General features: G+C 65.5%; 98 protein-coding genes, 1 pseudogene and 1 riboswitch (2 of these 100 cut by a window edge). Of the genes and pseudogenes, 50 read left to right on the top strand and 49 right to left on the bottom strand.

Going from position 1 to position 115343, the window contains the following annotated elements:
- From KK141_RS18100 to KK141_RS18065, 8 genes are all read left to right on the top strand, one after another.
- Positions 1-165, top strand: partial view of a hypothetical protein gene (locus tag KK141_RS18100; protein ID WP_214570998.1) — the 3' portion only. Its footprint begins 204 nt before the window's first position; the window shows 165 of its 369 coding nt (coding positions 205-369); its start codon lies beyond the left edge, outside the window; the stop codon is at positions 163-165.
- 99 nt (positions 166-264) lie between these two features.
- Positions 265-693: a hypothetical protein gene (locus KK141_RS18095; RefSeq protein WP_214570999.1), complete on the top strand. Its 429-nt coding sequence runs from the start codon at positions 265-267 to the stop codon at positions 691-693.
- Positions 694-827: 134 nt separating this feature from the next.
- A complete protein-coding gene (locus KK141_RS18090) occupies positions 828-1757 on the top strand; it encodes a hypothetical protein (protein ID WP_214571000.1) in 930 nt (309 codons plus the stop codon).
- A gap of 131 nt (positions 1758-1888) precedes the next feature.
- Entirely contained in the window at positions 1889-2287 is a 399-nt protein-coding gene (locus tag KK141_RS18085) for a hypothetical protein (RefSeq protein ID WP_214571001.1), read from the top strand.
- Between the two features lie 65 nt (positions 2288-2352).
- On the top strand, positions 2353-2757 hold the full coding sequence (locus tag KK141_RS18080; RefSeq protein ID WP_214571002.1) for a hypothetical protein: 405 nt from the start codon (positions 2353-2355) through the stop codon (positions 2755-2757).
- Positions 2758-2819: 62 nt separating this feature from the next.
- Complete coding sequence (locus KK141_RS18075) at positions 2820-3275, top strand: hypothetical protein (protein WP_214571003.1); 456 nt, start codon at positions 2820-2822, stop codon at positions 3273-3275.
- A 268-nt stretch (positions 3276-3543) separates the two neighbouring features.
- Positions 3544-5577, top strand: a complete 2034-nt coding sequence (locus KK141_RS18070) for an amidohydrolase family protein (RefSeq protein WP_214571004.1) — start codon at positions 3544-3546, stop codon at positions 5575-5577.
- Positions 5578-5864: 287 nt separating this feature from the next.
- Positions 5865-6248, top strand: coding sequence for a GFA family protein (locus tag KK141_RS18065; protein WP_214571005.1), 384 nt, complete (start codon positions 5865-5867; stop codon positions 6246-6248).
- 342 nt (positions 6249-6590) lie between these two features.
- Here the strand turns inward: KK141_RS18065 and KK141_RS18060 are convergent, their stop codons facing one another.
- Positions 6591-8234 (bottom strand): alpha/beta fold hydrolase, encoded by a 1644-nt coding sequence (locus KK141_RS18060; RefSeq protein ID WP_214571006.1) that lies wholly within the window; start codon positions 8232-8234, stop codon positions 6591-6593.
- A gap of 323 nt (positions 8235-8557) precedes the next feature.
- On the opposite strand from KK141_RS18060, the gene KK141_RS18055 reads away from it, so the two are divergent.
- The 3 genes from KK141_RS18055 to KK141_RS18045 all read left to right on the top strand — a co-directional run bounded on the left by KK141_RS18055 (position 8558) and on the right by KK141_RS18045 (position 12378).
- Positions 8558-10036, top strand: coding sequence for a PLP-dependent aminotransferase family protein (locus KK141_RS18055; RefSeq protein ID WP_214571007.1), 1479 nt, complete (start codon positions 8558-8560; stop codon positions 10034-10036).
- Positions 10023-10406, top strand: coding sequence for a hypothetical protein (locus KK141_RS18050; RefSeq protein ID WP_214571008.1), 384 nt, complete (start codon positions 10023-10025; stop codon positions 10404-10406). The genes KK141_RS18055 and KK141_RS18050 overlap by 14 nt, the downstream gene beginning before the upstream one ends.
- Before the next feature lie 610 nt (positions 10407-11016).
- Positions 11017-12378 (top strand): hypothetical protein, encoded by a 1362-nt coding sequence (locus KK141_RS18045; protein ID WP_214571009.1) that lies wholly within the window; start codon positions 11017-11019, stop codon positions 12376-12378.
- A 102-nt stretch (positions 12379-12480) separates the two neighbouring features.
- Here the strand turns inward: KK141_RS18045 and KK141_RS18040 are convergent, their stop codons facing one another.
- Entirely contained in the window at positions 12481-13116 is a 636-nt protein-coding gene (locus KK141_RS18040) for a BRCT domain-containing protein (protein WP_214571010.1), read from the bottom strand.
- Between the two features lie 234 nt (positions 13117-13350).
- On the opposite strand from KK141_RS18040, the gene KK141_RS18035 reads away from it, so the two are divergent.
- The gene (locus KK141_RS18035; protein ID WP_214571011.1) at positions 13351-14094 is read left to right on the top strand and encodes an HNH endonuclease; all 744 of its coding nucleotides are present in this window, start codon (positions 13351-13353) and stop codon (positions 14092-14094) included.
- Positions 14095-14135: 41 nt separating this feature from the next.
- Here the strand turns inward: KK141_RS18035 and KK141_RS18030 are convergent, their stop codons facing one another.
- Positions 14136-14633 (bottom strand): hypothetical protein, encoded by a 498-nt coding sequence (locus KK141_RS18030; protein WP_214571012.1) that lies wholly within the window; start codon positions 14631-14633, stop codon positions 14136-14138.
- Positions 14634-15327: 694 nt separating this feature from the next.
- Positions 15328-15597 (bottom strand): annotated as a pseudogene (locus tag KK141_RS22995) (RebB family R body protein); the annotation flags it as partial.
- A gap of 171 nt (positions 15598-15768) precedes the next feature.
- On the opposite strand from KK141_RS22995, the gene KK141_RS18020 reads away from it, so the two are divergent.
- Positions 15769-16698 (top strand): TIGR00266 family protein, encoded by a 930-nt coding sequence (locus KK141_RS18020; protein ID WP_250901845.1) that lies wholly within the window; start codon positions 15769-15771, stop codon positions 16696-16698.
- A gap of 83 nt (positions 16699-16781) precedes the next feature.
- Positions 16782-17039 carry a hypothetical protein gene (locus tag KK141_RS18015; protein ID WP_214571014.1) on the top strand — a complete coding sequence of 86 codons (258 nt, stop codon included), beginning with the start codon at positions 16782-16784 and terminating at the stop codon, positions 17037-17039.
- 133 nt (positions 17040-17172) lie between these two features.
- Here KK141_RS18015 and KK141_RS18010 read toward each other — a convergent pair whose 3' ends face one another.
- The gene (locus KK141_RS18010; protein WP_250901844.1) at positions 17173-17619 is read right to left on the bottom strand and encodes an HIT family protein; all 447 of its coding nucleotides are present in this window, start codon (positions 17617-17619) and stop codon (positions 17173-17175) included.
- A 288-nt stretch (positions 17620-17907) separates the two neighbouring features.
- Between KK141_RS18010 and KK141_RS18005 the strand changes: the two genes are divergently transcribed.
- From KK141_RS18005 to KK141_RS17985, 5 genes are all read left to right on the top strand, one after another.
- Positions 17908-19137 carry a hypothetical protein gene (locus KK141_RS18005; RefSeq protein WP_214571015.1) on the top strand — a complete coding sequence of 410 codons (1230 nt, stop codon included), beginning with the start codon at positions 17908-17910 and terminating at the stop codon, positions 19135-19137.
- A gap of 4 nt (positions 19138-19141) precedes the next feature.
- Positions 19142-19909: a hypothetical protein gene (locus KK141_RS18000; RefSeq protein ID WP_214571016.1), complete on the top strand. Its 768-nt coding sequence runs from the start codon at positions 19142-19144 to the stop codon at positions 19907-19909.
- A 99-nt stretch (positions 19910-20008) separates the two neighbouring features.
- Positions 20009-20377 carry a nuclear transport factor 2 family protein gene (locus KK141_RS17995; RefSeq protein ID WP_214571017.1) on the top strand — a complete coding sequence of 123 codons (369 nt, stop codon included), beginning with the start codon at positions 20009-20011 and terminating at the stop codon, positions 20375-20377.
- A 16-nt stretch (positions 20378-20393) separates the two neighbouring features.
- Positions 20394-21326 (top strand): NAD(P)-dependent alcohol dehydrogenase, encoded by a 933-nt coding sequence (locus KK141_RS17990; protein WP_214571018.1) that lies wholly within the window; start codon positions 20394-20396, stop codon positions 21324-21326.
- Positions 21327-21328: 2 nt separating this feature from the next.
- On the top strand, positions 21329-22018 hold the full coding sequence (locus KK141_RS17985) for a YafY family protein (protein ID WP_214571019.1): 690 nt from the start codon (positions 21329-21331) through the stop codon (positions 22016-22018).
- Positions 22019-22049: 31 nt separating this feature from the next.
- Here KK141_RS17985 and KK141_RS17980 read toward each other — a convergent pair whose 3' ends face one another.
- Positions 22050-22526: a MarR family winged helix-turn-helix transcriptional regulator gene (locus tag KK141_RS17980; protein ID WP_214571020.1), complete on the bottom strand. Its 477-nt coding sequence runs from the start codon at positions 22524-22526 to the stop codon at positions 22050-22052.
- Positions 22527-22570: 44 nt separating this feature from the next.
- Here KK141_RS17980 and KK141_RS17975 point away from each other — a divergent pair, with 44 nt between their 5' ends.
- Positions 22571-24076, top strand: a complete 1506-nt coding sequence (locus KK141_RS17975) for an FAD-dependent oxidoreductase (protein WP_214571021.1) — start codon at positions 22571-22573, stop codon at positions 24074-24076.
- Positions 24077-24281: 205 nt separating this feature from the next.
- Here KK141_RS17975 and KK141_RS17970 read toward each other — a convergent pair whose 3' ends face one another.
- The 5 genes from KK141_RS17970 to KK141_RS17950 all read right to left on the bottom strand — a co-directional run bounded on the left by KK141_RS17970 (position 24282) and on the right by KK141_RS17950 (position 28960).
- Positions 24282-25163: a hypothetical protein gene (locus KK141_RS17970; protein WP_250901843.1), complete on the bottom strand. Its 882-nt coding sequence runs from the start codon at positions 25161-25163 to the stop codon at positions 24282-24284.
- A gap of 14 nt (positions 25164-25177) precedes the next feature.
- A riboswitch (S-adenosyl-L-homocysteine riboswitch) is annotated at positions 25178-25252 on the bottom strand.
- Positions 25253-25512: 260 nt separating this feature from the next.
- A complete protein-coding gene (locus tag KK141_RS17965) occupies positions 25513-26508 on the bottom strand; it encodes a CHAT domain-containing protein (RefSeq protein WP_345777575.1) in 996 nt (331 codons plus the stop codon).
- Between the two features lie 105 nt (positions 26509-26613).
- Complete coding sequence (locus tag KK141_RS17960; RefSeq protein WP_214571023.1) at positions 26614-26988, bottom strand: hypothetical protein; 375 nt, start codon at positions 26986-26988, stop codon at positions 26614-26616.
- A 5-nt stretch (positions 26989-26993) separates the two neighbouring features.
- Positions 26994-28610, bottom strand: a complete 1617-nt coding sequence (locus tag KK141_RS17955; RefSeq protein WP_214571024.1) for a cyclic nucleotide-binding domain-containing thioredoxin-disulfide reductase — start codon at positions 28608-28610, stop codon at positions 26994-26996.
- A 128-nt stretch (positions 28611-28738) separates the two neighbouring features.
- Positions 28739-28960 carry a hypothetical protein gene (locus KK141_RS17950; RefSeq protein WP_214571025.1) on the bottom strand — a complete coding sequence of 74 codons (222 nt, stop codon included), beginning with the start codon at positions 28958-28960 and terminating at the stop codon, positions 28739-28741.
- A gap of 185 nt (positions 28961-29145) precedes the next feature.
- Between KK141_RS17950 and KK141_RS17945 the strand changes: the two genes are divergently transcribed.
- The 6 genes from KK141_RS17945 (at position 29146) to KK141_RS17920 (ending at position 35637) form a co-directional block, all read left to right on the top strand.
- Positions 29146-30546, top strand: a complete 1401-nt coding sequence (locus KK141_RS17945; RefSeq protein ID WP_214571026.1) for an ATP-binding protein — start codon at positions 29146-29148, stop codon at positions 30544-30546.
- Positions 30543-31208: a response regulator gene (locus KK141_RS17940; RefSeq protein WP_214571027.1), complete on the top strand. Its 666-nt coding sequence runs from the start codon at positions 30543-30545 to the stop codon at positions 31206-31208. The genes KK141_RS17945 and KK141_RS17940 overlap by 4 nt, the downstream gene beginning before the upstream one ends.
- An 84-nt stretch (positions 31209-31292) precedes the next feature.
- Complete coding sequence (locus KK141_RS17935; protein WP_214571028.1) at positions 31293-32393, top strand: S41 family peptidase; 1101 nt, start codon at positions 31293-31295, stop codon at positions 32391-32393.
- Between the two features lie 109 nt (positions 32394-32502).
- Positions 32503-33177, top strand: a complete 675-nt coding sequence (locus KK141_RS17930; protein ID WP_214571029.1) for a response regulator transcription factor — start codon at positions 32503-32505, stop codon at positions 33175-33177.
- A complete protein-coding gene (locus tag KK141_RS17925; protein ID WP_214571030.1) occupies positions 33174-34415 on the top strand; it encodes a HAMP domain-containing sensor histidine kinase in 1242 nt (413 codons plus the stop codon). Before KK141_RS17930 ends, KK141_RS17925 begins: the two co-directional genes overlap by 4 nt.
- A 91-nt stretch (positions 34416-34506) precedes the next feature.
- The gene (locus KK141_RS17920; RefSeq protein WP_214571031.1) at positions 34507-35637 is read left to right on the top strand and encodes an agmatine deiminase family protein; all 1131 of its coding nucleotides are present in this window, start codon (positions 34507-34509) and stop codon (positions 35635-35637) included.
- A gap of 19 nt (positions 35638-35656) precedes the next feature.
- Here KK141_RS17920 and KK141_RS17915 read toward each other — a convergent pair whose 3' ends face one another.
- From KK141_RS17915 to KK141_RS17885, 7 genes are all read right to left on the bottom strand, one after another.
- Positions 35657-36133 carry a PhzA/PhzB family protein gene (locus KK141_RS17915; RefSeq protein WP_284733898.1) on the bottom strand — a complete coding sequence of 159 codons (477 nt, stop codon included), beginning with the start codon at positions 36131-36133 and terminating at the stop codon, positions 35657-35659.
- Positions 36134-36254: 121 nt separating this feature from the next.
- A complete protein-coding gene (locus KK141_RS17910; RefSeq protein WP_214571247.1) occupies positions 36255-37100 on the bottom strand; it encodes a PhzF family phenazine biosynthesis protein in 846 nt (281 codons plus the stop codon).
- Between the two features lie 5 nt (positions 37101-37105).
- Positions 37106-37735, bottom strand: a complete 630-nt coding sequence (locus tag KK141_RS17905) for a pyridoxal 5'-phosphate synthase (RefSeq protein ID WP_214571033.1) — start codon at positions 37733-37735, stop codon at positions 37106-37108.
- Positions 37736-37737: 2 nt separating this feature from the next.
- Entirely contained in the window at positions 37738-38112 is a 375-nt protein-coding gene (locus tag KK141_RS17900; protein WP_214571034.1) for a hypothetical protein, read from the bottom strand.
- Positions 38109-39965, bottom strand: coding sequence for an anthranilate synthase family protein (locus KK141_RS17895; protein WP_214571035.1), 1857 nt, complete (start codon positions 39963-39965; stop codon positions 38109-38111). The genes KK141_RS17900 and KK141_RS17895 overlap by 4 nt, the downstream gene beginning before the upstream one ends.
- Positions 39962-40588, bottom strand: coding sequence for an isochorismatase family protein (locus KK141_RS17890; RefSeq protein WP_214571036.1), 627 nt, complete (start codon positions 40586-40588; stop codon positions 39962-39964). Before KK141_RS17890 ends, KK141_RS17895 begins: the two co-directional genes overlap by 4 nt.
- 53 nt (positions 40589-40641) lie before the next feature.
- The gene (locus KK141_RS17885; RefSeq protein WP_214571037.1) at positions 40642-42060 is read right to left on the bottom strand and encodes a 3-deoxy-7-phosphoheptulonate synthase class II; all 1419 of its coding nucleotides are present in this window, start codon (positions 42058-42060) and stop codon (positions 40642-40644) included.
- Positions 42061-42282: 222 nt separating this feature from the next.
- Here KK141_RS17885 and KK141_RS17880 point away from each other — a divergent pair, with 222 nt between their 5' ends.
- From KK141_RS17880 to KK141_RS17860, 5 genes are all read left to right on the top strand, one after another.
- A complete protein-coding gene (locus KK141_RS17880) occupies positions 42283-43329 on the top strand; it encodes a methyltransferase (protein WP_214571038.1) in 1047 nt (348 codons plus the stop codon).
- A gap of 202 nt (positions 43330-43531) precedes the next feature.
- Complete coding sequence (locus KK141_RS17875) at positions 43532-43861, top strand: antibiotic biosynthesis monooxygenase (RefSeq protein ID WP_167253053.1); 330 nt, start codon at positions 43532-43534, stop codon at positions 43859-43861.
- Between the two features lie 66 nt (positions 43862-43927).
- Positions 43928-45154 carry an FAD-dependent monooxygenase gene (locus tag KK141_RS17870; RefSeq protein WP_214571039.1) on the top strand — a complete coding sequence of 409 codons (1227 nt, stop codon included), beginning with the start codon at positions 43928-43930 and terminating at the stop codon, positions 45152-45154.
- Positions 45155-45210: 56 nt separating this feature from the next.
- Positions 45211-46875, top strand: a complete 1665-nt coding sequence (locus KK141_RS17865; RefSeq protein WP_214571040.1) for an NAD(P)/FAD-dependent oxidoreductase — start codon at positions 45211-45213, stop codon at positions 46873-46875.
- A 623-nt stretch (positions 46876-47498) separates the two neighbouring features.
- A complete protein-coding gene (locus KK141_RS17860; RefSeq protein ID WP_214571041.1) occupies positions 47499-48296 on the top strand; it encodes a PAS domain-containing protein in 798 nt (265 codons plus the stop codon).
- A gap of 7 nt (positions 48297-48303) precedes the next feature.
- Here KK141_RS17860 and KK141_RS17855 read toward each other — a convergent pair whose 3' ends face one another.
- From KK141_RS17855 to KK141_RS17845, 3 genes are all read right to left on the bottom strand, one after another.
- Positions 48304-48996 (bottom strand): Sir2 family NAD-dependent protein deacetylase, encoded by a 693-nt coding sequence (locus tag KK141_RS17855; protein ID WP_214571042.1) that lies wholly within the window; start codon positions 48994-48996, stop codon positions 48304-48306.
- A gap of 34 nt (positions 48997-49030) precedes the next feature.
- Positions 49031-50554, bottom strand: a complete 1524-nt coding sequence (locus KK141_RS17850) for a glycoside hydrolase family 30 beta sandwich domain-containing protein (protein ID WP_250901842.1) — start codon at positions 50552-50554, stop codon at positions 49031-49033.
- 124 nt (positions 50555-50678) lie between these two features.
- Complete coding sequence (locus KK141_RS17845; RefSeq protein ID WP_214571044.1) at positions 50679-53003, bottom strand: winged helix-turn-helix domain-containing protein; 2325 nt, start codon at positions 53001-53003, stop codon at positions 50679-50681.
- Between the two features lie 160 nt (positions 53004-53163).
- Here KK141_RS17845 and KK141_RS17840 point away from each other — a divergent pair, with 160 nt between their 5' ends.
- From KK141_RS17840 to KK141_RS17795, 10 genes are all read left to right on the top strand, one after another.
- A complete protein-coding gene (locus KK141_RS17840; RefSeq protein ID WP_214571045.1) occupies positions 53164-54744 on the top strand; it encodes an AAA family ATPase in 1581 nt (526 codons plus the stop codon).
- A complete protein-coding gene (locus KK141_RS17835; RefSeq protein WP_214571046.1) occupies positions 54744-55736 on the top strand; it encodes a hypothetical protein in 993 nt (330 codons plus the stop codon). The genes KK141_RS17840 and KK141_RS17835 overlap by 1 nt, the downstream gene beginning before the upstream one ends.
- Positions 55733-57523, top strand: a complete 1791-nt coding sequence (locus KK141_RS17830) for a hypothetical protein (RefSeq protein ID WP_214571047.1) — start codon at positions 55733-55735, stop codon at positions 57521-57523. Before KK141_RS17835 ends, KK141_RS17830 begins: the two co-directional genes overlap by 4 nt.
- Complete coding sequence (locus tag KK141_RS17825; RefSeq protein WP_214571048.1) at positions 57520-58479, top strand: radical SAM protein; 960 nt, start codon at positions 57520-57522, stop codon at positions 58477-58479. Before KK141_RS17830 ends, KK141_RS17825 begins: the two co-directional genes overlap by 4 nt.
- Positions 58480-58481: 2 nt before the next feature.
- Positions 58482-59063: a hypothetical protein gene (locus tag KK141_RS17820; protein WP_214571049.1), complete on the top strand. Its 582-nt coding sequence runs from the start codon at positions 58482-58484 to the stop codon at positions 59061-59063.
- Entirely contained in the window at positions 59060-60409 is a 1350-nt protein-coding gene (locus tag KK141_RS17815) for an AMP-binding protein (protein ID WP_214571050.1), read from the top strand. The genes KK141_RS17820 and KK141_RS17815 overlap by 4 nt, the downstream gene beginning before the upstream one ends.
- A complete protein-coding gene (pnuC, locus tag KK141_RS17810) occupies positions 60406-60975 on the top strand; it encodes a nicotinamide riboside transporter PnuC (RefSeq protein WP_214571051.1) in 570 nt (189 codons plus the stop codon). Before KK141_RS17815 ends, pnuC begins: the two co-directional genes overlap by 4 nt.
- Positions 60972-62000: an AAA family ATPase gene (locus KK141_RS23125; protein ID WP_214571052.1), complete on the top strand. Its 1029-nt coding sequence runs from the start codon at positions 60972-60974 to the stop codon at positions 61998-62000. The genes pnuC and KK141_RS23125 overlap by 4 nt, the downstream gene beginning before the upstream one ends.
- 106 nt (positions 62001-62106) lie before the next feature.
- On the top strand, positions 62107-62895 hold the full coding sequence (locus KK141_RS17800; protein WP_214571053.1) for a methyltransferase: 789 nt from the start codon (positions 62107-62109) through the stop codon (positions 62893-62895).
- A gap of 118 nt (positions 62896-63013) precedes the next feature.
- Positions 63014-64192 carry a hypothetical protein gene (locus KK141_RS17795; RefSeq protein ID WP_214571054.1) on the top strand — a complete coding sequence of 393 codons (1179 nt, stop codon included), beginning with the start codon at positions 63014-63016 and terminating at the stop codon, positions 64190-64192.
- A 66-nt stretch (positions 64193-64258) separates the two neighbouring features.
- Here the strand turns inward: KK141_RS17795 and KK141_RS17790 are convergent, their stop codons facing one another.
- Positions 64259-65113 (bottom strand): LysR substrate-binding domain-containing protein, encoded by an 855-nt coding sequence (locus KK141_RS17790; protein WP_214571055.1) that lies wholly within the window; start codon positions 65111-65113, stop codon positions 64259-64261.
- 158 nt (positions 65114-65271) lie between these two features.
- On the opposite strand from KK141_RS17790, the gene KK141_RS17785 reads away from it, so the two are divergent.
- Positions 65272-67230, top strand: coding sequence for a CocE/NonD family hydrolase (locus KK141_RS17785; protein WP_214571056.1), 1959 nt, complete (start codon positions 65272-65274; stop codon positions 67228-67230).
- A gap of 6 nt (positions 67231-67236) precedes the next feature.
- Here KK141_RS17785 and KK141_RS17780 read toward each other — a convergent pair whose 3' ends face one another.
- The 4 genes from KK141_RS17780 to KK141_RS17765 form a co-directional block, all read right to left on the bottom strand.
- Complete coding sequence (locus KK141_RS17780; RefSeq protein ID WP_214571057.1) at positions 67237-68127, bottom strand: EamA family transporter; 891 nt, start codon at positions 68125-68127, stop codon at positions 67237-67239.
- 297 nt (positions 68128-68424) lie between these two features.
- Positions 68425-70857 (bottom strand): TonB-dependent receptor, encoded by a 2433-nt coding sequence (locus tag KK141_RS17775; RefSeq protein ID WP_214571058.1) that lies wholly within the window; start codon positions 70855-70857, stop codon positions 68425-68427.
- A 270-nt stretch (positions 70858-71127) separates the two neighbouring features.
- The gene (locus KK141_RS17770; RefSeq protein WP_214571059.1) at positions 71128-73623 is read right to left on the bottom strand and encodes a glycoside hydrolase family 3 protein; all 2496 of its coding nucleotides are present in this window, start codon (positions 73621-73623) and stop codon (positions 71128-71130) included.
- Positions 73624-73857: 234 nt separating this feature from the next.
- On the bottom strand, positions 73858-74868 hold the full coding sequence (locus KK141_RS17765; RefSeq protein WP_214571060.1) for a LacI family DNA-binding transcriptional regulator: 1011 nt from the start codon (positions 74866-74868) through the stop codon (positions 73858-73860).
- A gap of 131 nt (positions 74869-74999) precedes the next feature.
- Here KK141_RS17765 and KK141_RS17760 point away from each other — a divergent pair, with 131 nt between their 5' ends.
- A complete protein-coding gene (locus tag KK141_RS17760; RefSeq protein ID WP_214571061.1) occupies positions 75000-75863 on the top strand; it encodes a LysR family transcriptional regulator in 864 nt (287 codons plus the stop codon).
- 74 nt (positions 75864-75937) lie between these two features.
- Here KK141_RS17760 and KK141_RS17755 read toward each other — a convergent pair whose 3' ends face one another.
- On the bottom strand, positions 75938-76480 hold the full coding sequence (locus KK141_RS17755; RefSeq protein WP_214571062.1) for a lipocalin-like domain-containing protein: 543 nt from the start codon (positions 76478-76480) through the stop codon (positions 75938-75940).
- 308 nt (positions 76481-76788) lie between these two features.
- Between KK141_RS17755 and KK141_RS17750 the strand changes: the two genes are divergently transcribed.
- Complete coding sequence (locus KK141_RS17750) at positions 76789-77691, top strand: LysM domain-containing protein (protein ID WP_345777576.1); 903 nt, start codon at positions 76789-76791, stop codon at positions 77689-77691.
- Positions 77692-77698: 7 nt separating this feature from the next.
- Here KK141_RS17750 and KK141_RS17745 read toward each other — a convergent pair whose 3' ends face one another.
- From KK141_RS17745 to KK141_RS17720, 6 genes are all read right to left on the bottom strand, one after another.
- Positions 77699-79387: a protein kinase gene (locus KK141_RS17745; RefSeq protein WP_214571063.1), complete on the bottom strand. Its 1689-nt coding sequence runs from the start codon at positions 79385-79387 to the stop codon at positions 77699-77701.
- Entirely contained in the window at positions 79384-79911 is a 528-nt protein-coding gene (locus KK141_RS17740; protein WP_214571064.1) for an FHA domain-containing protein, read from the bottom strand. Before KK141_RS17740 ends, KK141_RS17745 begins: the two co-directional genes overlap by 4 nt.
- A gap of 175 nt (positions 79912-80086) precedes the next feature.
- Positions 80087-80404 carry a hypothetical protein gene (locus KK141_RS17735; protein ID WP_214571065.1) on the bottom strand — a complete coding sequence of 106 codons (318 nt, stop codon included), beginning with the start codon at positions 80402-80404 and terminating at the stop codon, positions 80087-80089.
- Complete coding sequence (locus KK141_RS17730; RefSeq protein ID WP_214571066.1) at positions 80401-81783, bottom strand: XVIPCD domain-containing protein; 1383 nt, start codon at positions 81781-81783, stop codon at positions 80401-80403. Before KK141_RS17730 ends, KK141_RS17735 begins: the two co-directional genes overlap by 4 nt.
- 36 nt (positions 81784-81819) lie before the next feature.
- Entirely contained in the window at positions 81820-82563 is a 744-nt protein-coding gene (locus KK141_RS17725) for a hypothetical protein (protein ID WP_214571067.1), read from the bottom strand.
- Positions 82564-82712: 149 nt separating this feature from the next.
- Entirely contained in the window at positions 82713-83561 is an 849-nt protein-coding gene (locus tag KK141_RS17720; protein WP_214571068.1) for an AraC family transcriptional regulator, read from the bottom strand.
- Between the two features lie 137 nt (positions 83562-83698).
- Here KK141_RS17720 and KK141_RS17715 point away from each other — a divergent pair, with 137 nt between their 5' ends.
- Complete coding sequence (locus KK141_RS17715) at positions 83699-84667, top strand: alpha/beta fold hydrolase (RefSeq protein ID WP_214571069.1); 969 nt, start codon at positions 83699-83701, stop codon at positions 84665-84667.
- 43 nt (positions 84668-84710) lie between these two features.
- Here KK141_RS17715 and KK141_RS17710 read toward each other — a convergent pair whose 3' ends face one another.
- On the bottom strand, positions 84711-85652 hold the full coding sequence (locus KK141_RS17710; protein WP_214571070.1) for a hypothetical protein: 942 nt from the start codon (positions 85650-85652) through the stop codon (positions 84711-84713).
- Positions 85645-86118, bottom strand: coding sequence for a hypothetical protein (locus KK141_RS17705; RefSeq protein WP_214571071.1), 474 nt, complete (start codon positions 86116-86118; stop codon positions 85645-85647). The genes KK141_RS17710 and KK141_RS17705 overlap by 8 nt, the downstream gene beginning before the upstream one ends.
- A gap of 274 nt (positions 86119-86392) precedes the next feature.
- Here KK141_RS17705 and KK141_RS17700 point away from each other — a divergent pair, with 274 nt between their 5' ends.
- From KK141_RS17700 to KK141_RS17690, 3 genes are all read left to right on the top strand, one after another.
- On the top strand, positions 86393-86752 hold the full coding sequence (locus KK141_RS17700; RefSeq protein WP_167253018.1) for a YciI family protein: 360 nt from the start codon (positions 86393-86395) through the stop codon (positions 86750-86752).
- 87 nt (positions 86753-86839) lie between these two features.
- On the top strand, positions 86840-87445 hold the full coding sequence (locus KK141_RS17695; protein ID WP_214571072.1) for a hypothetical protein: 606 nt from the start codon (positions 86840-86842) through the stop codon (positions 87443-87445).
- 84 nt (positions 87446-87529) lie between these two features.
- Complete coding sequence (locus tag KK141_RS17690; RefSeq protein WP_214571073.1) at positions 87530-87763, top strand: hypothetical protein; 234 nt, start codon at positions 87530-87532, stop codon at positions 87761-87763.
- Between the two features lie 78 nt (positions 87764-87841).
- On the opposite strand, the gene KK141_RS17685 is transcribed toward KK141_RS17690, so the two are convergent.
- On the bottom strand, positions 87842-89032 hold the full coding sequence (locus tag KK141_RS17685) for an MFS transporter (protein WP_214571074.1): 1191 nt from the start codon (positions 89030-89032) through the stop codon (positions 87842-87844).
- Between the two features lie 131 nt (positions 89033-89163).
- Here KK141_RS17685 and KK141_RS17680 point away from each other — a divergent pair, with 131 nt between their 5' ends.
- Complete coding sequence (locus tag KK141_RS17680; RefSeq protein WP_214571075.1) at positions 89164-90039, top strand: LysR family transcriptional regulator; 876 nt, start codon at positions 89164-89166, stop codon at positions 90037-90039.
- A gap of 94 nt (positions 90040-90133) precedes the next feature.
- On the opposite strand, the gene KK141_RS17675 is transcribed toward KK141_RS17680, so the two are convergent.
- From KK141_RS17675 to xylA, 6 genes are all read right to left on the bottom strand, one after another.
- On the bottom strand, positions 90134-93097 hold the full coding sequence (locus KK141_RS17675) for an EAL domain-containing protein (RefSeq protein ID WP_214571076.1): 2964 nt from the start codon (positions 93095-93097) through the stop codon (positions 90134-90136).
- Positions 93098-93173: 76 nt separating this feature from the next.
- Entirely contained in the window at positions 93174-94316 is a 1143-nt protein-coding gene (locus KK141_RS17670) for a sugar ABC transporter permease (RefSeq protein ID WP_214571077.1), read from the bottom strand.
- Positions 94317-94336: 20 nt separating this feature from the next.
- Positions 94337-95884, bottom strand: coding sequence for a xylose ABC transporter ATP-binding protein (locus tag KK141_RS17665; protein ID WP_250901841.1), 1548 nt, complete (start codon positions 95882-95884; stop codon positions 94337-94339).
- Between the two features lie 12 nt (positions 95885-95896).
- Positions 95897-96919, bottom strand: a complete 1023-nt coding sequence (xylF, locus tag KK141_RS17660) for a D-xylose ABC transporter substrate-binding protein (RefSeq protein ID WP_214571078.1) — start codon at positions 96917-96919, stop codon at positions 95897-95899.
- A 32-nt stretch (positions 96920-96951) separates the two neighbouring features.
- Positions 96952-98424: a xylulokinase gene (gene xylB / locus KK141_RS17655; RefSeq protein WP_214571079.1), complete on the bottom strand. Its 1473-nt coding sequence runs from the start codon at positions 98422-98424 to the stop codon at positions 96952-96954.
- Positions 98425-98429: 5 nt separating this feature from the next.
- Entirely contained in the window at positions 98430-99746 is a 1317-nt protein-coding gene (gene xylA / locus KK141_RS17650) for a xylose isomerase (protein ID WP_214571080.1), read from the bottom strand.
- Between the two features lie 209 nt (positions 99747-99955).
- Between xylA and KK141_RS17645 the strand changes: the two genes are divergently transcribed.
- Entirely contained in the window at positions 99956-101122 is a 1167-nt protein-coding gene (locus KK141_RS17645; RefSeq protein ID WP_214571081.1) for a DNA-binding transcriptional regulator, read from the top strand.
- 177 nt (positions 101123-101299) lie between these two features.
- Here KK141_RS17645 and KK141_RS17640 read toward each other — a convergent pair whose 3' ends face one another.
- The 7 genes from KK141_RS17640 to KK141_RS17610 form a co-directional block, all read right to left on the bottom strand.
- The gene (locus KK141_RS17640) at positions 101300-104158 is read right to left on the bottom strand and encodes a TIM-barrel domain-containing protein (RefSeq protein ID WP_250901840.1); all 2859 of its coding nucleotides are present in this window, start codon (positions 104156-104158) and stop codon (positions 101300-101302) included.
- Between the two features lie 15 nt (positions 104159-104173).
- Positions 104174-105772, bottom strand: a complete 1599-nt coding sequence (locus KK141_RS17635; protein ID WP_214571082.1) for a DUF5597 domain-containing protein — start codon at positions 105770-105772, stop codon at positions 104174-104176.
- Complete coding sequence (locus KK141_RS17630; protein WP_250901839.1) at positions 105769-108150, bottom strand: sialidase family protein; 2382 nt, start codon at positions 108148-108150, stop codon at positions 105769-105771. Before KK141_RS17630 ends, KK141_RS17635 begins: the two co-directional genes overlap by 4 nt.
- Positions 108150-111110, bottom strand: a complete 2961-nt coding sequence (locus KK141_RS17625) for a TonB-dependent receptor (protein WP_250901838.1) — start codon at positions 111108-111110, stop codon at positions 108150-108152. The genes KK141_RS17630 and KK141_RS17625 overlap by 1 nt, the downstream gene beginning before the upstream one ends.
- A 623-nt stretch (positions 111111-111733) precedes the next feature.
- Positions 111734-112258: an SRPBCC family protein gene (locus tag KK141_RS17620; protein ID WP_214571083.1), complete on the bottom strand. Its 525-nt coding sequence runs from the start codon at positions 112256-112258 to the stop codon at positions 111734-111736.
- Between the two features lie 73 nt (positions 112259-112331).
- A complete protein-coding gene (locus KK141_RS17615) occupies positions 112332-113486 on the bottom strand; it encodes a CoA transferase (RefSeq protein WP_214571084.1) in 1155 nt (384 codons plus the stop codon).
- A 108-nt stretch (positions 113487-113594) separates the two neighbouring features.
- A protein-coding gene (locus KK141_RS17610) for a beta-L-arabinofuranosidase domain-containing protein (protein ID WP_250901850.1) crosses the window boundary here: on the bottom strand, positions 113595-115343 show its 3' portion. The gene runs 75 nt beyond the window's last position; the window shows 1749 of its 1824 coding nt (coding positions 76-1824); its start codon lies off the right edge, out of view — the gene reads right to left on this strand; it ends in the stop codon at positions 113595-113597.

Genomic DNA, 115343 nt, shown 5'->3' with positions numbered 1-115343 from the left:
CTCAGCGAGTCCGTGAGGCTTGATGGTGAGCTAGTCAAGATAAACCAGAAGATGCCCAAGTTCGGCCTGGTAGACATCACGTTGGCTGGGTTGACTAGCCCGAAGGAGCTCATGGGTCTTCTGAATACAGCGCGGGAACTGGAAGACGCTCATGAACGTCCCTGACTGCCGATGACGATCTGATCCAGCTCTTGGGCGGGGACGCGGAACACCGCAAGGTCCGCTTCCGACCCAATGCGGACACTTGGATGGCGGCATGGCACCATGCGCACATTGCTTCAGGATTCGGGGGATTCCGTGCGCGATAATTCGTCCAAACGAACTCAGTTCAACCTGCGAGCTTTGCTCGGGTTTGTCGCGATCTGCATCACGCTCGGATTCTTTGTTTCTTTCCGGTCACAAAACCTAGGTCGGGCCAGCGCGTATCTATATCTCGGTCTATACGGGCTCCTGGTTTTGAATGCCGCCGTCACCTGGGTGGTCACCGTTGATCAAGGGTTCCTTATTCGCCAGAAAGTCGGACAAGCATTGGTCGTCTGGCTCATTCCCGTCTTGGGCGGCTTGGTCATCGGCATTTTCATTTGGACTCAGCGCGCTTCAGCGCCGCCGACTGGGTACCCTGACGATCCCAACCGTGGGCCGAGGGATGTCTATCTGGGGTCTCATCCACCTGGGCCGCCGGGCGGATACTGAGTCAACCAGTCGCAAAGCTTTCCGCAAAAGTGCTTGCTCGCTTTCGACCAACCGGGACATCTCTGGACCGATAGGCTGATTTACTACTGAAGAAAGGCAACTGCGCCGCTTCAGGTTACGGGGAGAAGGAAATCATGCACCCGCTTGCGCAAAGCCGTCGTCTTTTTCTGCTGGGACTATCTTTGGCGTTGCTGGGCGATGCGTCTCTTGGTTACGCATTACCACCCCAACCAGCCTCACCTCAGGCGGATAACGCTCAAGACCTTGCAACGCGAAGAGCTTTCACGCATGCCGTTGAAGCGCAGCGCGCCGCTATCGACAGAGAAAATTCGACGACTTCGGGAGTTGCGTGGGCCGGCGACTATTACTTCGGCGATGGTACGGGCCAGAACGTATCCGTATCGTTCGCTCCCCTTTCCGGCGTTGCCGCCACATGGCAGGGATGCTTTGGTACCTACACAGCTAACAAGGGAATGGTGATTCCTCAAGCCGATGGCAGTCTGCTGCTGAAGTATGAGAAGCCCAACGATGAGAGGGCTTTCGGCTTCGCTGACCACGTAGTACCTGTCGCCTGGGGCGATCGCATGTACATGATCTCCGAGAACGAGCTTCCCGCGTTCGCCAGCGCAGTGAACTTGGGCGATGAGCCACGGAAAAGTGCCCAGGGCTTGTTTCTCATGCGCACGGGCGATGAACAGCGCAAGGCATACGGCATACCTATCCTGCCAGCCGCTCAGCAGTCGCTGATTCGCGAAGTGCCGTTGGAAGTCGGCGTGGTCTCAGTGAGTCGGCTTCACGATGACGATGCCGACAAGCTCGAATGCAGGTATCGGCTGGAACTGGATCACGGCGCTAACGACGGGCTGGTAGTAGGGATGAACCTTCTGGCAATCGGAACCTTCGCGGGAAATCGCATCACCCTGGAACAATCGACACCAACTCGTGCCGTTGGCACTATCAGGTTGTTCGGCGATGAATGCATCAAGCGGGATCGGCGGCCATCAACCAGGACGCGCTTTACATCAGGAGCTTACCCGGCGGTGTCGTCAAACGATAAACCCTGAGTGGATATCGGCCTCGCGTTCGACCTGATTTAGTACGGGCTGAAGTCGCAACCCAAAGCGGACCTCAGGGGCGCGGCGCGGGAGCGCAACCTATGGAAGTCTTGGAGCCACCATCAAGGGGAGTGATGGTCATGCAAAGTAAATTTGAGACTTACTACGTGCCGGCGCTCTACTCGACCGTTGGGATACTTCTGGCCTTAAACCTCTTAGGCCTGATGAGTGGCGTATGGATAACGCTTTTGCCAATCGCCATCCAGATATCAATCATCTTTTCGGTCTATACGCGCAAGACGTGGGCGTATCTTGTCGTCAGGGTCTGGGCGGCGATCTGCATTTTATCGGGTGCGGCGCTCTGGCTGGCCGTGCTTCTGCGGGGTGGTGAATTTTCACACTCCACCGGATATATGGTCTTACAGACGCTGGTTTTATTGCTGGGTGTCCTTTTCTTCAGGAGCGCCAAGGCGGTGCTTTCAGAGCGAGTCCACATGGATGCCGCGCCCAGCAGAGATATGCATCAGGAGGAGAGCTGATGTCCGCTTCCAACCCATAGCGGACACTTCCAATGGTTCATTTCTGTTCGGAGGCGATGCCTTTCATGGCCAAACAACTCGTTGCTTGTGACGCTAAATGCCGAGCGTGTCACGAGGCGTTTAGGCAGCCGGCAGTTATCGATTCCAGCTACGGGGAAATAGTCCTGGGCAATCCAGATGGGAGCTCATACGTTGTCGCCAGTGCGTTCGGCCCGTTTCCCGAACGGGTGAGAGATCTTCTTCCTTCTAACAAGCAGATCCACCTGTGGAAAGTCCTGGCAGCGCTGGCCGATCACGGCCCAAGCGGGCGCTACACGACGACCATGCATTGCTCTTACTGCCAAAGTGCGGATCTCGAATTTTGGAATGGAAGAGATGCAGGCGTGGCTTTGATGCCGGAGGCAACCTATTCGGAATTTGAGGCGCTGGACGACGAAGAGCTAGCGCGTCAGGTAGCGTTTTTTACTTGAACGAAGGGCTGCAATTCTTAGGTCCGCTTCCGAACCGAAGCGGATAAGAAAGGAGTAAGGAGATGGGCGAGAAAGGACCGGGAATTCAACTGGCTGTCAGAGCACTAAAGAACCTGGGAATCCACTTTGCGCTGGTTCTTGCATACCTCATTGTTTCTATGCTTGTGCCCTTCAGCAGTCTTATGGCTATCCTCTTATGGAATAGTGCGGCAGCGATGGTTTTTGCGTTCGCAACGACCCGCCTCGTTGGCCGATCGCCACTCTTCATCCCAAGCGTCGTACTCTTGGTTACGGTGGCCTTCCCGTTCGTCATCCTCTGCTTAATCGCCATGCCAATGCATCACTCTTGGCAGGCGTCTGCCAAGGCTGTGGCTATCAGCATGCTTACGCTCAATCCCTTTCATAGCCTGTATATGCTCATTCCAGCGGGCGTGGCTGTGGGGCTCGGTTATTTCTATAGGGATCGCCAGGACATCTCTTCTGGAGTCGTGGCGGAAAGTCGAGACCCGGTTCGGTGAGCCATCTTGCCTGGCCAGTTCAGATGTTCTGTAAAGTCCGCTTCCGACCCGAAGCGGACCTTACGGATTGACGACCTTCGCTGTCGTAAGGCGTCGCGGCGTTAGACCGGCGTGCGCCTCGGTTTTAGCGTGATCGAGATCGCATCCTTCGCTCGGCAGCCAGTCACTTCCGCATCACGTATGACCTCTAGCCCTGGATTGCTCTCGGGAACGAGGCTAGCTTCAATTTAGATGTGTCGCCTGATAAAGATCCATTGGAGCTGACGGTATGCGCAAAGTGATTGCCCTGGTTTCCCTCTGTTTGATGATTCCGCTGCTCGCCTGCGCACAGACGCCTACCGGTGAGCTTGCCCTGCCACCGCCGACGGCGCAGCGCTTTGCCATTGTGTCTTCCACAGCGAGGCATGGCACTTCCATGCGGTGGACCGCCGCCGATGGCACAAAGATGGGACGGGAAAGCGTACTTTTACGCGGCCTTACCACTGAAACGGATAGTGCGTCGCATGTGGGCAGTGACGGCATGTTCGATCGCGTTGTCGTTCATGGCCAGACGTCTTTTGGCGACGCTGCCGAAACATTCGCGATAAAAAGCGGCGTGGCCACGTGGAAGAGCGCGGTGGATAGCGGCTCGGCTGCTTACCATTCGCCCGCGGAATACCTCAGCTATGGCGGGCCGTTCGATGTGCAGGCCGACTTCATCGAGACTCTTCTCGCCAAACCTGACAAATCGCTGTCCATGTTGCCTAGCGGGCAAGCGCATGCTGAAACACTCACTAGTGTCTTCGTCGGCCAGGGTGCTTCGAAAAAGAAAGTGACCGCCTACGTCATCACTGGGGTCAACAATACGCCCTTCGCCATATGGGTCGACGAATCGAGCAAGGTGTTTGCCGAAATCGACTCACTGTCCTACATACCTGAGGGCTATGAGAGCGCGGTGCCCATGCTGCAAAAGGCGCAAGGCGATGCCTTGGCTTCACGTTCGCGCGACATAGCACGGAAGTTCCTTAAGAAGCCTGCAGGACCGGTCGCGTTTGTAAATGTACGCGCATTCGTCGATGGAAGCCGGTTCGTCGACGGTCAAACCGTTGTGGTGGAACATGGGCTCATCACGCAAGTCGGCCTGACTGGCAGCGTCAAGGTTCCCAAGCATGCGGATGTCATCGATGGGGCCGGTAAAACCTTGGTGCCAGGCCTGTGGGACGCTCATCAACACATCGGTGGCGATGCCGTCGGCCCGGAGCTGCTATCCCTGGGCATTACATCCATACGCGATCCTGGCAACGTCAATACCCTTACGCTATCGCGCATGGCCCGGCGAGCGAAGGGTGAGCTGCTGATCCCACATGTCTATCCGTCATCGTTGATCGATGGCAAGGGCCCTTTCACGGCGCAGCTGGGTAGTGTCGCCACCTCCCAGGAGCAGGCCATTGCTCTGGTGCGGCAAGCGAAAGCGGACGGCTTTGACGCGATCAAGATCTACGGTTCGTTCAATCCCGCATGGGTAAGCGCTACGACTGCCGAGGCGCACCGCCTGGGCCTGCATGTGCATGGGCACCTTCCCTTCGGGATGCGCCCCGCGCAAGCCATTGCTGACGGTTACGATGAGATTACCCACATCTTCTACGTGATCATGGAGGCCATGCCGGATTCGGTCGTATCGGCTACGGGTCTAACCCGCGTGCAAGGGACGGCACGTTATTCCAAGGATGTCGATCTTCATGCGGAGCCGATGAAATCGCTGGTCGCGACGATGGCGCAACGCAAGATCACCGTCGATCCCACGCTTTCCGTCGTCGAAGCTTTCTACGCCCGGGACAATGGCGACCTCTCGCCCGCGTACGCACCGTTTGCCGGCACCTTGCCCGCGAGCTTCGAGCGTGGTTTGCGCCAGGGCGGCCTGGCCGTTCCCGCCGGCCTTACACGTGCCGACTATCGCGCGAGTTTCGCCAAGCTGCAGAGCCTTGTGAGCGTCCTGCACGAAGCGGGAGTGCCCATCGTCGCGGGAACGGATGGTTATGGCATGGAACTGGTGCGTGAGCTCGAGCTCTACGTGGACGCCGGACTTTCGACCACCGAAGCGCTTGCGAGCGCGACCATTGTCCCGGCGCACCTGGTGGGCGCCGACAAACGTACAGGCTCCATCGACGTCGGCAAGACCGCCGATCTGCTGTTGGTCAACGGCAACCCGCAAGCCAACATCAGCGCACTGCGTCAGACCAAGCTGGTGATGATGGATGGCGTGTTGATGGATGCCGACGCCTTACGTGCGATTGGCGGCTTTTCCGGTGCGCCTGCAAACTAGAGGCGACGAGCGGGCCTCTATGGCCAGGTGATAGACCTATAGTGGAGTGTCCGCTTTCGACTCGAAGCGGACATTGCGCCACACCCAGATTTCTCCCACAGGGAGGACATGGAATGAGCCAGATTGGTCAATCTGACGTCGAAGCCTGGCTTCAAGGACATGAAGTTCGAACGCAGATCCACGGATGCGGCTTCTATTCGGTATTCGATACCGGCGGTGGCTGCTGACGTCCTGACCTTCATGCTGCCCAAGCAGGTCACACTCGAGGTCGCGCCGCGACAACTCCCATGAGCCACAAACAACCCACACCATCCCTCCACGGCTCCTGCCACTGCGGCGCAGTACGCCTCACGCTTCCAGCAGCGCCCGAAACAGCCACGAGTTGCAACTGCTCGCTCTGCCGCCGCACGGGAGGCATATGGGCTTACTACGAGCTCGGCTCAGTCTCCATCCAAGGCCACCCCGAGAACACGGAAACCTATGTCTGGGGCGATCGATCTTTGCGGAATGTGCGATGCAAGATCTGCGGCATCGCCACCCATTGGGAGCCGATGGAGCTCAAGCCAGGCGCTCGCCACGGCGTGAATCTGCGGAATTTTGAACCCGCGTTGCTGGCGTCGGTGGTTGTCAGGCATTTCGATGGGGCGGACACCTGGGAATTTCTGGATTGAGCATTGCTGCTTTTTTTGCACGACGCAGCAGAAATCCCTGGATCGCGCTTTTCTAGCAATGTGGCCAGGGGGAGCCGGATGAGGGTTCGGGCGGAGCGATGCGCATCACTCTTGCGCTCCGACCGTACCCTCACCCCAACCCCTCTCCCAGGGGGAGAGGGGCTCAGCCGCGGTGTACACCACCGCAGCAGCATTCCTCAACCTTCAAACTAGAACCCTTCTCCCTCCGGGAGAAGGTGGCGGCAGCCGGATGAGGGTTCGGCCGGAGCGATGCACATCACTCTTGCGCTCCGCCCGTACCCTCACCCCAACCCCTCTCCCAGTGGGAGAGGGGCTCAAGCATTAAGGCACCAACACCCAACTCACCTGCCCCACATCCGGCGGCAACGGCAGCCACGGCCCCCTCGCCGGATACCCGTACTCATACGCCGCACCATCCCGCATCCCAAACGAATGCATCGGCCCCGCCTGGCAAATCACATCGCGCTTCGGCAACACGCCAGTATTGAGATACCCAAACTCCGCCGCCGCCACGCACGCGTTGTCATCGAAAATCGCCCCATGCGTGGCCGCGTTGTCGATAAACACCATCGGCGCCGCATTCCCATTCCACAGTCGATCCACCAACGCCTCCCCATACGGCGTCGACGGATCGAACTCCCCCTGCACCATCAACCCGTGCACCTTCGTCCGCAGCTCCAGCAGCGGATCGATCGCCGGCGCCCACGGCCATCCTTGGCACTGGTCCTCCATGGTCGAAGCGCCCACCCCCAAAAATTTATGCGTGTCAGCAATCTTGCGCGCGGCGCTGCGGTGGTCGGTGGAACCGGAGTCGTTGCACTGCAGGGCGGCGCCCATCGGGTTGAAGCTGGGTAGCGCGCGCAGGTCGGCGTAAGTCATGGAGGCGATCTGTTCGGCGGTGGCGATATGGGCCGGGTCGCCGTCCAGTGCATCGGACATCGCGCTGAGCGAAGGCGCCACCATCAGGTCCCAGAAGATCCACATCGCCGTGCCATCCAGCGCGCCCAGCGCCTGGTCCGGCGTGACGCTGCCCATGCGGTGCTGCGAAGTGGCCTGGTAGATGCGCTGGAAAGTCGTCATCACCTGCTGCGGCGTGGTGCCCATGTGGAACTGGTCGTTGTGCCGCGCCATAAAAGGGATAAAGGCCTGCTGCAGATTGAGCTGGTCCATCGACATGCGCTGCAGCGCCTGCTGCTGCCAGTCCAGGTGCGACCAGTTCATATTGCTGTCGAGCACCACGCGCTCGAACTTGTCGGGAAACATGCGGCTGGCGTAAGCCATCAAGCCGGTGCCGCTGGACACGGCGAACAGGTCCGCGTGCTGGAAACCCAGAATGGCGCGCACCAGGTTCAAGTCGCGCACGTGGTTGGGCGTGGTGATGCCCTTGAGGAAAGCCCCGTGCTGCTGCAGGCACGCTCGCATCGAGCGGTTCCACCAATCCTGCTGCGCCTGCAGGCTGGCCGGCGTGGGGTTGCGGCTGTCGCCGTCCATGAAGTTCTCGGCGCCGCTGCGCGGGGCGTAGTCGCAACTCACCTGGGTGCCCAGGCCATCGGTCACGCCGCGCAGGTCCACGCCAACCACCAGGTGGTCAACCTGAAGTTGCGGTTGCCATTGCTCGAACATCTCCGCCATCGACGCACTGGAGTTATCCGGCCCGCCGCCGTTCACCAGCAGCAGGCGGGTATACGCCGGCGGGTTGAGCGGCCTGGAAATGCCGATGGTGATGTCGCCCTGGCTCGGGTCGGCCCAGTCCTGCGGCACGGTGACCAGCGCGCACTGGATGGTGCTGCCGTCGGTAAACAGCGAAGGCGGGCAAGCGCCCCAGCTCACCGGCTGCTGGTAGTACCGGGCGTAGGCCGGGTCGCTGCTGTGGTCGTCGATACCGTGCGCGCTGGCCAGCCCCGGGCACAGCACGCAACCGATCAGCACCGCCAGCTTGCGCACAGACAAGGTAAAACGCTTCATACCGATGCTTCCTCGATTAAGTCATGACATACCGGACACGTGCGCACCGCCGTGGCATCCGCTGCAGCCGCCGGCCTCTCTAAGACCAGGCGCAGGCAAATCGCGAGCGCACCGCGCCGCCGGGCCGTGGACCGGTGTCGTAAGTAGCGGTAAGTTGCGATTCCCCAGTTGGGCTGCCCGATGCGGGCGGTGGCGGCGGCGCGCCCGCGAGGGGCGTCCTGCCGGCCGTGGCATGATCATTCTTCACGGCGGGCGGGGTCGTAAATGACCGGTCGCGCGCTTTTTCGATATGACCACTTGCAGCCGCCGCGGAGCGCTTAAAGATGGCCAACAGGCGGCAGCACGACGAACCGATGTATGCCCAGTTCGCCGATGCCATCCGGCGGGACATCGACTCGGGCCGCTTCCAGCCGGGCGCCCGCCTGCCCGGCAGCCGCTCGATGGCCGTGGCCCTAGGGGTTTCCCGCACCGTGGTGCTGATGGCCTACGACCAGCTGGAAAGCGAGGGTTACCTGGAGTCGCGCTCGGGCAGCGGCACCTATGTGTGCGTGCGCGCCGCCGGCGTGTCCGCGGGCGGCGCGCCGGTGGAGGCACAGGTGGAAGCGCCGGCAGCGCCGCGGCTGTCGCGCCTGGCCCGGCGCGCCGCACTGCCTGCCGTGCCCGAGGCGGAAACGCCTGCCTTCGATGGCGACGTGATCGACCTTGCGCAGCCGCGCGTAAAGTCCGACCCGCGCAGCCTCAAGGCCTGGATGCAGAACCTGACGGCGCTGCTGCGCAGCCGCGATGCGCCGGACTTCCCCGAGCTGCAAGGCGCCATCGCCCTGCGCAAGGCCGTGGCCGGGTACTTGAGCGTGGAACGCGGCATCGAGGTCGCCCCTGACGACATCCTGATCGTCAGCGGCGCGCAGCAGGCCCGCGACCTGATCGCCCGCGTGCTGCTCGACGAAGGCGACGCCGTAGGCGTGGAGGAACCCTGCCACTGGAGCGTGCGCCACACCTACGAGGCGATGGGCGCGCGCATCGTGCCGTGCCAGGTGGGGCCGCAGGGCATGGATATCGAGTGGCATGCGGCGGCGCTGGATGGCGTGCGGCTGGTGAACGTGGCGCCGTCGTTCCAGTTTCCGACCGGCGTGGTGATGTCGGAGGAGCGGCGCAGGGCCCTGCTGCAATGGGCGTATGCGCACGATGCCTGCCTGGTGGAGGATGATTTCGATTGCGAGCATCGGTTTGGGGTGCGCACCTGCCCCACGCTGTGGTCGCTGGATCGCCATGGGCGGGTGATTCATGTGAGCAGCTTTGCGCGCTCGATGTTTCCGGCCTTGCAGCTGGGCTACATGCTGGTGCCGCGGGGGTTGCGGGAGCGGTTTCTGGCGGTGAAGTGGCTGGCGGACCGGGGGAGTATTTCGCTACAGCAGCATGTGCTGGCGATGTGTATCGGGAGTGGGCAGTACTTGAGGGATTTGCGGAGGATTGCGCATCGGTTGGCGCCGAGGCATCGAGCGTTAGCCGGGGTGTTGGAAGGGAAGCTTGGGGAGGATATGGAAGTGGTGGGCTCGGTGGCGGGGGGATCGTTGTTTTTGCGATTGCCGCGATTGGCCCGTGGTGCGACCGAGGCATTGGTGACAGAGGCATTTGCGCGTGGAGTGCGTATTCGTTCTGCGGAGCGCTTCCATCAAACTCGGCCTGAGCATGTGACATTAGTGCTTAGCTATGCCGGGGTATCGGAGGCTAACCTCAAGCGGGCCGGAGGTCGGCTCGCCGAGGCTTATATGAAGGTCAGGGGGATGCATGAAGTGCGATAAGTGCGATGCCCAGAGTTGGCACGTCACGGAGAAGCTCGGATCCATCGAAGCCTGGGAGTGCGATCAATGCGGCAATCAGATTTCCGTCCATGTGAACGATCCGAGCATCGGGGATTCCGTCTCCAAAGACTTCCTTCATACGCCCGAACTGAAAGGCGCCTGGTTGACGAAGCCATCCAAAGAAATGGTGCAGCGAGCAGAAGCTCTATTGCCAATGATCGAGCGGCTTTCTCCCACGCAACATCTCCGGCGCTATGTCGATAAGGCCAGCTTCTCGCTCGGCCAGATCAACGCCGCCGAACAGTATGAGTTGGCGCTTGAGCTTGGCGATATAGGAATAGGTATCTTGGATTCCAAGACCCATCCATAGCCGCAAAGAAACAACACAACTTCCGAAGAGTGCGGAGTCAAGGAGCAAGCCGCTATGCGAGTAAGAAATCCCTTCCTGTTGCTTCTAATCTTTACTCTCGGCGTCACAGCCAGGGCCACACCCGCAGAACATTGGGTGATCCTTCCCCCTGACCAGGCCAAGGCCACGCTCCTTCCCGCAGCTAACACCGGAATCTCAGCAAAAAATAGTTAACATCATCCTCGATAATGAGAATGGCCCTGACGCCGGTAGCGATCAAGGAAAAAAGGCTCAGCACCAGCGACGTAATTGGCTCGACGCCATCAAGGGTCTCGGCAACTTTCAGGCGGACGAAGCATATAGGCAGCTCACAGAGGTTATGGGGCCAATTCGTGAATACCCAGATTTCTTGTCGTATCACTCGACCTTGTATGGCCCCGGCCCGAGCCCCTACTCGGAAGATGAGCTTGTCTCTTTCGCCGAGAACAAAACGCTTATTCAACGTGTCGAGTTGTTCGCCCCACCCAAAGATGAGCGCCGCGGATCCCGAAAGAGCCTAATCGACGCTATCAGCAACGCCATCCAGGCTCACCCGACCAAGTTCCTATGGACTTTAGACTCAGGCGTTGCCATGAATCGCCGCACTCAGTACGGAGTGCTTAACGGCTACGCTAAGTTTCTCGATTCCACAAAGGATAGCGGCAAGCTCTCCTGTCTTCGAGAAATCTTAGACTTCTACCTACCTTATGCCGCATCAGTTGTCAGCTCCGAGGCCTTTTGGCAGGAGCATGTTGAGGAGTCGGATGATTTCGAGCCAAACAAAAACTGGATTCCTCGCGTGGTTGTTGACGCGGCAAAGATGCTTGTTGCCAACGACAAAATTGAGCTAGGTGATGAGGATTTCAAGCATGTTTACGATGCGATCCTTGCCATTAAAGGCCACGCAACGGGCATAGAACCCTCCGATGACCCTATGACTTCCGCAATTAACAATTCGCGCGGGATTGCGGTGGAGGCGTTCCTGCAATTCGTTCTGCGGCGATGTCGAGATGCGGACAAGTCAGCAATCGGCCACACAGAAGAATGGGGTGAGCTGCAAGAATTAGTTGAAGCTGAGCTTGCCGGATGTGTAAATGGGAAGGCTCTAGAGTCATCTACCCTTTATGCGTGCTATCTCGCTCAGCTTCAGTATGCCGACGCGCGATGGGTGGAAATCAACATCGCCAAAATATTTCCGTTCGATCATCTTGCGAACGTATTGGCGGCCCTGGCTGGACTATCATTTGCGAACACGACGCCTCATGTCTACGCTGCACTTAGCAACGCAAACATACCTTTCCAAGCGTTGGCTTTGGATGATTTAGTGGGAAGCGCACGAGAGCGGCTTATTAAACGCGTGGCGCTAGCCTACATATGGGGTAACGAGACATTGGACTCGCCAGTTGTCGACGCGATGTTTTCGGATGCCAGGATTGATGACTTGCTGGAACTCGCCAAAACTATCGGGCGATGGTCTGATGAGAAGCTGAGTAAGGAACAAATCGTAAGAGCGAAAACTCTTGCCAGTGCTCTCGTAGGATTTGGTATTCAAGAGCCTTCGAGACGAAGGGTGCTACTCTCAACCGCTTCCCGCTTCATTGGATTTGCAATAGGACCTACGGATGCGGATATGTCTTGGCTATTGTCCGTTGCGCCATATGCGCAAGATTCCCATGAAAGTGATCACTTTCTTGAAGCACTAAACAGGATCGTGCCTGAAGACGCGGAAAAATCCTTTCAGCTCCTTTGCGCGTTCATGAGCAACTACGTCCCTGGTTACGACTATCGTGACCGCCTGCAGGCGCTCATTCGTAAGCTTGATTCCGCAGGCTTTCATACTCAGATCATTCCTATCGTCAATAAGTTGGTTATGTCAGGCGGCGGTCCAAAGTGGGTCGAGCTTTACAAGGAATTGGGTGGGAAAGCTCTACCATCTGACCCCCTGGAGGAGTAACCCTCCTCCAAAACGCTAAATCGCACGTGAGCCACGGTAAAAGAGCTCCCCATCCAACCTCGCCTCTCCTGTAATGACTAGCTCCTTGCTCCTCCATTTTCTTCAAAGCGGCGTAAGACAATCTAGGACGCACTCCTCGGACACAATGCTAATTGAGTCCGGTCGCTTTCCCCGCATCGCGACCGCCTCCTCGATCTTTCGCCCGTGGGAGGAATGCATCCAATCGCGTGACCCAAATGTTCCAATAACAAGGTAGCGGGTGCTCTGCGTGACCGACTTCTTCACGTAGCCGCCCTCCATCGAAATGAACGACTCCATCTTAAATTTCGGGCCAATCGCGAACTCCCCCGTTAGAACGAAATCGCTCCGAGGAAATTGGATCACCGGCGATGGATTATCGAAGGGCGACCAGGTAGCCATGCTTGCGCTGGCGCCCCAGTGCTCTCCCCCTACGACCGAATGTAGCTTCTCTAAGAGATCTTTTTGCTCTTCCTGGTCGAACAAACCATCTGAAAGAGCCGCCTCGACACGTCCATAGAGGACATTAAATGGAAAGCTGTCACTGAACTCTCGATGCCGGTGCAGCCAATCTAATAGGAACTCGGCTTCGGATTGGTTGACCTCGCCATCCGCGAGAATTCCTCTGCAAATACCTATTAACTCATCAACGCCCCGATCGAGCCGACGCCGAAACGTAATTGCCGGTGACGGTGCATTATTGCCGCCCGTGGTCCCCATATTGCCCTCCCCCTTTTGGCAGTGGCCGCAATGTGGCTAAAAGAAGGGACGGATGCAAGTGAACGGCTGTAAGGCATGGGTAGCTTTCGGCTGTCCATGGGAGGCGACGTACTCCTCCGTCTAGTTCGAGCTCCCCTCGGACCTAGCAATTGCCCCAAATGCGGCGACAAATGCACCCTGATCTCTAAGAATCTTCTGTATTAGTCTTAAGAAAAATTCTTAGGGAAATATGGAATGGCAAGGACGAGCGGCCACGGCAACCCCAGCTGGACCAGGGACGAAACCATCCTAGCCCTCGATCTCTACTTCGACTGCGACGGAAAAATCCCCTCAGGCGGCGACCAACGCGTAGCCGCCCTCTCCGAACTCCTACGCCAACTCCCCTACCACTCCGAAGCGTCGAAGCGGGATTCCTTCCGCAACGGCGACGGCGTTGCCTTCAAACTCCAAAACCTCCGCCAAGTCGCCACCGGCTACGGCCTAGGCAACGTCTCCCAAATGGACCGGAAGATATGGAGCGAACTCGGCTCCCGCCCGGAGGCGGTGAAGCAAATGGCCGAAGTCATCCGAGCCAACATCGCCGCGGCCCAAACCATGCCTTCGCAAGAGGCAGAAGAAGACGAGGAGTTTTTCGAAGGGCGCGTTGCGACCATCGTGCACAGGCGGCGCGAACGAAGCCGGGGACTACGCCCGCAGCTTATCGAGGCGCGACGCACTGCCGGCGGCCTTGCCTGTGAGGTGTGCGGATCAACAGGCCCAGCTGGCTCTGATGCACTCGCCGAAGCCATATTCGAAGCTCACCACATCATCCCCCTATCCGCCGCATCCGAGCGCAAGACTCGCCTAGCCGACATGGCCCTACTCTGCGCCAACTGCCACAAACTCATACACCGCCTAATCGCTTCCGAAAAACGCTGGATAAAACCCGACGAAGCCAAAGCACTTTTAGGTTTCGCGCTAAAAGAGGACGGGGGTTAATTCGCTCCCGCCCTCTTGAAGTTACTAAGGGGACCACCCCGCTACGACGCCACCACCGGAAGCTCCTCGTCCTCCCGCACCTGCTCCCACTGCATCCTCAAATGCGCCAACGCCGCACACCGCATCCCCATATCAATAAACACCCCAATCCCCTCCAACATCACCGGCACCCGCTGCGCATCCACAATCCCCCTCTCATGCACCAACTCCGCCAGCACCTGGATGGAGCAATACGCGTACTGCAACCACTCCGTCGCATCGTTCAACAACGCATCCGGCCCCGCCTCCGGATCCGTGTAATAAGCAGCGTGCCGCACGATCCACGCTTCACCGAGAACACTGTTCATAAGCAACTCCTTGCTAAGCACCGCACCCCGCTCCGAGAACGGCACGCCGCCGGACAGCACGGCGTGCCGCGACCATACGGACTCGGGTTTCACCGGCAACTCAAAACGTGAGCCCCGGGCGGCTTGATTGAGGAAGTAGATGACGGGTTCAACAGCTTCCGCCGTTGCGCAAGGCAACGCGCCGGGTTTCACGGCTAGGAATCCTTCCTGCGAAAACTCTTAAGTCCCGTCTCGTCAACCGTGTCCGCGTGTTGCTCGGACAACCCGGATGGGCGGTGAAGCTGCCGCCGTGGGAATCGGCGGGCGAAGAAGTACCGTATGATCTGGCTTAGCCATGATCAACTCCTAAGACAGTTGGTGATGGTTAGCGGGTCAGGGGTGTTCGAGCACCCTTGGCCCGCGCTCTCACAGCATTGCTGCCATGGTTGCCCGCGACGCGCTTCGAGTCACTCCGCGGGCAACACAACCAAACTATCAAAACGACTTCGGTGTGTCTGTAGGAACACCGCGCGATGCAAGCATGCGCGGCGCTTTTCGGACACATCCGATGGCAAATGCGTAAACACTGCGCAACGCAGCGTCAAAGCTCCTCGATCACCTTCAGAATCTTCTGATACTGCTCCAGCTGATCGGGCGACTTGATCATGTGGATCAGCACCGCCGCCGTCGCCGCCTGCCGGATCGCCGCCGTGCCGCTCTCCTCCGTCACCTTCTGGAACGCGTGCAAGGTGCTGGCCACCGTGCCCATCAACTCCAGCGCCGCGTGGCACCACGGCTCGGCGTTATCGATGCCATGTGCATTCGGCGACACGCTCAACTGCGTGACCGGCGCGGAGACATCGTGCACGGCAGCCGCGGTCGCGACAGGCGACGGCTCCAGCGGATGCTGCGTCGCCTCGCCGGCGCTCGCCGTATCGATCGAATAGATCTGCATCACGCCCTGCGTCGTCGCCGCCTGCGCCAGCATGTTCTGTTGCTGCTGGCTGTTGACGGCGTTATACGCGGCCAGGCTCAGCGCAGATGCCGTGGCCTGATAAAGATTGCCAAGCGCCACGGCCGCCGCATTGCCGAGAACAACGGCATTAGCGGCAGGGCGGGGATTGGTCTGCGCAATGGAATCGGTGATTTGAGAATTGATCTCGGTCGTCGTCGACATATAAGCCCCCTGCTGAGTGATGTGCCTGATGGCGCTTTATCGCGTTAGCGCACCAGGTCCGTCTTCCTGTGTCGTGCCGGTTTCCATGTTTCCGGCCCGCATAGCATCGCCGCAGTTACGCGCTGCATACAGTGCCTTGGAGGGGGGCGCTCGCCGTGGCATGACAGGTAAATGCCAAAAGCGCTTTTCAGCCAATGCCATAGCTCCACCTCCGGACGCATTTTCTTGCGCTCCAAAAGACACATTCCACCCGACACAAAAAGCGCGGACCATCGCCGCTACGGTTTTTTTCGCCAATCGCCAGCCATCCATCGCCAGGGAGAACACCACATGCAGACACGCATCCAGGGCACCGTCATGCCCGTACTGGAAGTACAGCTCGCGCCGGAAGAAAGCATCTTTGCCGAGAGCGGCGAGCTTTCCTGGATGACCTCATCGATCCAGATGAGCACCCACACCCAGATGGGCGGCGGCGGCGGCCTGTTCGGCGCGCTCAAGCGCGTGGTCGGCGGCGGCAGCCTGTTCATGACCGAATACCGCGCGGTGCGCACCACCGGCGAAGTCGCGTTCGCCACCAAGGTGCCGGGCCATATCGTGCCGGTGACGGTGGGCCCGGGTAATGAATACATGGTGCACCGGCATGGCTTTATCTGCGCCACGCCGCAGGTGACTATCGGCGTGGGTTTTCAGCAGTCGCTGGGCGCGGGCATTTTCGGCGGCAGCGGTTTTGTGCTGCAGAAAGTCGCCGGTAATGGCACGGCGTGGCTGGAGCTCTCCGGCGAATTGATCCGCAAAGACCTTGCGCCCGGCGAAACCCTGCGCGTGCACCCGGGGCATGTCGGCGCGTTCCAGTCTTCGGTGAGCTTTCAGATCACCACGGTGCCGGGTATCAAGAATGCGTTGTTCGGCGGCGACGGATTGTTTCTCGCGGTGCTGACCGGGCCGGGTTCCGTGTGGCTGCAGACGTTGCCCATTTCGCGACTGGCGCATCAGATGGCGGAGTATCTGCCGCGCGGGGAAGGCGGTGGTGGGCGGGCCACGCTCGGTGGCGGCTTGGTGGGTGGCATCGTGGGGTCGCTGTTGAGTGGCGACGACCGGTGATCTGAAGCCCCAGGCAGGGCGGGATATCTCTCGCCCTTGTTTGTCGATGGCGCTTCGGCGCCGCGAAACGCTGCGAGGGACGCATGGCGGATATCGGACAGACGGTGTGGAACTACGGCATGGTGGTCGTTGCCGTGGCCTTCATGGGCAAAGTCATTAATGCGTTGCGGACGGGGACGATCCGGATGCCAGGCTGGAATCGGGGGCCTGAGCATGACTACCGGCGTGCGGTGGAGACGAAGGCGTTCTATCGCACGGTGATTGGGTTTGGGCTTGTGGCGATATTTGCGGGGTGTATGGCGTGGGTGGGGTTTCACTATCTGGGGACGGTGGGCAGGTAACACCTCATTAGATCGGCATAACTGCACCCATCCCCTTTAGCTCCCTGACAAAGCCCGTCACCTCTCATTCCCGTCACCCCAGCTTTCGCTGGGATGACGGAGGTTCTGTCGGGTGCTGTAGGTGCTGTGGGTGCTACTGCAAAGCAGCTCGGAGACTTGCCGCCAACTGCATCCGCTCCTCGATGGCATAGGGCACCTTCCGCCCCCCATACAACCCATCATTCGAGTAGCGCGGAAACACATGCAGGTGGTAATGCCACACATCCTGATTGCCAGCCGGGCCATTGTGCTGGCGTGTGGAGATGCCTTCGCATCCGAAAGCGTTCCGCATGGCAAGCGCCAGGCGACGTGTGGCACGAAAGAAGTCGCTGCCCAGCTCGTCCGGCATATCCAGCACGTTCTCGTAGTGGCCCCGCGGCACCACCAGGCAGTTGCCTTTAATGCCGGCGTAGTGATGTGTGGGAACCAGGGCGAACACGTTGGCATCCACCAGCACAACGGCCGATTCCGGCGCAGGCGATGGAAGCGTGTCGGCAATACCGCAGAACGGACAGGCGTATCCGGGTGGCGCATGCTTCATAAGGCCTGACCGCTCATAGACACCCGTGGCAGGGCGAGCTCGGGATTCTGTGTTGCGCTCCAGCTACACGTCAATCGAAAAACATTACCCCCGCGTGAAGTGTCATTGATGCCCACCGATCACCACCGTGATTCGGTTCGCGCGCCTACCCGCCAGCCTGGCACCCCTCCTAGCATCGGCGCGAATCAGGGCGTTACCCGGCCCCGCCTTGCCAAGCACGCAAGCCAATACGGGCCATGACTCCAGCTTCCTGGGGCTTCGTTTCACTGTCGTATCAAGGGGTAATTTATGCGCCTTTCCACTATCGCCATGGCTTGCCTGCTGGGCTTGTCCGTCAATGCTGCGGCCGCGGACGTCAAATCCATTTCGCGGCTCGCCGCCGGGCCGGACGGCGTGCTTTTCGTTGCCGACTGGAAAGCGGCGGAAGTGCATGCGATCAAGCTTGCACCGGCCACCCGCCAACCCGCGGGTGCGGTGTTCAACGTGCTCGATCTGGAGAAGCTGCTGTCCGACCAGGTGGGTGGCGCCAGGGTCATGGTCGAAGATATGGTCGCGCGGCCCGGCACCGGGGAAGTCTATGTCGCGGTGAGCTACGGCGCCGACAAGACGCCCGCCCTGTTCGCCGTGACCAGCGACAAGAAGGCGCGCCGTGTCGACCTTAAAGCTTCGCAAGGCACCTCGGTGGCGCTGCGCGACGCGCCCACCGGCAACGAGAAGTTCTGGAAGGAGATGCCCGAGCGCAGCTTCACCGTCACCGACATGAAGTGGCATGACGGCGAGCTTTTCGTGGCGGGGCTTTCCAACCAGGATTTCGCTTCGACGCTGCGGCGCATTCATTATCCCTTCGACGCCAAGCAGTCGATCACTTCCGTCGAGATTTTCCACGGCGGACACAACATGATCGAAACGCGCGCGCCGATCCGCGCCATGAGTTTCGCCAAGCTCGGCGGCAAGCCGTATCTCGTGGCGGCCTATACGTGCACGCCGCTGGTGATCATCCCTCTCGACGATCTGAAGGACGGCGCGCATATCCGCGGCAAGACCGTCGGCGAGCTCGGCTACGGCAATACGCCGGCCGATATGGTCGCCTACTCGCAGACCGAGCAGGGCAAGACCCGCGAGTACCTGATGCTGGTGAACTACAACCGCGTGTCGAACGTCATCCCGGTGTCGGAGCTGGATGCGGCGCGCATGGGGCCGGGCATCGAGAAGCAGGTGCCGTTCGGCCAGATCGCGGGGCTTAATGTGGCGCAGGCGCCGCTGGCCGGTGTGATGCGGCTGGATAACCTGGACGACAAGTCGTTCATCATGGTTCGCCGCGATCTGCAGCACGACGAATTGCAGCTGGTGTCGATGGGCAAGGACCTGAGCTTCCGCCTGTCGGACCATATCTCCGAGTACGCCTTTCCGAACTTCAGCTTCAAGGGGAATGCATTCCAGGAGAAGTACATCAAGCCGAGGCAGGACATGCTGCTGAAGGACGAGGGCTTTCCCGACCTGATCAAGGCGTCGGATTAAAGCCATGCGCTGGCGATTGCTGATCGGCGGCATGGTGTTTGCCGCCGCCCTGCCCGCCGCGCAAGCGGCGCAGCCGGCGCCGGAGGTTGTCGCCGTGCAGCCTTCCGGCGCCGCGGTGCCCGCCAATCTGTTGCGGTTGTCGGTGGTGTTTGCCGCTCCGATCGAAGGCGAGGTGTTGCCGCGGATCGCGCTTTCGCGTGCTGACGGGCGTTTACTGCAGGAGCCGTTTCTGCAGCAGGAACTGTGGTCGCCCGATGGAAAGGTGCTGACCTTGCTGTTCCATCCCGGCCGCGTAAAAACCGGCCTGATCGCGCGGGAGCAGCAGGGGCCGATCCTGAGCGAGGGAGAGGATGTCGTGCTTAGCTTCGATGGGCGCCCCATCAAGCGGTGGCATATCGGTCCCGTGGATGGAAACGGCCCGGTCGCTTCGGCGTGGAAGCTCTCGTCGGTGCGGCCCGGTACGCGGGAGCCGTTTGTCGTCAGCCTCGATGGCCCCATCGATGGCCGGGACGCCGGTTATCTGGCTGTCGTCGATGCCGGCGATCACTTGGTCGAGGGCGAGCGGCAACTGCGAGATGGCGAAACGACGTGGACGTTTACGCCGGACTCGGCGTGGAAGGCGGGGGATTATCGACTGATGGTGCACGGCATGCTGGAGGATCCCTCCGGCAATCGGCTCGATGGGCATTTTGAAACGTCCATCGATGCGCCGCAGCCGCCGGCGGCCGATATCGCCATTGCTTTCAAAGTAAGCCAGCGCGGCAGCTTGTAGCGCGCTGGAACAACGGGATAGTCGCCGCCTTCAGCATGGTGACAAAAACTGTCCCACCCCCACTCTAGATTGGGCCTCATCCACCACCGAGGCCCCATCATGAGCAACACCGCCAACGACATCGCCCGCCGCTACGTCGACGCCATGGCCAGCAAGGACGTCGACACCATTCTCTCGATCTCCTCCGACCATATCGTCTGCACCTCCCCGCTCGGCCAGATCACCGGCATCGACAAGTTCCGCGGCTTCCAGGAAGGCTTTGCGCGGATGATCGTCAACCTGACCGCGCTCGCCGTCTTCGGTGACGAGGGTCAGGCCGTGGTGGTCTATGACGTGGAAACCCATCCGGTCGCCCGCGCCCTGGTCGCCGAGTACCTCATCATCGAAGACGGCAAGATCGCCGCGACCGACGTCATCTACGACGCCACGCCCTTTGCCGCCTACGCCGCCGGCGCCAAGCAGCACTGACGGCGGCAGCGCTTTCATGAAACGCATTCAGTACAGCCAGTACGGCGGCCCGGACGTCATGACGCTGGCGCGTGTCGACCTGCCGGAGCCTGGGCATGGCGAGGTCGCCGTGAAAGTCAGGTTCGCCGCCATCAATCCCGTCGATTGGAAAGTGCGCCACGGCCAGCTCCGGATGCTTACCGGCAAAGCCTTTCCCCGTGCCATGGGCAGCGACTTCGCGGGCACCGTGTTTGCGGTAGGGCCTGGCGTGAGCCGGTTCAAACCGGGCGATGCCGTTTTCGGACTGACGCGGCTCAAGGAAAGCGGCGCATTCGGCGAAGCGGTGATCGCTCAAGAAGCCTTGCTGGCGAAAAAGCCCGACCACCTCGCCTTCGAAGATGCCGCTTGCCTGGCGACACCCGGCATTACGGCGTGGAATGGCCTGGTCGATAAAACCACGCTGCGTCGCGACAGCCGCATTTTCATCAATGGCTGCACGGGCGCCGTGGGTGCCGCCGCGGTCCAGCTGGCCCGCAGCTTTGGCGCGCAGGTTCACGGCAGCACCAGCGCGCAGGCCATGGCGAGGGCGCGATCGTTGGGCGTCGAGGTGGTCTACGACTACCGCACTACCGACCTCTCGACACTCAGCGACCGGTACGACGTGGTCTACGACACCGCGGCCACGATGGATTCCGGCACCGGGCTCGGCATGCTGGAAGGCAACGGCGTGTTCCTCGACATCGACCCCACGCCGGGCAAGTTCATGCGAGCGCTGTTCAACCGGCGCTTCAAACCCATCGTCTGCACGCCGCGCGCCGATATTCTCGACAGCCTCGCCGCCGCTGCCGCCCAGGGCTGGCTGCGCCTGCCGGTGGCTCGCATCGTGCCGCTGGACAAGGCCATCGGTTTGATCGCCGCCCTGGAGACCGGTACTAGACTGGACGGCAAGGGCCTCGTCGCAATGGACTGACCATGTCGCGCAGCCATCGACTGTTCGAATTGATGCAGGTGCTGCGCCGGCACCGCGGCACGGTGTCCGGCGAAACGCTGGCGCGCGAAGCGGGCGTTTCGCTGCGCACCATCCGGCGCGACATTGCCACGCTGCAGGCCATGGGCGCGGATATCGATGGCGCACCGGGCGTGGGTTATGTGCTGCGGCCTGGCTTCATTCTTCCTCCGCTGTCGTTTACGCAGGAGGAGCTGCAGGCGCTGGTTGCCGGCATGCAATGGGTCAGCCGGCAGACGGACGATGCGCTTGCACTGGCCGCTCAAAATGCTCTGGGCAAGATCAACGGCGTGCTTCCGCCGGAGCTGCGGCGCGCGCTCGACGACGATGCGCTCTACATAGGAAAGAAGAAAGAGGACGTCTCGCCCGTGGACCTTGCCCAGGTCCGGCGCGCCATGCGCGAACAGCGCAAGATGCGCATCGGCTACAAGGGCGAAGGCGGCGGCGACACGCAGAGGATTATCTGGCCCATCCTGCTGGGCTTCGTGGAGACCAAACGGTTTATCGCCGCATGGTGCGAGCTGCGGGGGGATTTTCGGCTGTTCCGGACGGACCGCATGACGAGTGCGGCGGTGCTGGACGATCGCTACCTTGGGAATCGCCGTCTTCTCGTCAAGGAGTGGCGGGCCAAGGTAAGGAAGGACGGGAGCGATTGAAGCGGGATAACCGCACCCGTGCCCCTCAGGTCTATTTCAGCGCATCGATGTCGTGCGCAAACTTCTGCAGCAGGCGAACCAGTTCATCCATTTCGCCCTGCTCCCAGTCCGCAAAAAGCGCACGGCCGAAACGCTCTCTTGCCGCGTCCAGGGCATCCGTCATGACTTTGCCTTTCGGCGTGACGCTGGCTTCGGTGACCCGGCGGTCGGTCGCGCCGGCCTGGCGGTCGACCAGCCCCAGCGTTTCCAGCTTGGCCACCTGCTTGCTCACCGTCGAATAGTCGCGCCCTACCCGCCCCGCCAGTTCGCCCACCGCGATCGGCCCCAGGCGCTCGACCAGCACCAGCAGCGGAAACAGGGCGCGGTCCAGCGATATGCCGGCCTCCTGGATCATCGCCTCGTCGCGGTCGGGCCGGTTGAACACGCCGATGATGGTGATCAGCGCGCCGTGCAGGGTTCGCAGCTGACTCGATATATGTGCATCTTGCACATTCTTTTTGCTTGGCATATGCTCGCTCCAGTTATGTGCACTTTACACATATTGGAGGGATCATGACCAGTCATTCGAAGGTCGACGTACTGATTTGCGGCGCTGGCGCCGCCGGACTCACCCTGGCCATCGAGCTGGCGCGGCGGGGCATCGCCTTCCGCCTGGTGGAAAAGATGGACAGCCCTTTCCACGGTTCGCGCGGCAAGGGCATACAGCCGCGCACGCTTGAGGTCTTCGAGGACCTGGGCGTGGTGGAGCGGATCATCGCGGCCGGCGGCCTTTATCCGGCCGTGCGCGAATACCGCAGCGACGGCAGCTATACCGAATCGGAGGTGGTCGAGCGCGCGGATCCGACGCCCGCCGAGCCTTATGCGTTGCCGCAGATGCTTCCTCAGTACCTCACCGAGGCCATCCTCCGCGATCGGCTGTGCGAGCTGGGCCACGCTCCGGAATTCGGCTGCGAGCTGATCGATTTCAGCCAGGACCAAGCCGGCGTTGTGGCGCGTCTGCGCAAGCTTGGCAACGATGAGGTGGTGCACGCGCAGTACCTGGTGGGTGCGGATGGCGGACGGAGCTTCGTGCGTAAAGCACTGGGCATCGACTTTCCCGGCAAGACGCTGGGTGCGCGCGCCGTCGTGGCGGATGTCACCCTGGACGGCTTGTCACGCGACGCGTGGCATCGCTTCAACGATGGCTCGATGGAACGGCAAATGGCGATCTGTCCGCTGGCGGGCACGGAGCTGTTTCAGATCCAGGCGCCGATACCGGTGGAAGGCGAGGTCGATCTCTCCGCCGCCGGGCTTACCGCCATGCTGCACGATCGATCCGGGCGTAGCGACTTGCTGGTGAAGTCCGTTTCGTGGGCGTCGGCCTATCAGATGAATGCGCGGCTGGCCGATCGGTATCGCGTGCAGCAGGTGTTTCTGATGGGCGATGCGGCGCATATCCATCCGCCGACGGGTGGGCAGGGCCTCAATACGAGCATCCAGGATGCTTACAACCTTGGATGGAAGCTGGCCGCCGTGCTGCGCGGTGCAGAAGATGCGTTGCTCGATACCTACGAGCAGGAGCGTCGCCCTGTCGCTGCGGAGGTGCTTGGGCTTTCCACGCAGTTGCTTGCCGCGGCGAAGCAGGGGGATATGCGGCGTGGGCGCAATGTGCGGCAGTTGGATCTTGGTTATGCGAATTCGGCGCTTGCGCTGGAAATGCCGGAGCGTCGGCATGGTCCTTTCGCTGGAGACCGCGCTGCCGATGCGCCGATGCGTGGTGTCAGCGGCCAAGCGGTGCGGCTATTCGATTTGCTTAAAGGTACGCATTGGACGTTGCTGGGTTATGAGGCTGATCGTGCTTGTGTAGCTGCGCGGGCGGGGCTTCGTATCCACACCATCGGTGAAGGCGGGGAGCTTGTCGATGATCGGGGTCATTTCCGGGCGGGCTATGCGGTGTCGGCGGGGGAGTGGGTGTTGGTGCGGCCGGATGGGTATATCGCGGCTATCGTTGGCACGGAACAACTCGGGGCGATGGAAGTCTTTTTTCAGTACGCCGAGCGTTGCATGCCTGGGGCATAAAACCGATGGGTTGATGCAGGCGGGCCATGGGTCGGGGGCGGACGAGCGCATGTTCCGAAACGTCGGTAGTTATTCCAAAACTACCGACAATATGGAACACACCTGGCATGACCCATCCGGCAACCACTGGCAAAGGGTGGCAAAGGGGACGAGAGCAATTAAGCGGTGATAACTACACCCGCCCCCTTTAAACCACCGGAAATGCTCAGGCGACCCGAGCAGCCAACCGCCGCTGCAGATGTCGCGCGAAACGCTCCGCCGCCTCCGGCTGCGTCCCAAGGTGCAGGAACGGCTCGATCATTTCCAGCTCCATCAGCAGGAAGCTGCCCTTGCAGATCACGCCATCGACGCGTGCATAAGCACTATCGGCATGGCCGAGCGCCGCCGCGGCGGAAAGGGCGCGCTTGGCGCTGGCGATCAGTGCCGGATCGGGATCGACGGCGTCGGCTGTCCCTCCGAAATCCGACTGCACCCGGTAATCGCCGGCCGCCGCCCGCTTGATCACGGCGTGGCTGTACTCGCCGCCAAAGAACAGCAGAGACCATTCGCCGTCGCTGACCACTTCAGGCACGAAGGGCTGCAACAGATACTCGAATTCCCTCGGCAGTTGCGCCACGACCTGCTCGAACGCGGGATCGCCAACGACGCCGCGCGCCGTATACCAGGCCGTACCGCTGACCGTCGGCTTGACCACCACTTCCTGGCCCGACATCCGCGCCAGCGTCTGCCGCAGCTCGGTTCCCGATGCCATGGTCGTGGGGATGATGTCGACGCCCTGCGCGGCCAATTCCGGCAGATAGCGCTTGTCGCTGTTCCAGCGCAGCAGGGCTTTATCGTTGATGGTTGGAATGGGCAGGCGATCCAGCCATTCGACAAACGCGGCGTAGTGCTTGAAGTAATCCCAGGTGGAACGCATCAGCACCGCGTCGTACCGCGACCAGTCCACGCCGGGGTCGTTCCAGACGCAGGGTGTCGTCTCGATGCCAAGGCTTAGCAGCGAATCCGCCAGGTGCCGGTCGTCCGGATGGATACCCGGAACCATCGAGGACGTAGCGACAGCAAGACGATGTGTAACGGCATGGGACATAGCAAATCCTCCATCAATGGAGGGCGCCCTTGCTGGGATATCGAAGCCGAGCGTGGCGGATCGAGTCCGTCGCAGCACCCCTCGGATTCGACTGCGCGGCGAACGATCGGCGCGCAATGACTGGCATCGTCGTGACGATGCGCGGGTAGTTTCGTGGACTTGCCGGCGCTTCGTCAATGTTCCGGCATGCCGCCAAAGGGCATTGCTTCCTTAGGCTCCTGGAGCTGCTGCTCATAGGGGCAAGCGGGGATAAGGGCCATTAAATGGTGTTAACTGCATCTGCCCCTTTAGCCACTTCCATTTAGCTGCAAAGCCGGCGCAACCACATTCGTTCTTCTTAGCTCCTCATCTACGGAGTAACAAGCACGATTTCGTCAGCATCTAAGCCCGCCTGGACAAACAGGATAGGAGTGTCATGCTCGGGTATACCCTCGAGCATGAGCGCAGCACGTGCTTGGTCAAACGCCTTCCTGACGGAAAGACCGAAGCCAATTGCTGAGTAAAAATTCGAGGAAAATACCCGTGCAGCCTCATCACCTATGGACGTATTCATTCCAATAGCTGCCTCGATGTGCTCAACCACTGCCTCGGCTTGACCATGCGAATAGCAGGTGTTGAAAAACACAAGTCGGATGTTCTCGGCGACGGTTTTCATGACCTGGACTATCGCCTCCTTCGATACAGATTTCGCTTGACCAGACGGGCTCTGGAAAATGATTTCATCTTGGTCGCTTCCATGCCCACTGAAATGAACGATAGTTGGCTGACACTCGTTGAGCGCCTGAAGAAGATCGCTACTTTGCAAAGCCCAACGGGTTTCGAGCTTGACCACATCCCGATGTTTCGAGCCCCGAATCATCTGACCAATGCTTCGAGCCTCCTCATCGAGACGTAGTTGCTGTTGATCGATGGGATTGGAGGCGAGGAATAGAACCACGATACGTTCGAGTGGCTGCAGAAGTTTTGCTATGGCGTGTTCGGTCCGTCTATGTAAAGCGGAGTGATGACGCAAGGTAGAGTCGACCGCTGCCATATGCTGTGTTTGCTGACGCATACGATTGCTTTCGTCTTGAATCCGCCTTTTGCCTTCCCGTTGCTCCTCGTCGGCTTGCCTGCGCTGGTCCTCCGCAATTCGGGCCTGAAGTTGGCCAATATTCTTCTCGAAGTCAGCGACTTTTTTCTCGGACGAAGCCACATCTCGCTGGTAACGCGCAATATCTCGCAAGCGGGACTCAAAGGCGCTGACGCTCGATGCTTTCCGGGCAGCCTCCTGTACACTCAAGATACGGCTATTGATATCCAAAATCCTCTTGATTTCAGCCGCCTTCTTCTTCTGAATAGCCACAATCTCGTTCTGCTTTTGAAGAGCACTTCGGCGGTATTGATCAGATGACATAGAAGTGCCCAATAAAATGAAAGTGAAGCGAACGCAGAAAGGGAATAAGAGCAACTAAATGCGTTCTCCCTTTTGCTCCTCACAACAATGCGCCGCAAACGAAAACCGCCTGCCTGGCGCAAGCAGATGCGGCGTATGGCACTCCCACCAGGCCGCTGCGGATGGCGAACTGGCGCGCAGGACTTCGATAGCGTCAATGACGTTAACGATGTAGCCGATGGATGGTTGCTCCTCCATCGGGGCGGCGCCCAATAGACGCTTCAACCGCGCCAGCAAGCTGCGATGCTTTCCAAGAACACCGACGGTGATCGATACAACAGGCTGCGGATACGCCGTCTCCGCCAATGGCAGAACCAGGCCAACCCACGCTCCGCGGATGCTCGCAGGAGCCTCACCCGGTGGAACATCGATGATCCGTATCTGTTTCAAGGCGCTCATCCGTTCAAATGCGACCAAACCTTGGAAATGACCACCGAACCCTCGCCCACCGCCGAAGCCACACGCTTCACCGACCCCGCTCTTACATCCCCCACCGCAAAAATCCCCGGCTGCGACGTCGCATAAGGCGAATCCGCCCCCACCGCATCGCCCGTCTCGACAAAGCCCTTCTGATCCAGCTTCACCAGCCCCGACAGCCAGGACGTATTGGGCTCCGCGCCCACCATGATGAAGAGCGCACACGTCGGCAGCGTGTAATCCGACCCGTTGTTGCTGTTATGCACGGTGACGGCATCGATCCGCTCGCCACCGTGCAGCAGGCGCACCGCGGAGCCGTACTCGATGGTGATCTTCGGATCCGCTTCCAATCGGCTCGACAAGTAGCTCGACATCGACGACGCCAGCGAGTTGCCACGAACGAGCAGGCGCACGCGGTTGGCCGCGCGACTCAGGAACATCGCCGCCTGACCCGCGGAGTTGCCTCCACCGATCACCAGCGCCTCGCCATCCTTGCAATAGCGCGCTTCGTTTTCCGTGGCGGCGTAATACACACCAGCCCCTTCGAACTCCGCCAACCGATCGATCGGCAGCCGCTTATATTGCACGCCCGTCGCCACCACGATGGCGCCGGCCAGAATGCGCTGCCCATTGTCGAAGGTCGAACAGAACTTGCCGTCCTCGCGCCGCTCCACGCTCACCACGCGCCGCGGCATGATGAAGCGTGTGCCGAACTTCATCGCCTGCACTTCGCCGCGCCACACCAGGTCGGCACCCGAAATGCCGGTGGGGAAGCCCATATAGTTTTCGATCCGGCTGGATGTGCCGGCCTGGCCGCCAACCGCGAGGTCTTCCACCACGATCGCGCTCAGGCCTTCGGCACCGGCATATACGCCGGCCGCCACACCCGCCGGGCCGCCGCCGACGATCAGCACGTCCACCGCTTCCTCGTCGGCCAGCTCGAAACTCAGGCCCATCAGTTTGGCGATCTTGTCGGGCGTCGGTTCGCTTACCACGTGGTCGCGGCCGAAGATCACCGCCGGCCGGTCGGTGGGAATGGCGCAGCTGGTGGCGATGCCTTGGGCTTCCGCGCTGCCCAGCGCGTGGGACGCATACGGCAAACGGTTGCGGCTGGCGAACTCGCCGATGCGCTGGATATTCCGGTCCAGGTCCTCGCCGATCAGCACCAGGGTGCCGTCGCGCTCGTCGAGCTGGCGGCGGCGGCGCGCCGAGAACACGGTGATGATGATGTCCGACATCTCCGGGATCTCGGACATCAGCCGCAGCATGGCGGTGCGCGGCACTTCCAGCACGCGGGTGTCCTTCACCGCGCGCATCGGCAAGGCCCACACACCGCCGTTGAGGAAGGAGATCTCGCCCATGAACTGGGTCGGGCCCAGCGTGGAAGGGAAATGGCGCTCACCCGTAAAAGGGTTCACCACTTCGATTTCGCCGTCCTCCACGTAGACGAAGCGCTCGATCGGGTCGCCCAGCTGGACGATGAAATCGCCCGCCGCGTAGCGCACCTCGGTGCCTTCCGCCCGCATGGCCGCGACGTGCGTGCTGGCCAGCGGCACGCGTTGCATTTCTCTCAGGTCGCGCCCGATCGTTTCCACTTCGATTCTCCGTTGGTACTTGTCTTCACCGGGCGTAGGTTGGGGTGAGCCGAAGGCGAACCCCAACAGTACGATGCGTCCGAATGTTGCGATGCTGGGGTTCGCCTGCGGCTCACCCCAACCTACCTTCAGGGCTTGCGCAGTCTAAGCTGCAATCCCGTGGATTCGATCCTGAGCGCAACGCTTTCCCTGTTGAAATTCCCGGGAAAAAACACCGTCGCCTCATGCTCCGAAGCGGTACGGATGATCAGCCGGCCATGCTCGTCAAGGCTTAGCCGGTAATCGCCCAGCGCTATGGGTCCATGCGGCGGCGTATCAGGGCTGACCTGTCCGTTCTGCATATCCATCATCGCAACCCCCTTTGGTGAAAGCGAATGGTCACGCCGGACGGGCTATCTTGTCCATGGATAATGCGCCATCTGGCGGGGGCGCTGATCGACGCGATAAAGGCCTAGCCGACGCGCGGCGGCTTGCCTAAGCTGATGCGCTACCGGATCCCCGGGGGCAGGTTTCTTCCTTGCACGGTATCGCGCCTTTGAAGCTATCCATCGGCTACCGCCTGTTCCTGGCCATCTGGCTGACGATCGTCGTCGCCGGGGCGCTGGGTATGGAGCTGGTGCGGTGGCGGCTGCTGGACAACTTTGCCGAGCACCGGCTCGATACCGACACGCATTTTCTCGACACGCTGGGCGCCACCCTGGAGGCCAGCTACCGGCAGCATGGCGACTGGTCGTTTCTTCCCCGCGATACCGCACAGCGCAAGGCCTGGTTGCGCGATGCGTACGAGCGCTCGCGTGCCGGCGCGCCCGATGCGAAGTCCGGGGCTTCGAGCGTGGCTTATCGCATCGGCCTCACCGATGCGCACGGTAAGTATCTGGCCGGCGCCGTCGCATCCCCCTTGCTGATCGCCGCTACGTCGATCGATCGTGCCGCGCACCCGCTGAGCGTCGATGGCCGTCCGATCGGCAGTCTGCTCGTGGCCTATCCCCAGCATCCGGACGATGCACTGGCCGTCGCCTTCCTGATCGATCAGCAGACCCGCCTGGCCTGGGCGCTGGTCGCCGCCCTGCTGCTCAGCGTCGGCGTCGCCTGGCTGCTGGCCGTCCATGTGCGCCGGCCGATCCTGCGGCTGGTCACGGGTGCGCGCAGGCTCGAACACGGCCAGTTCGCGACGCGCATCGAGGTGACCCGCACCGACGAGCTGGGCGAACTCGCCAGCGCCTTCAACCGCCTCGCCGCGCGCCTGCAGGAGGTGGAGCGGATGCGCCAGCAGTGGATCGCGGAGACCTCGCATGAGCTGCGCACGCCGCTGGCGGTGCTGCGCGCCCAGATCGAAAGCGTCCAGGACGGCGTGCGCGCCGCCACGCCCGATCACCTGAGTTTGATGGAGCGGCAGGTGCATTCGCTCAACCGACTGGTCGATGATTTGCACGAGCTGGCGCGCGGCGATCTCGGGCAGGTCCGCTACGAGCTTGCACCGCACGATGTGTGGCGGATGGCTGGCGAGGTCTTCGCCGACTTCTCGGCGCGATTCGGCGCCAACAACCTGCAGGCATCGATCGGCGCGGCGCCGTCGAACTGCGTGGCGCCATGCGATGCCGTCCGCATCCGGCAGGTGCTCGCCAACCTGCTCGAGAACAGCGCCCGCTATACCGCAGCCGGCGGCAGCGTCGCGCTCACCGGCGCCGTCGCGGATAACACCATCCACATCATCGTCGACGACTCCGCACCGGGCGTTCCGGCGGCATCGCTCGAACGCCTGGGCGAACGCTTCTTTCGACTGGAGGAGTCGCGCAGCCGCAGCTCCGGCGGCTCCGGCCTGGGTCTCGCCTTGTGCCGGCAGATCCTCGCCGCGCACGGCGGCCGCCTGGTGTTCGCGCCTTCTCCGCTGGGCGGCTTGCGCGCCACGATGATCCTGCCCCTGGACGACCGATGACCGCACGGATTCTGATTGTCGAGGACGAAAGCGAACTCGCGGCCATCGTCGCCGACTATGTCGCCGCGGCTGGATATACCGCCGAGGTGATCGGCGACGGCAAAGTCGCGCTCGAACGCGCCACCAAGGCCATGCCCGATCTGATCGTGCTCGATTTGATGCTGCCGGGGCTCGATGGGCTTGCGGTGTGCCAGGCCCTGCGTGCGTTCTCGGACGTGCCGATCCTGATGCTGACCGCCAGAGTCGAAGAGGTCGATCGCCTGCTGGGTCTCGAAGCCGGCGCCGACGATTACCTGTGCAAGCCGTTCAGTCCGCGCGAACTGGTGGCGCGCATCAAGGCCATTCTGCGCCGCACGCGCGCCGAGGCCACGGATCGTCCGCTGCTGAGGATCGACGAAGCCGCGCGATCCATTCGCGTCGGCGCGCATGCGCTCGATCTGACGCCGAGCGAGTACCACCTGCTGGCGACGATGCTGCGGCGCCCGGGCATGGCGTATTCGCGCACGCAGCTGCTCGACGTAGTCCAGCGCGACAATCTTGACGCCAACGACCGCACCATCGACACGCACGTCAAGAATCTCCGCCGCAAGCTCGCCGCCGTGCTGCCGGAGGTGGAGATCATCCATTCCATCTACGGCGTCGGTTACCGCGTCGACTGGTGACCTCGCCACCACACACACAATTTCCCCACATTGCGCCCACAGCCTGTGCTGGCCGGGCGATTTCGCCCATACACGAGAAGTGCAATGAACAGGCGAACGGGGATCTTCGTGGCGATGGCCGCGCTGGGCATGGCGGGCCTGGGGAGCGTGGCGGTGCTGGCCTGGCCCGGAGGTCCGAACCAGGGGCCGCCGCACGAGCCGCCGCAGAAGGACATGGCCATCGACAAGGCCACGCGCGATGCGGTGCTCGAAGGCGTCATCGCCAAGCTCGATCGCGGCTACGTCTTTCCCGACAAGGCGGTAGCGATCGAGAAGGACCTGCGCGCACGCATGGCGCATGGCGATTTCGATGCGATCGATAGCGCCCAGGGCCTGGCCGAACGCCTGACCGATCTGCTGCAGGGCACGACCAGCGACAAGCATCTGGAGGTCCGGTACTTCGAGCAGGCCATTCCCGCGAGCACCGATGGCGGGCCGTCGCCGGAGGAGCAGGCCGCCGAAGACCTGCACCAGAAAAAGGTCAACTACGGCTTCGCCAACGTCGGCCGGCTGCATTTCAATATCGGCCTGCTCGAACTGCATGCCTTCGGCCGCCCGCAGCACACGGCCGAACGCATCGCCGCCGCAATGAGCCTGCTGGGCGATACCGATGCCCTGATCGTCGACCTGCGCGAATGCCATGGCGGCGATCCCGATACGGTCATGCAGGTGGCCAGCTATCTGTTCGACCAGCCCACCCATCTCAACGACATCTACTACCGCGACGAAGGCCGCACGGAGCAGCGCTGGACCGCCGCCAGCGTCACCGGCAAACGCTATGGACAAGCGCGGCCGCTGTATGTGCTGACCAGCAGCGAGACCATTTCCGGTTGCGAAGACTTCGCCTATGCGCTGAAGAACGCCGGCCGCGCCAAAATCGTCGGCGAGGTGACCGCCGGTGCCGCCCATGCCGGTTCGCCGCAACGCCTGAGCGAGCATTTCATGATGTTCGTGCCCTCGGGACGGCCTATCAACCCGGTGACGCATGGCGACTGGGAAGGTACGGGCGTCATCCCGGACATCAAGACCTCCGCCAAGAAGGCGCTCGACACGGCGCAGCTGAAGATCCTGCAGGGCATGGTGGCGAGCGAGCGCGACCCGGCGCGCAAGGACGACATGCAAAGGAGCATCGGCGAACTGCAGTAGCGCCCGGCGCACAAGAGCCGGCCGTTTCGCCGCATCGGCCCTCTCCTGCGCCGCCGGGCCAGCGTACGATAGAGCGCATCGCCTCACGGTACCCACGGCTGGAGCAACGATGCTCGTACTCCTGGTTGAAGACGACCGAGACCTCGCCGCGTCGGTGCTGGAATATCTCGAATCCGACGGCTACGAGTGCGATCACGCGGCGGACGGCAAGGTGGCGCTGGAGCGGGTGCAGTCGCAGGCATATGCCGCCATCGTGCTGGACGTGAACCTGCCGCGGATCGATGGCTTTGCCGTGTGCAAGGCGATGCGCGAAGCTGGCGTCGCCACGCCCTGCCTGATGCTGACCGCGCGGGACAGCATGGCCGACAAGCTGGAAGGCTTTCGCAGCGGGACGGATGACTACCTGGTCAAGCCGTTCGATATGGCCGAGCTGTCCGCCCGCGTCGGTGCGCTGTCGCTGCGTGGCCGCCATCTTCAGCAACTGGCCGTTGCCGATCTGGCAATCGATCTGGCGGCGCGCACGGCCACGCGGCAGGGGCGGACGCTTTCGCTCAGTGGCCGGGAGTGGGAGGTGCTGGTGCATCTGGCGCGCAAGAGTCCCGCGGTGGTCAGCCGCGAGCAGCTGGAGGATCTGCTGTGGCCGAACGGCGCGCCTTCCACGGACGCCTTGAAGATGGTGCTTTATCGATTGCGCCAGGCCATCGACGATGGCCAGGCGCAGCCGTTGATGCATACGATCCGGGGCCATGGCGTCGCGCTGCGCGCACCGGCCGCGCAGCCATGAAGCTGCGGCGCCTGTTCGCCGGACGCCTGATCGTCCTGATCGTCCTGGTCAGCGGCTTGAACGGCTATGCCATCTACCGGCTCTACAACTGGGGCCTGGACGACAGCAGCGAGTTCTATCTGTGGAAGGATGCCCAGCAGGCCAGCGGCTATTACGAAGCGACCGGCAAGCTGCCCGCCGGCGATACGTTTCGCCAGTACTTCGCCGATGCGAAGGCGCTTTCCGCCCGCTATGGCCAGGCGCTGGCGAAGACCCATTGGACACCGGACGAAGTCACCACGGTCGATGCCGGCCAGGGTTTCCTCTACATCCTGCCGTTCGAGCTGGAACCGGGGCACGAGCCAGCCTTCGTGGTGCACCGCTTCCTGCCGCAGGACGACGCCGGGCATACCGGCCCGAGCCTGGCCATGGTGGCGCTGATCCTGCTGCTGTTGTCGCTGCCCATCGTGGCGGTGGTGGCCTTCGCGATGTTCCGCTCCGTCGCCCGCCCGATCGAACGGCTCAGCGCCTGGGCCGGAACCCTGTCGGGCCAGCCGGGCGCAGCACCGCAACCGGCTCCGGCTTTACCCATCGATGAACTCGACGCCCTGGCAGCCCGGTTGCATGGCGCGATGACCGAACTGGCCGCCACCCATCAGCGCGAACAGTACTTCCTGCAGACGCTGAGCCACGAACTGCGCACGCCGCTGGCGGTAACCGGTGCAACGCTCGATCTGCTGGACAAGAAGCGCGATGCGCTGGCGCCGTGGCACAACCAGCTCGACCGGATCCGCCGCGCGCATGGCGACATGCGCGCCATGACGGAGACCTTGCTCTGGCTGTGGCGCGAAGGACGCGACGAGCTGCCGCTGGTTGCGGTGCCCTTGATGCCGCTGGTGGAGCAGGCCTGGCGCGATGTCAGCGCGCGGATGCCCGGGCAGGCATTCACCCTGCAAATGGACTTCGCACCCGGACTGACCGTACGCGCCGTCCCCGTCCTGCTTCAGATGACCATGCACAACCTGCTGCGCAACGCGCTGGAGCATGGCGCCCCGGGTGTCATCCGCCTGAGCGCCGATGCGGAAAGCCTCCACCTCGGCAATGCCATCCGCAAGGACGAGCCGGACGAAGGCGGCACGCACGGCTTTGGCGTCGGGCTTCATCTGGTCGAGCGCATTGCCGAGCGCATGGGTTGGAAGGTGGTGGTGTCGCGGACCGGCGAGCGGTTCGAGATCCAGCTGATTTACGCCGGCCGCTGAGCTTTCCGGGCGCCTGTTACCTTGCTGTTACCCAGCCTCTTTTAGCCTCCTCGCCAACGACTGATTCAAACCCGGCCAGTGAGGTGGCAGTGTGACTACGCGCAGGCAGTTCATTACCCGAGCTTCATCCCTGATCGGCCTTGGCCTGGTCTCCCCGCTGGTATTCGGCGCTTCGCGCTACTCGTCGTGGCTGGGCGGCAGTGCCGATGGCGACATGCTCATGCCCGACGAAAGCCACCCGCATACGCGCACTTTCATGGCCTTTGGCGCGCAGACCGCGATCTGGAAAGACTTCACGCCCGACGTGCAGGCCTGCCTTGGGCTGGTCGCCGGCACTATCGCCGAATACGAGCCGGTGACGATCCTGTGCCGCGAGGAGGAGCTGGACCTGGCCCGCGAACTCTGCGGTACCTACAACACGCGCTTCATCACCACAGAACTCGACGACATCTGGATGCGCGACATCGGCGCGAACTTCGTGATCGGCAGCCGCAGCGAACTCGGTGCGGTGGATTTCAACTTCAATGGCTGGGGCGACAAGCAGGAGCACGACCTGGATGCGCGCGTGGCGCGTCTGGTCGGCAACGATGCCGGCGCCGAATATATCCGCAGCGCGCTGACCGGCGAAGGCGGCGGCATCGAAGTGGATGGCCAGGGCACGGCCATCCTCAACGAGAGTTGCTGGGTCAATCGCAACCGCAACCCCGGCTGGAGCCGCGACCAGATCGAGGACGAGCTGAAGTCGGTGCTGGGCCTGAAGAAAATCATCTGGCTGCCGGGCATCAAGGGCAAGGACATCACCGATGCGCACGTGGACTTCTATGCGCGCTTTGTCCGGCCCGGCGTGGTGGTGGCCAATCTCGACAACGACCCGTCGTCGTACGACTACGCGGTCACCAGGAAGCACCTGGACATCCTGCGCAACGCCACCGACGCCAGCGGCCGCCGGCTGGAGATCCACACGCTGCCGCCGCCGGAAGATCTGCGCAAGAACCGCTTTACCAACGGAAACGATGCCTTCGCCGCCGGCTATATCAACTTTGTGGTGGTGCGGGGCGCGGTGATCGCGCCCCAGTTCGGCGATGCGCATGCCGACCGGTACTGCAGGGATCTGCTGCAGTCGCTTTATCCCTCCTACCGGATCGTGCAGCTGAATATCGACCCGATTGCGGCGGGTGGCGGCGGCATCCATTGCGTCACGCACCACCAGCCGCAGGTTTGAAGCGGCCACCCGTCTTCGCTCAGGCCGGAATGCCGGCGCGCTTGATGGCGGGAAACGGAATGCCCAGCGCGCGCATCTGCTCATAGGGATTCATGAATTCGCGGCCCTGCTTGATCTTCCCGTTCTCCATCTGGAACGAGTGGATAAAGTGGTTGCGGTAGATGCCCGGCGGATAGCCCGGAAACAGGATCTGGCCTTCGCCGTCGCATTCGACCCAGAAGCGGTTGGGGTCCTGGGTTTCGAAGATCTGCACGTTGGTCCATTGCCAGTCGGGGAAGCATTGCAGCGACCAGGCGCCGTGGGCTTTCAGGGCTTCGTGGCCGTAGGAGGCGATGGGGCCGCCGGTGTCGTTGGTCCACAGGCCGCCGCTGCCGTCTTCGGTGAAGAGCTGGTAGCGGGTAAGACGGCCTTCGCCACGGCGGCTGAAGTAGTCTTCGATGACGCGGCGGTGTTGGGTGCGCAGTTCGTGGTCGTTAGCGAAGCTGGTGGTCGACATAAGCATTCCTTTCGTCAGTTTCCGAATGTAGGTTGGGGTGAGCCGCAGGCGAACCCCAACGTTGCGCACCGTTGGGGTTCGCTTTGCTCACCCCAACCTACGCAAGCTGGACTCTTCGGTTCTATGCCTTCCAGCGCAGCAGCTCGCCGCGTGCCACTACCGTGGCCGCACCGGACACTTCAATCGGCCCGATCGCATCCATCGACCCATGAATCGTCGCCCGCATCAGCGAGCGGCGCCCCATCTCGACGCCCTGCAGAATCTCGATGGCGGTGCCGAACTCCGACAAGCCATGCCGTATCAGATGCAAGGCCAGTGGCCCCGCCGCCGAGCCCGTCGCCGCATCCTCCGCCACGCCATAGGCCGGTGAGAACATCCGCATCCGCCAATGCCGCCCTGCCCCGGCAAAACAATTCACCGCTACGTCGGGCAAGGTCGCCAGCACCCTCAGATCCGGCTTCACCGCCGACAGCGCCTCGATCGTCGGCAGCCCGACGAAAACATGCCGCGGACCGATGTGATACACCTCGACGGGCAAGGTCGAACCCTCGATCCCCAAGCCATCGATCAATACATCGGCGTGCTCGTACGGCAACCACGTCGGCACCGGCTGCACCATCGACGCCGCGCGCACCACGCCTTCGCGGTCGCGTTCCAGCTCGAACGGTATCGTGCCCATCGCCGTGGCCATCCGCAGCGTGCCGCTATGCCCGCGCTGCCCCAGCACCACGGCCGTGCCCAGCGTCGGATGTCCGGCGAACGGCAACTCGTTCACCGGCGTAAAGATGCGTACGTGTACATCGGCACCGGCCGGCGGCGGAAACACGAACGTCGTCTCCGACAGGTTCAGCTCCCGCGCGATCCGCTGCATGTCCTGCGCTTCCAGCCCCTGCGCATCGAAGAACACCGCCACCGGATTCCCTTCCAGCGGATTTTCGGTAAACACATCCGCCACGGCATAAGGCATCGCTTTCAAGGCTGCAGCCTCCGCCAGTTCCAGGCCTGCCCATCGCGGTCGTAACGCAGGCGCTGGTGCAGGCGATCCGGCGCGGCGTGCCAGAACTCGATGCTCTCGGGGTAAATGGCATAACCCACCCAGCCATCGGGCCGCGGCAGGCCCAGCGAGGCGGCGAGCAGCGCGTTCGCTTCGTCGCGCAGCGCGGCCTCGTCGTCCAGCGGCGCGCTCTGGCGCGACACGAACGACATGGCATTCGTGGTGATCGGCCGGCGGCCCCACAGTGCGTCGGAGACTTCGGTCGACACCAGGCGCGTCGGGCCGGCGATCGTGATCTGCTGCTTCGTCTCGCGCCAATACAGCACGCCCGACGACCAATGCGTCTCGTCGATCTCCCGGCCCTTCTGGCTATGCCGGTGCGTGGTAAAGATCAGCGCATCCGGCCGCACCTCGATCACGTGCACCATGCGCGCGGAAGAGCGCCCCTGCGCATCGGAGGTCGCCAGCGCCATCGCGCCGCATTCCGGCACGCCCAGCTCGCGCGCCTCGTCGAACCAGTTGCGGATCACCGCCATCGGATCGGCCGGCGGCGCGCCGAATACGCTGGTATCGCGCGCCGCCACGGTCGCCACTTCGTACTCGGCCATGGTCAGGCGCCTCCCTGCGGAAAGCCGACCGGCGCATGCCCCGGCGCCGGCGCGCCGATGCCCGCCAGGCCAAACCACGCCGTGGGCGAGCCCTGGTCGATCAGCGCCTCGACGTCGAAGCTGGAACGCCAGGTCGGCGGATAGCCGATCAGCTCGGTCGCGCGGTTCGGCGGCAGCGACTGGCTCATCGCCTCGTGGTGCTCCCACAGCACCACCGCGCCCCACAGGTTGTTGGCGGGGTCGGAGATCCAGAACTTGGTGCGCATGCCGGCAATCGCTTCCCACGGCGCCACGCCTTCGCCATGCAGGTAGCCGCGCAGCGACTCGATGGTCTGCGCCGAGCGGTCGAGATTCCACCAACTTATCGTAGCGATCATGATGAGAGCACTCTCTTGACGTTGGATGCGATGATGTCGACGCCGCGCCGCGTCAGCAGCGATTCGGCGTGGAACTGGATGGAAGCGAAGCGGTCGCCGCGCAAGGCGTGCACTTCGTTCGAGGCCAGGTCGCGGCTCACTTCCACATTGCCGGCGCCCTGCACGTTGATCGCGCTCGCCTCGCACTTGGCGACGAACGAGTTGTAGAAACCCACCCACTCGCGGCTGCCGAACAGGTCGATCTCCTTCTGCACACCCTGGTTCGGCTCCGCGCGCGGCACCAGGTCCAGGCCCAGCTCCAGGCACAGGATCTGGTGGCTGAGGCAGACAGCGAGAAAGGCCTTGCGGCGGGCCAGCAGCTCGCCCATCACGTGGCGCAGGCTCGCCACGCGGCGGTCGCGGACGTCGCGCGGGTCGCCAGGGCCTGGCCCCAGCACTGCCACGTCGCAATCGCTGTCGAACAGATCCGGATCGGTGCAGCTCTTGATCGTCACTTCCAGCCCGATCGCTTCCAGCTGCTGAGCCAGCATGGCGGTGAAGGCATCTTCGGCGTCGATGATCAGCGCACGGCGTCCGCGCAGCGATGGGTCGACGCAGATGCGCTGGCTGCTGTCGGTCAACCAGAAGTTGGCGACGGCGCCGTTACGCTTGCCGAGCGCGGCCTGGACGGCCGGCACGCCGGCAAAGCTGCGCGTCGCCTGCACGCCCAGCGCCGCCAGCAACGCCTTCGCCTTGGCGCGCGTCTCGTCGGCTTCCGCCTGCGGCTGCGAGTGGCGGACGATGGTGGAACCGACGCCGATCTTCATCGAACCGTCGGCGGCGATCTCCGCGGTGCGGATCAGGATCGCCGAATCGAGCCGCTCCCCGCCCGCGGCATCGTTGCCGATCAAGGCGATCACGCCGGCATAGAAGCCGCGCCCCTCGCGCTCCTGCCGCGCGATCACCCGGCAGGCGTTCTCGATCGGGCTGCCCGTCACCGTCGGCGCAAACAGCGTCTGCCGCAGCACGATGCGCGCCTCGGCCTGCGTGCGGCCTTCGATGTAGTACTCGGTATGCGCCAGGCGCGACATCTCCTTCAGGTACGGTCCGCGCACGGTGCCCCCGGCCGGACAGAAGTGCGCCATCATCTTCAGCTCTTCGTCGACCACCATGTAGAGCTCGTCGACTTCCTTCTCGTTGGTGAGGAAATCGAGCACGCCGTCCAGCGTCGGCCCGGTCGACGGATACCGGTAGGTGCCGCTGATCGGGTTCATGATGGCCACGCCGTCCTCGACGCTCACGTGCCGCTCCGGGCTGGCGCCGATAAACGTGCGGCCGCCGACGTGCACCAGGAAGGTCCAATAGGCGCCCGATTCCTGCACGGCCAGGCGGCGGAACCCCGCCAGCGCCGTGGCCAGCGAGTAACCATGCAGCTTAGCCCGGTAGGTGCGCTTCAGGACGAAGTTCGCCCCTTCGCCATGCCCGATCTCGTCGTGGATGACCCGGCGCACCGCGTCCTCGTACGCCTCGTCCTCCATGTCGAACGCACCCTCGGTAAGGTGCAGCGCCACGTCGGGGAAAACTTCGAGCACTTCATCCAGCGGATACACCTCGCGCTCGCGGATCTCGATCGCGCAAAGCCGCTCGCCGTCGTCGATGCAGGCAAAGCCGCGCTCGCGCAGCTGGGCGTAGGGAATCAGCACCAGCACGCCGTCCTTGGACTCGCCCGTCTCCGGCAGGTCGACGAAGGACTCGCAGGTCCGCGCGTGCCCCGCGTAGACCTCGAGCAGGCGCGGACCGGTGCCGCTCTCGCGCACGATCAGCGCGAACGCGTCCTTCAGGCTGCCGCTCACAATCCGTTCGAGCAGGCTCATTGCACGATCTCCCCGGTGGTGAGGACGACGGCGCAGCAGCGCGCCGCATGCTCCAGCGCCATCAGATGGCGTTCCAGCGAGAAGTCGGCGGTGGCGTCAGCCACCACGAAGGTTTCGATGTCGTGCGAGAACGATTCCAGCGCCGTGGTCAGAATGCCGATATGCGCGTAGACGCCGCCGATGATCAGCTGGTCGCGCCCATGCACGCGCATGCGCGCCTGCAGGTCGGATTTCCAGAACGCGCTGTAGCGCCATTTCTTGAATACCCAGTCGCGGTCTTCCGGCGCGAGCTCGTCGATCACGGCGCGGTCCTCCGGCGCCACCTGCATGCCGTCGCCCCAGAAGTCGCGCAGCAGGCCGCGCTCGTCGCGGCTCATGCCGCCCGGCTGCGCCGTATAGGCCACCTGCATGTCGTGGTCCAGCGCGAAATCGCGGATGGCGCGGATGTTGCGGATCAACGGCACATCCAGGCCGGCCTGGCGCAGCGGGCGCAGAAAGTAGCGCTGCATGTCGTGGATCAGGAATACCGCGCGGGACGGATCGATGGTCCAGCGCGGGATATTCCGCGGCAGTTGCCCGGACACGGGCAGGGTGTAAGCGCTGATCGCGGGAATCCCGGTCATGGCGTCTGCAAACCTCTTGATGTCGATAAGGCGCGAGTCGAAAGAAGCGCGGGTCAGATAACGGCGACAGGCCTGGGGCCCGCAGCGGTGCGTTCGACGGCCTTGGGGCCGGAGCGCTCCGCCTTGGTGATCAGCATGGCGAGCTCCATCGCCTGCTCGTAGTTGAGGCGCGGGTCCACCGCCGACTTGTAGGCGCGCGGCAGATCCTGCTCGGTGAGGCTGCGGGCGCCGCCCAGGCATTCGGTCACGTCCTCGCCGGTCATTTCCAGATGCACGCCGCCCAGGCGGGTGCCTTCGGCCCCGTGGATCTGGAAAGCGGTTTCCAGTTCGTAGCGGATATTGTCGAAATGCCGGGTCTTGATGCCGGTGGGCGTGGTTTCGGTATTGCCGTGCATCGGATCGGCGACCCACAGCACGTGGCGTCCCGCGCGGCGCACCGCCGCGAGCAGCGGCGGCAGGGCTTCGGCGATGTGCTTGCGGCCCATGCGGGTGATCAGCGTCAGGCGGCCCGGCTCTTCGTGCGGGTTGAGCACTTCGATCAGCTGCAGCAGATCGCTGGGCTTGGTCGAAGGGCCGACCTTCAGCGCCACCGGATTCTGCAGGCCGCGGAAGTACTCGACGTGGGCGCCGTCGATAGCGCTGGTGCGCATGCCGATCCACGGGAGATGCGTGGACAGATTGAACCAGCCGCGGCGATGCGGCACGCGGCGTGTCACCGCTTCTTCGAACGGCAGCAGCAGCGCTTCGTGCGAGGTGTAGAAGCCGGCGCTGACGCGCTCGGTGCCCATCTGTCCGCCCAGCGTGTGCAGGAAACGCCAGGAGTTGGCGATCTCCTCGACGGCCGTGCGGTATTCCAGTGCGCGCGGCGACTGGTCGATCCAGTCCAGCTGCCAGTACTCCGGATGGCGCAGATCGCCGAAGCCGCCCTCGAACAGCGCACGCGTGAAGTTCAGCGTCAGCGCGGAGAAGGCATAGGCCTGGAACATCCGCTCCGGATCCGGCTGCCTGGCGAGCGCATCGAATTCCGGCGCATTGACGATATCGCCGCGGAACACCGGCAAGGTTTCGCCGCCGATGGTTTCCTTGTCGCTCGAACGCGGCTTGGCGTACTGCCCCGCGAAACGGCCGATGCGGATCACCGGCTGCTTGAGTCCATGTCCCAGGATCAGGCTCATCTGGAACAGCACTTTCAGGCGATTGACGATGGTATCGGCGTCGCAATCGCCGAAGCTCTCCGCGCAGTCGCCGCCGTGCAGCAGAAAGCGGCGGCCTTCCTGCGCGTCGGCCAGCGCGCGCTTCAGTTCCTGGATCTCGCCCGACGTCACCAGCGGCGGCAACTTGCCGATGCGCCGCACGACCGTATCGAGCCTGGCGCCATCCTCGTACGTGGGCTGGTGCAGCGCCGGGCGCGAGCGCCAGGACGCCGGATGCCAGCCGCCGTTCTCCCGCGTGTGGCTGTGTTGACTGCTCATCTCACCGACCTCCGTGTGCGACGACATGGATACGCCGGCCCTGACCGGCGGTACGCGATGCAGCGACGACTTGCATCGGCGGATCGGCAAGCTAACAAAACGCATCAGGGCAAAGAACCGTAGAAAACCCGGTAAGCGTCGCCGGTACATGTGCATTACGTTGCGCACGCCAGCTATTGCGACTGGCCTATGCCATGGCCCAACCAACCCGAGGAGCGCCACATGTCAACGCAAGCCGAAGCCGTGCGCGAGACGCACGCCGCCGCCGACGTACCGCCGCATTACCAGCTGCTGCAGATGATCACCGGTTACTGGATGACGCAGTCGATCTATGTCGCCGCCAAGCTCGGCATCGCGGATCTCGTCGCCGACGGCCCGCGCCAGGTGGACGATCTTGCGCGCGCTTGCGGCGCCCAGGCCGACCTGCTCAACCGCGTGCTGCGCGCGCTCAGCAGCGTCGGCATCTTCACCGCGCACGGCAAGGACAGCTACGGCCTGACGCCGCTGGCCAACATGCTGCGCTCGGACCTGCCCAACACCATGCGGCCGCAGGCCATCATGCATGGCGAGGAGCAGTACCGCGCCTGGTCGCACGTGCTGCAGAACGTCAAGACCGGCGAGATCGCATTCGAGAAGGAGTACGACAAGACCTACTTCGGCTATCTGGCCGAGCACCCGGAAGCCGACCGCGTGTTCAACGAAGCCCAGGCCGGCTACACGAAGGAAGTGGCGGGCGCGGTCGTGGATGCCTACGACTTCACGCCGTTCGCCACGGTGGTCGACGTCGGCGCCGGCTATGGCCCGATGCTGCTGAAGCTGCTCGGCCGCTATCCGCATCTGCGCGGCATTCTTTTCGATCAGCCGCACGTGGCGGACGCCGCGCTCGCGCGCATCCAGGCCGCGGGTCTCACGGGCCGATGTCTCGCCGAAGGCGGCGATTTCTTTGCGTCCGTTCCGCCGGGCGGCGATGCCTACATCCTGTCGCTGCTGCTGCACGACTGGGACGAGGAACGCAGCATCACCATCCTCAAGAACATCCGCCGCGCCATCGCGCCGAACGGCCGCCTGCTGGTGGTGGAGCTGGTGCTGCCGGAGGGGCAGACGCCGTTCTTCGGCAAGTGGCTGGACCTGCATATGGCGGTGCTGCTCGGCGCGCGCGAACGCACGGCCAACGAGTTCCGCGACCTGTTCGCGGCGTCGGGTTTCAAGCTGCAGCGGATCATCCCGACGTCCACCGGCATGAGCATCGTCGAAGCGGTACCGGTCTGAAGACACGCAGCGATGTGGACATGCCGTGAACTTCGCCGGTGCCGATCGCACTCGGCGAACGCAGCGAAACGAGTCCGTAGAAATTACCGATGTGCTGCGCCGTCCCCCTCGCTACCGTCGAATACGCCCCGGCACCGAGCAGCGTGCCGGGTGTCTACCGAGCCATCGACTGGCCATACCCCCGTACGTCAAGGAATTCATCATGACCAAGAAGCAAGCCGTTATCCGCGCCGACGAGACCGTCACCTTCATCAGCGTCTTCGACGTGGAGCCGGAGAAGCAGCAGCAGCTGATCGACGTGCTCAACGAAGGCGCCGAGAAGGTGATCAGCAAGCGCCCGGGCTTCATCTCCGCCAGCGTGCTGGCCAGCAAGGACGGCACCCGCGTCGTCAACTACGCGCAGTGGAAGTCGCTGGACGACGTCAAGGCCACCCGCGAAGACCCCAACGCGGCGCCGTTCGCCAAGCGCATGGCGGAGCTGGCCAAGGCCACGCCGAACGTGTTCACCGTGTCGTCGGTGCATACGGCCTGATCGCACCGGAACCGGGCGCCGCACGGCGCCCGGTTCCATCCGTTGCCTGCCCTGGGAGGGGATTGCATGAAGTCGTCCGCGCAACAGCCGCGCATTCTTATCGCCGGAGCAGGGATCGGCGGTCTTGCCTGCGCCCTCGCCCTGCATGCGGCGGGCTTCCGCGACGTGATCCTGCTGGAGTCGGCGCCGACCATCGAGCGCTTAGGCGTGGGCATCAATGTGCAACCCGCGGCGGTGGCGGAGCTGAGCCTGGCGGGGCTGGGCGATGAGTTCGAGCGCAGCGGCATCCGCACGCGCGCCATCGCCTACCTCGACGAGTTCGGCCGGCAGCATCGCAGCGAGCCGCGCGGCACGGCGGCGGGGCATCGCTTTCCGCAGTACTCGCTGCATCGCGGCGACCTGCAGGCGATGCTGCTGTATGCGGTGCGCGACCGCCTTGGGCCGGAGAGCGTGATCGGCGGAGCCCGCGTGGTCGCCTTCTATGAATCGGACAACACGGTCACCGTGCGGCTGGCGTCCGGCGCGGCGCTGGGCGTCAACGAGATTTCCGGCGACCTGCTGATCGGCGCGGACGGCATTCACTCCAATGTGCGGCGCCAGCTGCATCCGGAAGCGATGGCCGTGCGTTCCGGCGGGCTGCAGATGTTCCGCGGCGTGACCGAGCTGCCTTCGTTCTTCGATGGCGAGACCATGATCGTCGCCAACGACAGCAGCAAGCGGCGCCTGATCGCCTACCCCATCTCGGCACGGCACGCGCAGCAAGGCCGGGCACTGGTCAACTGGGTCTGCATGATTCCCGACGAACTGCTGCCGTCGACCTCGGATGTATGGTCGCGCGAGCGCGTGTCGGCGCAGGACGTGCTTCCGCATTACGCCGACTGGACCATGGAAACGTTCGACCTGCAGGCGATGCTGGCAGGCAGCGACTCCGTGCTGCGGCAGGCCATGGTCGACCGCCCGCCACTGCCGTGGTGGGGCAAGGGCCGCGTGACCTTGCTGGGCGATTCGGCGCACCTGATGTATCCGGTCGGCGCGCATGGCGGTTCGCAGGCCATCGTCGACGGCTTCGAGCTGGCCGACACGCTGGCCGCCAGCACCGACCTGGTGGAAGGCCTGCGCGACTACGAGATCCGCCGGCAGGCGCCGACCAGCAGCATCGCCCAGGCCAATCGCGACCGCGATACGGCGGAGCGTTCGCTGGCCGTGGCGGCGGGCGCCGACAAGGCCGCCGAGATCGACCGCATCACCCGCACTTACAACGCAGTTGCCGAGCGCTCCTCACGCAGCGGCTAGGCAGCCTTCTCCCGTGCTGTACGCAGGATCCAAGCCATTCTCAAGGAGGTTATGTCGTGGACATCGATCAGAAACCCGCAATTGACGCCATCGTGATCGGCACCGGCATTGCCGGCATCTATGCGCTGCACAAGCTGGGCAATGAGCTGAAGCTCAAGGTGCGCGGCTTCGAGAAGGGCGCCGGCGTGGGAGGCACCTGGTTCTGGAACCGGTACCCGGGAGCGCGATCGGATACCGAGAGCTTCGTCTACCGGTATTCCTTCGACCAGGAAACCTATGACGGCTGGAACTGGACGCAGAAGTACGCATCGCAGGGGCAGATGCTGGCTTATTTGAATGCCGTGGTGGACCGGCATGGCCTGCGTCCGCTGATCCGCTTCAACACCCGTGTGGTGGGGGCGACCTTCGACGAGGCACGCGGCGTGTGGGCCGTAGAGACCAGCGATGGCGAGGTGGTGGAAGCGCGCTACCTGATCACCTCCGTCGGCGTGTTGTCGAAGCTCAACAAGCCGAACCTTCCCGGCCTCGATCGTTTCGAGGGGCGCCAGGTGCATACGGGTGCGTGGCCGGACGATCTGTCGCTGGAAGGCAAGAAGGTGGGCGTGATCGGCACCGGCTCGACCGGCGTGCAGTTCATTCCGGCCGCGGCCGCGGTCGCGGGCCATCTGACGGTGTTCCAGCGCTCGGCGCAGTACTGTGTGCCGGCCGGCAACGATCAGTTGTCGCCCGACTTCATCCGCGAGTACCGCGCCAACTTCGGCGGCTACTGGGACCAGCTGCGCCAGACCCGCATCGCCTGTGGCTTTGCCGAGGCCGGCGTGGCGGCCATGTCCGTCTCGGCCGAGGAGCGCACCCGCGTGTTCCAGGAGCACTGGGATGCCGGCAACGGCTTCCGCTTCATGTTCGGCACGTTCTGCGATATCGCGATCGATCCGGCGGCCAACGAGGCGGCCTGCGATTTCATCCGCGAGAAGATCGCCACCATCGTCACCGATCCGGCCACGGCGGCGAAGCTCTCGCCGCGGGAGCCCTACGCCAAGCGCCCCGTCTGCGCCGACGGCTACTACGAGACCTACAACCGGCCGAACGTTGCGCTGGTCGACCTGAAGGCGAACCCGATCGCCGAGGTCAACAAGAGCGGCGTCCGCACTGCCGACGGCAAGCAGCACGACCTCGACGTGCTGGTCTATGCCACGGGCTTCGAATGCGTGGAAGGCAGCTACCGCGAGATGCGCATCGCCGGCCGCGACGGCGGCCTGCTGGTCGACCACTGGGGCGACCGGCCCTGCAGCTATCTCGGCATCAGCGTGCACGGCTTCCCCAACCTCTTCATGGTGCTGGGGCCCAACAGCGTGTTCAGCAACCTGGCGCCGGCGATCGAGACCCAGGTGGACTGGATCGCCCATCTGGTGGGCCGCGCCGAGCAGCTGGGCCAGCTGATTGTCGACACGGATGCGACAGCCGAAGACGAGTGGACCGTGCAGTGCGAACACATGGCCGCCTACACGCTGTTCCCGCAGGTGAAGTCGTGGATCTTCGGCGCGAATATCGAAGGCCGGCCGAACCGGGTGCTGTTCTTCTTCGGCGGGCTGGCGGCTTATCGTGAAAAGCTGGCTGAAATCGTATCGAGCGGCTACGCCGGCTACGGCTTCGCCCCGGCGGCCTTCCACACGCCGCTGCGGACGCCTTCGAACGACAGCGTGGCGACGCCGATTGCCTGAGCGCGTGGCCGTGCCGTAGACAACTTGTTCTTGCTGTCGACCCGAACAGCTATCGCGACCGAGCGTCGCGGTAGCTGTTTTTTTGCGCCCAGTGGCGAGACTTGCGATCCACTGCCCAGGCCCGGGTCGTTACACGCCGCTTTCACACCGACATTAGTCATAGTCGCCCAATTCATTAAAGCGAATGGCCGCATGTTCATTAGTCAACACAGGTTTGTGAAGCATCCGTCGAGACGCTCGGAATTAATCTTATTAATGCGCCGCGGCGAAATTCGGAAACAAAGCAACGGTTAATCACGTCACGAAACCGAAACTGGTTTCGTGTTTACTTTTATACCCTGCCGAAGGGTTAACACGAGAGGCTTCGACGGAGCCTGGCACTCGCGACTGCACTGCGCAGGCCGCGGGCGCACGGCGCTGCGCGAAACAGCCTGGTACAAGGCGTTTGTGCATTTTGGCCGTAATACAAATGACAGATAGGCGCAGAGGTTTTTGCCGCGTATAACGCCTGCGCCGATGAAAAAGGACGATCACGACCGGCCGCGCTTTATTTCGAATAAAGCACAGGCCGCGGGCGATTAAGTAATTACGCCATTGATATCGATACGCAAGGAGCCAAAGCCATGCCGCAAGCCATTAGCAGACAATTAGCTTCCATTATCGACCAGATACCTGGCGCCTGCGGCTGCAAGGACGAACAGTCGATTTTCCTTTACGCGAATCAGGAGTTCAAAGCCATCGCCGGCCTGCGCCCGGACGAGCCGATCGCGGGCCTGACCGACTTCGACCTGCCCGGCGACATGGCGGTGCATGCACAGACCTTCCGCGAGCAGGACCAGTACGTGCTGGAACGCAAGACGCCGATGACCACCTTCAACGTCTATCGGATGAAATGCGCCCGCATCAACGCCTTCCTGGTCACCAAGAAGCCGTTCGTGGACCTGGAAACCCAAACCTGCGGCGTGCTGTTCCACCTCACCGACATGTCCGCGCTCAACACCGGCCTGCTCGGCCCCTACCGCAGCAATGCGCCGCGCGTGTTCAACGACCTGGACCAGCCGGGCGGCGTGAGCTACGTGATCGCCGGCGGCGATACGGATCTCGATATCACCCGCCGCGAGTACGAAGTGCTGTTCTATATGCTGCGCGGGGCCACGGCGAAGCGGATCGGCGATTTCCTTTCCATCTCCTCGCGCACCGTGGAGCAGTACGTGACCTTCCTGAAGGAGAAGTTCAACGTGCTGACCAAGCAGGACCTGATCGAGAAGGCGATCCAGCTGGGTTATTACTACGTGATGCCGGAGTCGGTGTTCCGGACGGTGACGCGGCCGTCGGCCGCGCATTATCCGCGGCATGAGGCGGTGAGCAGCCTGCATTCGGTGCGTGGGGGCGTGCGGGAATCCCGGCCGGTCTCCCGGTAGTACGGAGCTACACGGGCTTGCGCCCTTCGAGCCAGCACTTCACCACGTGGGGCACGACGGTGGCCGCCGCCCCTCTGAGGAATTTGAAGCCGTAGGGAATGTCCTGCGGCTCCGGCGAGACCAGGTATTTCTCGGCGCGCCACGGCGCCTTGTCGACCAGGCCAGCCGCGGGATAGACGGTCAGCGACGTGCCGATCGTGATCACCCGCGACGCCTCGGCGAAATGTTCGGCGCATTCATCCATATGCCGCACGTTCTCGCCGAACCAGACGATATCCGGCCGCAGCTGGCTGCCTTTCCCGCACAACTCGCCCAGCTCGATCGTGGGCTTGTCCAGCACGTGGACCAGCGAGGCATCGATCGAGCTTCTGGCTTTCAGGATCTCGCCATGCACGTGGATGATCTTCGATGAGCCGGCCCGCTCGTGCAGGTCGTCGACATTCTGCGTGACCACCACGACATCGAACTTCTCTTCGAGACGCGCGATGGCCTCATGCGCGGCATTGGGCCGCGCCGCCAGCACCGCCTTGCGGCGCTCGTTATAGAAATCCAGGACCACCGCGGGATTGCGCTTCCACCCCGCCGGCGAAGCCACGTCCTCGATGGCGTACTCGCCCCACAGGCCACCCATGTCCCGGAACGTCTTCAATCCGCTTTCGGCACTGACGCCGGCGCCGGTGAATACGACTACCTTTTCCATCGCAGCCCCTCTTTCTGCGCCGGCAACCACCCGGCTACCGGCTTCCCTTCAACCACCGGAACGCCCGCCGTATCAACGACCCCGCCCGATCCGAATTCCACACGAAGGTCCCGACGCTGCGCCCCGGCATGGTGTACTCGAAGCGGGTCGGTCCTTCGGCCACGGTCACGGTGCGCGCCGCCGCATGGGTGTTCACCATCACCAGCACGATCGAACCGTCCGCTTCGTTCTGGAATGCCACATTGGCAATGCCTTTGTCGGCATCGGTATCGGTGGACTTCACCCGCACGGCGCCCGGCAGCACGAAGCGGCTGAAATGGGCCAGCGCGTAGTACTCGTCGTTGCGGCTCACGGCGCCGGTCTTGGAATCGATCGTCACCACGCCCTTGCACAGATCGCAGCCGCCGAAATGCGGGCCATGGTTCTCGTCCAGTGCCAGGTTCCAATAGATCACGCCGCGCGCCCACTGCTTGGTGCCCAGCACCAGCAGATTGCGGGTGAACCAGATCAGCTCGCCGTTGACGCTCGACGCCCAGTCGCCGCCGGAGCACTCGGTGAGGTAGGCGTCCTTCTGCGGGAACGCGCGATGCACCTCGCCCTGCGCATACTGGCTGCCCTCGTAGCAATGCCAGGCCACGCCATCGATATAGCGCGCGGCGTCGGCGTTGTTCAGCACGCTGGTCGGCTGCTCGGGGTGGCTCCAGTTATGGTCCCATTCCAGGATGCGGGTTTTCGGCCGGCGGTTGGCCAGCTTCGGGCCCAGGTACTGCGCGACGATGCGCGCCCGCGTCTCCGGCCCCATTTCCATGCCGGGATAAGTCACCGGCGTAAAACTGGGCTCGTTCTGCAGGGTCAGCGCGAAAATCGGAATGCCGAAGCCGCGCAAGGCGTCGAGATATTTGACGAGATAATCCGCGTACGTGCTCTCGTACTGCTCCAGCAGTTCGCCGCCGATCAGGTTCTCGCTGGTCTTCATCCATGCCGGCGCGCTCCACGGCGAGGCGACGATCAGCAGCGCGGGATTCACCGCCAGCGCCTCGCGCACCGCCGGTATCACCTCCTGCTGCAGATTCGGCGTGATATTGAAATGCGCCAGGCCCGGGTCGGTCTCGCCGAACGGCACGTCGTCCAGCGTGTAGGGCTGCAGGGAGAAGTCGGAGGCGCCGATGGTCAGGCGCAGCATGTTGAAGTTGAGGTTCGGCGGCGGCCCGAACAACTCGTGCATCAGCGTCGCCCGCTGCAGCACGTTGAGCTTGTTCTGCAGCAGCCAGGCCGAGGCATCGGTCATGGCCGCGCCGAAGCCGGTCATGGTCTGGTAGGTCGTCTTGGGGTCGATGATGACGTCCGCATCCTGCTCGCCGCGGATGCTCATCTCGATATCGGCTTGCGGTTTCAGCTGCAGGCGGCGGTCTTCGGTGCTCAGCCACAGCGCCACCGAAGGCATGATCGGCCGTGCCGACGTGACGATCCTGGATTTGACGGGGGCGCTTTCGAAGCGCGGAACATAGAGCGCACCCAGGGTGAGCAGGGCGATCAAAGCGATGAAGACGGCGGCCATCCGGCCGGTTTCCGATCCTCGCTCATCCATGGTGCTTAGAAACCCTGTCGCCTGCGCTGCAAATCATGCCGGATCACTGACTCCCCTGCCCGTCACCCGCATCATAGCGGCGGGCGCTCCCGCCTCAAGCCTTTGCGGGCGGAGCGGGCAACACGCGGTCGCCTGCCAGCTCCCTGGCCTTGCGCTGATAGCGGTTCCAGGACGCGGTCTGCCCCATCGCGCGGTACACGCAGGCCTGTGCCCAGGCCACGCGCCAGTCCAGCTGGCCCCAGGCGGAAAGCTGGCCGCTGATCACGAAGGCTTCGCTGGCCTTGCCGCTTTCCAGCAGGGCCAGCGTGTAGGCCAGGCCCGTATCGGCGATCAGTTCCGGCACGCCGTAGCGGCTGGCCCGGTTCATGGCCTGCTTCAGCAGATCCAGCGCCTGTTCGCGGCGGTCCTCGGCCTGGGCCTGGGCGGCTTGCGCGCGCAGCAGCTGGATCGCGACCCAGTCGTCGCGGTCGGCGGGAGCGAGCTTGTCGGCCCAGGCCTGCATGGCGGGCAGCGCCCGCTGGATTTCCTTCACATCGCCGGCCTGCTGCGCGATCAGCACGTTCAGCAGCCAGGCGTCGGCGGTGTCGTGCTGGTCGCTGTCCCATTCCAGCAGGCGCCCCGACAGGGCTTTGGCAATCCACGCCTGCGCACCGGGGACATCGCCACGCTGGAGTGCGAGCTTGGCCAGCAGCGTATAGACCGTGCCCTTGAGGCCGGGCTCGCCGTGCGGGTCGGCCTCGATCTGCACGAGCACCTGTTCCAGCAGCGCGCTGGCGTCGGCGGCGCGGCCGATGCCGCCCAGGGCGTCGGCACGCTGGAACATCAGGATGTGGCGGCCGATGTTCTCCGTGTAGCCCGGAAATTTTTCATCGAGCGGCCAGTACTGCTCGGTGGTGGCGAAGGCATCGGCATGCTGCAGCAGCATCTTCTGCGAGATCACCAGATGCACCAGCAGCGGCGGCAGATACTGGCGCATGCCCATGCGCTGGTACTGCTCCACCGCACGCTGGATCGCGGGAACCGCCTGCGCGAAATGGCCGCGCTGCATGCTCAGTTCCGCCAAGGATTCATCGATGCCAACAGCGCCGGCGGTGTCGCCCGCCAGGGCGTAGTTGACGCGCGCATCGCCGAAATCCGCCTCGGCCTCGTCGAAGCGACCCACCATGTTCAGCAGCTCCGCGCGCTGCGCATAAGCGTAGGCGAGATAGCCGGTGTTGTTCTGCTGCTTCAGCAGGTCGATCGCTTCGAGCAGCGCCTGCGCGCCCTGCGCGTGCCGGTGCTCGCGGAAGTAGACATACCACCGCTTGGCCAACGTCCTTGCGCGCAGCACCGGCTGGGTCCTGGCCGGCAGGCGGTCCAGCAGGTCGGCCGACTCGGTCTTGCACTCTTCGTACTCGCCCTGGTCGCAGTAGAAGGCGACCTTGGCGTAGGCGAACTCCGGCGTCGTGCGCAGATCCGCCGGCGCGTTGTCGATCAGCTCGCGCAGCACTTTCAGCGTGCCTGTGTGGGATGCGGCCTCCATGCGCAGCAGGTATTGCTCCTTGTCGTCATCCGAGGCGACGCGGTCGGAATCCCCCGCGCCCAGCTGGGCGAGCAGAAAGGCATTGGCTTCGTGCGCGGCCTTCAGCATGTTGTCCGCGTAAGCCTCGGCGTGCAGGGCGCTGCCGTTGCGCACGCTTGCATCGAGCTGGACATGCCAGCGGCCGTTGTCCAGCGTCACCTGCGGCTGGATCACCAGCGCATATGACGCAAACGATGCCGTGCCGCCCTGCTCCGGCCGGTCGAGCATATTGACCACGGCCTGGCTGCCTTCGACCGGCACCCTGGCGCCGCGCAGGTCGCCGACGATCAGGTCCATCAAACCCAGGCGTAGCCATGACCACTCCTCCGGCGCATGAATCTGCGCGGGCAGGACCACAGCGGTGCCCTGCTTGAAAGCCTGCCTGGCACGCCCGTAGAAATGCCATGCGCCGAAACCGGCTACGGCCACCACCAGCAGCAGCGCCACGCCCCACCACACGCGGCGGCGCCTGGGCGATGGCGTGCGGCGCGCGGCAACCACCGGCTCATCGCCACCCTCGGCTGGCGGAGACGGAGCGTCCGACACCATCGACGTAGCCATCACCCAGCGATAGCCCACGCGCGGCAAGGTCTTGATGCAGCGCTGCTCGTCGGCGTTGTCGCCCAGCACGCGGCGCAGGCGGACGATGGTCTGCGCCAGCAGGTTGTCGCTGATCTCGGTGCTGCCCCAGACCGCGGCGATCAGCTCGTCCTTGCCCACCGCCCGTTCGCGATGCTCGACCAGGTAGGCCAGGCAATCGAAGGCGCTGGCGGTGAGTTCGACGGGATCCCCGTTCTGCAGCAGCTCGCGTGCCTGCGGATGGAGCTCGAATGCGCCGAACCGGTAAGTCGTCGTCATGGGCGCCATTATGACCAGCCACGCCGCGGTTGCTATCCCGCGGCGGTGGGACTGGCAGCTTTGTCACATGGCCAGCCGCAAAGGGAATCCCCGCGCCGCACTTACGGCCGGCAGGCACGCGTTCTAGAATGCCGCGAATGGCTGCGTAGCGAGGGATCGAGTGTCGCCGTTCAATCTGTTTCAGCGCGTGTCCAAGGCGCCCACCAATCCGCGGGCCGAGCCGGCGCCGCGCAACTTCGACGTGGCGGAGCTGTACGAAGGGCCCGTGCGCACCGCGGCCGATGCCCAAGCGCAACCGGTCCGCCTCGACGAGAAGCTGCGCCAGGCGTATTTCTGGATCGTCAACAACGCGATCATCAGCCCGCACTACGACATCGAATACCACGACGGCCCCGCCGCCACCTTCGCGGTGGGCGACACCCGCCGCACGCTCACCCTGCCCTCGGCGCAAAGCTATTCCAGCTACGTGCTGCTGCCGCTGCTTGCCTTCGCGGCGCGGCGCAAATGCCTGTTCATCGGCGGCCCCGGCCGCGGCAAGACGGCCAGCGCCATCCTGATGGGCGTGCTCGCCGGCTATCCGGTGCGCGAGGTGCGCCGCGCCATGCAGCACGGGCATCCGCAGATGACCATCGCCGACCTGCTCGGCAATCCGCTGCCGGCGGACCTGGTGGCCGCGCAGGACATGGGCGACATCCGCATCGCCTGGCGCAAGTGGCTGTCGATGCGGGTGAAGATCATCGACGAGTACAACCGCATCCCCACCCGCACGCAGAGCGCCCTGCTCACCGTGATGGGCGACAACTACGCCGAGATCCTCAACCACGTCTACGAATGCCCGGAGTCGGCCTGGTACCTCACCGCCAACGACGACCGCGGCGGCGGCACCTACCAGGTGGTGGAAGCCTTGCGCGACCGCATCGACGTGGTGGTGCAGGCGCTGGCCTTCAATCCGCGCTTCCTGGACGAGCTGCTGCTGCGCATCGAGGAGAACATCCGGCCGGAAGAAGTGGTGCCGCGCGACGTGATTTTCTCCGAGGCCGAGGTCGACCGCCTGTGCGAGGAAATCCGCGCGGTGGACGTGCCGCAAGACGTGCGCCGGCGCGTGGAGTTCTTCGCCAGCCAGTTCGAGCTGATGGAAACCGCCGGCGCGCAGTTCGAATACCTCACCAAGGACACCGTGCGCCTGGCCGGCGCCGACTGGGCGCAGGCCACCGCCGCCGACACCGGCCGCGACCGCATGAAGGACCTGGGCTGCCAGACCCGCAACGGCCTGTCGGTGCGCAACCTCACCACCTTGCTGGTCTTCGCCAAGTCGCTGGCCTACTTCCGCGGCCATGCGGCGGTGACGCTCGACGACGTGCGCCACATCCTGCCCTTCGTGCTCAACGACAAGCTGCAGCCGGACCTGGACGCGCCCTTCTTCGGCCTGCCCGAGAACGCCGCCTACCGCACCGACCGGCTCAGCTGGCTGCGCTGGCTGTTCGACGCCTCCAACGCCGAATACGACCGCCTGGACCTGGACCGCAACGACCCGGTGGGCGAGCTGTCGGCGGAATTCGCGCGCGGGCTGGACGGCTTGAGCGAGCGCGAGACGCGCGCGCGGCTGGTGCGCATCGAGCGGCTGATCGAGGAACGGGTGAAGGGCCGCAAGCTCTACGGGCATCTGTACGACGATCTGCTGAAGCTCAAATACCTGCACCAGCGCTACACCAATTACCTGCACTGGCAGCAGGCGCGCTGATGGTCTCGGACACGCTCGCCGGCGTGCTGGCCTCGCGGCGCGCGCTGCTCAACCAGCGCGTGGCCGAAGCGCGGCATCAGCAGCCCGGGTTCGATACCGCGGCCTTCAGTGCCTTCGTGGGCGATACGCTCAATACGGTGTGCGGCGCGGTGCAGGCCGTGGATCCGCTGGCCACCGGCGCGGCGGTGGAAGCGGCGTTCGAGATCGGCCTCACCCTGGTCGGCCAGGGGCTGGCCGGACCGAAGGCGCGCCTGCCGTGGGTGGACCGCGCGTGGAAACAGCTCACGCCGTCCATCGCCAGGCTGATCGCGCAGGCGCCGACTGAAACGCTCGGCACGGTGACCAATGCCATCGTGCGCTTGAGCGGCGTGCGCGGCGTGCGGGTGGACGACTGGATCGACACCATGCGCGCGCTGGCCGGCCGCTGCGGCACGCTGGACGAGCTGCGCGCACTCGGCGCGCTGTGCGCCTGGCGCGCCGGCATGGCGCATCTGCGCGAACCGGCGCTGGCGCAGGCCGATCGGCTGGATTCCGCGCTGGCTTCGGCCGCACTCGGTGCGCCCGACATGCCATGGGCGAGCTTGCGCGAACGGCTGTCCGCCGATCGCTGGTGGAATCCGGCCACCGGCAACGTCGACGCGCAGGGCCAGACGCTGGGCGGTTTCAGCGGCATGGACGGTCCCTTTGCTGTGCCGCCGGCGATCCGCGCCGGCGGCGGGCATTTCGTGGCCGAAAGCGCGGGGCGCCATTTCCTGCTGATGGCCGATGCCTTCGGCGCGGTGGTGCTGCCGGCCGCCGCGAACGAATTTGCACAGGCCGATGCCGCCGCGGCGCCCGGCGTGGCGATCACCCAGCGCGGCGGCAGCGTAGGCGGAACAGAAATCGCGTTCGCCGTACCGGGCGACCGCATGCAAGCCGTGGGCGGCCCCGACAGCGTGGCCTTGTTCTCGCCGTGGTCGCACCACGTGCGCATCGTGCCGGCGCGCGCGTGAGCGAGCTGCCGGCCACCGACACGCTGTCCCGCTGGCAGGCCGCATGGCCGGCGGCGCTGGAAGCCTGGAGCCGCTTCACCCGCCTGCGCGATCCACGCCTGTGCGACAGCCGCGTCGATGCCGCCGCCGAAGGCCTGCTCGGCAGCTTTGCGATGATCCGCCTGTTCGACCAGCGCGTGGTGATCGACCTGCCGGAGGTCGAACGCCTGGGCCTGACCGACCACGCCGTGGAAATCCTGGCGCACGAAATCGGCCACCACGTGCTGGCCCCGGCCACCGCCACCGACCACGCCCGCCTGCTGGCGCGGCTGCGCCATGCGCTGCCCACGCTGGAAGCACAGGCGCCGATGGTGGCCAATCTCTACACCGACCTGCTGATCAACGATCGCCTGCAGCGCCAGTGCGGCCTGCGCATGGCGGACATCTACCGCCGCCTGGCCGAGCGCGACACGTCGAAAGAAACGACGCCGGTGTGGGCGCTCTACATGGGCATCTACGAGCAGCTATGGCAGCTGGCGCCCGGCTCGCTCGGCGGCCCGGTGGACGACACGGCCCTGCGCGGCGACGCCTGGCTGGGCGCGCGCGTGGTGCGCGTCTATGCCGGCGAATGGATGGACGGCGCCTCGCGCTTCGCCACGTTGCTGCTGCCGCACCTGCTGCGCTCGGTGAAGGATTGGCGGGTGGACGTGCTGATGGACACGCGTGACGCCGGAAAGGGCAGCCAGCCGGTGGGACTGGAGCGCATCGAGGACGGCGAGCTGGATCAGGCCGTGCATCCCGCGCTGGATCCGCGCATCACCGGCGAGGCGGTGACGCCGCCGCAGACACGGCCTTCCGAGGAACTGCCCGCCGCGCCGGATCGCCAGAGCGGTCAGGCGCGGGAGCCGTTCGAGTATGGGGAGATCCTGCGTTCCGCCGGCCTGGATCTGAGCGATCACGATATCGCCGTGCGCTATTACCGCGAACGCGCGCTGCCGCATCTGATCCGCTTTCCGGTGCGTCCGCAGCCGCAGGCGTTCGAGCCGCAGCTGGAAGGGCTGGAGCCGTGGGAAGCGGGCGATCCGCTGGATGCGCTGGACTGGATGCAGAGCCTGCTGCAGTCGCCACGCGTGATTCCGGGGCTGACCACGGTGCAGCGCGCGTACGGCGATGCGTCGGGGCAGGATCCAGCCAGCGAGCCGGTGGACCTGGATCTGTACGTCGACAGCTCCGGCTCGATGCCCAATCCGCAGACGCACACCTCTTACCTCACGCTTGCCGGCGCCATCATCGCGCTGTCCGCGCTGCGCGTCGGCGCGCGCGTGCAGGCGACCTTGTGGAGCGGCAAGCAGCAGGTGCTGCATACCGGCGGCTTCGTGCGCTCGGAGGACGACATCCTGCGCGTGCTTACCGGCTTCTTCGGCGGCGGCACGGCCTTCCCCATCCACCGCCTGCGCGATACCTACGCCCACCGCGCGCCGCACGAACGCGCCGTGCATATCCTGCATATCTCCGACGACGGCATCACCACCATGTTTGCCAATGACGAGCGCGGCAACAGCGGCTGGGATGTCGCGGCGCGTGCGCTGGCCGCGGGCCGCGCGGGCGGCACCATGGCCTTGAACCTGTACACCCCGTTGCCTGCGCATCTGGCGCCGACGAGCCGGCCCTGGGAAGCGGACCTGTTGCGGGCGCAGGAGGCCGGCTGGGCGATCCACGCGGTGCGCGACATGGCCGACCTGCTCAGTTTTGCGCGCGAGTTCAGCCGGCGGCATTACGAGCGGCCGGCGGCAGGAGTGCGCGCATGATCGTGCTGTGGCGCGTCAGCACGCTATGCAACCTGGCCTGCGGCTTCTGCGCGTATGACCGGCGGTTGCGGCTGGTGCGGCAGGAGTCCGAGCCGGCCGAGGTCGAACGTTTCGCCGCCTTGCTCGGCGAGTACGGTCGCGCTCATGGCGAAGACATGCTGATCAGCTGGCTGGGCGGCGAACCGCTGCTGTGGCCGGGCGTGCTCGCGCTTTCGCAGCGCCTGCGCGAAAACCACCGCCTGCGCATCAGCGTCACCACCAATGGCAGCACCTTGCATCGGCCCGGCGTGGTGGAGGCCATGGCCGCGGCGTTCGACGAAGTGACGCTCAGCATCGACGATGTCGGCGAGGCGCACGAGCGCCTGCGCGGCTGGCCGGGTGGCTGGCGGCGGCTGGAGCAGGGCATCGGACGCCTGGTTGCACAAGGCGGCGCTGCAGGCAGCACACCGAAACTGCGCGTCAACACGGTGCTGATGCGCGACACCCTGGAGCGTTTCCCGGTGCTGTGCGAGCGCCTCGCGGACTGGGGCGTGGACGAGATCACTTTCAACCAGCTCGGCGGCCGCGACCGTCCGGAGTTCCACGCCGGCCACGCCTTGCGTGCCGCCGACGTGACCTGGCTGCGCGCCCATCTGCCGGCACTGGTGGCGCGCATGGCCGCGCGTGGCGTGCGTCTGTGCGCTCACGACGCCTACCTCGACCGCTTCGAGGCCAGCGCCACTGGCCGCGCCATTGCCATCGCCGATTGCGCACCGCGCCGTCCCACCATCTTTATCGACGAGCATGGCCGCATCGCGCCGTGCAGCTTCACCATCGACCATAGCCCCATGACCACTCACGACATCCGCACCGCGCACGATGTGGCCGCCCTGCGCGCCCGCCTTGCCGTCCGCCAGTCCGCGGCGGTGTGCGCGGACTGCCCTTCCACCCAGGTTTTCGCCAAGTTCGGGACATGAGCATGCCGGCCGGACCTTCGCTCGAACGATTGCTGCGGCGCCTGATCGAGACGCCACCGGATTTCCTCGCCCCGCCGTGGCGCGGCGGCGAAGGCCAGGTGCGCGTGGCCGCCGTGGTCAACGACGTGCTCGCCGCGCTGGAATGCCAGGCGCCGATGAGCCTGCTCGCCACGCTGTCCGGCGAACTGAAAGCCGTGTCCGCCGAGCAGCTGAGCTTGTCGGCGGTGCTGGCCTGGCTGCTGGCCGACGACGCATGGCACGGCTTCGCCAAAGCCTCGCCCGCGCTGCCCGCCTTGTTCGCCGACGCAGTTCCCGCGCTCGCGGCTGAAGCGAACGCCTCGCGCTACGTGTTCGAACCCGAGCGCCGCGAGGAATTGGCACGCACCGCGATCGCACGGCTGGGCCTGACGCCCGACGGCGAAACCGCCAGCCAGGCGGCGGATCGACTCGCCAGCGTCAGCGGCGTCGAGCGGCGCCGGCTGCTGGAGGCCAGCCGCGAAGCCGAGGCGCGTGCGCGCGCCATCCGCGAAGCGCTGGCGCGCAAGGCGGCAGAGGAATCGGCAGACAAGTGGACGCGCGAGTGAGCCGCGAACCGACGGATGCCGAGCGCTATCCGACGCTGAGCGAAGCGGGCCAGGCGATGCTGCGCTTCATGAGCGAGCATCCGAGTGCGCCGATGCTGCGCAATCGCAGCGGCAATCGCCTGCTGGCCGAAGAGATCGAGGATTTGCGCGCTTATGAGCGCGAGGTCGCCGATGCACGCTTCGCATGGAGCACGCGCTGCGCGCCGCCATGGCTCGATGCCTTCGTCGATGAAGTGTTCGCGCAAGTACCGCACTACCGCGCACTCAGACGGCCTGCCGCCTTCGAGGACATCGCCACGGTAGGCCGCGGCGACCTCGCCGCCGATATCGCGCAGTTCGTGCCGGATGCGGTGCCGCTGGACCGCCTGATCAACTTCCGCACCACCGGCACCACCGGCCATCCGCTGATCCTGCCATCGCACCCGCTGGTGGCCGGCCGCTATCTGGCGTTCCACAAGCGCGCGCTGCGGCGCGTGGGCATCGAGCTGCGCCATGGCCGCGGCCAGGTCGGCGTGATGCTGCTAGGCCTGCAGCGCAAATGCTTCACCTATATCTCGGTCACGCCGACCATGGACGAGTCGGGCCTGGCCAAGATCAACCTGCATCCGGACGACTGGCGCGATCCCGCCGACCGTGCGCGCTATCTCGATGCGATGCAGCCGGAGGTGATCGCGGGCGATCCGATTTCCTTCGCGGCTCTGCTGGAACTGCCGGTACAGCATCGGCCGCGTGCCCTGCTCTCGGTATCGATGGCCTTGTCCGCCTCGCTGCGTGTGAACCTGAGCGAGCGCTTCGGCTGCCCGGTGCTGGACGTGTATTCGATGAACGAAGCGGGCCCGCTGGGTGTGTACGACGAGGCGCTCGATGCTTTCGTGCTGCTTCAGCCCCGCATGTACATGGAAACCCTGGATGCCCATGGCCATCCGGTACCGCACGGACAACCCGGCGAAATCGCACTGACCGGCGGCTTCAACTTCTGCCTGCCGCTGCTGCGCTACCGCACCGGCGACCACGGCGTACTGATCGACGCGCCCGAAGGTCCCGCCATCGCACAACTGCATGGACGCCAGCCGGTGCGCTTCCTCACCCGGGACGGCGACTGGATCAACAATATCGACCTGACCCATGCGCTGCTGCCGTTGCCGCTGTCGCGCTACACCGTGCATCAAGCCGCGAACGGCGAGGTTGCGGTGGCACTGCCACAGGCCGAAATGAACTACGCCAGCGAAGCGGCGAGCCGCGTCTCCGCCGCGCTGCGCGGACGCGACATCCGCGTTATCGAACTCACCAGCGAGGACAAAGTGCTGCAATACACCACCGACCTGCCCGGAGGCATGGCCGCATGACCTTGCTGGAAGGCGTCGCCAACGCCCTGGCCACCGCATCGATCCTGCTGGCCGGCCGCAACAGCGTGCATACCTGGTGGACCGGCATTGTCGGCTGCTCCCTGTTCACCCTGCTGTTCTGGGAAACGCGCCTGTACGCCGACGTGCTGCTGCAGGTGTTCTTCGTCGGCGCCAGCGTGGTCGGCTGGTGGTACTGGAGCCGGCATGGCGAGCGCGCGGAGCTGCCGATCGGCCGCACCGCGCCGCGCACGCTGGCCTGGTTCGTGGCGGGTGCGGCGGTGGCCACGCTCGTCTACGGTTCGCTGCTGCATCGCTTTACCGACGCCTACGCGCCGTTTGCCGATTCGACCGTGCTGGCCTTGTCGGTGCTGGCGCAGCTGCTGCTGATGCGGCGGCGGATCGAGACCTGGCCGATCTGGGTGCTGGTCAACAGCGTGGCGGTGCCGCTGTATGCCTCGCGCGGGCTGATGCTGACGGCCGTGCTTTATTCGGCGTACTGGATCAATGCGTGGGTGGCGTGGCGGCATTGGCGCAACCTGTTCCGGCGTGCGGAAGCGGTGGCGTGAAGCGTTTCCGCACCGGGCTGGTGGTCGGCAAGTTCTGTCCGCTGCATCGGGGCCATCAGTACCTGCTCGATCGTGCGCAGGCAGCGTGCGCGCGGCTGGTGGTCATCAGCTATACCAAGCCGGAGTTTCCCGGTTACGAACCGGAGCGGCGCGAGCGCTGGCTGGCGGCGCTGTATCCGGATGCCACGCGCCTGGTGGTCGACGATGTACGGCTGGCGGCTTATGGCGTCGCGCTGCCGCCTAACGAAGCATCGGACGAGGAACATCGCGCTTTCGTGGCCTGGCTGCTGCGCGAAGTGCTGCGCGTCGACGTGGATGCCGTCTTTACCAGCGAGGCCTACGGCGACGGCTTCGCCGCGTCGCTGTCGCGGGCGCAGAGCGAGCGCGGTGGCCCGGCGGTCATGCATGTATCCGTGGATGCCGCGCGCACCGCCATCCCCGTGTCGGGCACGGCGGTGCGTGCCGACATCCATCGTGCGCGCTCGTCGCTAGCCCCCTTGGTGTACGGCGACTTCGTGCGGCGCGTGGCGATCCTCGGCGGCGAATCCACCGGCAAGTCCACGCTCGCTGCACGGTTGGCCACCGCGCTGGACACGGTCCACGCCGCCGAATACGGCCGCGAACTGTGGGAGAACAAGCAGGGGCGACTCGTAGTGGACGATATGCTGCACATCGCCCGGACCCAGGTGGCCCGCGAAGAGCAACTCGCGCCAACCGCACAACGCCTCTTGCTCTGCGACACCACGCCCTTGACCACCCTGCTCTACGCGCAGGCTATGTTCGGCCATGCCTGCCCCGAACTGGAAGCGCTCGCGCAACGCCCCTACGACGAGGTGCTGTTGTGCGCACCCGATGCCCCTTTCATCCAGGACGGCACGCGGCGCGACGAAGCCTTCCGCGATTGGCAGCACCAGTGGTACCTGCGCGAATTCGCTGCCCGCGGCATCCGCTATCGCCTGCTCACCGGCGATTGGCAGGAACGCACCGCCATGGCGCTGGGCCTTCTGTCCGCGCCGGCCATTTAAAAACGCCATCATAGAAATTGCTTTTCGCGACTGTCGACCGGAGGGGCGGTTTTCTACGATGCCCGCTCCCCATTCCGCTCCAACGAGCACCCGCCACGAGGTAGTCATGAAAAGGCCATTGCTGGGTTTTGCCACCCTCTGCCTGCTCGGCATCGCAGCCGCCAGCGCGGCGGTACCTTCCTATATCGCTGCCGCCATCGGCGACAGCGCGCGCCCGGCGGCCGACAAGGCGAGCGACGCCGCGCGCAAGCCGGCCGAACTGATCGCCTTTACGGGTATCAAGCCGGGCGACCGCGTGGCCGACATCCTGCCGGGCGGCGGCTACTTCACCCGCCTCTTCAGCAAGGTGGTGGGGCCGAAGGGCCACGTCTATGCGGTGTTGCCGGAGACCCTCGTCGCCAAGGCGCCGCCGGAGAAACTGCAGCCGATACGCACGCTGGTCGCCGACCCGGCCTACCGCGACAACACCAGCCTGGAGACCCGCCCCTACGACAGCCTCGATGTCGGCGCGCCGCTGGACGCGGTGTGGATCTCGCAGAACTACCACGACATCTACGGCGCGGTCAGCGTCTTCAGCGTCGACGGCACCACCGGCACGGACGCAGCGGCCAAGCTCGATGCCGCGGTGTTCAAGGCCTTGAAGCCGGGCGGCGTCTTCGTCGTGGTCGACCACGTGGCCAAGCCCGGCGCCGGCGAAGCGGACGCGCATGCCCTGCACCGCATCGACCCGGAAACGGTGATCGCGCAGGCCAAGGCGGCGGGCTTCGTGCTCGAAAGCCGCAGCAATGTCTTGGCCAATCCACAGGACGCACACGACCAGACCGTGTTCGCCGTGGAGATCAAAGGCCACACCGACAAGTTCGCGCTGAAGTTCCGCAAGCCGAAGGAGCGCTAAGCGGCGCCGTGCGGGAGCCGCATGCACGGGGCTTCACGAAACCCTGTGCTAGCGTGCCGCGCGATCCGGGCAGCCGTCCGGATCGCGGGCATTCCCGCCCATCACAAGGAGATGAGTGATGCATCGCATGCTCTATCTGGCCGCGCCGGCCATGTTCGGCGCCATAGCCCTCCTGCTTCCCGCGCCTGCTCTCGCCGCCGCCGATGCGGCTCCCGCCAAAACCGGCTTCGACACCTTCGCCACACCCACCCAGGCCAGCACGCCGCAAGGCGTCGACGTCGCCGCCGATGGCAACGTGTGGTACTCGGAAACCAGCGCCGGGAAGATCGCCGTGCTCCGCCCGGATCGCAGCTCGGCGGAATATCCGCTGCCCGATGGCGGCCAGCCCTTCATTCTCAAAGCCGGCAAGAACGGGATCTGGTTCACCGATCAGGTCCGCCGCGCGATCGGGCATCTGGATCCGCGCAGCGGCGCACTCGTCGAGTACGCGATTCCTTCCCGCGAGAAACCGTATTTCATCCAGCTCGCGCCGGATGGCAGCCAATGGTTCACCGTCACCGCCGGCGTCGGACGCCTCGCGCCGGATGGCAGCGTCACCGAGTGGACGGTGCTGCTGGAGCATCCCGACGACCATATGGAACAGCTGAGCCTCGACCCGCATGGCAACGTGTGGTTCGTGGAACGCAACTACGCCGGTGCCGGCCCGAAAGGCACCAACAAGGTCCGCCGCCTGAACCCGGGCACGAACATCGTCAGTACGTATCTGGTGCCAACTGCCGGCGGCACTCCTTCCGGGGTGATCGCCAATGCCGACGGCACGGTGTGGGTGTCCGAGTACTACGGCAATGCGCTGGCGCTGCTCGACCCGGCCGTGGCGCCGCACACCGACGAAGCCGCCAAGCCGGCGACGCACGCGGCGAGCCAGCAGCCGGCGACGATCAAACCCACCGTCACGGCACGCGCGACGCCTACGCCTGCACCGGCACCGCCGAGCACCAGCGAGGTCAAGCCCAAAGTAACGCGCGGCTGGATCGAATATCCCCTGCCCATCGCCAACGCCAATGCGGAAGACATGCGCGTGGACAGCCAGGGCCGGGTCTGGTTCGAGCAGGACGCAGGCTATATCGGCATGCTGGATCCGAAGGCCCGCCGCGTCACGGAATACACGATCGTGCCGGCCAACAGCGGCTACTACAACATCGCACTCGAACAGCGTGCCGGCCTACTGTGGGTGACCGAGGCCGGCGGCTCCGGCGCGACAACGACCGGCATTGCGAGTCTGAAGATCGGGCTCTGATGCGGGAGCCAGGGGCTTGCGACGATGCAAGCCCCCGGTGCCGGCATCAACGGCGGCGCATGGACGTCAAAGCGTGGGCAATACCGCCCGCACATGCGCCTCGAAGCGGCTCGACAGCTTCGATGCATGCGCGGCGTTCTGGATGGTGATGCCGATCGAGGGTAGTACCGGCAGGCCGCTGGACGGCGGCAGCACGCGCAGATCCGGTGGCACGCCGGTGAGGGTCATCACGGTGATGGCTTGTCCGGAACGCACCACCGCGGTGAGGCCAGCCACGCTGCCGCTCGCATAGGCGATGCAGTAATCGCGGCCCGCGCGATCGAGGCTGGCGGTCGCGGCCAGATGATCCAGCGCATCCGGATCCGACAGCGCCAACTGCAGGGGATCGCGCCGGAACGCCTGGCTGCCTTTGCTGCCGACCCAGACCAGCGGTTCGCGGCGCAGGAAGTGGCCGCGTTCCGCACTGTCCGGCTGCGATACCAGGGCGATATCCAGCGACTTGTCCCGCAAACGTTCCAGCAGCCGCGGCGAAGGTGCGCACACCACTTCGATGAATACCTGCGGATGCAGGCTGGCGAAACTCTGCAGCAGTCCGGGCAGGAACACGCGGGCGTAATCGTCCGGACAACCGAAGCGCAGGCGGCCCGAGAGGTTCTCGCCGGTGAGGTCGGCCACCGCTTCGTCGTGCGTGCGCAGGATGCGCTGCGCATGCGCCAGCAGCCGCTCGCCATGCGTGGTGAGCGACACGCCGCGGCCGCTGCGTATCATCAGCGGCTGCTGCACGGCCTGCTCCAGCTTCTTCAGCTGCTGGCTCAGCGCGGCCTGCGTGCGGCCCACCTGCCCGGCGGCGCCGCTGACCGAGGTGGCGTCGGCCATGGCGACGAAGTTACGCAGCAATGCGATATCGAGTCGGATGCCCATGCCGCTGTCCATGATCAGGTGGGTGGGCCGGACCGTGGGGGATGCCGGGCCTCGCCGGATAATCGCATCTTATGCGAGCCATTAGCGTTTTTAGTTGTCGCCGGCGCGCGGGCCGTGCCTAAGATCGAACGGACATCCCCGCTGAAAGGATCAGACGCATGAGGACCACCCTGGGCAGGTCGCTGTTGCTGTGCCTCTTCGCCATGGCGGCCACGGTGGCCGCGGCCGACGCACCGCAGAAGCAGGCGCCGCTGTATGGCGTCAACGATATCCCGAAAAAATTCGACGACGCGGTGCCGGGCGGGCAGGACTTCGTCAAGCGCGTGGTGATGATCCCGATGCGCGACGGGGTGAAGCTCTACACGGTGATCATGCTGCCCAAGGGTGCGCACGATGCGCCGATCCTGCTGACGCGCACGCCGTACAACGCGGACGAACGCGCGGGCAATGCGACGAGCTCGTCGCTGCTGTCGGCGTTGCCATTGGGCGATGCGGTGTTCGCGCAGGCCGGCTATATCCGCGTCTATCAGGACGTGCGCGGCAAATACGGTTCGGAGGGCGACTACGTGATGATGCGGCCGGTGCGCGGGCCGCTGAATCCCACCAAGGTGGATCACGTCACCGATGCCTGGGACACCATCGACTGGCTGGTGAAGCACGTGCCGGAATCGAACGGGCGTGTCGCCATGATCGGTTCGTCGTACGAAGGCTTCACCGCCGCCATGGCCTTGCTCGATCCGCATCCGGCGCTGAAGGCGTCGGTGCCGGAGAGTCCCGTGATCGACGCCTATATGGGCGACGACTGGTTCCACCATGGCGCCTTCCGCAACCTGATGCTCGGCTACGTGCATATGCAGACGGTGCAGAAGGGCGCGGGCGCGGTCACGCCCAGCGACACCTACGACAAGTACGAGGAGTACCTGCGCGCCGGCTCCACCGGCGACTACGTGCGCAGCCGCGGCCTGGACAAGCTGCCGTTCACGGCGCGGGTGATGGAGCACCCTGCCTACGATGCGTTCTGGCAGGGGCAGGATCTGGTGCGGCTGCTGGCGGCGCATCCTTCCTCGGTGCCCACGCTGTGGGAACAGGGCCTGTTCGACCAGGAGGACATGTGGGGTGCCAACCACGCATGGCTGGCGCTTAAAGCCGCCGGCCATCTGTCCAACAACTGGCTGGTGCTGGGCCCGTGGTCGCACAGCCAGGTCAATGGCACCGGTTCTGCGCTGGGGCCGCTCAAGTGGTCGGGCGACACCGCACTGGAATACAACCGCGACATGGTGCTGCCCTTCCTCGAGCACTATCTGCGCGACAAGCCGGCGGCGCCGCTGGCGCACGTCTCGGTCTACAACACCGGCGACAACCGCTGGGACCGTTTCGAGGACTGGCCCACGGCCTGCGAGCACGGCTGCGCGAACGCACTGAAGCCGCTGTACCTGGGCAAGGATTTCGGCCTTAGCTTCGCCGCGCCTACCGAAGCGGATGCGGGCGACAGCTATGTCAGCGATCCGGCCGGGCCGGTGCCCTTCCTGCCGCGCCCCGTGCTGGATCCGTTCTTCGCCTACGGCTCGACCTATGCCGGCTATCTGCCCTGGAGCAAATGGCTGGTGAGCGATCAGCGCTTTGTGGACGGACGCACCGACGTGCTGGTGTACGAAACGCCGGTGCTGACCGCGCCGGTGCGCGTGCAAGGCATTCCCGTGGCGGACGTGCGCGCGGTCACTACGGGCACCGATGGTGACGTGGTGGTGAAGCTGATCGACGTGTATCCCTCGCAGGTGACGCACGATCCGTCGATGGGCGGTTATGAACTGCCGATTGCGCTGGATATCTTCCGCGGCCGCTACCGCGAGAGCTTCGAGCATCCCACCGCGATTCCCGCGAATCAGCCGCAACGCTATCGCTTCGAGCTGCCGAACGTGAACCACGTGTTCCAGCCAGGGCATCGGATCATGGTGCAGATCCAGTCCTCGCTGTTTCCGCTGTACGACCGCAATCCGCAGACCTTCGTGCCGAGTATCTTCGAGGCGAAGCCCGGGGATTACCGCGCGGCGAAGATCACGGTGCTGCGGTCGAGCGCGCAACCGTCGGCGGTGTGGTTGCCGGTGGTGGAGCGCTGAGCCGCTTTAATTCACGGCCGTGCCCGGCTCGACGGCGGTCGGCCGGTGCACGCTCAAGGCGGTGCCGGCCGAGGCGATGATGATGGCGCCGATGGCCAGCCACTGCAGCGTGGTCAGGCGCTCGCCCAGCAGGGTGACGCCGGCCATCGCGGCGACGGCAGGTTCCAGGCTCAGCAAGGTGCTGAAGGTGCGCGCGGGCAAGCGCGTCATCGAGATCATTTCCAGCGAGTACGGCAGCGCGGAACTGAGGAAGGCCACGCCCAGCGCGTATGGCAGCAGCGAAGGCGACAGCAGCGCGGTGCCGGCGTGCGCCACGCCGAAGGGGATCGCCAGCAAGGCGCCGATCGACGTGCCCAGCGTGACCGCATCACCGCCATAAGCCGCACCGGTGCGCTGGCCCAGCACGATGTACAGCACCCAGCCCACGCCCGCCGCCAGCGCATACATCACGCCCACCGGATCGAGCGCATGCACCTGGCCTTGCAGGGGCAGCAGCAGGAGCAGGCCGCCGATCACCAGCGCGATCCACACGAAGTCGATCAGGCGGCGCGAGCCGATCATCGCCAGCGTCAGCGGGCCGGTGAATTCCAACGCCACCGCGATGCCCAGCGGGATCGTGCGCAGCGACATGTAGAACACCAGGTTCATCGCGCCCATCGCCAGGCCGTAGCCCCACAGCGCGCGCCAGTCCTTGCCGCTGTGCACGCGGCGCCACGGCCGGCGCCATAGCAGCAGGATCAGTGCGCTGAGCCCGAGCCGATACGCCGTGGCACCCTGCGCGCCGACCTGGGGGAACAGGTGCTTGGCCAGGGAGGCGCCGCACTGGTACGAGACCATGGCGATCAGTAGAACCCCGATCGCGAGCGCGACCTGGGTGTGGGTGTTGCGGGGTGGCATGTGGGGGCCATCACGGGGTGAGGTCCGTACATGATGCCAGCAGGCATGGTCGAAGCGGTCGCGGGGAAACCGGACTGCTGACATCGCGTGGCAGCAGCGTAGGTTGGGGTGAGCGCAGCGAACCCCAACGGTGCGGCCACACGGGAGGTCTGTTGGGGTTCGCCTCCGGCTCACCCCAACCTACGCGTCAAGCGGCAGCAACGTGTCCGCTTTCGCCCTGAAGAAAAGGCCGGGTCGCGAGGACCCGGCCAAGGGGAGTACGCCGGCGCCATCGCTGCGCCGGCGGATGGAACCCGATCAGAACCACACGCCCAACTGCACCCCGAACGTCCGCGGCGGCAGATACTGCGACACGTACTGGAAGCTCCCGTCCGGCATCGCAAATCGCCCCGCACTGGTCCGCACCCTTCCATCGGTGACGTTCTGCACGAAGGCCGCCGCCCACCAGCGGTCCTGCGGCTCGGTATAACGCAGCGCCAGGTCGCCGCGGAAATAAGCCTTCTGCTTATCCCCTGCTCCCAGATTGAACGTGCTCAGCCACTGGTCGCTCTGGTACTGCCCGCTGAAACGCGGCGTCAGGCGGCCGCCATTGCCCAGATGAAAATCGTGCTCGTAGATCGCGGTGAGCGCGACTTTCGGCGCGTGCGGCAGATCGTTGCCGGAGATATTCATGCACGCCGAAATACCCGACTGCGGCGCGCACGCCGGCAGCCCCTGGTAATCGTTGCTGCCCGCATAGAGCAAGGTGCCCAGCTCCTTCTTCGGGATCAGCGACAGCACCAGGTTGGCGCGGTCGTCCTTGTCCTGATACGCCAGCTCCGACTCCAGGCCCGCGACCTTGGTGCTGCCCTTGACGTTGTTGAAGCCCAGGCCGCGGTTGCCGTCCGGATAGGTGATCGGCGCGGACAGCTGGAAGTCCTTGAAGTCCTCGTAATACGCCGCCGTGTTCCAGGTGACCCTGCCGTCGAGGAACACGAACTTGGTGCCGATCTCATAGTTGGTCAGCGTCTCGGGCTTGTACAGCGTGCCGGCGTCCTGCGTGCCGCCGGACTTGTAGCCGGTGGACACGCTGGCATACAGCAGGCCGTGTTCGCTGATGTCGGTATCGATGCGCCCCAGCCAGGTCACGCGGTCGTCGCTGTACTTGGCGTCGTTGCGCGTGGAGATATTGAAACCGGTCGCGGGGCTCGGATACGTGCTCGGCGCGATCGGCACCTGCGGCACCGTGGCGTCGTACGCCCAGCCCCAGCCGCGGCCGCCGATATTCTTCTTCTCGTCGTCGGACCAGCGCAGGCCGCCGGTCAGGCGCCAGTGGTCGGACAGATGCCAAGTGGCCTGGCCGAACAGCGCGGTGGACTTCACCGTCTCCTTGGGCTGGATGAAGGAGCCCTGCCACGCCACCGACTCCGACACCATCGTGCCGTTCATGATCGGGATGTCGAAGCGGATGTTGTTGTCTTCGTAGCCGTAATAGGCGCCGACGATCCAGTCAACGGTCTGCTCGCCCACCGACTTCAGATCGAATTCGTGGCTGTAGCTCTTGTAGTTCGACGAGTTGGTGCGGTCGTTCTGCGAGGAAGCGCCGGTGGCGAAGCTGGTCGGCACCTGCACGCCGGAATCCTGGTCGAACTGGCTCTTGCCGGAGAAGTGGTTGTAACCGGCGACGTAGCTCAGCTGCATGCTGCTGCCGATATTCCAGTCCATGCGGCTACGCACCGTGCCGGAGTTGCGGTGCAGATACGGCGCGGTGTCGATCAGCGCGGACCAGAACTCCTGCCCCTGCCGCGGCTGCTGCATCAGGCTCATATTGAGCGTGCCGCGATCGATGAAGTACTCGTACGAGAGGTTCCACTTGAACGCCTCGCTCGGCTGCCACAAGGCGCTGACGCGCGCGGCGGACTGGTCCTGCGCGCTGTACTTGTCGCCGCCCTGCACGAACAGGCTGGGGTCGATCGGGCGGAACTTGGCGGGGTTGCCGCCGGCGGCGAGATACGCGGTCTGCTGCTGCGCCACGCTGGGCAGCTGGCTGGACGGATTCTGGTAATCGACGTAACCGTCGTGCTGGGCGTGCACCACCGCCACACGCATGGCGAAGGTGCTGCTGATCGGCAGATTCACCGCGGCGCGCGCGCCCATCATGTTGTAGTTGCCCGCTTCCACCTGCGCATTGCCGTAGAAGCCGGCGTTGATGTCGGGCTTGGCGGTCTGGAAGCTGATCGCGCCGGCGGTGGAGTTGCGGCCCCACAGCGTGCCCTGCGGGCCGCGCAGAACTTCCACGCCATCCATGTCCAGCAGCAGGCCGGCGGCGGCTTCGGCGCGCGGCGAGTACACGCCGTCGACAAAAGTCGCCACTTCCGGATCGGCGTATTCGGTCTTGGCGCTGTCGTTGCCGATGCCGCGCATGGTCAGCGTCACCACGCCGTGGTCGCCCTGCGCGGTGGCCTGCAGGCCGGGCACCAGGCGGGTCAGGTCCTGCACCGTCATCACGCGCTCCTTGTCGAGCGTGTCGGGCGTGATGGCGCTGACGGCGACCGGTGTCTTCTGCAGTGGCGTCTCGCGCTTGGTGGCGCTGACCTCGATGGCGTCGAGCTGCTTGACCTTCTTGTCCGGTGCGGTGCTGCCCTGCGCTGGTGTGTTCGGCGCGGCCTGCGGATCGTCCGCCGCGAACGCCGCCGGCGTGGCGAGCGCCAGGGCCAAGGCGACGTGCAAAGCTGAGTAGCGCAACTTCATGTAAGTCTCCCCTACTTCTTGGCGATGGGCGTCGCCGTCTCCCCGACGGCGGCGTGATGCTTGGATCTCAAAATGACAGCGCTGTCATTTGGCGATGATAGACCGCCTTTCCCGCGGAAGCTTGACGCGTGGCAGCACGCGTGAATTCCACGTCAAACCCTTGCTGTGACTGGCTTTGCGAGGGTCCGCCAGCAAGCGTGGCGGCACCCATGGTGCGCAGCGGGGAAGCGGCTTATGTCAGCGCCGGACTTCCCTGCCCTTCCCGGCGCCTTATCTGGCGCAATCGACGACCTGGTCGGCGTCAGTGCCCAACGCGACGCGCGCCAGCGCCACCGACGATCCCGCACCCGCGCCCCACACGAACGGCTGGTCGATGCGATGCATGTCGGCGCCCGCGGTGCGGAAGCATTTGAGCGGCACGCCGATGCGCGTCCACGTGCCGGTGGGCAAGGCCGCCAGCGTCGGACCCAGTGCCACGCGCCCCTTGCAGCCGGCGCCGCAGCCCATGCCGATCCATGCGTCCTTGCCCGGCAGCGCATCCACGCGCACCGTCGCCACCAGCAGCACGTCGCCATTGGTCTGGCGATCGAGATCGAACGGTGTGCGCGACTGGATGGTCAACTCGGCGCCGCTCTTCTTCCACTCGAAGCGGCGCGCGTCTTCCTGTGCCTTGTAGTCGAGCGCGCTCATGCGCAGGCTGCTGTCGCCGGTCACGGACTGCGAGGTGCTTACCACCGCCGCAACGCCATCGGCGCCGAGCAGGCGGAAGGTGTAGCCGCGCACGGACTTGCCGCGCTCCAGGTAATTACCGACCGGAATCTGCTCGCCGCTGATGCCCGAGGCTTCCGACAAGTCCGCGACGTTGGCATGGTCGGCGTAGCGCAGGCCATAGCCGAACGGAAAGCGCGATTCGCCCTGCCCGTGCACGCCGCTGCCCGGCCACGCATAAGCGAGCTTGCCGTGGAAGTCGTTGGCGATCTTGCCGTCGCGCTTGCGCAGCAGCACGTCGGCGACGCCACCGCCTTCGCTGCCCGGCAGCCACGCGGCGACGAAAGCGTCGGAGGCATTGATCTCGCGATTCACCCACAGCGGACGGCCGCTGAGGAACACCGCCACCACGGGAATGCCGTCGCCATGCAGGCGGCGCAGCAGTTCCAGATCGTGTTCGTCGCCGGGGCGATACAGCAGGTTCGGCAGGTCGCCCTGGAATTCCGCATAAGGGTCTTCGCCGAACACCACCACGGCGACATCCGGCTTGCTCGCGTAGCGGCCGTCGGCGGCGATTTCGGCCTGGCCGCCCGCCGCCTTGACCTGCTCGGCGATGCCGGCGCCGATCGACTGCGCGCCCGGGAAATCCTTGTTGCTCAGCCCCGTGCCTTGCCAGGTGAGCGTCCAGCCGCCGCTCTGGCGCGAGATATTGTCCGCCGCATCGCCGGCCACCAGGATGCGCTTGCGCGGATCCAGCGGCAGCAGGCCGTTGTTGTTCTTGAGCAGCACCAGCGACTCGCGCACGGCGCGGCGCGCCAGCGTGCGATGCGCGGGGCTGCCGATCACCTCGGAGGATTTCGCGGCCAGCGGCTGTGCGGAGGGCAGGCCGGCTTCGAACAGGCCGGCGCGGAACTTCACGCGCAGGATGCGCGCCACCGCATCGTCCAGCCGCGCCGCAGAGATCGCACCCGATTTCGCCTCCGCCAGCGTGTGCTCGTACAGGCCGCGCCAGCTGTCCGGCGCCATCAGCATGTCCGCGCCCGCATCGATCGAAGCGGGGCAGTCGACATTGCTGCAGCCCGGCACCTGGCCATGCCCGTTCCAGTCGCCGACCACGAAGCCCTGGAAATCCATGCGGCCCTTGAGCACGCCGGTGAGCAAAGCCTTGTTGCCGTGCATCTTCTGGCCGTTCCAGCTGGAGAACGAGGCCATCACGGTCTGCACGCCGGCATCGATCGCGGGTGGATAACCGGCGGCGTGCACTTCGCGCAGTTCGGCTTCGCTGACCTGCGCGTCGCCCTGGTCCTTGCCGTCCTTGGTGCCGCCGTCGGCGAGGAAGTGCTTGGCGGAGGCGACCACGTGCGAGGCGTCGAGGAAATGCGGCGTGCCGGCCTTGCCTTGCAGGCCTTCGATCATCGCGGCGGCGTATTGCGCCACGACTTTCGGGTCCTGCGCATAGCCTTCGTAGGCGCGGCCCCAGCGCAGGTCCTGCGGCACGGCGAGGGTGGGCGCGAAGGTCCAGTTGATGCCGGTGGCGCGCACTTCGGCCGCGGTGGCCGCGCCGATGTCGCGGATCAGCTGCGGATCGCGCGTGGCGCCCAGCGCGGAGTTCTGCGGGAACAGCGTGGCGCCCACGGTGTTGTTGTGGCCGTGCACGGCGTCGATGCCGATCAGCAGCGGGATGGCCTGGCGGCCGTCGCTGGTGTCCATCGCGGCGCGGTAGAACGCGTCGGCCAGCGCCTTCCACTGTGCCGCGGTGGCGGTGGTCTTTCCTTCCGGCTTGGAATTGCCGCCGGCGAGGATCGAACCCAGGCGATACTTGCGCAGGTCATCCGGCGTGATGGCGGAGATGTCGGCCTGGATCAGCTGGCCGACTTTTTCTTCCACGCTCATTTTCGCCATCAGCGCGGCGACGCGCTGTTCGAGCGCCGCATCGCGCGGCAGCGGCCAATGCGCCGCGGGCCATTGCTCGGGATGGACGGCCGTATCGGCGGCCGTCACGGCGCCGGGCGGCAGGCAGGTGAGGGCGAGGCCCCAAGCGATCGGTGCAATACGCATACGACGAACGGACGCCAGCACGCCTTTCTCCCTTCCACGATAAGAACCATCGGCGCTCACCTCGGAGCTGCCCCCAGTACCCTGAGCCTGCCAGAAATGACAGCGCTGTCAATTGGCGTTGCAGCACTTTGGGACCAAGCCGTAGGTTGGGGTGAGCCGCAGGCGAACCCCAACGGTGCAGCGCGTTTGGACGTTGCGATGTTGGGGTTCGCCTGCGGCCCACCCCAACCTACGTCAGGGCTTGGCGGTGGATTCGCGTATTTGCAGGGAATAGGGCACCTGCAACAGCAAGCCCGGACCGCGCCCACGCAGCTTGTCCATCAGCTGCAAGGTCGCCAGCTTCCCCATCTCCCGGCTCGGCTGCCGCACGGTGGTCAGCGGCGGCCACAGCTGCGTAGCCAGCGGGGTGTCGTCGAAACCGCAGACCGAGAGGTCCTTCGGCACCTTCAGCCCGCGCTCGTTCGCCGCCCACATCACGCCGGCCGCCATGTCGTCATTGGCCGCGAAGATCGCCGTCGGCCGCCTGGCCAGCTCGAACAGGCCGCGCGCGGCGATGACGCCGGAGCCGAAGGTGAATTCCCCTTGCACCACCAGCGCCGGATCGAACGGCAGGCCGGCCGCGGCCAGCGCGTCCTTGTAGCCCTGCAGGCGCCAGCGGCTGGCGCCGTGGTTGGCGATGCCCACGATATGGCCGATGCGCTTGTGGCCCAGCTCGAGCAGATGTTCCACCACCGCCTTCGCCGCCTGCTGCTCGTCCATGCACACGCCGATGGCCGCTTCGCGATGCAGCGGCGAGATGCTGGCGCAGGGCACGCCGTGCTCCTGCAAACGGCGCAGCAGGGGCGCGTGGTCGGTGAGCGGCGGCGTCATGATCACGCCGTCGATATGGTGGTCGGCCACCAGCGCGTCGATGCGGCGGATCGGATCGTGCCCGCGCAGGCGCAGCGGGCTGACCATCATGCTGTAGCGGTGCGCATCGCAGGCATCGAGCACGCCGTCCTGGATCTCGGCCAGGTAGGTGGACGCGGGGTTCTCGTTGTTGTCGTACAGCATCGCGATCAGGAACGAACGGCTGCCCGCCAGGCCGCGCGCGGCGGGGCTGGGCCGGTAGTTCATCTGCTCCATCGCGGCCAGCACTTTCTTGCGCGTGGATTCCTTGACCGACGGCTCCTCGTTCAGCACGCGGGACACCGTCTTGGGCGACACGCCCGTTGCGCGCGCTACGTCTTCCAGGCGGACCCGCATGCCATTCCCCACGTCGACTGCCGCGGGGGACTATGCCTGCCGCGCCGGACGCTTTACAAGAAGGCGCCCGGCGCGCACGGAACCGCCGCGCCGCCCCGCAGTCACACGGACCGTCCACCGGAAGCGCCTCGATGAAGTCCTCCACCAAAGCCCTGGACCTGGATGCCGTGAAGGCCTTCGTCTTCATCGCCGACCTGCAGAGTTTCACCCGCGCCGCGCAGACGCTCGCCACCACGCAATCGGCGCTCAGCCTGAAGCTGCGGCGGCTGGAAGAACAGCTGGGCCGGCGCCTGCTGGAACGCACGCCGCGCCAGGTGCGGCTGTCGGCGGAAGGCTCGCTGTTCCTGGAAGCGGCGCGCGAGCTGGTGGGGGCGCATGAGCGTGCGGTGTCGTCGTTCCATGTCGAGCGGCGCCGCCTGACCGTGGGCATCAGCCAGCTGATCGTCGGCAGCGAACTGCCGGCCCTGCTGCGCCATATGAACGAGCACGACGCACAGTTGCTGCTGGAACTGCGCGTGGGCGGTTCGCGCGAACTGCTGCAGGCCTACGAGGAGGGCGCGCTGGACGCGATCCTGGTGATGCAGCCGGAAAGCCGCCGACAGGAGGGCGAGGTGATCTACGCGGAGCAGTTCGCCTGGATCGCCGCGGCGCATTGGCGGCTGCGCCCGGGCGAGCCGCTGCCGCTGTCGACGCAGGGCGAGTCGTGCAGCATCCGCGCGGCGGCGGTGCGCGCGCTGGACCAGGCCGGCATCGCCTGGACCGAAGTCTTCATCGGCAAGGGCGCGGCAGTGCTGGGCGCGGCCGCCGCGGCTGGACTTGCCGTGGCCGTGCTCGCCCGGCGCGCGGCGCCGGGCGGCACGGTCGATATCGGACCGGCCCTGTCGCTGCCGGAGCTGCCGCGGCAGGACGTGGTGCTGTACACGGGGCTCAACGATCCGCGCTCGCGGCAGGCGCTGCGGACCTTGGCGGAGGCGTTCAAGCACCTGGCGGCGTAGGTTGGGGTGAGCACAGCGAACCCCAACGCTGCGGCCACGTTGGGGTTCGCCATCGGCTCACCCCAACCTACCCATCAGTCGACCTTCTGCCAGACGACTTCGCCATGCGCACCCTCTGACGAACCGCTGGAAGGCTTGGCCACGATATAGGTCAGCTGATTGCCGTCGCGGGTAAAGCCGGTGCTGCCGCCGCGGCCGTTCCAGTTCGGGAAGGTGGCCTGCGCGATATGCGAGGTGAGCTTGTCGCCCTGCAGGCCGACGGTGCCGTAGTGCGCATTGATGTCCAGCGACGCGGCGCGGTATTCCTCCGGCGTGCCCTTGGCCTTGTCGCCCGCGGCGAACGGCGTGCGCGTGGCGCGCGCGATCACCATGGCGTAATGGCCGTGCGCGTCGATCATCCACTGGCCCTGCGGATCGTGCCCGTACAGCTCGACGCGGCGGCCGTCCGGATAGACGTTGTCGCAGCGGACCAGGGTCCAGGTGCCGACCAGCCAGGCCGGCACCGGCATGGCGGCCATGTCCATGGCGGGCTTGGCGGCGGCGCTGTCCAGCGGCGCGGCAACGGCGGCCTGGGCGAAGGAAGCGGACAGCGCCACGAGCAGGGCGCCCGAAAGCATGAGAGTGCGATGGCGAAGCATGGGGATCCTCGATGAGTGGTGGTGCAAGCGCAGGCTAGGCCCGCGCCGCCTCGTCCAACAGCCGGCCGGGGCGTATTTCAGCGATGGCGAATCGACATGACTGGCTTGGTCATTCGGGGCCATGCAGGCTTGGCCCTCTCGCGCGCCGGCCGTGTCGGCGCTAATGTCGCTTCGCTCTTCCGCGCGCGAATGCGGGAAGAACGCGGCAGGGCGGGCGATCCCGGAAGATCGCCGCTTCGGGGCGGCGCCGACCAAGGCGGCGCCGGACGATACAGGGGAAGACGGTGGTGGTTTCGTTGTATGGCAGGCGCCTGGCGCTGATGGTGTCCGTGCTGGCGCTGGCCGGCTGCGCGCAGGTCAGCGTGGTCCGCTCCGAAGTGGACAAGGCCCTGGGCAACCCGCCCGCGCCGAGAACGGCGCCGGCCGCGAATGCCGATGTGCGCGACGCGGACCTGATGCCGCCGGCCACCGTGGTCAACACCTATCTGCAATACGGCCGCTACGCCGACGGCGAACGCCGCCTGCGCCAGTACCTGGCGCGCTACCCCGGCGACCGCGCCGCGCAGGGCCTGCTGCGCCAGCTCACCGCCGATCCGCGCGAAGCGCTGGGCGCGGCCTCGCGCAACTACGTGGTGCAGCCGGGCGATTCGTACAGCACGCTGGCCTCGCGTTTCCTGGGCGACGCCAGCCGGTTTCTGATCCTGGCCCGCTACAACGGCTCGGACGACCCGTCCGCGCTGCACGTGGGCGACACCGTGCGCCTGCCGACCGCGCCGTCGCGCGCACCGGCAGCGGACACCCTGGTGGTGCGCGCCACGGCGGACGATCTGCTGGCAACGCCCACGGCGCCCGCGGGCAATCCCGCGCCGGCGGCCACACCCGCCGACGCCCAGCGCCTGCAGGCCGAAAGCACCGCGCTGCTGCGCCAGGGCCGCAAGACCGACGCGCTGGCGCGGCTGGACCAGGCGCTCAAGCTCGATCCGCACCTGAAGCCGGCCGGCGACCAGATGCTGCGCGACCAGTTGCTGTCCACCTACCACGAGCGCGCGGTGCTGCTGTACCGCGACCAGAAGCTGGACCAGGCGATCGCGCTGTGGGACCACGTGCTGGATATCGACCCCAGCTACGAGCGGGCGGTGATCTATCGCGCCCGCGCGGTGGAATTGAAGCAGCGCCTGAAGCAGCTCTGAGGCGGGTTCAGCCCAGCGCCTGGCGGTCTTCGTCGTCGGTCTGCAGCACCAGGGTGGGCTGCGCGGCCGCATCGGCGGCGGCACCCGGGGCGGAAGGCGTCTCGCCCGGCTGGCGTGCCTGCAGCGAGCTGTTCATCAGGTTGAAGGTGGCGAACAGCCGGCCCAGTTCGTCGCGCCGCGCCAGGCGGATGCGGTAGCCGTATTCGCCGCGCGCCACGCGCAGCATGGCTTCGCCCAGCATGCCCAGCAGCGCCAGCGGGCGGCGGAACAGTGCATAGGCCGCACCCACCATCGCCGCCAGGGTCACCACCAGCACCGCGGCGATCACCCAGAAGGTGGTGCGCTGCGCGGCCGCCAGCGGCGCCGTGCTCACGCCCAGGCGCAGCATGCCGACGCCCTTGTCCTGGTAGCGGATCGGCACGTCGAACAGCAGCATCGAAGCTTCGCCCGCGCTGCCCATGCGGCTCTGGTAGCTGGTCACGCCGTCGTCCAGCACGCGGCGCGACAGCGGGGCGGGCGCCAGCGCGCCGCCCAGTTCCACCGGCGCGGTGCTGGCCACCACGTTGCCGTCGCGGTTGGCGATGGCCAGGTAATGGATCTGCTGGTTGCGCGCCACGTCCTGCACCAGCGCGCGGGTGGCCGCGTCGTCGTGCAGCAGCAGGTTTTCCGCCGCTTCGCCGGCGACCACGCGGCCGAGCGAGCCGCCGAAATCCGTGGCCAGCCCGTTCACCGCGGTGTTCTGCTTGGCATAGATGGCCGCCAGGCCAGCCAGCAGCACCACGCACAGGATCGCGGCCAGAGCGCCGATCCAGCGCGTGCGCAGCGAGATGATGCGCGAGGCCAGCGGCGATTCGTGCGCGCGCTCGTACTCCTTGCGCGCCAGGCGCAGGTCGTCGATCACCTCGGCGCCGCGCTGGTAGCGCGTGGACGGGGTGGGCGAGAGCAGGGTGTTGACGACGCCGATCAGCATGGCCGGCGTGGCCGGGTCGATCGGGTCGATGACCGGGCGCGGCAGGCGCTGGCGTTCGCGCAGCAGGCGCGGCAGGTCGGGCATGTCCGGCCAGGGCAGCTTGCCGGTGATCAGCCAGTACAGCACCACGCCCAGCGAGAACAGGTCGCTGCGCGCATCGGACGCTTCGCCGCGCAGGCGTTCCGGCGCCATGTAGGCGGGCGTGCCGCCGACGATGCGGCCGTCGCCGGCGCCTTCGGCGCGCCGCTCCGCGATGCCGAAATCGCTGAGCTTGGCGTAGTGCCAGTCGTCGACCAGCATGATGTTTTCGGGCTTCACGTCGTGGTGCAGCACGCCCTGGCCGTGCGCGTAGTCCAGCGCGGCGGCCATCTGCGTGGCCAGCTCGATCACCACCGACAGCGGCGGCAGGCCTTCGCGCGCCACGCGGCTGGCCAGGGACTCGCCCGGCAGCCGCTCCATCGCGATATAGGCGCGGCCGTCCTCGGTGCGCCCGGTATCGAAGATGGTGACGATATTGGGATGGACCAGCTGGCCGGCGGCGCGCGCCTCGGCCAGCAGGCGTTCTTCCAGGCCGCGCGCGGCGGCGCGGCGGTGCAGGCATTTGATCGCCACGGGGCGGTCGATGCCGGGGTCGAAGCCGGCATACACCATGGCCATGGCGCCGGCGCCGAGCACGCCGTCGATGCGGTAGCGGCCGATCATCCGCGGTGCGGCGACGGCATTCATACGCGGGTGGTCAGCCACCAGGTGAGCGCCGCGGCGCCGGCCAGCGCCACCACCACGGCGGCGATCAGCCAGCCGGTGACGGCGCGCATGCGCCCGCCCGGTTCGCGGGTGAGGAACACGAACTCCGCCTGGCCGAAGCGCACGCGATCGCCATGGCGCAGCGGCGCCTCGTGCACGCGCTGGCCGTTGACGAAGGTGCCGTTGGTCGACAGCGTGTTCATGACCACGTAGTGGCCTTGCTGATTCATGATCCAGGCGTGGGTGGACGACACGCTGAGGTCGTCGATCACCACGTCGTTATGGCCGCCGCGGCCCACCGTCTGGCGCCCCGCATGCAGGGCGAAACGGCGGCCTTCGAAGCCTTCGGAAGCGCCTTCCAGCACCGGCGACTGCGCGCTGGCGCGGCCGTCGGTATCGGGTTCGGCCTGGGCAGCCAGCCGCTTCAGCTCCTCGGCCGAAAACAGCCGCGTGCCTTGCGGGCCGGCGGAACGGCGGGGCGGAGGAGTGGCTCGATGGGTTTCCATGACGCGTATTCGCTGCGGATCAGCCCGACACTGTAGCCAACATATGTCGGCCATGGCGATCAAAGCTTGACCGGGCGCACAACGATGTAGGTTGGGGTGAGCCATCGGCGAACCCCAACATCGCCACGCTGGGGCCATTCGCATCGTTGGGGTTCGCCTGCGGGCTCACCCCAACCTACGGTTGTGTCGATTTTTCGAGCGGCTGGCAGCTCTGCGGCAGGGCTTCGCGCACCACCGGGTTGTCGCAGTGGTAGTCGGTGCGCGGCGGCGGGCAGACGCCCTGGTGCTCGCGGCGATAGCTATCGCTGGAACAGTCGGGCTTTTCCGCCTCCGCCGAACCGGGCGCCAGGGACCAACCGGTCGGGCCATCCGGCAAGCGCTCGGCGGCCGCGACATTCGGGTTGTGGATGGAATGGCAGGCACCCAGCGCCAGGCATGCCGCGGACAGCGCAAGGGAGCGGCCGATGCCGCTCCCTCCGGACCGCCGGCTCATCGCGAGTGCGAGCCCTGCGTCTGCTGTTGCTGCTGCTGTTGCTGCTGGTTCTTGGCCTGCTCCTGGCCCGGCGCGCTCTGTAACTGCGCGCTGGAGGCGCTGCTCTGCGCCAGCGGCGTGCTGATCGCCTGGCCCACGTTCACCTCCGCGTGCTGCTTGAACGGCGAGCGCAGGTCGCCCTGCACGGCCCAGGCGCGCGAGCCGTCGTCGTTGAGCACCACGTGATTGATCTCCTTCAGGCCCTGGCGCTGGGCCTCGACGGCCAGCGAGCCGGCGAAGTTCTCGCGCTGCGCGCTGGAGGCGCCGCCGCCCAGCTTCTGCACGCCGTCCAGCGCCTGGTTGTAGAGCGCGTTCTGCGGGTGCCCGGGCTGGTTGAGCAGGGGCTTGGCGGCCTGCTCTTGCGCATGCAGCTTGGTCTGCGTCTGCAGCTGCTTCTGGGTGAGCGGGCCGGCTTCGCCGTCGCGCTTGAGGTGATGGTCGTGCTGGAACGCTTCCACCGCGCCCTTGGTGCCGGGGCCGTAGTGGCCGTCCACGCGCAGCGGCTTGCCGTCGGCGCCCTTGTAGCCCAGGTCGTGCAGTTGCTTCTGGAGCGCGCTGACGTCTTGGCCCTTGTCGCCGTCCTTGAGCACCGTGTGGCCGGCCGGGGCCGCGTGCCTGGGCGGCTGCGCCTCGGACCTGGCGGGCGGCACCGGGACTGGAGCGGCCGGCGCATTGGCCGACTTGGCCGGCACGCCCTTTTCCAGCTCCTGCGCGTACTTGGCGTACTTGTCCATCTGCTGGCCCATGCCCTTGTAGGCGTCGGCCACCGTCATGCTGCCGTCGCCGTACAGGCCCGGGTTGCGCTCGATCACCTTGTGCGAGAGCACGTGGTCCACGCGCTGGTTCGGGTCGGCTTTGAGCGCCTCCAGGAACTTGGTGCCGCCGCCCTGGCCGAGGTTATGCAGCGCATAGACGTTGGCGTCCGCGTCCGGGCCGCCCAGCTTGGCGCCGAGCTGCATGTTCTGCTTGGTGAATTCCGCCAGCATGCCGGCCTGCAGCTTGGAGTTGTTGCGCATCTCCGGCGAATTGATCTGGTCGGCGGTGAGCTTGTCGGCGTTGGGCACGCCGTACTTCTCGCCGTACTTGTGCACCATGCCGACCCAGGTGTCGTCCAGGAACTGGCCGTAACCATAGGCCGAGGACATCGCCTTGGTGCCGTCGAACTGCGTCACCGTGTTCAGTTCCGCGTGCTTGGCGCCGGCGATGGGGCGCGCATGCGGGTTGTAGCCGGATTCGAAGCCGGCGATCTTGGCCATCAGGCCCGGCTCGATGCCGGCCTTGGCGGCGGCATCGGCGAGGTCCTGCTTGTTCGCTTCCCAACGTTCGTCGATCTTGGACATGTTCGTTTCCTCCGTGAATAAGGGTGCCCGGGCGGCTTACTTGGCCGCGGGCAGCTGGTACGCGTATTTCTTCGGATCGAAATTCACCGTGACGTCCTCGACCTTGGCCTTCGCCCGGGTCTTGGTCACGGTCAGCGGGAACAGGCCCGGGCCGGCGCGCTCGGCGACCTTCAGCTCGTAGGTCGTGTCCTGCTCATTGGCCTTGGTCTGGGGGATGCGGCTGACGTCGACGAAGCCGCCCTGGCGCGGCATGACGATGCTGTAGTCCGCCACCACCTTGCCCTGGATGGCGCTGCCGCTGACGAACAGCCAGCCGTAGTCGCCCTGGTTGCTCAGCTTGACCAGGCCGGCCTTGTTGCAGCCGCAGTAGCCGTTGCTGCCGAATTCCATGGCGCTGTCCATGGCCACGAAGGTCCACTCGCCCTTGGCGTCGATGCTGACCTGGAACGCGCCCAGCAGGCCGGGATCGGTCTGGCCGTAGCTGTAGCGGTTGTCGTCGTGGATGTCGTACGCATTGGCGGCGTAGACGAACAGCTGCTTGCCCTTGGCCGTGTCGACCAGCTCGGGCTTGCCCGGCTGCATGCAATAGGTGAGGTCGTCGCCCTGCTCGGTGGTGTGGGTAAAGGTCCAGCAGGCGTGCTTGGCGTCGTACTGCTTGCCGTACTGGTCCTGCATCACCGCCTTGACGATGGCGTTGAGGTCCGGCGCGGGGGCGGCACAGGCGGTCTGGCTCAGCAGCAGCACGGACAGGGCGAGTCCTGCCCCGGTGATCTTGTACATCTGACGTCTCCTTCGCATCACGGTCGGCTTCCTGCGAAATCACAGTAGCGGCGGGACTTTAGCCGCTTTGTGCGGGAGCCGGGTGTAAATGCGGTTAACGGTAACGCGAGGATGTGAACCGCTTCATGCCACGGGCAAATTCGGATAATTCAACGCTCGCCTGGCACGATCTGCGAAGGACTCACCCCCAGCACCCGCCGCACGCAGCGCGCCATGTGGCCCGCATGCGCAAAGCCCGCTTCGGCCGCGATCGCCGTGAGACTCAGCCGGCCCTCCATCAAGCGCAGCCGCGCGCGCTCGACACGCCGCTCCATCACGAAGCGGTGCGCCGGCAGCCCCGTGGCCTGGCGGAACAGCGGCTTGAAGTGGGACAGGCTGTAACCGGCCACGGCGGCCAGTTCCGGCAGGGTGAGGTCTTCATCGAGATGGGCCTCGATGTATTCGACGACGCGGTGCAGGCGCCAGGCGGGCAGGGCGCGCGTCTGGGCCGGGGCTTCCCGGCGCGCCTGCAGCACCAGCAGGCGCGCGGCCAAAGCAGAGGCGAGGCTGTCGGCGAACAGGCGCCCGCCGGGGTGCGCGTCGCGTTCCTCGGCCTGCATCATCCAGCCGATGCGTTCGACCTGGGGGTCGCGGATATGGATGGAAGGCGCGAGGGCGGCGTCATAGGCGCCGGTGCCCATCGCTTCGGCCGTTTCCCGCAGCAATTGGGGTGACAAGCGCAGCAGCAGCGACGTGGCCGGCGCGGTCAGCGTCCAGCGCGTGCTGGAGCCGGCGGGGACGACGCAGAACTGCCCGTGGAGACGGGTGCCTTCGCGTTCCACGCGGCCGGCGCGGTACGACACCGGCACCGGTACGCCCAGGTGCAGGCACAGCACGTGGCGATGGTCGACCGGCGAATCGAAACGCCCCGACGGTACCGGCGAGGTGAGCACATCCAGCAGCGGCAACGGCCCCGCGGCGGCGGAAGGGACGGGGTAGCAGTCGGGGCGGCCGGTCATGCCCGCCATCGTTCGACGATCCCGGCCGACCGGCATGTGCCGGAAATCATCCATCCGTGCACGGCGCCGGCCATTCGTGCCGGTGCACCTCACGCGCAGGCGCCAGCATGGCTGCCGTCCCCCGCCGGAGTCCGACCATGCAGCGCCGCCAGTTCCTGCAGTACAGCCTCGCCACCCTGGCCGCCAGTGCCATGGTTGGATCGATCGTCCCGGTGCATGCACGCGGATTGCCCAACGAAAGCAGCACCGACGCCGCAGCCTTCCGCGCCATGCGCCGCTACGCCGAACTGCCGTTCGGCCGCATCGCCTACGCCGACCGCGGCCGCGGCAAGGCCGCCCTGTTCCTGCACGGCGCTCCGCTCAACAGCTACCAGTGGCGCGGCGCGATCGACCGCCTCGCCGCCCATCGCCGCTGCATCGCTCCGGATCTCATGGGCCTGGGCTATTCGGAAGTCCCGGAAAACCAGGCGCTCGCCGCCGCCGACCAGGTGGCCATGCTTGCCGCGCTGCTGGACAAGCTCTCCATCCACGACGTCGACATCGTCGCCAGCGACTGCGGCACCGCTATCGCCCAGCTCTTCCTCGTCCGCTACCCCGAGCGCGTGCGCACCCTGCTGCTCACCAACGGCGACGTGGAAATCGACAGCCCGCCGGCGAAGGTGCAACCCGTCATCGACATGGCACGCAAGGGCACGCTCGCCGACGCCACCGCCCAATGGCTAACGGATCGCGCTCTTGCCCGCGCCACCTTCGGCGCCGGCGTATTCCACGACCCGAGCCGCTTCGCGGACGACACGATCGACTACTACGTGACGCCGCTGGTGAGCACGCCGCTGCGGAGAAAGCAGTACCACGCGTTCCACCTGGCGCTGGAGCCGAATCCGCTGGCGGGGATCGAGGCGAAGCTCAAGCGCAGCCAGGTGCCGGTGCGGATGGTGTGGGGGGCGAGCGACGATATTTTTGCGATGGGGGATGCGGAGTATCTGGAGCGGATGTTTCCGCGGTCGCGTGGGATACGGCGGGTGGCGGAAGGGAAGTTGTTCTTTCAGGAGGAGTATCCGGAGGTCATTGCGGCAGAAGCCATGCACCTCTGGGGTTTGGCCTGATAGCGCGAACTCCGCCCAAGCAACCCGGGAAACTCAGCAAAGCTCAATCGCTCCTGCTGCGATCATCGATCGCGATCAACGTGTGGTAACGACGAATCAACGAGCCATTCGCAACCGTTCTTACCTGAAACTTGGCTCGTATCGGCGTAAAGAGCAATTTGTCGAGCTCATGCTCCATGCCGGCCTTTTCGAGCAGGCGCGCAGGCCCTGGGTCCATCCTTCCTGTCAATTTTTCACCCGCCGCTGGGGCGAATTCGAATGACTTGCTGGTAAAGCCAACGATCTGACCTTCGATCCACCCCGTCTGCTCCTGGGCTATTCGCGTCAGATCGGCCCTGGATCGCGCCCTGCTTATTTCAGCGCGCGATACCTCCCGGTCTCGACTGCCTTCCACGATCCTGAAGGTCGCCCCGCCTTCATCCAGCACAGAAAAGAACTCTTTAAGACAAGCGACCACGCGATCATCGAACTGCTCGATCGTATCGACCCACTCGTCTCCGTCTCCTCCCAGCCTGGAGATGGCATCGGAGATCTGCTCTATGGCGACCGCCAGCTCAGTCTCAACCATCTGACTTTGCTCCGGTGCCTCCTCAAGTACAAAACCCACAGAGCCCCGCGTCACATCGGTAATCATCAGTCGCGCCTCGCCTTGCACCGGAACGGGACCCCGCGAGCCAAGATCGCCGGCTTCCATACGCGCGAACTGACGCGATACGAGCTTCTGGAAGCTGTCCATGGCCTTGCTGGCGAATTCTGCATCCACGCCGCGTGAACCGATGACAGGCCGGCCACCAAAGAAGACTGCAACTTTCGCCAGCTTATCCGTGGCCCCTGCCAGCTCCGCGAGCTCCTGCTCCAGGGCATCGATCTTCTTCTGGAACTGCAATATCCCGACCGGGTCGCCAGCCTTCTCCGCGCCCGCCAGCATGGAGCGGGCCGCGCCAAGATCGGCCCGCAAGCCTTGAAGCCTCAGCTGCTTAATCATGGCCAGCCTCCGCGGTTTCGACCGACAGATCCTTTCCCAAGTCGATCTGAAGCAGACCTTTCCACAGGAATGTTTCTCGCTGATGCGAAAAGAGCCCTGACCAATACGCTGTTTGCATCACCAGCCAGTTTGGAGCTACGCCGAGATCCACAAAATACGCATCGCACTTGTAGATGCGCTTGCTTTCCTCCGGATCGAAGAGATCCGTACGCTCATTGACTAGAGCGACCCATGCATCGATGTCCATATCCTTCGGTCGCCAACAGAAAGTGACGACGTCAACGTCCTCCGGTGGCCGCAGACGGGTGAGCTCGGCGGCCTCTACAAAACTTCCATCGATCCATTGGAACCCCGCGACGAGTCCCACGATGCGCAAAGCCGAACGATACCGGAGCAGTCCTTCGAATATCTTCTGCCTCTCATCGCTCGTCACGCATTGACGACTGATGGTGGCGAGATCAGTCACGTAAGGCGACCTGCCGTCCGTGCGGTGTGCCTCCCCCACAAAGGGCGGAAGAACGCCGGAATGATTGAAAGATGGGATCACCTGCTTCCCCTTGGCCTGCCTTGGCCCCTCTTGCCGCCACATTGCCCCGGCTCACCGGTGCCCGACAAGGCTTTGCGCTCAGATTCAGATTCTTACGCATGTCGATTCCTCCGCCCATCGTTCGTCGCCTGGATGGAACGCAGCCTCGACAGGTTGCGCCGCCACTATTCCAACTCACCCAGGAGAGAAATCCATGCGTTTCCTTACCCTCATCCGCATCAACGAAAACTCCGGCCAGGCCCCCGACGAGCGCCTGATGACCGAGATGGGCAAGCTGATCGAGGAAATGAAAGAAGCCGGCGTGCTGATCGACACCGCCGGGCTGGCGCCGACCAAGGACGGCAAGCGGCTGCGGCTGTCCAAGGGCCGCATCAAGTCCACGGATGGCCCGTTCACCGAGACCAAGGAAGTGATCGGCGGCTATTTCATGCTCAAGGCCGCAAGCACGGAAGAAGCCGCTGGCTGGATCGAGCGCTTTCTGCAGGCGCATGGCGACCAGTGGGAAGTGGAGTGCGAAGTGCGACCGCTGGATCCGCACTTCTCCGATCTCTGAGCGACGGTATGCAACAGGCGCGGCGAGTACACGCCGCGCCTGCCTTCATGGACAATGCCGCACGTTTCGATTTTCAAGGACGAATCCATGAAGCTGTTTGCCGTTGCCTTGTTGTCTGCTTTCGCCATCGCCGCACAGGCCGCGCCATCCGCCATTGCAGTCACCGCCGCACAACTACCCGCCGGCATCACCTTCAAAGGCAACTTCAAGCAAGCCCTCCGCTGGACCGACGCCGAAGGCGACAACCTCGTCGTGGTCAGCGCGCACAGCGACGACAACAGCGAATACGGCTACAACGACGACCTCTACGCCGTGCGCTACACCCTCGCCGGCGGCAAGGCGCAGTTGCGCTGGAATCTGCACGACTACGTGCACGACTGCGGCGTCGACCATCAGGCCACTTTTTTCCGCGGCGCGGCGCTGCAGGTCACCGACCTCGATGGCAACGGCACGGCGGAAGTGTGGATGGCGTATCGCCTGATGTGCCGCGGCGATATTTCTTCGGACACGATGAAGGTGATCGCGTATCAGGGCGCGCAGAAGTACGCGATGCGCGGCGAAACCAGGGACGCCGGCGGACAGGGCGGCAGTTACGGTTTTGATACAGCCTTCATGGAAGCGCCCAAGGCCTTGCGCGAATTCGCACGCAAGTTGTGGGCCGCGCATGTGGCGGATGCGCCGGACGGCGAGTAAAGCCGCTCGGCCGTTTGGCTACTACAAAGCCCTGCTCCTGCTTGCTGTAATCGCCGGCCTCCACACCCGGCGGAGGACTGTGCGATGCGCTTGAAAGCACCGATGCGTTGCGTCGAGGGAAACTTCCGACCCTCTCCCGAGGATTTCGACCTCGCCAAGATCGAATACGACGCAGCGGTGGCGCATGCGCTGTTCGAAGCGATGGATCGCGGCTGGGATTCGGGCCTCAGTACGGATGCGCGGATGATCATCGAGGCGTATCGCAAGGCCTTGATCAACCGGGCGAATGATTTGATGTGGAAGTGGGGATATCCGTAGCGGGGCAAAAAAAAACAAACGGTTGGTTTTTTCTCGCTGCCGCATGCCCCTCTCCATCGGCGGAGAGGGGCTCCACGCTCAAGCCCACGCCTTCTTCGCCGGCACCGCCACCCACAGCGTCAACACCAGCAGCACCACCAGCGCCCACGGCAGCAGCGCCGCGCTGGCCGACTTCAGCATCACGCCGCCGACCACGCCGCCACCGGCGATGGCGAGATTCCAGCCGACCACCACCAGCGACTGGCCCAGGTCCTGCTGCTCGCCGGAGCGGCGGGCCACGGCGGTCTGAATCAGCGTCGCCGCACCGCCGAAGCCCAGGCCCCACACCGCCACCGCACCAACAAGCACGCCTTGCGAAGACGGCCACAACGCCATCGCCACCGAAGCCAGCAGAAACAGCGCCATGCCCAGCGCCATCAGCGCGCGCATCCAGCGGTCGATCAGCGCGCCGGTCACCGCGATGCTCACCACCGACGACACGCCGAACAACAGCAGCAGCCGGTCCAGCGCATCCTGCGAACCCGACAGCGCCACGAACGGCGCGATATAGGTGTACAGCACGTTGTGCGCGAGCACGGCCAGCAGCATCACCACGTACACCGCCAGCAGGCCGGGCCGCCCCAGCACGTCGCGCAGGCTGCCGCCGTGCTGCGGCGGCACGCCGGGCACCGGCGGCAAGGCCGCGCGCGACCAGCCCACCAGCAGCACGCTCAGGATCGACATCAGGCCGAACACCCAGCGCCAGCCGATCAGCTGCGACAGCCACGTGCCCGCGGGAATGCCGATCGACATCGCCAGCGGCGTGCCCACCATCGCCACCGCGATCGCCCGGCCCTGCAGTTGCGGTGCCACCATGCGGCTGGCGTAGCCGGCCAGCAGCGCCCACAGCAGGCCGGCGGCGACGCCGCCGAGGAAGCGCGACACCAGCATCAGGGTGTACGAAACCGTCCACGCCATCGCGCTGTTGACCAGGGCGAAGCCCAGGATCGCCGCCATCAGCAGCGGCCGCCGCGGCAGGTGGCTGGTGAGCTTCACCATCGGCACTGCGGTCAGCAGGGAACCGAGCGCATACACCGTGGTGAGCTGGCCCACCGCCGCCGCGCTCAGGCCCAGGTCGCGGCTCATCGCCGGCAGCAGGCCGGCCACGATGCATTCGGTCAGCACGGTGATGAAGGAGGCGCAGGCCAGCGCCAGCAGGCCGAGCATGGGCAGGCGCGCGGGCGCGGGTTCGCAGGCCTGATAGGGCAGGGCTTTGTCGGCGGCGCTCATGGCCGCCGCTCCGGCTTCAGCTCCATGGCAGGGCTCCTTGGGTTTAAGAGGAGCCCTAAGTTAGATACCGCGCGCCGGCGGAAAAAGACGGGTAGAGTTCCAGGCTTTCCGGACATCAACTTCCGCAATCCATGAAAACCCTGGACAGCCTGGGCGTCCTGCAGACCTTCGTGCAGGTCGCCGACACCCTCAGTTTCGTGGAGACCGGGCGCCTGCAGGGCGTGTCCGCCTCCGCCGTCGGCAAGGCCATCGCACGGCTGGAACAGCAGCTGGGCGTGCGCCTGTTCCACCGCAGCACCCGCAGCGTGGCGCTTACCGCCGAAGGGCAACTGTTCCTGGCGCGCTGCCGGCGGGCGCTGGACGAGCTGGAACTGGCCGAGGCCGAGCTGACCGATCCATCCAGCGAACCGCGCGGCACCCTGCGGGTGAGCCTGCCGCTGGCCAGCAGCCTGCTGCTGCCGGTGCTGTCGGACTTCATGCAGGCCTATCCGCAGGTACGGCTGGACCTGGATTTCGACGACCGCCTGGTCGACGTGATCGACGAAGGCTTCGACGCCGTGCTGCGCGTCGGCGAGCCGGGCGATTCGCGCCTGAGCGCACGCCGCATCGGCACCTTCCGCCGGCTGCTGGTGGCCTCGCCTGAGTACCTCGCACGCCAAGGCACGCCGCGCGAGCCGGCCGATCTGCAGCAGCACGAGTGCCTGCATTACCGCTTCCCCACCAGCGGCAAGCTGGAGCGGTGGCCCACGCCGCCGGAGGTGGAGATTCCCGTCAGCATGGTGTGCAACGACGTGGACACCCGCGTGTGCTTCGCCCAGCGCGGCCGCGGCATCGCCTACGTGCCGGAACATGCCGTGCGCGCGGCGCTGGCGTCCGGCGAACTGCTGCCGGTGCTGGACGACTACGCCAAGGTCTGCGGCACCTTCTACCTGCTGTGGCCGTCGGGGCGGCACATGCTGCCGAAGCTGCGGGCGTTCGTGGATTTCGTCGGCGAGCGGCTCTTGTAGCCTCTTGTAGGTTGGGGTGAGCCGCAGGCGAACCCCAACATCGCCACCTTCAATCGCACCGCAACGTTGGGGTTCGCCTGCGGCTCACCCCAACCTACGCCGTGCGATCGCGCCGGCTGACTCTGCGCTTGTGCGCAAACTCCGCCAGCCGCCGCGCATCCACCGGCGGGCTGTACAGATGGCCCTGCATCTCGTGGCAGCCCAGCGCCGTGAGCAGGTCCGCCTGGCGCTGCGTCTCCACGCCCTCGGCCACCACCCGCTTACCCAGGCTGATCGCCAGGGCGATGATGGCGTGGATCACCGAGGCGTCTTCCGGGTCGTCCGCCATGTCGGCGATAAAACTGCGATCGATCTTCAAGGTGTCGATCGCAAAGCGCCGCAGATACGCCAGGCTGGAATAGCCGGTGCCGAAATCGTCGATGGACAGATGCACGCCCAGCGACTTCAGGCCGGCGATGCGTTGGCGCACCGCGTCGGTGGGTTCCATCAGCATGCTCTCGGTCAGTTCCAGCTCCAGCAGCTGCGGCGGCAGGCCCGCTTCGCGCAGCGCCTCCATCACCAGCTGCAGGAAATTCTCGCGGCCGAACTGCAGCTGCGAGATGTTCACGCTCACGCCCACGCCGTGCAGCGGCCCGTCCTGCCAGTTCCTGCAGGCATGGCAGGCCTCCTTCAGCACCCAGGCGCCGATCATCAGGATCAAGCCGCTGGCCTCGGCAATCGGGATAAACGCATCCGGCCGGCACACCGTGCCGTCGGTGCGCCGCCAGCGCAGCAGCGCCTCGGCGCCCAGGATGCGGCCGTCGCTGGTGTCGATGCGCGGCTGGAAATCCAGGAACAGCTCCGAGCGCGCCAGCGCCGCGCGCAGGGCGTTTTCCAGGTCGAACTCGGCCTGCGCGCCGGCATCCATGCTGGCGACATAGAAGTGGTAGTCGTTGCGGCCGCCGCGCTTGGCGGCGTACATGGCCATATCGGCGTGGCGGATCAGCAGGTCGGCCTCGTCGCCGTCGTCGGGAAACATGGCGATGCCGATGCTGGCGGTCAGCCGCAGCTCGCGCCGGCCCACCCGCATCGGCACGCTCAAGGCTTCCAGCGCCTGCAGCGCGCATGCCGCCACCGCGCTGCGGTCGCCCACTTCGGGTATCAGCACCACGAACTCGTCGCCGCCCAGCCGCGCCACCGTATCGCCGGCGGCCATCACCGACAGCAGCCGCTCCGCCACCTGCTTGAGCACCGCGTCGCCGGAGACGTGGCCCAGGGTGTCGTTGATCTGCTTGAAGCGATCCACGTCGATAAACAGCACCGCCAGGTGATGCGCGCCCTGGCGCGCGCGCACCAGCGCCCCGGACAGCCGGTCCAGCAGCAGCGGACGATTGGGCAGGTCGGTCAGCGCATCGAAATGCGCCAGGTGCGCCATGCGTTCGGACAGCGCCAGGATCGCGCTCACGTCGTGCAGCACGAACACCGCGCCGATCACGCCGCCCAGCTCGTTGCGGATCGGCACCGCCGAGCATTCCATCGCGCGCGCCGGCTCGCCGTGCAGCTCGAGCGCGCACAGCATCGGCCCGGCCGGCGCGCCGGTGTGCAGCGCGGTGCGCACCGGGTGGTCTTCGCTCAGGCGTTCGCTGCCGCGCCATAGCGGCAGGCGGTCTTCCAGCTTTTCGGCATCGGGCCGCGTCGAGCGCTCCAGCAGGGCGGCGCCGGCGGGGTTGGCAAAGCCCAGGCGGCCTTCGCCGTCCAGGGTGAACACCGCATCGCCGATCGCCTTCAAGGTGACGTCGGTGAGATGGCGCTCCTCGCGCAGCGCTTCTTCGGCATCGATGCGCGCGGTGACGTCGCGCAGGGTGAGGATGACGCGGTCCGGCTCCTCGTCGATCACGCCGCCGGCGGCCTCCATGAAGCGGTAGGAGCCGTCGGCATGGCGCATGCGCAACAGCGTGGTGCCGGGGTGGTCGCCGTTGATCAGCCGCCGCCACAGCTCCACCGCCGTGGCCAGGCTGGCTTCGTCGATCAGGCTCTGCAGCGAGCTCTCCACCAGCTTGTCCGGCCGGTAGCCGAGGATGGAGTACGCGGCCGGCGACACGTATTTGCAATAGCCCTGCGCGTCCAGCAGCAGCACCAGGTCGTGCGAATGCTCGGCCAGCATGCGGTAGCGCGCCTCGCTGCCGCGCAGGGTGTGGCCCAGGCGGCGGCGCTGTTCCATCGAGGTCACCAGCGGCAGCGTTACCGCGATACAGCACAGCACGAACAGCTGGAACTGCATGGTCGCCAGCGCCGGCGGCGTTTCCGGTTCGGCGATCGGCCCGCGCCCGATCACCGTCAGCCAGCCGCCGAGCAAGGCCACCAGCAGCACGCCGCCGATGCCCCAGCGGCGGTTGCCGACCATCGCCAGCAGCACCAGCGGCGGAAACACCACGAACAGGCCCGGCACCTCCGGCTGCACGAAGGCGCCGAGGGTGGCCAGCGCCAGCAGCAGCAAGGCCAGCAGGCAGCGCCGCGTGCGCCGCTGCGACAGCGGGGCGATGCGCCGCCAGCGCGCGATGCCGAAGGCCAGCGGCACCGCGATCGCATTGCCCAGCGCATGCGAACACCAGCGCATGCCTACGGTCAGCCAGACGCTGGTGCCGGTCTCCATCGCATGCACCGGCGCCGCCAGCGCCGAGGTGACCAGCGGCGCGACGATCACCGCCCACAGAATGAAGCGCTGCACGCCGGCCGGCTGCTCCAGATAGGTCACACCCTCGCCGTCGGCAAGCATGCGCACCACCCAGCCCACTTCCAGCGCATTGACCAGGGTCAGGTTGATCGCATCCAGCACGGTAAAGCCGCTGCATACGCACAGCAGCCATACGATCGCGCTGATGATGGCCAGGAAGCTGGCCGTGCTTTGGCCGCCGCGGCGCATCAGCGCCGCGATCGCCAGGCCATTGGCCACCCAGACGGTGGCGAGCGGCCCGCCGTAGCGTGTAAGCCAGATCGAAGCGGCCGCAGCCACGACTACGGCGGCGATGGACACCGCGAAGTCGTAGCGCCGGTATGCCTGGCGGATCAGCCCCTCCATGCCCGGAGCATAGGAAGCGCAGGCGCGAACGCGTGGTGAAGTCCGCGTCGCGAAGATGCGGAAAGCAGGCTGGTCTTCAGTCGCGCTGCGGACGGGACAGTACGTCCACCCATACGGCGAGCACGAGGATGGCGCCCTTCACGATGTACTGCCAATACGTTTCCGCATCCATCATCGACATGCCGTTGTCGAGGCTGGCCATCACCAGCGCACCGATCAGCGCGCCATGCACGGTGCCCGCGCCGCCGCGCATCGAGGCGCCGCCGATAAAGCACGCGGCGATCGCATCCAGCTCGCCATTGGTGCCGGCCGACGGCGAACCCGCCGCCAGCCGCGCGGTGTTGACGATGCCGGCGAACGCGCACATCACGCCCATGATGCCGAACACCACCAGCTTCACCCGCGCCACGTTCACGCCGGACAGCCGCGTTGCCTCCAGATTGCCGCCCACCGCATAGATATGCCGGCCCAGCACGGTCTGCGCGCCGAGGTAGGAGAACAGCGCCAGCAGCGCCACCAGGATCAGCACCGGCAGCGGAATGCCGCCATAGCTGTTGAGCGTGGCCACGAACACCGCCAGCGCGATGCCGATCGCCAGCACCTTCAGCGCATCCGCCCACCACGGCAGCTGGCGGATCTGCAGCTGCGCGCGGCGGCGGCGGCGCAGCAGCGCCAGCACCGCCACCACCACGAAGATCGCCACGCCCAGCACGCTGGACAGCAGCGGCGACACATAGCCCTGGCCGAGATAGACCAGGTCCGCCGGCACCGGCGCGATGGTCGCGCTGTGCGTCGTGCCCAGCAGCACGCCGCGGAAGGCCAGCATGCCGCCGAGGCCCACGATGAACGACGGCACACGCAGGTGCGTCACCCATAAGCCATTGAACAGGCCGATCAGCAGGCCCAGCAGCAGCACCGCCACGATCGCCACCGGCGTGGACCAGCCATGGTTGACCGTCAGCACCGCCACCACGCCGCCGAGCAAGCCCAGCAGCGAGCCCACCGACAGATCGATTTCGCCGGCGATGATCACGAACACCATGCCGCAGGCGAGCATGCCGGTGATCGCCATCTGCCGGAACAGGTTGGAGACATTGCGCGCGGTGATGAAGTCGCCGCCGGTGGCCACGTGGAAGAAGATCCAGATCGCCGCCACTGCCAGCAGCAGGGCCAGGATCTTGTAGCGCGCGAACAGTTGCTGGATGGACTGGGCTGGCATGCGGGTTCCGTGTCTTTGAGTCAGGCCGCGCGCGCAGACGCATTGGAGTCGATCGCCGCGGCCAGCACTTGTTCCTGGGTCAGGCCCTGGTTGGGGAAGTCGCCGCGCAGGCGGCCTTCGCCCATCACCAGCACGCGGTCGGCCATGCCCAGCACTTCCGGCATTTCCGAGGAGACCAGGAGGATGGCCACGCCCTGCGCGGCCAGTTCGAAAATCAGGCGGTAGATCTCGGCCTTGGCGCCCACGTCCACGCCGCGCGTGGGCTCGTCGAGGATCAGCACTTTCGGCCGCGCCAGCAGCATCTTGGCCAGCACGGCCTTCTGCTGGTTGCCGCCGGAAAGCCGTGCGATGGGCAGGGCGGGGCTGGCGGTCTTGACGCGGCGCTGCGCGATCTGCGCCTCGACCGTCTGCAGTTCGCGCTGGCGGTCGATATGGCCGGCGTGCGCGTAGTGCTCCAGCGTGGCCAGCGTGATGTTGTCGCCCACGCCCAGTAGCGGCACGATGCCGTGGCGCTTGCGGTCTTCCGGCACCATGCCCAGGCCCGCGCGGATGGCGTCGGCCGGCGAGCGGATCTTCAGCGGGCGGCCTTCGAGGAACAGTTCGACCGAGCTCTTGCCCGCGTACGCACCGAAGATCGCGCTGACCAGTTCCGTACGGCCCGCGCCGACCAGCCCCGCGATACCCAGAATCTCGCCGCTGCGCAGCTGGAACGACACGTCGTCCACGCGCTTGCGCTGCGGATTGACCGGGTCCAGGCAGGTGGCGTGGCGCGCCTCGAAGATCACTTCGCCGATGGCGTGCTCCACACGCGGATACAGATTCTCCAGCTTGCGGCCCACCATCAGCGCGATCAGCGTGTCGACGGTGAGCTCGCGCATCGGCTGCGTGGCGATATGCCGGCCGTCGCGGATCACGCAGACGCTGTCGCACACGCGTTCGACCTCGTCGAGCTTGTGCGAGATATAGATGCAGGCCACGCCGCGGCGCTTGAGGTCTTCGACGATGCGCAGCAGCACCTCGGTTTCGCTGGAAGTCAGCGACGAAGTGGGCTCGTCCAGGATCAGCAGCTTCGCGTCCTTGGCCAGCGCCTTGGCGATCTCGAACAGCTGCTGGTGGCCGCCGCCGTAATGCATCGCCGGCAGCGCCACGTTGACGTCGTGCAGGCCCAGTTCCTGCAGCAGCGCGTCGGCCCTGGCATACATGGCGTCGTAGTCCATGCGGCCGCCGGGGCGGGTGAGCTCGTGGCCGAGGAAGATGTTCTCGGCCACCGAGAGCTGCGGCACCAGCATCAGCTCCTGGTGGATGATCACGATGCCGGCGCGCTCGCTGTCGCGCACCGAACGCGCGCGCAGCGGCTGGCCCTGCCACCGGATCTCGCCGTCCCAGCTGCCGTGCGGATAGACGCCGGACAACACCTTCATCAGGGTGGATTTGCCGGCGCCGTTCTCGCCGCACAGCCCCAGGCATTCGCCCTCGCGCAAGGCCAGATCGATGCCGTCCAGCGCCTTGACCCCGCCGAAGGACTTGGCGATGCCGCGCATCTCGAACAGGCAGCTGTCCCCGGCCATCGCGTGCACCGCTTACTTCGCGCCGTAGATCTGGTCGTGGGTGTAGAAGCCGTCCTTGATCACGGTGTCCACGTTGTCCTTGCTCAGCACCGTGGGCTGCAGCAGCACGGAATCCACGTCTTTCTTGCCGTTGTTGAGCTTGCCCGTGTAGGCGGGTGCCTCGCCCTTGGCCAGCTTCACCGCCAGCTCCGCCGCGGTGGTGGCGATGGTCTTCAGCGGCTTGTACACGGTCATGGCCTGGGTGCCGTCGACCACGCGGCGCACGCCGGCGAGGTCTGCATCCTGGCCGGACACGGCCACCTTGCCGGCCAACTGCTGCGCGGCCAGCGCCTGGATGGCGCCGCCGGCGGTGGCGTCGTTGGAGGCGACGATGCCCTGGATGTCGTTGTGGTTGGCGGTGAGCGCGTCCTCGACGATGCGCAGCGCCTTGGAGGCATCCCAGTCCGGCGTCCACTGCTGGCCGACCACCTTGACGTCGCCGCGGTCGATCGCCGGCTGCAGCACTTTCAGCTGGCCCTCGCGCAGGATCTTGGCGTTGTTGTCGGTGGGCGCGCCGCCGAGCAGAAAGTAGTTGCCCTTCGGCACGGCATTGAGCACGCCCTGCGCCTGCAGTTCGCCGACCTTCTCGTTGTCGAAGGAGATGTAGGCGTCGACGTCCGCGCCCAGGATCAGGCGGTCGTACGAGATCACCTTGATGCCGTTGCGCCGGGCCTCGGCGATCACGTTGTCCAACACCTTGGAGTTGGAGGGCACGATCACCAGCACGTTGACGCCGCGCGAGATCAGGTTCTCCAGCTGCTGCACCTGGCGCTGCTCGTTGCCGTCGGCGGATTGCACATAGACCTTGGCGCCGAGCTTCTCGGCCGCGGCCACGAAGTAGTCGCGGTCGCGCGTCCAGCGTTCCAGGCGCAGGTCGTCGATGGAGAAGCCGATCTTCGGCTGGTCCGAAGCCTTGCCGCTGCAGGCGGTGAGCACGGCGGCGGCCAGGGCGACCGAGACCAGGGCCAGCATGGCCCGCACGAACAGATGCTTCATGGAATTCCCCCTCGAATGGATAGCCGGGCCGCTCACGTTGCCGCCGCCGCGCGCAATTGAGCGTAGGTCTGGCGGAACAGCGGCTGCCGGCGTTCGCGATAGTAGGCATGCCGGCCGGCGTCGGGCAGGTGCACCGCGACGAGCGGTGGCATGGCGCACACTTCCTCGATGCGCGCGCCCGGTTCGGCGGCCAGATGGGCCAGGCGCGCCGCGCCGAGCGCGGCGCCCACGTCGCCGCCGGCGCGCAGTTCCAGCGGACGGCCGGCGATGTCGGCCAGCATCTGCAGCCAGTAGGCGCTGCGCGTGCCGCCGCCGATCACCGCGACGCTCTCGGCGCGCAGCCCGGCAGCGTCGACCGCTTCGATACCGTCGAGCAGCCCCAGGCCCACGCCTTCCAGCGTGGCGTTGGCCAGGTCCGCGCGCGTGGTGTCGGCGCGCAGGCCGGTGAAGGAGCCGGTGGCGTGCACGTCGTTGTGCGGCGTGCGCTCGCCGCTGAGATAGGGCAGGAACACGGGGCCGTCGTCGCGCCACGTCGCGGCCTGCGCGTCGGCCAGCATCGCGCCGACCTCGGCGTGGCCGGTGAGGCGCGCGGTGTAGTCCAGGCAGCTGGCGGCGTTGAGCATCACCGACATCAGGTGCCAGCTGCGCGGCAGGGCGTGGCAGAAGCTGTGCACGGCCTGCTCGGGCCGCGACAGAAAGCCGTCGGACACGGCGAAATACACGCCGGACGTGCCCAGCGACAGCATCGCCTGGCCATGCCGCACGATGCCCGCGCCCACCGCGCCGGCCGCGTTGTCGCCGCCGCCGGCCGCCACCGGCACGCGCTCCATGCCCCAGCGCCTGGCCAGTTCCAGGCGCAGGCGGCCGGCCGGTTCGCTGCCTTCGTGCACGCGCGGCATGTGCTCGCGGGTGAGGCCGCAGGCGGCCAGCATCGGCGCGCTCCATTGGCGCTTGCCCACGTCCAGCCACAAGGTGCCGGCGGCGTCGGAGGCATCGGTCGCGTACTCGCCGGTCAGGCACAGCCGCAGGTAATCCTTCGGCAACAGCACCTTCGCCACCGCATCGAACGCGGCCGGCTCGTGCTCGCGCAGCCAGGCCAGCTTGGGCGCGGTGAAGCCTGGCATGGCGAGGTTGCCGGTGATCGCGTGGAAGTCCGGCAGCGTTTCCATCCAGCGGCACTGCGCATCGCTGCGGCCGTCGTTCCACAGGATGGCGGGGCGCAGCACGCGGTCGCTGCGGTCCAGCAGAGTGGCGCCGTGCATCTGGCCGCTGAGGCCGATGGCGGCGACGCGGCTGGCGGGGATGCCGTCGCGCGCGGCGGCCTGCAGCAGTTCGTCGATGGCGGCAACGGCAGCGCGCCACCAGTCCGCCGGGTCCTGCTCGGACCAGCGCGGCTGCGGATGCGCGACGGTGAGCGGCTGCGAGGCGGTGGCGCGCACCGCGCCGGTCGCGTCGACCAGCACGGCCTTGACCGCGGACGTACCCAGGTCCAGCCCGAGGAACATCCGGTTCAACCGTAGATGTAGCGGTTGACCAGGTTCTCCAGCCATTCCTGCTGGCCGGAGACGTGGGCGGGGCGGAAATCGTGCTTCGCCGCTTCGTCCGCCAGGCCCTGCAAGGTGTAGCCGCCGTCCAGGATCCGCCGGCCCAGCTCGCCGTCCCAGCCGGCGTAGCGCTGCGCCTTGAAGGCGGCCAGGCGGTCGTCGTCGATCATCTTCGCCGCGCGCTCCAGCGCCAGGGCCAGCGCGTCGATCGCGCCGATATGGCCATGGAACAGGTCCGCCGCGTCCACGCTCTGGCGGCGCACCTTGGTGTCGAAATTGAAGCCGCCGGTGCTGAAGCCGCCGGCGCGCAGGATCTCGTACATCACCAGGGTCAGTTCTTCCACGCTGTTGGGGAACTGGTCGGTGTCCCAGCCGTTCTGCGCGTCGCCGCGGTTCGCATCGATGCTGCCGAACACGCCGAGCGAGATCGCCGTGGCCACTTCGTGGTGGAAGGAATGCCCGGCCAGCGTGGCGTGGTTGGCTTCCAGGTTGACCTTGACCTCCTGCTCCAGCCCGAACTCCTTGAGGAAGCCGTAGACGGTGGCGGTGTCGTAGTCGTACTGGTGCTTGGTCGGTTCCTGCGGCTTGGGTTCGATCAGGATGGTGCCCTTGAAGCCGAGCTTGTGCTTGTGCTCCACCACCATCTGGAAGAAGCGCCCCAACTGCGCGCGCTCGCGGCGCAGATCGGTGTTGAGCAGGGTGTCGTAGCCTTCGCGGCCGCCCCACAGCACATAGTTGGCGCCGCCCAGCCGGTGCGTCGCGCCCATGGCGTGGAACACCTGGCTGGCGGCGTAGGCGAACACTTCCGGCTGCGGGCTGCTGGCCGCGCCCGCGGCATAGCGCGGGTGGCTGAACAGGTTGGCGGTGCCCCACAGCAGTTTCATGCCGGTTTGCGCCTGCTTGGCTTCCAGCACGTCGACCATGCTGGCGAAGTTGCGCGCGTACTCGGCCAGGCTGGCGCCTTCCGGCGCGACGTCGGTGTCGTGGAAGGTATAGAACGGCGCGCCCAGGCGCTGAAAGAAATCGAAGGCCGCATCGGCCTTGGCATGCGCCTGCGCCAGCGGGTCGCCGGCCTGCTGCCAGGGCCGCTGGAAGGTGCCGGCGCCGAACATGTCCATGCCGGGCCACACGAAGCTGTGCCAGTAGCACACAGCCAGGCGCAGGTGCTCGTCCATGCGCTTGCCCAGGATGACGCGCGACGGATCGTAATGGCGGAACGCGAGCGGATCGTCCGTCTTAGCGCCGGCGTAACGAATCGGCGCCACATGCTCGAAGTAACTCATCGAAAGCCTCCCATGCGAGCCGCCCGGGGGATTCAGGGTCGGCTGCGGATGCTCCGGATGCTGCAATCGGCGTCAGCCTGGCGCAATTGCGAAATCCATCACCCTGGCAGTCTTTTTCCCTGTCGCGTTGCGACATGCGGGCGCAAGGACGAACTGGTAGCGTCCCGGATTCACGGCAGGTGCCGTCGGTTACTGTCACTGGTACGCCCATGTCGCCCCATCGCATCGCCCTGCTGTTCAACGCCAACAAGGTCTACGACCGGCAGGTGATCGCCGGCATCGGCCAATACCTGAAATCCACCCGCGTGGTGTGGGATCTCTTCCTGGAAGAAGACTTCCGCTGCCGCACGCTGGGCATCCAGCACTGGCGCGGCGACGGCATCATTGCCGACTTCGACGACCCCACGGTGGAAGAGGCGCTGGCGCACCTGAGCATTCCGGTGGTGGCGATCGGCGGTTCCTACGCCGACGACAGCCGCTATCCGGCCAATATTCCCTACGTGGCCACCGACAACGCCAAGCTGGTGCGCGTGGCCTACGACCATCTGATCGAGCAGGGCCTGCAGCGCTTCGCCTTCTATGGCCTGCCGCCTTCGCCCGGCAACCGCTGGGCGCAGGAGCGCGAGGACGCCTTCCTGCGCATGATCGCGGCCGACGGCCTGGAAGGCAGCGTGTACCGCGGCTCGCCCACCAGCGCGGGCGGCTGGGGCCGTTCGCAGGAAGACATGGTGGCCTGGGTGCGTTCGCTGCCCAAGCCGATCGGCGTGGTGGCGGTGACCGACGCCCGCGCCCGCCAGCTGCTGCAGGCCTGCGTGGTGGCGGATGTGCCGATTCCGGAACAGATCGCCGTGGTGGGCATCGACAACGACCCGATGGCGCAGCTGCTCAGCCGCATTCCGCTGACCTCGGTGATCCAGGGCGCGGAAGAGATGGGCCGCATGGCAGCGCAGGTGCTGCACCAGATGCTGCACGGCGGCGACTGTTCCAGCACGCGCGTGCTGGTGCCGCCGGTGGGCCTGAGCGTGCAGGCGAGCAGCCAGCACGAGCCTTTGCGCAGTCCGTACGTGATGCGGGCGAAGCACTACATCCGGCAGTACGCCTGCCTCGGGATCAAGACCGAGCAGGTGGCGGATTACGTCGGGATTTCGCGCACCCTGCTGGAAGAGCATTTCAAGCGCGAGCTGAAGCAGACGGTGCACCAGGCGATCCTGGAGCACAAGCTGGAGATGGCGCGGTCGATGCTGGTGGACAACTCGATTCCGCTGGCCGACGTGGCCGTGCGCTGCGGGTTTACCTCGCTGCAGTACATGTATGCGGTGTTTCGGCGGGAGTTTAATTGCACGCCGAGGCAGTTCCTCGGGTCTGCGCGGGCGTAGCGGCGTAGGTTGGGGTGAGCCGCAGGCGACTGCGAAGGCAGGATGCCGTAGCGAACATCCGCGTAGCGGATGGCCCGAAGGGCTGGCTGCTGATGCAGCCAGTAACCCCAACGTTGCGGTGCGATTGAAGGTGGCGATGTTGGGGTTCGCCTGCGGCTCACCCCAACCTACGCGTCGTTACAGTTTTATCGACTGTTCCGCGCCGTTGTATTCGACGCTCACGTCACCCGACGCATCGACCCCATCCGCATTCGCCTTATCCGCGCGAATCACCCGAACCACGAACTGCCGCTTCGCCGGCGCCCCACTGCCATCGCCCTCGCGCTTGCCGAGCGTCAGCGTCTTCGCCTTGTCGTCATAGCTGAGCGGAATACGCGAATACCGCCCCTGCTCGTAGCCGTACGTGGTCCCTTCGTCCTCGTACAGCGAGAACCGGCCATCCGCACCGGCGTAGACCAGCAGCGTCACCGGCGCATCCGGCTTCTCGCCCGTGTACTGGATCTCCGGCCCCGTCGGCACGATCGCCCCGGCGCGCACGAACAGCGGCATCCGCGCCAGCGGCGCATCGGCCTGAAGGGTCGCGCCGCCTTCGTGGTACTTGCCGGTGTGGAACTCGTACCAGCCCGCGCCGGCAGGCAGATAGACCTCGCGCGAGGTGGCTTTGTACTCGGTCACCGGCGCCACCAGGAAGGCGGGGCCGAACATGTACTCGTCGTCGATGCCGCGCACCTTCGCATCGCCCGGGAAATCCATCACCAGCCCGCGCATGATGGTGCCGTCCTTCCAATACGTATCGCCGGCCAGCGTGTAGACATACGGCATCAGGCGATAACGCAGGCGGTCGTAATAGGCCAAGGCCTCGTACATCGGCGAACCGGGTGCAGCGAGGTTGTAGATCTCGCGGTACGGAAACTGCCCATGCGAGCGGAACAGCGGGCTGAACGCGCCGAACTGGAACCAGCGCAGGTTGAGCTCGCGCCATTCGTCCAGATCCGCCGCACTGGGCTTCTCGTAACGCGGCTCCAGCGCGAAACCGCCGATATCGGTCGTCCAGTTCGGGATGCCCGCCAGCGAGAAATTGACGCCCGCGGAAATCTGATCGTGCAGATTGCTCCAGCGCGAGGCCACGTCGCCGCTCCACGTCGCCGCCGCATTGCGCTGCTGGCCGGCGAAGGACGAGCGGGTGAGGATGAAGGCGCGGCGATCGCCATGGTCGCGTCGCCAACCGTCATACACGCCGGTGGAATGCATCAGCGGATACGAGTTGAAGAACGCAGCGCCCGGACCCAGCGCCGTCGGCCCCATGCGCAGCTTCCGTTCGGCGATATCCAGATTGGAATGCGTATCCGGCTCCGACGCATCCAGCCACCAGGCATCGATGCCGATCGCGCCCAGCTTCTCCTGGATCTGCCGCCAGTAGATGCGGCGCGCCTCTTCCGCATAAGGGTCGTAGAACGCATTGGTATAACCCTTGCCGATCCAGTCGACCTCGCCCTTTTCCACGTTGCGGCGATAGATATAGCCCTTGGCGTCTAGCTCCTTGTAATTCTTCGTCGCCGGATAGAACTTCGGCCACACCGAAATCATCAGCTGCACATGCATGGCATGCAGCTGGTCGACCAGGCCTTTCGCATCCGGGAAGCGTGAGGTGTCGAAATCGTGCGAGCCCCAGGCATCCTCCGGCCAGTAGCTCCAGTCTTCCACCACGTTGTCCAGCGGCAGGCCCAGCTCGCGGTAGCGCCTGGCGGTGTCGAGAATCTCCGCTTGCGTCTTGTAGCGCTCGCGGCTCTGCCAGAAACCGTAAGCCCAGCGCGGCAGCATGGTGGCCTTGCCGGTGATCTGGCGGTAGCCGGCGATCACCTGGTCGAGGTTGTCGCCCGCCACGAAGTAATAGTCCACCGCACGGCCGGCTTCGGAGAACAGCGACAGCTCGTTCTGCTCGTCGCCGGGCAAGGGATCGAGATGCAGCAGGGTGAGATAGCCCTCGTTCGGCAACCATTCGATGCGCAGCTGGTGGCGGCTGCCCGCGTCCATCGGCAGGCGCAGGTTGTGGTACCAGGGGTTCCAGTTCTGCCGCCAGTCGTCGTAGACCAGCTTGCCGTCCAGCCAGACCTTGGCGTAGCTGCTGGCATACAGCCGCAGCTTGTGCACGCCGGAGACCGCAGGTTCGATGCTGCCTTCCCACACCACCTTGCCGGTGGTCTTGGCCGGCGATGCGGAGGGCCACTGCGCCAGATCCTTGAGGTACTGGTAGTCCGGCTGCTTCTCGACGCGCTTGAGCTTCAGCGTGCCGCCCGCGTCGTAATAGCTGGCGGTGAGGCCACCGGCTTTACCTTCGGCGTCGTACAGCTTCAGCGACTGGCTGAGCGGCTGGTATTCGCGCGCATCGCCGAAGCGGGTGATCGAGTTGTTGTCCCACAGCAGGCCGTAGTTGCGCGAGGACACCACGAAGGGAATGCCCACGTCCATATTGTGCTGCGCCAGCTCCACGTCCTCGCCCTTGTAGTTCATCTGGCGATTCTGGTGCTGGCCCAGGCCGTAGAAGGCCTCGTCGGCGGGCGAATCGAAGCGCTGGCGCACGGCGTAGTACGGCTTGCCTTCGATCGTTTCCGGCTGGAACGTGCGTCCGTCGGCCCGCTCCGCCAGCAGTGGCTTGCCGCTCGCATCCAGAAAGTGCACGGCGCCATCGCGCAATGACACCTGGGCCGAAAGGCGCGCGGTCTTCAGCGTCACCGCATCGGCGCTTTCGTCGACGGTGAAATGCGTATCCGCTCCGGTCTTCACCACCATCAGGCTGGCCGGCAGATCGAACTTGCCATCGGGCACGGCGGTGACATGCACGATGCGCTCGTCCACCGCCTGCAGGCGCACCTGCTGCGCGGAGTGATCCAGATGGACGATCACGCCGTCGGCGAGTTTCTCGGCATGGCCGGCACCGGCGGCGGCGTTCTGTTCCGGCGCCTTGCCGCAACCGGCGACAACGGCCAGCGCCAGCGCGCATAACGGCATCCACTTGCGGTTGACGATCGAGGACATGCGCATCTCATTCCTTCAGTACGTGGCCAGCCGCACGCGCAGTACGCGCGGCTCGCCGATGACATTCAAACCCCAGTCGGTCTGGTCGCCGTTCCACAGCCGGCGGAAGATCCAGCGGCCGTGGTCGTAGTGGCCTTCCTCGACGCGGTCGAGCAGGAAATCCAGCTTGCGCCCACGCGCCGGCTGGAAGTTCACGCGGACGTCGCGGGCGACGAGCAGGTATTCGTTGGGCGCCAGCTGCGCGATCAGCACACCACCGGAGCGATCGGGATTGCCTTTGGGCGGTTCGGTGCCGAACTGCAACTGCCCGTAGCCCAGATGAACCTGCCAGCCACCCAGATCGAGCGTCTGTTCGTGGGTATCGTCCGGCTCGGACGCGCCCCACAGCTTGCCGGCATACGCCGCCGCGGCCAGCTCGCCCGCCATCGGCGCCAGCACGCCGTAGTTGGCGGCGAAGGTCGCAACGGTCTCTTCGTCCAGCTTGCGCGCGCCCAGCGGGTAGTTGGAATAGCCGGTGAAATCCATGCCGAACGGCGACCAGCCGATGGCCCCGGCGCCGAGCGCCGCATAGACATAGCGCGCATAAACCTTGCCGTTGCCCGTCTCGGCGACGAACAGCGGATTGTCCTTGCGCGCGTAGCGTTCCAGATAAGTGGCGTAATGCGCGTAATCCGGCTTGTAGATATCCGGCGCCAGCACATCCAGCGCGGGCGCCGCGGCTTTCCACACATGCAGCACGTTGTCGGTGGGCCCGCCGCTTTCGTAGGCGCCGGGCGGCCCGGGATTGAACGGATCGCGCAAAGCGGCATTGGCGTACATCGGCAGCGGATACACCGCCTTGCCCGCTGCGGCGACCTGGCCGATGAAACGGGCGACGTGCCAGGCGTGGAAGAACTCCGCCGCGTCGTTGCCGAAGACCTGGCTCCAGCTGCCGGCGGACTTGCCGGCCGCATGCAGCAGCGCCTCGGGCACCTGGCCGGCAAAGGCCTGGTCCGCCATCGGCGAGTGGTCGCGATCGGTGCCGTAGGTGCCGGATTCGTTCTCCACCTGGACCATGATCACGGTGTGCTGCTCGCCGTCGATCTTGCGCAGATGTGTCATCAGCTGGACGAAGGCCTTGCGGTCGGCTTCCAGCGTGGCCTGGGCCAGCGGCGACAGCGAGTTGAGGCGGCGGCCTTCGCGATTGAGCACGCGCGGGAAGCGATGGTCGTCCAGCTTCACCCACGAAGGCGCGTAGCTCGGGCCGTTGTTCTTCCAGGTAGCGAACCAGAGCAGGACGAGGCGCACATGACGTTCGCGCGCCTGGTTGACCAGGGTGTCGAGGAAGGCGAAATCGAACTGGCCTTCCTTCGGCTCGATCTGCTCCCAGGCGATCGGCACCTGCACGGTGTTGGCGTGCAGCTTGTCGATGGCGGGCCATACCTCGTCGAGCATGGCGGGCCAGTTGCTGGAGTTGTTGACCTGGGCGCCGAGGATGAGGAAGGGCTTGCCGTCGACCAGGAGCGCATGGCGACCATGGTCCTCGGCCAGACGCGGCATATCGGTGGCGAAAGCCCGAGCGCAGAACGCCAGCAATAGCCAGGCGCCGACCAAGTACCGAAGCCACATATTCATGGCGATGCCTCTGCACCAGCGTAGGTTGGGGTGAGCCGAAGGTGAACCCCAACAGTGCGCGGCGTTCGGGGGGCGCCACGTTGGGGTTCGCTGCGCTCACCCCAACCTACGCCGGCACTGCCGGTTGTGCTGGCTGGGTCGGCGTAGAAGATGCCGCGTCCGCTGGTAGCGAAGTACAGGCGGCCGAACACGCGCGGATCGCCGACCAGATGGCTGATCCGGCCATAGCGGTGATCCGCATCGTCGATGCGCTGCCAGCTCCTGCCATCGTCCAGCGAGCGGAAAATGCCTTGCGCGCCGTGCAGGCGGCCGGCGAGAAACAGTGTTGGCTTTGCCGAACCCGGCGCCGCCTTGCCGAAGCCGAAGGCGTCGATGCCGGTCACGCCGTCGAAGCGCTGGAGCACCTTCCCCGTGTCGTCGCCGCGCAACCATTCGCCTTCGCGGCTACCGACGTACAGCACGCCCGCTTCGTCCGGAGCAGCCTGCACCCGCGTCTGCGCACGGCCATGCGATGTGTCGCCAAGCGCTCCGCCGACCGGGGCGAAGTGCGCGCCGCCATCGTGGCTGGCGTACAGCGCGCCGCTCATGCGGTCGTAGGCGTAGAACCGCTTCGCATCGACGCGATCAGCCAGCATCCGCAAACCGCCACCCAGGCCATCGACCACAGACCAGCGCTTTCCGACATCCTGCGTGAGATACACATGCTGCGCGTTGCGCGGCGCCCAAACCACCACGCCGCCATCGGCCGCGATGGCGATGCTTCCCGCGCCTTCGCCCTCGGGCGGCTCGCTCGCGAACGCGCGCCATTGCTTGCCGCCATCCTCCGACCATGCCGCGCGGATCGCCGCGCCGAAGGGCTTGCGCAGGAAACCGCTGCGCACGATCAGCGCCGGCTTCGCCTGCGCGAAGTCGATGCTCTCGCCGTTGGCATAACGCGGCGGCGCGGCGAACTGCAGCTGCGCGGTGTCCAGCTCGTCGTGGCGGTAGCCATCCAGGTCGCCGATGGCGCTGAGCAGATGCGCGCCTTGCGGCGGGCTGATCAGGCCCAGCGCCACGGTCTCTTCCAGCCCCTCGTCCTGGAACACCCAGTGCACCGATCCACCGCGATCCAGCGCACGCATGTCGCGCGAAGCCCAGATGCCGTAGCCGGTGACGAACAGTACGTGGTCCGGGGCGTAGGGGTCGATCTCGATGGAGGCCAGCCAATGCGGCGTGTGGTCGCGGGTCCAGGTGGCCGTGCCGTGGTCGAACTCGGAGCGCGGGAACACCGGCTTCCAGTGCGCGCCGCCATCGATGCTGCGGAACAGCTCGTCCTTCGGCGTGTAATGCGCGAAGGTCGCCGCCATCAGCACCTTGGGGTTGCCTGGGTCGACCGTGACCGCACCCCAGCCAAAACCGCTGGGCCCGAGCTTGGGCCGCATCAGCGGCGTGATCTCGGTCCAGCGCGCCTGGGCCGGCTCGTACTTCCACACGCCGCCATCGTGCATGGCGTCGGGACCCGGCTCGTCGCCGTAGCTGAGGTAATAGGTGCCGTCGCCGCCACGCACCATATGATTCGGCCGCAGGCCGGGACGCTGGCCCGCCACCGCTTGCCAAGTACGGCCGCCATCGTCGGAACGGAACAGGCCGCCGTCCTGCGTGGACACGCCGGCATACAGCGTCGGCGTCGGCTGCCCCGGCTTGCCGCTGGCCGGTTCGAACACCACGAACACGATGCCGATGGCCTGGCGTCGCCAGGTGTTCTCCGCGCTGGCCGCGGGCGACGTGGCCACGGCCGGAAAGCTCTCCACCTTCGACCAGTGCGCACCGTAGTCCTCGCTGCGCCAGAGCCCCGCATCGCGCGAGCCGAGGAACAGCACACGGCTATCGTGCGGATCGACCGCCAGCCGCTCGCCGTTGCCACGCCCCAGCTCGTTGCCGCCCAATTTGAACGGCAGATCGGCACGTTCGAAATGTTTGCCCCGATCGGCAGAACGCAACACCGCACCGTTGCCTGCCTGCGGCGTGGTGTACGTGCCGGCGGCCAGATACACGCGCTCCGCATCCGACGGATCCACCGCCAGGCTGTCGATCCCCAGCAGGTTCTCGTCCTTCGCCTCGATCCAGTCGGTGAGCGGCACCCAGCGCTTCGCCGCATCGTCCCAGCGATACGCACCGCCCACATCGGTGCGCGCGTAGTACAGGCCCTTCTCGTGCGGATGGAACACCAGCCCGCTGACGAAGCCGCCCCCACCGATACGCACGCCGGCATAGCGGTACGGCACGGCTTCTTCCGCATTCGCCACCAGGGCGAACGCCAGCGCATACAGCGCCAGCGCCGCCTTCCAGCCGGGCCACACGAAGCGGCCCTTAGCGCCTTTGCCAACGAACCCCGGCATCAGAACGTCGCGCGCACCACCAGCTCATAGCGCCGGTCGTTGACGAACCAGCCGCGGTTGTACAGGCGGTGGTCGATCGTGCCGTCGGCGTAGCTGGTCGGCCCCATCAGGACCTTGGTGGTGGCATTGGTGAGGTTGTTGGTCTGCAGGCCGAACTGCACGTTCTTGTTGAGGCGGTACATGATCGAGCCGTCGAGCTGGCCGTAGTCGTCCGCCCAGGTCGGCAGGTGGGTGGCCGCATCGCTGGTGGTCAGCAGGTAGCGCGAGCGCCAGTTCCAGGCCAGGCGCATCGACCAGTTGCCCAGCTCGTACATGCCCACCAGGTTGTAGCTGCGCTTCGAAAGACCTTCCAGCGGCAGCACCACGCCAGTCACGGTGGTGTTGGAGTACGGGTCGGTGGCGCTGTTCACGCCGCCCTTGCTGTCGACATAGGTGAAGTTGGCCTGCACGCCGAAGCCCTTCAGCCAGCCCGGCAGGAAGTCGAAAAACTGCTGGTAGCCGACTTCGCCGCCGCGGATCTTTCCCTTGCCCATGTTGTAGGGGCGGGTCACTTCGAACGGCTGGCCGTTGAAGGTTTCGGTGCGCGTCTGGCTGGAGATGTAATCGCGCACGTCCTTGTAGAACAGCGTGGTGTAGAGCTGGCCGGCGGGCGCGAAATACCACTCCAGCGCGGTGTCGTACTGGTTCGCGCGCATCGGTTTCAAGTTCGGATTGCCGGCCGTGCCGTTCCACTTGGTCACGGCGGTGTTGTCCGAATTGAGCGTGGCGCTCATCAGCAGGAAGGGCTGCAACTGGGTGAAGTCCGGCCGCGTCATCGCCTTGGAGGCGGCCAGGCGCCACTGCAGGCTGTCGGTGAACTTGAAACGCAGGTTGAAGCTCGGCAGCGCGTTCTTGTAGTGGCCGCGGGCGTCGAGCGGAAAATAGGTGCCGTTGTAGATCGCCTTCAGGCCGCCGTCCACGCCGCTGCTGGTGAGGTCCGGATACTGCCCGTAGCCATTGGCTTCCACGTCGGTGCGCACCAGGCGCACGCCGATATTGCCGTCCACCGGAATGCCCAGCGCGGTGTCGTTGCCGAAGTACAGCACGCCGTAGGCGGACTTCGTTTTCTCGCTCTGGTCGTTGATGTCCTGCTTGCGGAACTCGTCGCGCGGCTTCCAGCCGTTGGGCTGGATCGAGCTGAGCTGCTGGTAGGCGTAGTGGTAGTCACGCACCAGCTTGTCGCTGGGGAAGTACAGCTGCGAGGGAATCTTGACGTCGCCGCGGAAGAAGTTGGAATACGAGTACAGCGTCGATTCGTGCGGCAGGTAGGTGGCCAGGTCGGCCAGTCCGTTCGCGCTGTTGACGGTGGCCCAGTTGTCGGAGACCACGCCCCAGTTGTAGCCGTTGTTCATGTTCAGCTCGCTGCGGCTGGTGGCCCGCACGCCGAACTTCATGTAGCGCAGCCACTTGTTGTCCTCGAAGTTGTATTCGAGGTCCAGCCGCAGGGCGCGCTCGATGCCCTTGTTCTGCTCGTGATGATCCATCGCCGCGCTCCAGAAATAATTCGCCGGATTGAGCGCGTAGGCAGGATCGGTGGTGATGGTGGGCTTGGAACCGTTCGGCGCGCTCAGCGTGACGTTCGGCAGGTAGATCGAATCGAACACGGTGAAATCCAGGGTCTGGCTGGTGGATTTCACGAACTGCGCGTCGGCGTACAGCACCATCTGGTCGTTGATGTTGTACTTCAGGCTATTGGACCAGTCGGTGGTGATGGTGCGCTGGGTGGAATAGCGGCGGTCGGCCATGAAGCGCACGCCGTCGGTGTTGAGGTTGCCGCGCCACGAGTCGGAGGCCAGCGAGCCGCTCTGGAATACGCCGTTGCCGTCGTAGGTGAACGAGGTGCCCGTGGCCGGATGCACGTTGTTGCTGGAGTCGTTGAAGATGCCGCCGAACTCGTCCCACTGCATGCGGTAGTCGGAGCGCAGCACCTGGCTGGTCAGCTCCAGGTCCCTGGTCGGGCGCCACTGCAGCGCGCCGGCGAGGCCGATGCGGCGGCGCTGGAAATCCAGCGTGCGCCAGTCGGCGCCGCCGGGCACGTAGACATTGCTGAAATTGGTTCCGTTCAGCACGGCGGCGTCATTGCGCTTGACGTAGGGCTCCATCTGTATGCCGTCCGAGCGTGTGGCCAGCTCCGAGTAGGCGATATCGAACAGCGCGCCGAACTCGCCGTAGTTCTCGGTCTTCCACACGTTGCTGTAGAGGAACGACATCGAGGGCTTGCTCTTCTTGGCGAAGTCGCCCTCGTTCACGCCGCCGGTAAAGCCGATCACCCGGCCCGGCGCATCGAACGGCAGGCGCGTGCGCAGGTTCACCGTGCCGCCGATGCCACCTTCGATGATCTCGGCCGAGGGGTTCTTGTAGACGTCCACGCCGGCCATCAGCTCGGCCGGCACGTCCTCGAAACTGAGGCCGCGGCCGGAGTTGGCGCTGAATACGTCGCGCCCGTTCAGTTCGCTGCGCACCTGGGTGAGGCCGCGGATCATCACGCCGCTGCCTTCGGCGGAGAAGTGGTCCGGGTCGTTGCGCGCCATGAAGTGGTCGATGGTGACGCCGCTGACGCGCTGCAGGGTTTCGGTGACGCTGCGGTCGGGCAGCGCGCCGATGTCCACGGCTGTGACGGAGTCGACGATCTGGTCGGCGTTCTGCTTGAGCTGCTGGGCGGACTGCAGGCTGGCGCGCACGCCGGTGACGGTGACGCCGGCCAGTTCCTGCACGGGCTTGTCGTCTTTCTTGCCGTCCTTCTTGGGCTTGGCCGGTTCGCCGGGCTTGGCGGGAGCGCCGTTGTCCTGCACGGGCTGGGTCTGTTGCGCCGAGGCGGCGGCGCCGTACAGCAGGGCCACGGCGATGGCGGCAGCCATGGCCAGGCGCGCGGGTGCCTTGGACGGGTGGCGCGAGGCCCCGCCATGCAATCTTTCGATCATGGTCGTTCGACTCCCCAACAGATTTTTTGTGTCCGTGGACGTTTGTCCGGCGGATGTACGCATGCCTCGGCCGATTTCCCCTATCGGTGGCTGGGTGGCAGCCGTGCCGGGGTGCGGTGAATCGCATGCTGGGATGGGGGAGCGCTGCGCACAATTACGAAATTGAATGTTGGGATTAACGTTTCTTCGTTTGCGGTTGCCACATGGATCGTGGCAAATGGGGGTTTTTGGGTGTTTTTTGGGGGGTGGGGGTGGCGCGGTTTGGCCGCTTATGCAGCGGGCATTTCGGGCGCCTGCCGGCGCCCGAGTCACTTTTTCTTTGCTGGCCCAAAGAAAAAGTAACCCAAAAGAAATGGCCTGAGAGCCAAGGCTCGCGACGCGACTAGAACGAGCAGTGGACGGCCGCGGCAACGGATTAACCAGAGTCGACACGAGCCGGAGTGCGTTTTCGTGACGCGTCCTTCAACGTGCCGTCGCCGAGAGGATGTTCAAGGACCGAGGCCGGCTTTTGCTCTTCGTTCCTGAGTACCTCACGCCATCACCCCTCTCCCCTCCGGGGAGAGGGCAGGGTGAGGGGCCGGGCTTGCCACGGGGTATGTACCGAAGGCTGGGCGTAAGTGCTCTTAGCCTTCCGCGACTGCCCTCAACTTCTCCAGGCCCACCTCAAAATCCTTGCCTACCATTCGATCGAAGTTGAACACCAGGCCCATCAGCTTCGACATGAAGGGGCTGGGGCCTTGCATGGTCCAGGTGATGCGGGTGCCGGTGGTGGTGGGTTCGAGGAGGAATTCGGCGGTGTTGTGGGCTTTGAAGGGTTTGAAGAAATCGAGTTGGATCGCGATGCGCGAGGACGGGGTGGCCTCGAGGATTTCCATGCGGCCGGTGCCGATCTGCTTGTTGCCGTCCCAGGCATAGATCGCGCCGCGGCCGTGGGGGGCGCCGCTGTAGTCGCGGCGCATGGCGGGGTCGCGTTCTTCGTAGGGCGACCAGGTGCGCCAGCGGTGGAAGTCTTCGATCAGGGGGTAAACGCTTTCCGGCGGGGCGGCGAGGGTGGCGGAGCGTTCGATGCGGAAGTGGTCGGGGCGGCCGGCGGCGATGGCGAGGACGATGGCCAGGGCGATCACCAGGACGGCGAGGACGATAAGCATGGCGGGACTCCTTGCGAGGATCAGGGTAGTTTGGCTGATCGACGAATGGCGCCGGCGGATTTCGACATGCTGCCTACTGCGTTTTCTTCACCTCGTCGGTGTGCTGGCCCAGCATCGGGGCGGCGAACGGCTCCGGGCCGGGGGTGCGGCCGAATTTGATGGACTGGGCGACGCCGTGATAGCGGCCGACCACGGGGTGTTCGATGGTGCCGACGATGCCTTCGGCCAGCACCTGCGGGTGTTCGAACATGTCTTCGATGCGGCGGGCGGCAGCACTGGGGACTTCGTCGCCGAACAGGGCTTCCCAGGCCAGCGCGGTGCGGGTCGCCAGGGCCTGGTGCAGTTGCGGGAGGATCTCGGTGGCGTGTTCGGCGCGTTTGCGCACGGTGTCGTAGCGGGGGTTGTCGGCCAGGGCGTCGAGGCCGGTCTTCTCGCATAGCGCGCGCCAGAAACGCGGCGTGTTGGCGGAGATATAGATGTGGCCGTCGGCGGTGGGGTGGATGCCGGTGACGCCGCCGGAGCGCATGTCGCGGCCGATATCGAGTGCCTCGCCTTCGGCCCAGATCAGGCGGGCGGATTGCATGGTCAACGCGGCACGCAGCAGCGAGACGCCGACGAACTGGCCCAGGCCGCTGCGTTCGCGTTCATACAGTGCGGAAGAAACGCCTGCGGCGAGCAGTGCGGCGGCGTAGTAGTCCACCACCGATCCATAGATGATTTCCGGCGGGCCGCCGCGCTTGCCTTGCAGGGCGCACATGCCGGTCATGGTCTGCAGCACCTGGTCGTAGCCGGCCTTGTCGCGCATGGGGCCGGATTCGCCATAACCGGTGACGGCGCAGTAGATCAGGCGCGGGTTGATGGCGCTGAGCTGGTCGAAATCGATGCCCAGCCGCTTGGGCACGCTGGGGCGGAAGTTGTGCACCAGCACGTCGGCATCGCGCACCAGGCGCAGCAGCACAGCGTGGTCGGCGGGGTCTTTCAGGTCCAGCACCATGCCGCGCTTGCTGCGGTTCACGCCGAGGAAGGCACGGCTTTCGGTGGGCAGCGTCGACGGATACTGGCGCAGGTTGTCGCCACCCGGCGGCTCGATCTTCAGTACGTCCGCGCCCTGGTCGGCGAGCAGGGTGCAGGCGTACGGGCCGGCGATGTACGCGCTCAGGTCGAGCACACGGATGCCATGCAGGGGACCGCGCGCCGCGCCGGCCGGATCAGGTGGGGTGCTTTCCATACGCCGCGAGTCCGCGTGATTCCTGGTGTCGTGTCGCCGCTACTTTGCGCCGGGGCCGCGCGTGGAAACAGGCGCGCTCGATATGTTCTGTCAGCACGATCGCTTGCTTCACCGCAGCGTCTCCGGCGCGAGCTGCATCCACGTGAGCCGCCAGGCGCCGTCGGCACGGCCGCCCGCGCGGTAGTAGGGCTCGAAGCGCAGCGGTGCGCGCTGCAGCGGGCGCAGTTCCAGCAGCGGCGCGGCATCGCCTTCTTCCGGCGGCAGCACGGTGAGCCAGTCGGTGGGGTCGCTGGTGGGCAGGCGCAGCGTTTCTTCGGTCTTGAAGCCGTCGATCAGGCCGGTGGCATAGACCAGCGGACCGCGCGTAAGGCCCAGGTATTCGAAACGCAGCACCTGTTGCAGCACCGGCTCGCCGTCGGGCGCGCGCGACTCCTGCACATTGCGGTTGACGGCGCGGTGGACGCGCGCGGCCATCGGGAAATCCAGCATCACTTCGTCGCCGTCCTGCCATTCGCGTTCGATGGCGGCGTAGCGTCCTGGCGTGGCGGCGATGGATTCGCCGCCGACACGGACCCTGGCGCCTTCGGCCCAGGAAGGGATGCGCAGTTTCAGCAGGAAGCGCGCTGACGACGACATGTGCAAACGCAGGATCACGCCGCCGTGGAAGGGATAGGCGGTGCGTTGCTCCAAGGTGATTTCGCCGGCACCAGGCCATTCGAACGAAGCGCTGCCGGGTCCGTAGATATTCACCGCCACGCCGCGCGCATCGCTCGCATAAGCCACGCCAGGCAGTTCTTCCAAGGCCATCGCGCCGCTGGATTTGCAGCAGCGCCAGTAGGTGGTGTGCACACGCCGGCCATTGGGGAAGACGTAGTAGCACCAGTCCTCGCCATTGGGCGCCTGCGCGCCGAGCAGGTCGTTATAAGCGGTGCGTTCGATTTCCTCGGCGTATGTCGGATCGCCTTCGACCGCCAGCAACTCGCGGTTGAGCTGGATCCACGCCAGGCTGGAACAGGTTTCGACATAGCCATACGGACTGAACGAACCCGGCGCGTTGAACACCTCGCGCGAGCGATGCGCCACGCCGCCCCAGGGGCCGCCGCCCAGCGTCAGGTGCTGCGTGCGGATGCTGGTCCACATGCGATGCAGCGCATCGCGATACGCCGCCTCGCCGGTGGCCTTGTACAGCTTGGCCAGGCCGACCAGGTTCCAGGCGAGCTGGTAAGCCTTGCCGGTGGCGATCTCCGCGGCATCGGCGCCAGCCTGAATGCGCGGCAGCAGCGCCAGGTCGCGGTGGGCATTGGCTTGTGCCAGCACCAGCTTCGCCAGCTCCAGGTAGCGCGCCTCGCCGGTGGCGGCATGCAGTTCCATCGCCGGATCGAGCAGCACCGTGGCCGACAAACCGAAGTGATTGCCCAGCTCGGTGATGTCGATGCCGCCTTCGGTCAGCGTGTGCCAGCACAGGTCGCCGATGCGCCGCGCGGCATCGAGCCAGCGCGGTTCGGCGAAGTGCCGATGCGCTTCCAGCAGGCCGAGAACCAGATAGGCATGCGTCCAGATATCCCAGGTGCGCACGCTGGGTTCGCCATTCCAGCTCGGCGGCTTGGGCGGCTGCGGGCGCATGAAGCGGCGCTCCGGCGCATAGGTGCCGAGGTAGCCGTCCGGTTCCTGCACCGACACCAGGAAATCGGCGACACGGCGCAGGCGCGCGGTCAGCTCCGCATCGCCGCTGCGCGCCGCGGCCTTGGCGGTGGCGTACAGCCATTTGCCGGCGTGTTCGCCATACCAGTCGCCTTCGGTGTTCTGTGCGCGCCGCCCGGGCGCGAACAGGGCGATGGCGGGACTGTGTTCGTCGAT

Source organism: Dyella sp. LX-66, assembly GCF_018599165.1.
Taxonomy (GTDB): Bacteria; Pseudomonadota; Gammaproteobacteria; order Xanthomonadales; family Rhodanobacteraceae; genus Dyella_D; species Dyella_D marensis.
The sequence above is the reverse complement of the archived record's forward strand: the minus strand, read 5'-3'. Positions and strand labels throughout refer to the sequence as shown.

Coding starts and splice junctions, on each gene's coding strand:
- KK141_RS17845 (WP_214571044.1), bottom strand. CDS start 53,003: ATGACGACGACTTACCGGTTCGGCGCATTCGAGCTCCATCCGCAGGCA.
- KK141_RS17620 (WP_214571083.1), bottom strand. CDS start 112,258: ATGCTTATCGTCCTCGCCGTCCTGGTGATCGCCCTGGCCATCGTCCTC.
- KK141_RS17850 (WP_250901842.1), bottom strand. CDS start 50,554: ATGGCCGCCGTCTTCATCGCTTTGATCGCCCTGCTCACCCTGGGTGCG.
- KK141_RS17985 (WP_214571019.1), top strand. CDS start 21,329: ATGTCGCGCAGCCATCGACTGTTCGAATTGATGCAGGTGCTGCGCCGG.
- KK141_RS17800 (WP_214571053.1), top strand. CDS start 62,107: ATGAAAAGGCCATTGCTGGGTTTTGCCACCCTCTGCCTGCTCGGCATC.
- KK141_RS18095 (WP_214570999.1), top strand. CDS start 265: ATGCGCACATTGCTTCAGGATTCGGGGGATTCCGTGCGCGATAATTCG.
- KK141_RS17870 (WP_214571039.1), top strand. CDS start 43,928: ATGAAGTCGTCCGCGCAACAGCCGCGCATTCTTATCGCCGGAGCAGGG.
- KK141_RS17760 (WP_214571061.1), top strand. CDS start 75,000: ATGAAGTCCTCCACCAAAGCCCTGGACCTGGATGCCGTGAAGGCCTTC.
- KK141_RS18035 (WP_214571011.1), top strand. CDS start 13,351: ATGGCAAGGACGAGCGGCCACGGCAACCCCAGCTGGACCAGGGACGAA.
- KK141_RS17785 (WP_214571056.1), top strand. CDS start 65,272: ATGAGGACCACCCTGGGCAGGTCGCTGTTGCTGTGCCTCTTCGCCATG.
- KK141_RS17715 (WP_214571069.1), top strand. CDS start 83,699: ATGCAGCGCCGCCAGTTCCTGCAGTACAGCCTCGCCACCCTGGCCGCC.
- KK141_RS17780 (WP_214571057.1), bottom strand. CDS start 68,127: ATGCCACCCCGCAACACCCACACCCAGGTCGCGCTCGCGATCGGGGTT.
- KK141_RS17690 (WP_214571073.1), top strand. CDS start 87,530: ATGCGCTTGAAAGCACCGATGCGTTGCGTCGAGGGAAACTTCCGACCC.
- KK141_RS17910 (WP_214571247.1), bottom strand. CDS start 37,100: ATGCCTTATGCCGTGGCGGATGTGTTTACCGAAAATCCGCTGGAAGGG.
- KK141_RS18020 (WP_250901845.1), top strand. CDS start 15,769: ATGCCAAAAGCGCTTTTCAGCCAATGCCATAGCTCCACCTCCGGACGC.
- KK141_RS17925 (WP_214571030.1), top strand. CDS start 33,174: ATGAAGCTGCGGCGCCTGTTCGCCGGACGCCTGATCGTCCTGATCGTC.
- KK141_RS18085 (WP_214571001.1), top strand. CDS start 1,889: ATGCAAAGTAAATTTGAGACTTACTACGTGCCGGCGCTCTACTCGACC.
- KK141_RS17720 (WP_214571068.1), bottom strand. CDS start 83,561: ATGACCGGCCGCCCCGACTGCTACCCCGTCCCTTCCGCCGCCGCGGGG.
- KK141_RS17940 (WP_214571027.1), top strand. CDS start 30,543: ATGACCGCACGGATTCTGATTGTCGAGGACGAAAGCGAACTCGCGGCC.
- KK141_RS18075 (WP_214571003.1), top strand. CDS start 2,820: ATGGGCGAGAAAGGACCGGGAATTCAACTGGCTGTCAGAGCACTAAAG.
- KK141_RS17735 (WP_214571065.1), bottom strand. CDS start 80,404: ATGAGCCGGCGGTCCGGAGGGAGCGGCATCGGCCGCTCCCTTGCGCTG.
- KK141_RS17820 (WP_214571049.1), top strand. CDS start 58,482: ATGCCGGCCGGACCTTCGCTCGAACGATTGCTGCGGCGCCTGATCGAG.
- KK141_RS17900 (WP_214571034.1), bottom strand. CDS start 38,112: ATGATCGCTACGATAAGTTGGTGGAATCTCGACCGCTCGGCGCAGACC.
- KK141_RS18010 (WP_250901844.1), bottom strand. CDS start 17,619: ATGAAGCATGCGCCACCCGGATACGCCTGTCCGTTCTGCGGTATTGCC.
- KK141_RS17930 (WP_214571029.1), top strand. CDS start 32,503: ATGCTCGTACTCCTGGTTGAAGACGACCGAGACCTCGCCGCGTCGGTG.
- KK141_RS17860 (WP_214571041.1), top strand. CDS start 47,499: ATGCCGCAAGCCATTAGCAGACAATTAGCTTCCATTATCGACCAGATA.
- KK141_RS18050 (WP_214571008.1), top strand. CDS start 10,023: ATGAAGTGCGATAAGTGCGATGCCCAGAGTTGGCACGTCACGGAGAAG.
- KK141_RS17640 (WP_250901840.1), bottom strand. CDS start 104,158: ATGTCCTCGATCGTCAACCGCAAGTGGATGCCGTTATGCGCGCTGGCG.
- KK141_RS17890 (WP_214571036.1), bottom strand. CDS start 40,588: ATGACCGGGATTCCCGCGATCAGCGCTTACACCCTGCCCGTGTCCGGG.
- KK141_RS17765 (WP_214571060.1), bottom strand. CDS start 74,868: ATGCGGGTCCGCCTGGAAGACGTAGCGCGCGCAACGGGCGTGTCGCCC.
- KK141_RS17630 (WP_250901839.1), bottom strand. CDS start 108,150: ATGCCGGGGTTCGTTGGCAAAGGCGCTAAGGGCCGCTTCGTGTGGCCC.
- KK141_RS17855 (WP_214571042.1), bottom strand. CDS start 48,996: ATGGAAAAGGTAGTCGTATTCACCGGCGCCGGCGTCAGTGCCGAAAGC.
- KK141_RS17975 (WP_214571021.1), top strand. CDS start 22,571: ATGACCAGTCATTCGAAGGTCGACGTACTGATTTGCGGCGCTGGCGCC.
- KK141_RS17645 (WP_214571081.1), top strand. CDS start 99,956: ATGTCGCCCCATCGCATCGCCCTGCTGTTCAACGCCAACAAGGTCTAC.
- KK141_RS18090 (WP_214571000.1), top strand. CDS start 828: ATGCACCCGCTTGCGCAAAGCCGTCGTCTTTTTCTGCTGGGACTATCT.
- KK141_RS17950 (WP_214571025.1), bottom strand. CDS start 28,960: ATGATGGATATGCAGAACGGACAGGTCAGCCCTGATACGCCGCCGCAT.
- KK141_RS18070 (WP_214571004.1), top strand. CDS start 3,544: ATGCGCAAAGTGATTGCCCTGGTTTCCCTCTGTTTGATGATTCCGCTG.
- KK141_RS17880 (WP_214571038.1), top strand. CDS start 42,283: ATGTCAACGCAAGCCGAAGCCGTGCGCGAGACGCACGCCGCCGCCGAC.
- xylF (WP_214571078.1), bottom strand. CDS start 96,919: ATGAAGCATCTGTTCGTGCGGGCCATGCTGGCCCTGGTCTCGGTCGCC.
- KK141_RS17670 (WP_214571077.1), bottom strand. CDS start 94,316: ATGCCAGCCCAGTCCATCCAGCAACTGTTCGCGCGCTACAAGATCCTG.
- KK141_RS17755 (WP_214571062.1), bottom strand. CDS start 76,480: ATGCTTTCGGGCGCCCTGCTCGTGGCGCTGTCCGCTTCCTTCGCCCAG.
- KK141_RS17795 (WP_214571054.1), top strand. CDS start 63,014: ATGCATCGCATGCTCTATCTGGCCGCGCCGGCCATGTTCGGCGCCATA.
- KK141_RS17700 (WP_167253018.1), top strand. CDS start 86,393: ATGCGTTTCCTTACCCTCATCCGCATCAACGAAAACTCCGGCCAGGCC.
- KK141_RS17625 (WP_250901838.1), bottom strand. CDS start 111,110: ATGATCGAAAGATTGCATGGCGGGGCCTCGCGCCACCCGTCCAAGGCA.
- KK141_RS17615 (WP_214571084.1), bottom strand. CDS start 113,486: ATGGAAAGCACCCCACCTGATCCGGCCGGCGCGGCGCGCGGTCCCCTG.
- KK141_RS17935 (WP_214571028.1), top strand. CDS start 31,293: ATGAACAGGCGAACGGGGATCTTCGTGGCGATGGCCGCGCTGGGCATG.
- KK141_RS17680 (WP_214571075.1), top strand. CDS start 89,164: ATGAAAACCCTGGACAGCCTGGGCGTCCTGCAGACCTTCGTGCAGGTC.
- pnuC (WP_214571051.1), top strand. CDS start 60,406: ATGACCTTGCTGGAAGGCGTCGCCAACGCCCTGGCCACCGCATCGATC.
- KK141_RS17635 (WP_214571082.1), bottom strand. CDS start 105,772: ATGAATATGTGGCTTCGGTACTTGGTCGGCGCCTGGCTATTGCTGGCG.
- KK141_RS18015 (WP_214571014.1), top strand. CDS start 16,782: ATGGCGGATATCGGACAGACGGTGTGGAACTACGGCATGGTGGTCGTT.
- KK141_RS17675 (WP_214571076.1), bottom strand. CDS start 93,097: ATGGAGGGGCTGATCCGCCAGGCATACCGGCGCTACGACTTCGCGGTG.
- xylB (WP_214571079.1), bottom strand. CDS start 98,424: ATGTTCCTCGGGCTGGACCTGGGTACGTCCGCGGTCAAGGCCGTGCTG.
- KK141_RS17980 (WP_214571020.1), bottom strand. CDS start 22,526: ATGCCAAGCAAAAAGAATGTGCAAGATGCACATATATCGAGTCAGCTG.
- KK141_RS17725 (WP_214571067.1), bottom strand. CDS start 82,563: ATGTACAAGATCACCGGGGCAGGACTCGCCCTGTCCGTGCTGCTGCTG.
- KK141_RS18040 (WP_214571010.1), bottom strand. CDS start 13,116: ATGGGGACCACGGGCGGCAATAATGCACCGTCACCGGCAATTACGTTT.
- KK141_RS17730 (WP_214571066.1), bottom strand. CDS start 81,783: ATGTCCAAGATCGACGAACGTTGGGAAGCGAACAAGCAGGACCTCGCC.
- KK141_RS17915 (WP_284733898.1), bottom strand. CDS start 36,133: ATGTCGACCACCAGCTTCGCTAACGACCACGAACTGCGCACCCAACAC.
- KK141_RS18045 (WP_214571009.1), top strand. CDS start 11,017: ATGAATCGCCGCACTCAGTACGGAGTGCTTAACGGCTACGCTAAGTTT.
- xylA (WP_214571080.1), bottom strand. CDS start 99,746: ATGAGTTACTTCGAGCATGTGGCGCCGATTCGTTACGCCGGCGCTAAG.
- KK141_RS17665 (WP_250901841.1), bottom strand. CDS start 95,884: ATGGCCGGGGACAGCTGCCTGTTCGAGATGCGCGGCATCGCCAAGTCC.
- KK141_RS17990 (WP_214571018.1), top strand. CDS start 20,394: ATGAAACGCATTCAGTACAGCCAGTACGGCGGCCCGGACGTCATGACG.
- KK141_RS17695 (WP_214571072.1), top strand. CDS start 86,840: ATGAAGCTGTTTGCCGTTGCCTTGTTGTCTGCTTTCGCCATCGCCGCA.
- KK141_RS17875 (WP_167253053.1), top strand. CDS start 43,532: ATGACCAAGAAGCAAGCCGTTATCCGCGCCGACGAGACCGTCACCTTC.
- KK141_RS17745 (WP_214571063.1), bottom strand. CDS start 79,387: ATGAATGCCGTCGCCGCACCGCGGATGATCGGCCGCTACCGCATCGAC.
- KK141_RS17775 (WP_214571058.1), bottom strand. CDS start 70,857: ATGAAGTTGCGCTACTCAGCTTTGCACGTCGCCTTGGCCCTGGCGCTC.
- KK141_RS17825 (WP_214571048.1), top strand. CDS start 57,520: ATGATCGTGCTGTGGCGCGTCAGCACGCTATGCAACCTGGCCTGCGGC.
- KK141_RS17970 (WP_250901843.1), bottom strand. CDS start 25,163: ATGTCCCATGCCGTTACACATCGTCTTGCTGTCGCTACGTCCTCGATG.
- KK141_RS18005 (WP_214571015.1), top strand. CDS start 17,908: ATGCGCCTTTCCACTATCGCCATGGCTTGCCTGCTGGGCTTGTCCGTC.
- KK141_RS17905 (WP_214571033.1), bottom strand. CDS start 37,735: ATGGCCGAGTACGAAGTGGCGACCGTGGCGGCGCGCGATACCAGCGTA.
- KK141_RS17995 (WP_214571017.1), top strand. CDS start 20,009: ATGAGCAACACCGCCAACGACATCGCCCGCCGCTACGTCGACGCCATG.
- KK141_RS17885 (WP_214571037.1), bottom strand. CDS start 42,060: ATGAGCAGTCAACACAGCCACACGCGGGAGAACGGCGGCTGGCATCCG.
- KK141_RS17770 (WP_214571059.1), bottom strand. CDS start 73,623: ATGCGTATTGCACCGATCGCTTGGGGCCTCGCCCTCACCTGCCTGCCG.
- KK141_RS17685 (WP_214571074.1), bottom strand. CDS start 89,032: ATGAGCGCCGCCGACAAAGCCCTGCCCTATCAGGCCTGCGAACCCGCG.
- KK141_RS17740 (WP_214571064.1), bottom strand. CDS start 79,911: ATGGAAACCCATCGAGCCACTCCTCCGCCCCGCCGTTCCGCCGGCCCG.
- KK141_RS18080 (WP_214571002.1), top strand. CDS start 2,353: ATGGCCAAACAACTCGTTGCTTGTGACGCTAAATGCCGAGCGTGTCAC.
- KK141_RS17710 (WP_214571070.1), bottom strand. CDS start 85,652: ATGATTAAGCAGCTGAGGCTTCAAGGCTTGCGGGCCGATCTTGGCGCG.
- KK141_RS18060 (WP_214571006.1), bottom strand. CDS start 8,234: ATGAAGCGTTTTACCTTGTCTGTGCGCAAGCTGGCGGTGCTGATCGGT.
- KK141_RS17835 (WP_214571046.1), top strand. CDS start 54,744: ATGGTCTCGGACACGCTCGCCGGCGTGCTGGCCTCGCGGCGCGCGCTG.
- KK141_RS18055 (WP_214571007.1), top strand. CDS start 8,558: ATGGCCAACAGGCGGCAGCACGACGAACCGATGTATGCCCAGTTCGCC.
- KK141_RS18065 (WP_214571005.1), top strand. CDS start 5,865: ATGAGCCACAAACAACCCACACCATCCCTCCACGGCTCCTGCCACTGC.
- KK141_RS17895 (WP_214571035.1), bottom strand. CDS start 39,965: ATGAGCCTGCTCGAACGGATTGTGAGCGGCAGCCTGAAGGACGCGTTC.
- KK141_RS17790 (WP_214571055.1), bottom strand. CDS start 65,113: ATGGGCATCCGACTCGATATCGCATTGCTGCGTAACTTCGTCGCCATG.
- KK141_RS18000 (WP_214571016.1), top strand. CDS start 19,142: ATGCGCTGGCGATTGCTGATCGGCGGCATGGTGTTTGCCGCCGCCCTG.